Below are 115,343 nucleotides of genomic sequence, written 5' to 3' on the forward strand. Positions count from 1 at the left end.
AATCTTCATTCTGAAGTACGGTATGAATCTGGGCAACTATTCGCTGTCCGTCGCAGCAGGCATATTCAAGACGGTCATCAGCATCGTGCTATTGTTCTCGGCGAATTACCTGTCAAAACGGCTAGGCCAAGAACGATTGTTTTAAGGAGGAGAACAGCATGGCTAAATCGCAAGGAAGCATGGCCCGTCATTCATCGGCAGGAGATCGGCTGTTCGATATCGCCAATTACACGTTCATGGTGCTACTCATGATCGTGACACTATATCCATTCATCAACATGCTGGCCGTTTCGCTCAACGATGCCGGGGACTCCATTAAGGGCGGCGTCTACTTATGGCCAAGGGTACTAACCTGGGAGAACTATGATTACGTGTTCAAGCAGGGAGAAATATTGCACGCGACTATGGTCTCTGCTTCGCGGACGATTCTCGGCACGCTTATTTCTACCTTCTGCTCGGCGATGGTCGCGTATACGATCAGCCGTCCGGAATTTGTATTGCGTAAATTCGTCACGCTGGCATTCGTGCTGACGATGTATTTTAACGGCGGATTGATTCCGAACTTCTTGCTGATCCGCGAGCTTGGCCTGATGGGCAACTACTGGGTCTACATTATTCCGGGCATCGTCGGCGTATTTAACATCATCGTGATTCGTTCCTTTATTGAGGCATTGCCGGAGGGCATCCTGGAATCGGCAAGAATTGACGGCGCAGGCGAGTTTACGACGTTCATGAAGATCGTCATGCCGTTGTCGATGCCGGTGCTCGCGACAACATCCTTGTTCACGGCCGTCTACCACTGGAATTCCTGGTTCGATGTGTTCCTGTATAATTCCTCGCATATTAACCTGAGTACGCTGCAATACGAACTGATGAAGATGCTCCAAAACTCGAATGCATCGATCAGCTCATCCGGCGGCAATATGGACGGCTCGGGCGGAACGGCTGCGAACTTCGTCACGCCGACATCCATTCGCGCTACGATGACGATAGTCGCGAGCTTGCCGATCGTGATGGTCTATCCATTCCTGCAAAAGTACTTTGTTAAAGGGATGACGCTGGGAGGCGTGAAAGGCTAATGGCGGCGCATCGAAATCTACTGCTTGCTTATGGTTATGACGCGAAGGACATCGAGGCGAAGGTCGAGCAAACGTGGGAGCTGCTCTTCGGCGATCATGAAGAGACGAGAATTTATTACCCGACCGACGACGATATGGGGTATATGCTCGATACCGGAAACCTCGATGTTCGGACGGAAGGCATGTCCTACGGGATGATGATGGCTGTACAGCTGGATAAGAAGGACGTCTTCGATCGGCTTTGGAGATGGAGCTATCAATACATGTACATGACCTCCGGCGAGAACAAAGGTTATTTTGCCTGGTCCTGCAACACCGATGGAACGAAACGCTCGAACGGACCGGCACCGGACGGCGAAGAATACTTCGCGCTTGCGCTCTTGTTTGCCTCGCATCGGTGGGGCGACGGCGCAGCGCCGCTCGATTACGGCTTAAAGGCGCGCGCCTTGCTGCATGACTGCATACACAACGGGGAAGACGGCATCGGCTTTCCGATGTGGAACCCGGACAATAAATTAATCAAATTCGTGCCTAACTGCGACTACTCGGATCCGTCCTATCATCTGCCGCATTTCTATGAGCTGTTCGCTCTATGGGCAAATGAAGCGGACCGGCCGTTCTGGAGAGAAGCGGCGGAAGCAAGCAGAGCGTATCTGAAGCTGGCTTGCCATCCGGAAACCGGCTTAGCGCCTGAGTATGCTCATTATGACGGAACGCCTAATGATGAGCGAGGATACGGCCATTTCTTCAGCGATTCCTACCGGGTCGCAGCCAATATCGGGTTAGAAGCGCTGTGGTTTGGCGCAAGCAAATGGATGACGCAGGAAGCCGAGCTGCTTCAAGCCTTCTTCGCGGATAAACATCCCGATGACTACCGGCGGTATACGATTGCAGGCGAGCCGTTCGAGGAGCGATCGCTTCACCCGGTCGGGCTCATCGCGACGAATGCAGCCGCATCGTTAGCAACGCCTAATGGTCCGCATGCGAGAGAGAGCGTGGCGTTGTTCTGGAACACGCCTGTTCGCACAGGTGACCGTCGTTACTACGATAATTGTCTCTACTTATTTGCCTTACTGGCGCTAAGCGGGCATTATCGCATCTGGTCATCAGAAGCAGCAGAATAAAGTGGATATGTAGTAGGTAGGGTCTCCTGTTACAGGGGGCCCTTTTCAATTTACGAATGAGAGGCAGGTTGTCGCAGCAATGAATAAGAGAACAGAGAGCGGCTATGCATGCTGGCTTGATTATCGGCTTATCCCTAATGAACCATTACGAAGCGCATATAGGAAGCGCTGCTCGCAGCTGGTGATGATAGGAGATTCGCCTCTGCTGCAAGCGGCACGCAGAGAGTTGAACCTTGCGCTAGGTGTGATGCTTGGTGAAGCGCCCGTAGAGGCGGAGGAAGATGCCGGTGCCGAGCTGAGCTTGCCGGTCCTTGTGGTCGGTACAATCGGCAGCTCTCAGCTGCTGAACCCGCTGGCAAGTCTCTATCATTTCGATGAGCTTGGCGAGGAAGGTTATGTTATCCACGGATCCGGTTCTGACGATAATCGGATCTATCTGTCGGCTGATGCGGATAAAGGCGTGCTGTATGCGGTGTTCCATTTTATCCGGCTGCTGCAAACCGGGGCGAGCATCGAGCAGCTCGCCATTCGCGAGCTGCCGAGCAATGGTCTGCGCATGATTAACCATTGGGATAATATGGACGGATCGATTGAGCGCGGGTATGCCGGGAGAAGTATTTTCTTCCATGAGGGTCGCTTTATTGAGGATCAAGAGCGTGTGCGGGACTATGCACGGCTGCTGGCATCCGGAGGCATTAATGCGCTTACGATTAATAACGTTAATGTGCACAGCCAAGAATCGAAGCTTATTACCGACGAGTTTCTGCCGGATGTAGCGAAGACGGCGGCTATCTTCCGCGAGTACGGCATTCGCCTCTACTTGAGCGTTAATTATGCGAGTCCGATGGAGCTTGGCGGACTATCCACGGCGGATCCGCTTGCGCCGGAGGTAGCGGAATGGTGGCATGGGGCGGCTAAGAACATTTACCGCTACATTCCGGATTTCGGCGGCTTTGTGGTGAAGGCCGATTCCGAATTCAGACCGGGCCCGTTTACGTATGGACGGAATCATGCGGACGGCGCTAACATGCTGGCAGATGCGCTGGCACCATTCGGCGGCGAAGTGATATGGCGTTGTTTCGTCTATAACTGCCTGCAGAATTGGCGAGATCGCATTACGGATCGTGCTCGTGCGGCGTATGACCACTTTATGCCGCTGGACGGAACGTTCCGGGATAATGTCATGCTGCAGATTAAGAATGGGCCGATGGATTTTCAAGTACGTGAGCCGGTGTCACCGTTGTTTGGCGGGCTGAAGGAAACGAACCAGCTGCTTGAGCTGCAAATTACGCAGGAGTATACCGGCCAGCAAAAGCATCTCTGTTTCTTGGTGCCGCAGTGGAAGGAAGTTTTCGACTTTGATACCCATGCACAAGGAGAAGGATCTACCGTTGCGGAAGTAGCTAGCGGGAGGCTGTTTGGCAGGGCGCGCGGCGGCGTAGCGGCAGTTGCGAATATCGGGGATGACGCGAGCTGGAGCGGGCATATTTTGGCACAGGCGAATTGGTATGGTTATGCTAGGTTGGCATGGAATCCGAAGTTAAGCGCGGAGCAAATTGCTCGGGAATGGATTGCGATGACGTTCGGGTTGGATTCGGCGGTGGAGCGCGTCTTGCTTGGCATGCTGCTAAGCTCGTACCGCATTTACGAGGACTATACGGCTCCGCTTGGCGTAGGCTGGATGGTCAATCCGAATCATCATTATGGCCCTAACGTGGACGGCTATGAATATTCCAAATGGGGTACGTACCATTATGCGGATTGCCATGGGATGGGCGTTGATCGTACCGTGCGAAGCGGAACCGGTTACGCGGGGCAATATCATTCTCCGGTGGCGGAGCGGTACGAATCGACGGCGTTATGCCCGGATGAGCTTCTGTTGTTCTTCCAACATGTCCCGTATACCCATCGGCTTAAGAGCGGCAAGACGGTCATTCAGCATATTTACGATACGCATTTCGAAGGTGCGGAGCGCGCGGCGCAGCTGGCAGAGCAGTGGAAATCGCTGGCCTCACTGGTCGACAGCGCGCGGTTCGGGCAGGTGCTTGATCGACTCGCCCACCAAGCAGAGCATGCGGAAGAATGGCGCGATTGCATTAATACGTATTTTTATCGGAAGTCGGGCATTGCCGATGAACGGGGTCGGTTAATTTACTAGTTTTTGGTAGAAGCGCTGGAGCTGCAGGGATCAGGGATGTGCCTTCGGTAAGTAGACTCAATGGCACATTGTCTCTCCGGCACGATTCCTGTCTCATTTTCGCAGCTTTATTTAAGTAAAGACTTAAATAATAAACCTCTAGAGAAGGGGAGGGAAGCGGGATGTGCCTTCGGTAAGTAGACTCAATGGCACATTGTCTCTCCGGCACGATTCCTGTCTCATTTTCGCAGCTTTATTTAAGTAAAGACTTAAATAGTAAACCTCTGAAGAGAAGGGAGAGGGAAGCGGGATGTGCCTTTATTAAGTAAAGACTTAAATAATAAACGACTGAAGAGAAAGGGAGGGATCAGGGATGAAAATGGTGTTTCGCTGGTATGGGACCGGCAATGATACGGTTACGTTGAAGCAGATTAAGCAAATTCCGGGTGTGGAAGGGATCGTCTGGGCGCTGCATGATATGCCTGCCGGTGAAGAGTGGCCGATGGATAAGATCCTGACCTACAAGGAGCAAGCGGATGCTTATGGCCTGCATTTGGAGGTCGTCGAAAGCGTCAATGTCCATGAGGATATCAAGCTGGGGCTGCCTTCCAGGGATGCTTATATTGATAATTATAAGAAGACGATCGAGAAGCTGGCCACGGTTGGGGTCAAAACGATCTGCTACAACTTTATGCCGGTGTTCGATTGGGTGCGGACGGAGCTGTTCAAGGAGCTGGAGGACGGCTCGACTGCGCTCTTCTATGAGAAAGCCAAGGTCGACAGCATGGATCCCGGCGAGCTTGTAAACCGTATTGCCAATGAACTGGATTTCACGATGCCGGGCTGGGAGCCGGAGCGGCTGAAGCTGCTGGCGCCTTTATTTGAGCAATACAAGCAGGTTTCGGCAGAAGATCTGTGGCGCAATCTGCAGTATTTTCTGGAGCAAATCATCCCGACCGCGGAGCGTCACGGCATCCAAATGGCCATTCATCCCGATGATCCGCCTTGGCCGATCTTTGGATTGCCGCGCATTATTAACAGCCGGGAGAGCATCCGCAGGCTGCTTCAGCTTGTCGACAGCCCTTGCAACGGCGTGACGCTGTGCAGCGGATCGCTTGGTGCTAATCCGGATAATGATATTGTGGCGATGGTGCATGAGTTTAAGGGCCGTATTCCATTCGCGCATATCCGGAATGTGCGCGTCTACGACAACGGGGATTTCATTGAAACCTCGCACCGGACTTCCGATGGCACGGTAGATATTGCAGGAATCGTACGAGCCTATCACGAAACGGGATTTACCGGTTATGCCCGTCCGGATCACGGCCGTCATATCTGGGACGAACCATGTAGGCCGGGTTATGGGCTGTATGATCGGGCGTTAGGCATTATGTATTTGTGGGGCGTTTGGGATTCCATGCGCGCAGGCGAGGTGGCGAAACGAGCATGAGCATACCCAAACACGAGCATTTGCAGGGTAAGGTAGCTGTGGTGACAGGTGGCAGCGGCGTCTTGTGTTCCGCGATGGCCAAGGAGTTGGCGCGGCAGGGAATGAAGGTGGCGATCCTTAACCGAACGGAGGAATCCGGCCGGAAAGTGGCAGAGGAGATTCGCGAGGAAGGGTATGAGGCGATAGCAGTTGTTTGCGACGTGCTCGATGCTGCTAGTGTAGATGCGGCGGCCGGCGTAGTCGAGGAGCAGCTGGGTTTGTGCCATCTGCTCATTAACGGTGCTGGAGGCAATCATCCCGAGGGCAGCACGACTAACGAGATTTTCAAAGCAGAGGATGTAGGAGCCGAGGGTATTCGCACCTTTTTCGATTTAACGGAGAAGGGCTTCGGATATGTGTTTGATTTGAACTTCAAAGGCACGCTGCTGCCGACGCAGGCTTTTGCGAAACAAATGCTTCATGTCGAGGGAGCGGCGATTATCAATATTTCGTCGATGAGCGCACCCAGCCCGATGACTAAAGTACCCGCTTACAGCGCGGCGAAGGCTGCGATCGATAACTTCACGCAGTGGCTTGCGGTGCATATGGCGGAAGCGGGAATTCGGGTCAATGCGATTGCGCCGGGCTTCTTCCTGACGGAGCAGAATCGCAAGCTGTTAACCCATGAGGATGGTTCGCTGACAGAACGCTCTCACAAAATCATTACCCACACCCCGATGCGGAGATTCGGAAGGCCGGAGGATTTGCTTGGTGCGCTTGTATGGCTGGCGGACGATACCGTCTCCGGATTCGTCACCGGGGTCACGATTCCCGTGGATGGCGGATTTATGGCGTATTCAGGCGTGTAGGAGGAGGCGGACGGGATGACGCTCATTGTTCAGGATGTGCTTGATGCGCTGGCAGCGCAGGCATCCGGTGGAACTGCTGGTTGTGGCGCGGATCAACTGCTCTTCGGTGATGCCGGGCAGGCTGTCAGCGGAATCGCCGTTACCTTCATCGCATCGCAGCAGGTGTTGGAGCAGGCGGTTTCGCTTGGCGCGAATTTAGTGATTTCGCATGAAGGGATCTTCTATAGCCATCATCATGATGGAGGTAGAGACAAAGCGCATGTGGGGCAGGTGCATGCGGCGAAAAAACAGTATATTGCCGAGCATGGTCTTGCTGTTTATCGCTTCCATGACGGCTTGCATCGGCAGCAGCCCGATGGCTTTATGGAAGGTTTGCTTCAAGAGCTGGATTGGGAGGCGTTCGTCGTGGAGCATCTCCCCGCAGCTTCTATTGTGGAGCTTCCATCCCGTACCGGCCTCGAGATTGCGGCGCATGTGAAGGCGCGGCTCGGAATAGGATCGCTCCGTGCGGTGGGCGATCTGTCTGCGCAGTGCCAGCGCGTTGGATTGCTCGCCGGTTACAGGGGAGGCGGAGCGTTGGCGATTCCGCTCTTTGAGCGGTACAAGCTTGATCTGATCCTGTACGGCGAAGGACCGGAGTGGGAAACGCCGGAGTACGTGAGGGACGCCATCCGCTTCGGAGCGGCAAAGTCACTCCTCGTCCTCGGCCACCTCGAGAGCGAGCAGCCGGGCATGAAGCTGCTGGCCGATCGGCTTAGTCAATTGTTTGCAGCTGTGCCGGTGCACTATGTAGATGTGGATTCTGTGTTTGATTTGGTATAGATGGCGGGGCTGCCTCAAAAGTGCGCACGGCGACTTTTGAGGTGGCCTTTTTTTAGTTGTGTTGGTTGGTGAGAAAGCGAGTAGAGTAGCTCCCGGGACAACAAGTTGGTGGAAGGAGGGAGTGAGAGGGGGAAGGGGATTCTGAGTAGCTCTCCTACAGGTCTACATTGGCTGGCGTTCGGCGAAAAGCGAGAAAGTAGCTCACGTAGAGATCTACATCGTCCGAAATGCGGCGTATGGAGACCATGTAGATCATCCTGTGATCTACATGGTGCGAGTCGCGGATAGTCAGAGTAGCTCTGAGAGCAACACATCGGAGGAAGTTTGGTGGATTTAGTTGAAAAAATTCAACACATACGTCCGGAAGTTTGATACTGTGTGAATAGGACAACATCAAGGAATGATTGGGAGGGAAAGGAATTGAAATTGCATTATCGGGGACCTGCACGAGTTTGGACGGAAGCGCTGCCAATTGGGAATGGCCGATTGGGGGCCATGATTTACGGCAGCGTGGAAAACGAGCAGCTGCAGCTTAATGAAGACACGCTTTGGTCGGGGCCGAACTTTAACTGGAACAATCCGGAGGCGCTAGCTGCCCTGCCGGAAGTTCGCCAATTGCTTGCGCAAGAGAAGTATATGGAAGCAGATCAGCTGTGCAAACGAATGATGGGGGCTTACACGCAGTCGTATTTGCCGCTAGGCCATCTGCATCTGCTGTTCGAGCACGGCAACAATACGAACGACTATCAACGGGAGCTCCGCATCGATGATGCGATCTCGACGGTGAACTATAGGATAGGCAACGTGACCTATACGCGGGAGTATTTTGCCTCCCATCCGGATCAAGTGATCGTGATTAAACTGACAGCCAGCGAGCCGGGCAAAATCTCTTTCCACGCCAAGCTGAGCAGTCCGCTTCGTCACCGCACCCAACAAGACGGAGCATCTGATCTGGTGCTGAGCGGCATAGCCCCCGAGCATGTGGCGCCGAGCTATCAGTCATCGGATAATCCGATTCGATACGGCGATGAGTCGACGTCCAAAGCCATCCGTTTCAACGGAAGGCTAGCGGCATCCGCGGATGGCGGTACCGTGGAAGCAAGCTCTGATGGACTGCGCGTAAGCGGCGCGACATCGGTTGTCTTGGTATTCGATGCGGCGACGGATTTCGCGACGAAAGACGAGCAGCCTGCAGCACGCACCTCGCAGCGTGTTCATGCGGCGCTGAGCCGTCCCTACGAGGAGCTTCGCGCGCGGCATATCTCGGATTATCAAGGTTTATTCAGTCGCGTAGAGCTGGATCTGGGCGCTGCATCGGAGCAGGCCGAGCAACTGCCAACGGATCAGCGAATTAAGCAAAACGGGGCGAGCGACCCCGGGTTAGTGAAGCTGCTGTTCGATTTCGGCCGATATCTCATGATTGCGTCATCACGGCCGGGAACGCAAGCGACGAATCTGCAGGGCATTTGGAATCAAGAAACAAGACCGCCGTGGAGCAGCAATTATACGATCAATATTAATACGCAGATGAACTATTGGCCGGCAGAAACCTGCGCGCTCGCGGAGTGTCACGAGCCTATGATCGATTTAATCGAGAAGATCTCGAAGAGCGGCCGAGAGACGGCACGCATTCATTACGGTGCGCGCGGCTGGACGGCTCATCATAACACGGATATTTGGGGACATACGGCGCCGGTCGGTGATTTTGGCGAAGGCGATGCCGCATGGGCATTGTGGCCGATGGGCGGACCTTGGATGGCCCAGCATTTGTGGGAGCACTACGCATTCAACAGAGATAAAGCTTATCTGAGAGATAAGGCGTATCCGATTTTGAAAGAATCGGCGATGTTCTGCCTGGATTGGCTCATTGACGACGGCCAAGGAAAGCTCATTACTTCACCGTCCACGTCACCGGAGCATAAATTCGTTACAAAGGACGGGTTTTCCGGCGTCAGCGTGGCCTCCACGATGGATCTATCGATTATTTGGGACTTGTTCACGAACTGCATTGAAGCATCCGAGGAGCTGGAGGTAGATGCGGAGTGGAGAGCGGAGCTGGCAGCGGCCAAAGAGCGCCTGTTCCCCTTGCAGATTGGCAAGTATGGCCAGCTTCAAGAATGGTACAAGGATTTCGAGGATGAGGATCAATTCCATCGCCATGTCTCGCATTTATTCGGCGTCTATCCCGGCCGCCAGCTGACGGAGGCCGGCACGCCGGAATTGTTCGCCGCTGCTCGCCGCTCGCTGGAGCGTCGCGGAGATGAAGGAACCGGTTGGAGCTTGGGATGGAAAACCGGCCTGTGGGCGCGTTTCGGAGATGGCAATCGGGCACTCGCTCTGGTGAACAACCTGCTTCAACTGGTCGATGAGTATGCCAAAGAAAACTATCACCGCGGCGGCGTGTACGCCAACTTATTCGACGCTCATCCGCCATTCCAGATCGATGGCAACTTTGCCGCGACGGCAGGCATTGCGGAATTGCTGCTGCAATCCCATCAGAGTTATGTATGGCTGCTGCCGTCGCTGCCGGAAGCTTGGCGCAATGGGTCCGTGAAGGGCTTGCGTGCTCGCGGAGGGTTCGAAGTCGGCATCACGTGGGTGGAAGGCAAGCTGCATAAGGCAAGCGTAAAATCGCATGTCGGCGGCAGCTGTACCCTACGTTCAGCCTCACCGATTACAATACAAGATGCGGAAGGAAACCTGATCGCTGCCGAACAGACAGACGGAGGTTTCTACCGATTCAACACGCATATAGACGGAAGCTACTCCATTACCGGGTAAGTTTCGAAGCCGCCGCGCGGGAGGAGGAAATGCCTCCTGCCGGCGGTTTTTTTTAGCTGCGATGTCGATAAGCCGACGGCGTCATGCCAACGATCTGCTTAAACACGCGGTGAAAATAAGGCATGCTCTCGAAGCCGCATGCTTCTGCAATGGCTGCAATCGGATCATCCTCTTCGAGCAGCAGCTCCTTTGCCTTCACAATCCGCTTAGCCGTAATGAACGCGGTGACGTTCATCCCTGTGCTCTGTTTAAATACCCGGCTGAAATGCGCAGAACTGACGGAAGCCATCTGACTGAGCTTGCTGAGACTAATCGCCTCCGTAAAATGCTGGTCGATATACAGTAAACTATCCTTCATCCAGCTCGGACCGATAAAGGCAGAGCCGGCCTTTCGCTTCCTCTCGCCGCCTATCTCCCGATTGACCGCCAGCAGCAGCTGCTCTACATGCAGCACAATGGCATGGCGATAGCCTGCCTGCGCCGTACGCAGCTCCGATTCAACCTCAACAAGCGCACGTTCAATCGATTGTTGAAGCGCCGATGAACATTCCATTTTGAACCTATGACTCATGCGGCTTTGCTCGAAGCACGCCATATAAGAAAACGATTCGCCCAGCGATATGCGGTCCAGAAGCATGGGATGAAAAAACAGAGCGGTAGACGTAACGGGATCCTCTTTGTCCGGGAATGCGCGGTGGATGGTGTTGCCCGGAATGATGAAGAGATCGCCTTTATTCATGTCATAAATAGTTCGGTCTATAAAGAAAGTCCCCTCGCCGCTGTACACGTAGACAAGCTCGAACCAATCATGCAAATGATCGGGCAATTCGCGCTGCAGCGTCTTCCGATCCTTGAACGTGAAGGCAAAAGGGAATGAAGGCTGGGCATCGAAATGTTTGCGTATAGGCTTCATATGCGAGTGCTCCTTTGTTGTTGTTCTCTAATCCAAGGATATATCAAATCAGGGTATAAATCTGCAAGAATATGCACTTTTATGATCTGATAGGGGTGTTACATTAAAGTAAAGACGACCAACCACAAGCAAAGGGGAATGAAACGATGGGGAAACAGCTGGGTCGCGAGATCTTATCTAACACGCAGCGACAAGCCAACGAGGAAATGAAGCAAAGCCCGGTTACGGTGCTGCAAATTGGCGAGGGCAACTTTCTGCGCGGCTTCTTCGATTGGATGATTCATAGCTGCCGGGAGAAAGGATTATTCCAGGGAAGCGTGGCGCTGACGCAGCCAAGGCCGACAGGTCGGGCGAAAATCGCTGCGCTGCAAAACCAAGACGGCCTCTACACCTTAGTGACTAGGGGGCTGGAAAATGGGGAGCGCGTGGAGAAAAAGGAGATTATCGCTGTCTTCTCTACGGTGTTCGACCCGTACAGCGACTGGCAGCAGCTTATGACTCTCGCGGAGAGTCCTTCTTTACGTGTTGTCGTTTCGAACACAACAGAGGCCGGACTCGTCTATAAGCCGGAGCCGCTTGTGGAAGGCGAGCCGATTCAATCGTTCCCGGGCAAAATCGCATGGCTGCTCTACCGCAGATATCTGGCGCTGGGCGGTGCCGTTGAAGGCAGCGGGCTTGTTTTCCTGCCATGCGAGCTGCTTGAACGCAATGGTGATGAATTGAAGCGCCGCGTGCTGCAATATTGCGAGGATTGGTCGCTGCCTGAGCCGTTTCGGGAATGGGTATCGACGCATAATCGGTTCCTCAACTCGCTTGTTGACCGCATTGTAACGGGCTATCCGACAGGTGACCAAGCGGCCGCTTGGTTCTCCGAATGGGGCTATGAAGATGCGATGCTGACCACGGCGGAACCTTATCACTTCTGGGCAATCGAAGCGGAATCGGAGCTGGACGAAGTGCTGCCGCTGCGGCAGGCAGGGCTGAATGTGCGCTGGGTCGACGATCTGCGTCCGTATCAGCTGAGAAAGGTGCGCATTCTTAACGGTGCTCATACACTGATGACTCCGTTAGCGCTGCTGCATGGCGAGCAGTACGTCAGAGATGTGATGCTGAACGCGGCTTTTAATGATTTTGTGCGGGGGGCGGTTGCGGAAGAAATCTTGCCGACGGTTGCCATGCCGGAAGCGGAACTGAAGGCGTATGCGGAGAGCGTGTATGAACGCTTTCTGAATCCCTACATCGACCATCGCCTTGCCGATATTGCCATGAACAGTCTCAGCAAGTTTAAAGCTCGTCTGCTGCCCACATTGCTATATTATGTGGACCGCGAAGAGGCGCTGCCTCAGCGAATCGTGAAGTCGCTTGCTGCTCTGCTGCGGTATTACCGAGTCGTTCGGGAAGGCGGGGAGTTCACAGGCCGCGCGCTTGACGGCGCTTCCTATTCGGTTAGGGATGATGCGGCATCCTTGGAGCTTATAGCTGAAATCTGGTCCGGCGGACGTCCGATTGAGGAGATTGTGCCGCTGCTGCTTAGCCGCGAGGGGATTTGGGGCCGCGATTTGTCTGCCATCGGCGGACTGGCGGAAGAGGTCACGGCATTCATTCTCGAGATGGAGGATGGAGCGGCTCACATGAAGATAGACAGGGGGAATGGGCAGCTATGAGAGGAATCATCTGCGCGGAAGTAGACCGCCTCGAATGGACCGCAAATTTGCCGGAGCCGGTATTGGAGGCGGGGCATGCCATCGTCAGCGTGAAACGGATCGGCATCTGCGGGACGGATCTTCACGCGTTCAAAGGAAATCAGCCGTTCTTCTCCTATCCCCGCATTCTCGGGCATGAGCTTGCCGGCGTTATAGAAGAGGTTGGTTTTAACGTCCAGGGATTTCGTGCCGGTGACCAAGTCAGCATTATCCCCTATTTGCATTGCGGGGATTGCATCGCTTGCCGCATCGGCAAAACGAATTGCTGCACCGCGATGTCGGTGCTCGGCGTGCATCGCGATGGCGGCATGCGGGAGCGAATCTCGGTGCCGGTCGCTTGTTTGCTGGCGGCGAATGGACTGACGCTGGACCAGACCGCGGTGCTGGAGCCGTTTGCGATCGGGGCTCATGCCGTGCGCAGGTCAGGTCTTGCCGCGGGCGAGACGGCGCTGGTCATCGGCGGCGGACCGATCGGCCTCGGCGTCATGGCCATTGCCAAGCACAAAGGTGCGAAAGTCATCGCGATGGACGTGAACGACGATCGGCTTAGCTTCTGCGGGCAATGGGCTGGGGCTGATGCGCTGGTGAACGCGCTGCATGATGAGCCGGCTCAGCGAATCCTGGAAGCTTGCGGCGGCGAGCTGCCCAGCGTCGTCTTCGATGCGACGGGCAATGCGAGGTCGATGGGCGACTCGTTCCGATATGTGGCTCATGGCGGCAGGCTCGTCTTTGTCGGGTTGGTTAAAGCCGACATTACCTTCAACGACCCCGAGTTCCACAAACGCGAGCTCACGCTGATGGCAAGCCGCAATGCGACGCGCGAAGACTTCGCCACCGTCCTGGAGGCGCTGTCCGCGGGAGCAATCGACGTCAGCCGTTACATCACGCATCGCGCGCCGCTGGCCGAGATGATCGAGCATTTCGCCGGCTGGCTAAAGCCGGAATCGCGAGTGATTAAAGCGATGGTGGAGCTTTAATCTCAATCGGCCGGCAGGCGGGCGGGGGAGTCGCTGCCGCGAAGAAGGTCAAGCTCCCTCGATGCGATGGACAGAGAAGACGAGGCTATCCCCTACTATGAGAAGGCTTTGCAGGCGATTTTGCAGCTTTCTCCTGATAGCGTAAAGCCTTTTGCACAAGGTCTCAGACGGTATGCGGATGAAATCACCTAATTCGCTCCCACCTAAATATTAAGAACATCCTCTGCATAGGTATGTAACAGAGGAGAGTGAGTGAGGTGGACAAGAAGGTTAAACGTTATTTCCAATTGAAGCAGAAGCAGAAAGAAATTGATCAGGAGCTGACGGAGCTGCGCGGAGAGATTTTGGAGCATTGCGAGGGTCAAGGCATTTCGGAGCTGGAAACGGAGAAATACCGGGTGAGAATCGTCCATCAGGAACGAAAGGAATACGACGATACGAAGCTGTATGAGTCGCTTGGCGACCCGGAAGTGTGGCGGCTGCTGTCTAGGCCGGATTCCTCCAAGATTGCGAGCCTTATCAAATTAAACGTACTAAACGAAGAGAAGCTGAAGGATACGTACGCGGTGAAGAACATTTCGCAGCTTCAAGTGGATAAGAAGTGAGCCTCACCGAAGTCCGGATAAGCGCCGGCCTCCATGAACCACTTTTACAAGTGGGGCTGGAGGTTTTTTAACAGGCCCCGATGATTCGAAACCTCCTCAAATGTGGTAAATTAGTAGGATATCTACATAACAAAGGGCAGAGTGGGGAATGCAAAATGAATGTCACGACGTATTGGCTGCAAAATGTGCGGCTTGAGACCGGATTCCAACGGGAGAACGGAATTGTCTCCGGCACAGAGACGGCGGTTGGCCATGTGTTAGTTGTGGATGGCCGAATCGAGTCGATCTTGTTCGAGGAGATCCCTGCGGAGGATCGGCGTCCGAAGCGGGATGCGAAAGGAATGCTGCTGCTTCCTGCATTCAGAGATGCGCACATCCATTTGGATAAAACCTATTTCGGCGGTCCGTGGCAGGCGGTGAAGCCGGCTCGGAGTATTTTCGACCGCATCGAAGAGGAAAAAATATTGCTGCCGAAGCTGCTTCCGGTTGCGGTAGATCGGGCGAAGCAAATCATTGAGCTGCTGCTCGGATTCGGATCGACGCATATGCGAGGTCATGTCAACATCGAGCCGACCAGCGAGCTTAGAGGGCTCGAAGTCGCGCAGCAAGCGCTTGCCGCCTACGAAGGCAAACTGGAATGCGAGCTGGTCGCATTCCCGCAGCACGGTTTGCTGCGTTCGAACTCGCGCGGCTTGGTGAAGCAGGCGATCGAGCAGGGAGCTACGCATGTCGGCGGACTCGACCCTACTTCCGTGGATGGAGACATGGAGCAATCGCTGCATGCGATGATGGATCTGGCCGTCGAAACCGGCGCCGGCGTGGACATGCACCTTCATGAGCAAGGGGCGGCAGGCTATGAGACGATGCACCGTCTCGCCGAGATGACGATTGATGCAGGCTGGCAGGGACGCGTTACAGTCAGCCATGCGTTTGGTTTTGCGAGTGGAACGCCGGCGCAGGCTGAGCAGTTGGCGGAACGTTTTGCGGAAGCGGGCATTTCGGTTGCCTCTACGGTGCCGATTGGGGGACTGGTTATGCCGATCCCAATGCTGCATCGCAAAGGGGTGAAGGTGGAGCTGGGAACGGACAGCCTTACGGATCATTGGTCGCCTTTCGGCAATGGCGACAACTTGGAGAAAGCGGGCCGCCTGGCTGAGGTGTACCACATGTCGGACGAATATTCGCTGACCCGTGCGCTTGGATTTATTACCGGCGGCGTGCTGCCGCTTAATGAACAAGGGCAGCGGGTATGGCCGGCTGTCGGCGACGATGCTTCGGCAGTGCTTGTGCAGGCGAGCTGCTCCGCGGAAGCGGTGGCCAGAAGAGCGCCGCGAATTGCTTCGCTGTATCGGGGCCAAGTTGTTTCGGGAACACTGTAACTAGAGCTGGAGTTAAACGCCTATTTACTGTAAAAGGATTTTCTGTTATCATCTTTCCAATATTCAAACGCGATGACGAGAAGAGTAGGGAAAAATCGTTCTTATACAGAGAGCTCCGGCAGCTGAGAAGGAGCAAGGAACATTTTCGCGAAACAAGCCTCTGAGCAGCATGCCGGAACCGCCGCGAGCGGGGATGGCAGGACGGGAGCTCCCGTTACAGAGCTAGGGTATAACCATCTGCTTGCACAGAGGCAGGGCGGCGTACTTGAAGAGGTTAATATGGCGACATATTAATGAAGCTGGGGTGGCACCGCGAGCGATAAACTTCGTCCCCAAGACAACATGTCTTGGGGGTGAAGTTTTTTTAGTTTTTCAGTTGATGAATGCTGTGGCAACCAAAGGTTGCCCCAAACCAATCATCAAGCAGCGAATCGAACAATGTGTCACATCATGACTTCATCAGGAGGCGTCGAACTTGGAAAACGAGAAGGAACATCATAACGAAAATTTTCTATATAAGCTGATTAGCGGAGAATTGGAGCAGGAGCCTTTCGGCAGAGCCATGTGCACGCGGTTCCCGCCCGAGCCTAACGGCTATCTTCACATCGGGAGCGCTTATGCGATCCATACGAATTATGCGATGGCGCAAAAATTCGGCGGCAACTTCCATCTGCGCTTCGACGATACCAATCCGCTAAAGGAAGATATCGAGTACGTCAATGCGATCGTGGAGGACATCCGCTGGCTCGGTTACGATCCGGGCGAGCAAATCTACTATGGCTCCGATTACTCGGAACAAATTTATCAAGCTGCCGTCACGTTAATTGAGCGCGGCAAAGCGTACGTATGTGAGCTAAGCCCGGATGAGACGAGGGAGTATCGCGGAACGTTAACGGAGCCTGGGAAGAACAGTCCGTATCGTGGGCGGTCTGTCGAGGAGAACTTAGGGCTTTTTGCCAACATGCGCAATGGCGGCTATCCGGCCTCATCCATGGTGCTTCGCGCCAAAATCGACATGGCATCGCCTAACCTTAATTTGCGCGACCCCGTCATTTACCGGATTATCCACGCGGAGCACTACCGGACGGGGAACGAGTGGTGCATTTATCCGATGTATGATTTTGCCCATCCCATTCAAGATGCGATTGAGGGGATCACCTACTCCCTGTGCTCGATCGAATTCAAGGACCACCGGCCTTTGTATGAGTGGGTTTTGGAGGGATTAGGTATCCAAGCGCCTCCGCGGCAAAGGGAATTCGGGCGGTTAAGCTTAACTGGCGTGGTGACGAGCAAAAGATTTCTGAGGCAGCTTGTTACCGGCGGCTATGTGGACGGCTGGGATGATCCGAGACTGCCTACGCTGCGCGGGTTAAGAAGAAGGGGCTTCACGCCGGAGAGCATCCGCCGGTTTATCGAGGAGATTGGCAGTATCCGCACGACGAGTACGGTAGATATCTCCTTGCTGGATCATTGTCTCAGACAGGAGCTGAAGGAGAAGACGGTGAGCGTGATGGCGGTGCTGCAGCCGTTGAAGGTGGTCATCACGAATTATCCCGAAGGTGAAACCGAGCTGTTGACGGTGGAGAACAATAGCGAGAATGAAGCTTTGGGCAAGCGGGAGGTCCCGTTCTCGCGGACGATCTATATCGAGCGGGATGATTTTGTGGAGGTGCCGCCCAAAGGGTATCACCGACTGAGCCCGGGAAGTGAAGTGCGGCTGAAAGGCGCGTATTTCATCCGCTGCGAGGAAGTAATCAAAGATCCGGTGAGCGGCGAAGTTACGGAGCTTCGCTGCACGTACGATCCGCTTACGAAGAGCGGCACGGGATTCACCGGACGCAAGGTGAAGGGGACGATTCACTGGGTATCGGCAGCCCATGCGGTGAAAGCCGATGTGAATCTGTACGACAAGCTGCTGCTTGACGAGAGTGCGCCGACGCGCGAGGACGGCAGCTGGGCGGACGCCATTAATCCGGATTCGCTCGCGGTCGTCAAGGACGCGCTCATCGAACCGTCGGTTCGAGGCGTCGGTCCGGAAGCGAAATTCCAATTCTTCCGTCATGGGTTCTTCAACGTGGACCGGAAACTTAGCGGCTTAGAGGGCGCGCTTGTGTTTAATCGGATTGCGCCGCTGAAGGATACGTGGAATAAGAAGTAAGGGAAGCTCCGGCGGGTGTCATCTATGCAGCTAACCCGCATAAGCCGCTCTCGGGCGAGCAGCGAGAGTTCGAAAACCGTACTCTCACCGCCGAAACCGCATCGAATCGAAGCTGAGAGTCCGAAAATCGCACGCTCAGCGGTCAAACTAACCTCCTTGAGCAGCCAAACAAAAGGGACGCCCCGCGATCACACTCGCGAGGCGTCCCTTTCCTATACTCTACAGACCGCGAACCAACCCGCCGTCCACCATCAACGCTTGGCCGGTCATATAGCTGTTCGCCGGTGACGCGAGGAACGCGACGTAGCGGGCGAATTCCGCCGGATCGCCGTAGCGGCCGACGCCGACTTCGCTCTCGTTCCGAGCGCGTTGCGCCTCGTACGTGATGCCCGCTGCCGACGCGCGCGACTCGTCCAGCGAACGGACGCGGTCCGTCGCGAACCGGCCGGGCGCCGCCGCGTTTATCAGGATATTGCGCGGCGCGAGCTCATCCGCAAGCGTCTTGATCAGCCCTTGCACGCCAAGGCGCAGCGAGTTGCTGAGCACTAAGCCGGGAATGGGCTGCTTGATCGACGTGGAGGACACGTACACGATCCGTCCGCCTTCGGCCGGGAAATGCGGCAGCGTATGCCGAACCAGTCGGACCACGCTCATCACGTTCTGCTGGAAGGCGGACTCCCACTGCTCGTCCGTAATGCTAGTGAACGTTCCGGCCGGGGGTCCGCCTGCATTGCATACGAGGCCATCGATACTGCCGAACCGCTCCACAGCGGCGCCTATGAGCGCTTCGATATCCGCGGGCGAGGAAACATCCGCTCGCACCGCAAGCACTTCTCCTCCGGTAGCTGAGCGAATATCGGCCGCAGCTGCCTCGATTGTATCTGCGTTTCTGCCGCAGATGACCACGTTCGCTCCCTCTTCGGAGAGACGAAGCGCGGAAGCTTTTCCAAGTCCCTTGCTGGCTGCCGTTACGATTACCGTACGATTGCGAAATCCTAAATCCATCTTGCAATTCCTCCATTCTAATCCTTCACTTTAGTAACTAGCATGCAATATTTCGTCCTCCTTGTCGAGTGCGTGAAGCGGTACCATGAACCACGGCGTGGCCAATCCATTATTAAAGGGATTAAATATTCATGGGCTAAGCGATTGAGCAGAGCAGGAAAACGTCCTCAATTGCAGAAATATAGGGATACACAAAACATTTACATCGTAGAGGCACCGCACAAGGAGTTGAATAGGGATATGAGCCCGCACGAGTTTCATTTGCAAATTGGCCGGATGCTGGATGAGATCGCAGACGGTGTTTTTATTATGAAAGTTGAGAACTTGGAGCTGACCTATTATTACGTAAACAAAGCGGCTACCCGCATGACAGGAATTGAAATGTCGGATGCAGGGCAGACCTTCTTCGAACGCAATTCGCCTGCAATGGCTGACTATTTATATAAGAAATACGTTAGAGTCGTGATGGAGCGGACGGACATCCGCTATGAGGACGGCGTTGTAATGCCGAATGGAACGATGAGCGGGGAATCGATGCTGTCGCCTATTTTTGGAGAGAGCGGCGAGGTTGAATATGTCATCTGCTTAACGCGCGATATTACCGAACGCAAGAATTACGAGAACCTGCTGTTCCACTATGCCTACCACGATGACCGGACGAAGCTCTACAACCGCAGATTTTTAATGGAAAAAATGATGAGCGCCGAAGCGCTCTTTCTGCTCGACCTCGACTATTTCAAAAATATTAACGATACGTTCGGCCACGACGCAGGGGATGCGGTGCTTGTAGAGGTTGCAACTCGCTTAAGCGTCGCCTTTAAAGCGGACTATACGCTGGTTCGGCTTGGCGGCGATGAATTTATCGCAGCTGCCGGCACGCGCGTAGAGCAGCCGGAGTCGATGGCTTTTGTGATCATGGAGCTGTTTCGCGCGCCTTTTCGGATTAACGACCAGCAAATTAAGCTGAATTGCAGCATCGGCATTGCGCTGAAGCAGGGGCATGAAGACATTCAGACGCTGCTCAAGCAGGCGGACATTGCACTTTATAAAGCCAAAGGTGCCGGTCGCAAAAGCTTCCACGTCTACGAGGCGACCTCCCGATACGACCACGTCGAGAATTTCATCCATGAGCTTGCGCTGTCGAGCGCCATTGAGCTGGAGGAATTCGAGCTGCATTATCAGCTGATCTACAGTCCGCAGCAACAATGCGTAGTCGGCGCCGAGGCGCTGCTTCGCTGGAATCGGGCCAATATCGGCATGGTACAGCCCGCGGAGTTTATTCCGATTACGGAACAGACCGGCCTCATCGTGCCGATCGGCTACTGGGTAATCCGCAAAGCCTGCCAGGATTGGCATCAGCTGGTGGAGGGCTACGGAGAAGACATTCGGGTATCCGTGAACATCTCGAGCGTGCAGCTTAGCGAGCCGGATTTTGTAGATCGCATTATTGAAATACTCGAGCAGGAAAATGTCCCTCCGCATGCGATCGAGCTGGAGCTGACGGAGAGTACCGTTATCAGCGATTCGCAGGGGGTAAGACAGACGCTCAGCCGGCTGGGGGCTGTTGGCTTCAGCATTGCGCTGGATGATTTCGGCACCGGTTACTCGTCGCTAAGCATGCTGACTTTGCTGCCCATTGATACGCTGAAGATCGATCGCTCTTTTATCCGGGAAATGAATGAGTCTGTTCTCTCCGCCATGCTTGTGATGGCCGGCGCCTTGCGTATGAAGGTTATTGCGGAAGGCGTGGAGGATGCGGGGCAGTACGAGATGCTAAGAGCGATGAACTGCTGGGGCATTCAAGGGTATTACATCAACAAGCCGGTTGCGCTGGCTGCGCTGCAGCAGGTTCCGGTATAAGAGGTTGATAAGAACACAATACAGCGGCTGGCGGGGGACAACCTTGTTCAGCTGCTTTTTTTATGGTTGCTCTTACCCCTTATCACCATTTCCCTCCACCTTGATATCAAAAAGCTGCCTCGAAAATGCGCATGCGCACTTTCGAAGCAGCCCTCCATTAATTCACGGCTTCATTCGCACGTTGGAGCAACTCGGCAACGCGATGATTACCTTGCTTGGTCGCTATCGAAGCTGCCGTTTCTCCGCCTCCGGTTAAAGCATGAATGTCAGCCCCATGTGCAAGCAGCAAGCGTATGATCTCTTCGTTATCATCATGAAAAGCGGCCGTATGGAGCACGGTATGCCCATTGCTGTCGATAATCGTAGGCTGAGCTTGATTGGAGAGCAGCAGCGAAATCACGTCCACGCTGCGTTCGCCTGCAATTGCAGCATGCAAAGCCGTGTTCGAAGGGATGTAGGATACTTTGGAATGCGAAATGGCATTCACATCTGCGCCATGATCGAGCAGAGCCTGCACAGCCTCCTTGCTGCCGAAATGCGCCGCGAATCCCAAAGGTGTTAAGCCGTCGTCATTCTCGGTGTTGGCCAACTCCGGATGAGCTGTCAATATAGCACGAAGCTGAGAAACCTCATCCAGACGAGCAGCTTGAAAAATATCCTCAATAAGTGATTTGTTTTCCATTGTTATTCCTCCATAGCCCGATAGGGTTATAACCTCGACTATACCTTTTCTGGGAGCATGTTCCACATTCCTGCATCGGCGCAGCGCAATAAAAAAACAATATTTTATTGTATACATTGTGTATTTATTTCGTAGACATTGTTTTTTGCTCCATGGTATAGTGCAAAGGAAAGCATGACATGGACTCGAAAAGAGGGGAACAATGAGACAAGTTACGGTAGCGGAGAACAAGGAGATTCTTCTTGACCGCGGGCAGCCTTTTTTCTATTTGGCAGATACAGTGTGGGGGGTATTCTCGGCCGCGAAGCTGGAGGAGTGGGAGGTTTATCTCGAATATCGCCGCTTGCAGGGGTTCAATGCCCTGCAGATTAGCGTGCTGCCGCTCGTGCATGAAACGGTTGCCGATGAATTGCCTTTTCGAGTGGGTGCGGAGGGCAAATGGGACTTTATGAGCTGCAATGAGGCTTACTTCGATAAAGCGGAGAAGATGCTGCAGATGGCCTGCGAACGCGGCTTCCTTCCCGTGCTTGTCGTGCTTTGGCACAACTATGTTCCCGGTACCGGCGTGAATAACATGCATCCGGAGCATACGATTCCGTGGGAGGCTGTCGAGCCTTATACCGAGTATGTGGCGAAGCGATTCGCGCGCTATAATCCGCTTTATTATATCAGCGGCGACACGCAGTTTGAGAACGAGCAAGTGACCTCGTATTACGAGAAAGCATTGCAAACCTTGAAACGCTACGCTCCTGAAGCTGTGACGGCGATGCATATGGGATCGCATCAGCACGACATTCCGGAGACGATTTTGCAATCGGAGGATTTGGACCTGTACATTTATCAATCCGGTCATCGGACGGAAACGCAGTCGGATTGTTACGAGCTCCCGGAGCAATTCATGGATAAGACCATTCGCAGACCCATTTTGAATTCAGAGCCCTGTTATGAGGGGCATGGGTATGGCAATCGCTATGGCCGGTATGGTGCTTTTGATGTTCGCCGCGCTTTCTGGTGGAGTGTTCTTGGCGGTGCAAAAGCAGGCTTTACCTACGGTGCGCACGGAATCTGGTCCTGGCATAGAAAGGGGACGCCGTTTAACAATGAGGATTTTGCCAAAACGCCGTTTGACTGGCGAGTGGCACTCCGATTCTCGGGTGCGTGGGATATCGGCTATGCCAAAGAATTGTTCGAGCAGCATGCGATGTTCGAGCTTGTCCCGCGTAATGATCTGCTCGTTACCCCTTATCCGGAGATCCGCGTTGCCGGGAGCCGCGATTTAAGTAAAATGGCGGTCTATGTTCCGTACAGCAACGATGTAGAGCTCGCGTTAAACCTGACTGCAGAAGGCTACACGGTGAAAATGATCGATCTGGATAGGCGGAACGTCATTCGGCCGGCAGTTACAGTCAGTTTCGATGAGCATGGTGCGAGCAACAGCAGAATTTCGATGTCAGAAACGAATACGGACGTACTCATCATCGCGCTTAAGGGGGACACAATTAGATGAAGGTGCTCATCATTGGCGGAACCGGGACCATTAGCACGGCGATTACGGAACAGCTGCTGTGCCGCGGAGATATTGAAGTTTGGCATTTCAATCGGGGCCGGGGAGAAACACCTGCAGGCGTTCGGACAATAATTGGCGATCGGCGGGATTTTGCGGCATTTGAAGCGCGGATGGCGGAAGCGGGGCGGTTCGACTGCGTTATCGACATGATTGGGTTTCAAGCGGATGAGGCTGAGAGCGCGATCCGGGCTTTTAAGGGCAGAGTCGGTCAGTATATTTATTGCAGTACGGTTGACGTGTATACGAAGCAGGCGAAGCGTTACCCGATTACGGAGGACGGCGAGCGCGAGGCGCTGCCTTCGTTCCCGTATGCGTTTAATAAGGTGCTGAGCGAAAATAGGCTGCTGGAAGCTCATGATCCCGACGCGTTTCCGGTTACGATCGTCAGGCCGGCGCAAACGTACGGCGGAAGCGGGACGGCCGTCCCCTCCATCGCGGATGGCAACTACAATATGAAGCGGCTGCGTGAAGGGCGTCCGATCGTCATTCATGGCGACGGAACTTCATTGTGGGTCGCTTGCCATCGGGATGATGTGGCGAGAGCTTTTGCGCAAGCCGTTGGCAACGAGGCAGCTTTCGGCAAAGCGTATCATGTAACAGGAGAGGAATGGATGACGTACGACCGTTATTGGAGAACGGTTGCGACTGCGCTTGGTGCGCCCGAGCCAAGGATTGTTCATATCCCGACTGATCTTCTGGGCTTGTTGCTGCCGAAGAAGGCGGAGTGGTGCGTGGAGAACTTCCGGTACAATAACCTGTTCGACAATTCCGCGGCGAGGCGTGACCTGGATTTTCGCTATACCGTGAAGTGGGAGCAGGGCATTCGAGGCGTTATTGCTGAGCTCGATAAGACGGGCGCGATCGAGGCGGCAGGCGAGCGGCCTTGGTACGATGCGCTGGTAGAGGCGTGGTCATCGGCGGAGAAGCTGATGGCGGAGCGGATGGCTGGTTTGGACGGATAGTGGATGGAGTGGCTTGGAGGCGTGAAGGCATGGAGGTGGGGAGCGCTGTCGCCTGTGGATGTGGTATAATCTTGGTCACGAAGTAACCACGCAAAGGCGGTATCCCTTATGTTGATTGATATTAAAGCAAAGCTGGATGAAGAAGCGATACAGGAGCTGCTCGGCTGGTCGGTATTCCCGGAACCGGAGCATTTGGAGAGAGCGGTGCAGCGCTATAAGGATGATGCATCGGCTAAGCTGCTTGGCTATGTATCGGAGGACGAAATTATCGGACTGATCGGGTATCACTACGCGGGCAGCGATACGATTGAAATCGACCATATCGCCGTTGATCCATCGGAGCGGTATAAAGGCTACGGAAGAGGAATCATTCTAGAACTTCTTGAGCTGGAGAAACCCGCGGTGCTGCTGGCTGAGACGGACGAGGAAGCTGTCGACTTCTACCGGAGCAGCCGATTCACGGTGGAGAGCCTGGGCGAGAAATACCCCGGCACGGAGCGGTTCAAATGTACGTATTACGCGGATGAGGACGATAGTGAATAGGTCAATGGCGGCGTTAGGGGAGCTCCCCGCGCCGCTATTTTTTGTTTTGGGAGCTGAGAGTTTCGTGTTGGAACGCTCAGCATCCACAAACGGAGCCAGATGGTTAGTGTGAGAGCGGAGAGTTCGATTTTCGAACGCTCGGCATGAATTCGGCGCGGATTTGATGGTGAGAGTTCCGATATGGAACTCTCACCTCCAACAAACAGAGCCAGATTCCGCATCCAGTGATTCCAGATGGAGCATAATACGCTGTCGTCCAGAGAGAAGCGCTTTAAGAACCACCACGATTTGCTCTCCGTCCACTCGGCGGCGAAGCAATAATCGGCGAGCCGCGGGTCCTTCATGATGCCTTGCTCGATGAGCGGCATATGAATGTCGCAGGATAGATCCTCAAACGTTAACTGCCAATCGTCATTCAAAGGAATTCGCAGCAAGGACAATTCAGCTCCCTTTTAGCTCCATTTTCTGCAGGACTTCGTTCTGTTGATAGCGTACCATTCCAGGTGCAAAAGAATCTTCATTTCCATTGATTCAGAATTGCTTTCTGTTGATATAATGGACATACAAGGGAGGTGTGACCATGCTGCGATTAAGCGCTGACGGACTGATTGATGCGGAGTTTGAAACGGAGTTCTATTATCACCGCAAGCTTCAGTACTGGACGATCGTGCATGATCACGAAGACTTCTATGAATGTTTCCTTATTACGGAGGGAAGCGTCTATCATCTCGTTAACGGCGTGAAACAGCTTATGACAGAAGGGATGTTTACTTTCATCCGTCCAACCGATACTCATAGTTATGAGCGATATGGCGATGAAGAAGTGGAGCTGCTTAATATTAATTTTCGGAGCTCGATGGTGGAGGAGGCTTTTGCCTATTTGGGTGAGGGGTTTAATCAAGCAGGAGGAAGCGGCAATACCGGTGCGAGGATCGGAAATGCGGCTTGATTAACAAAAAAATAACAGCGCTTACATATGTGAAAATGGTAAAATGTCGTAGAATAAGAGGGGACATTGGAGACAAATAGCCATCTAAACTGGAATCTACTGGGATAAATATCGGGATAGTATGAATTAAATCATAGAATAGAAGGCCTTTCGATACTATAATGGGTTATACAGCAAACATAAACTTGGGGGAAGCAGATGAAAACTACAGCGGTGAGTTTATTTCTGTGTGCATCAATCGTGTTAAGCTTGGCGGCTTGCGATCTCTATGGTGCGGACGAGGGTAATCAGTTTAGTGCTACTTATCATGCGGGCGACTCCAAAGATGAGAAGGACTCGAATACATATGCGCATATAAATGATGATGGACCATTTAAGAAGTATGAGAAACCGATTACGGTTACGCTCGGAAGGCAAGGAATAGCCGGTAATAACTTGCCTAATGGGGATACGCTCGAGGACAACGAATTTCTCAAGTACGTCGAGGACCGCCTCAATGTGAACGTGATTTATGAGTTCTCCATTGAAGATGTGGATGACTATAATCAGAAGGTCAGTTTGGCGATAGCCAATAATAGCATGCCCGACATGATGGTCGTCAATGAGCAGCAATTCAAGGAGATGGCAGGAGCAGACATGCTGGCTGATCTGACTCCTTTTTACGAGGCTTACAGCTCACCTCTTATTAAAGATTATTACAAGTCCTTCTCCGACGATCGAGTTCTGAACACAGGCCGCATCGGAGGTAAGCTGTACGGACTGCCGAATACGAACATTGACGGAACTTATCAGCTGCTGTGGGTGCGTAAGGATTGGCTGGATAAATTGCAGCTGAAGCTCCCATCTTCCATGGACGATGTTCAAGCCATTGCCCGCGCCTTCAAGGAGCTCGATCCCGATCAGAACGGCAAGTCGGATACGGTAGGGCTGCTCGGGGACAAACAGATTGTCGGCGATGCGGAATTTTTTACCTTCGATCCGATTTTTAACCAGTACCATTCGTATCCGAAGAGCTGGTTTAAGGATGCCGACGATAATATCGTGTACGGATCTACGACACCGGAGACGAAGGAAGCGCTCATGAAGCTGAGGGATATGTACAAAGAAGGCCTCATCGATAAAGAGTTTCTGACGCGCAAATGGCAGGACAATGCCGCGCTTGTATCCGGCGGTCGAGCGGGAATTCTGTTTGCGCCTTGGTTTGCCGGCTGGATGCTGGCGGACAGCGTGAAGACCGATCCGAAAGCGGAGTGGGTACCGCTTGCTGCACCGCTTGATGGGGACGGCAAACGTAATGTAGTGCCTTCGGCGCCTTCGGGCACTTTCCTAGTGGTAAACAAGCATGCGATGCATCCGGAGGCGGCGCTCAAGATGCTGAGTGTCGAATACGAAGGCATCCGACTAATCGATCCGAAATCGCATGAGCTGTACAAGGATGAGATCGTCAGCTGGCTCAACTATCCGCTGAACGTGCAGCTGGACTTCCAAGATTCGTTAGCCCGCGATATTCCGATCTACGACAAGGTGCTGATGGATAACGATCTGCAGGACATGCCGGCACGGTTAATTAAGCGCGTAAATGCGATCTTGAAGAACAAGAAGGAACCGAAGCAGGACATTACGGCTTTCGCGGATTCTCTCGCCTACTACACGGGCGGCGCCGTTACGGGAACCAAAGAAATAACGAAGGTGGACCCGATCTTCTATGGCACGACCGAGACGATGGTGAAGAAAGGGACAAGCCTTGATAAACTGGAGAATGAAACGTTCCTGCGCATCATTACCGGCGCGGCCCCGATCGAGGATTTCGATAAGTTCGTCTCTACATGGAAGCTGTCCGGAGGCGACGAGGTTACGCAAGAAGTGGCGGCATCCCTAAACTAGCCATTCCGATAGAAGGTATCCAAGCTTACGTTACGGTAAGCAGGGGTACCTTTTTGTAATGAAAGAAACTTGATCCGCAGAAAAATTTCTATTTACTGGCAACTATTACATCGCCATACTAGGAAACAGGGCAGCTGCACAGCATGTCCAATCACCCACATCATAGGAGGTTATAGGATGAAGAAATTTTCTGCTCTATTGCCGAAAGCGTGCTCGAAGATCGTGATTGTACAGTTGATTATGGCACTCGTGTTCATGATGGCTCCGACCGGAGCTGTTACGGCCGGTTCCGGCTCCGCGTATTGGACGCTTGCACAGGAAACGCATAATTTTACGGCAGGCAATTTGTTGACGTCCTCCAATAGCTACCGCACTGAAATCGGGGACAATGCCACGACGCAGTGGTACAACGCGAGTCAAATCTATGCGGATGCCGCGATGCTGGAACAGGGGGATTCCCGGTACCTCTCCTACATGAACAATACCTACAGCTTCATGGGCAATATGTGGGACCTGACAAGCCCGATTGGCGGCTACTTCGCGCTGAGCAATCTTGACGGCACGGGGGCAGGCGGGGATAAATATGTCGATGACGCTTCACTTGCAGGCGCGGCTTATCTGGATGCTTACGAGGTGACGACCGGCGTCACGCAGCAGAATTATTTGAATTCGGCTAAAGCCGTAGCGAATTGGCTGATGTACAGCGGGCTCTGGGATTCGACCGGAGGCGGCGGCTTCTGGTGGACGACGAATAAGACGACCCCTTACATGCAGATCAAGGGCTCGGAGGTCAACGGGCTTGCTTGTCAGCTGTTTCTCCGTCTCTATAGGATTACGGGGCAAACCTATTACAAATCATGGGCCGATTCGATCAAGCAGTGGCTCGATGCCTACATGTTTGATACCTCTGCCGGCTTGTATAATTGGCAATACGAGCTCGCGAATAATAGTGTCACGCCGATAAAATTCACATACGACAATGCCATTATGATGGAGGTCAACCTGCTCTACAAAGCCATCACAGGGAATCATGCGTATTTGACGAGTGCGCAGAATATCGCTGCGAATATGAAGAATCAATTATGGAACACGCAAAACAGTACAGGCGCCTTCATCATCAATACGGCCGATCCCGTCTTTAACCCCTGCTACAGCGGCTGGGCTTCGCAGTCTTTTATTAAGCTGTACCAAGCGGACGGCAACGTCAGCTGGCTGAATACCGCGCAGCAAAATATCGACACCTTGAATGCCAAGCTGCGGGATACAACCAATCATGGCTACCATTACAGCTGGGATCCGGCAACGAACAATATCAAAGACGGCTCGTATCATACGGTCAGTCAGGCATGGATGCAGAGGGTGCAAATCATGCTGTCGCAATACCGTTAATTACCTGCGCATAAGAACCACCAAGCCCCCTTGAGATGATCTCAAGGGGGCTTGGCGTGGGGTTTAAAAAATATGAAGAGGGTCTGAACCAGGTTCAGGTTTTCAATTTATATGTGAACGGTATGCAGCCCCAGCACTTGTGCCAGAGGCGTGTATGCATAACCAAGATCATCGGCTACGGCTTTGTAGGTGACTTTGCCATTAATGATATTCGTGCCGCTTTGCAGCGCAGGGCTGTCTTGAATGGCTTGATAAGCGCCTTTGCGGGCAATTTGCAGCGCATACGGTATGGTTGCGTTAGTCAAACCAATGGTGGATGTCTGCGGAACGGCACCGGGCATGTTCGCTACGGCATAATGAATGACGCCGTGCTTCACATACGTCGGATTGTCATGCGTAGTAATATGGTCAATCGTCTCCACGCTTCCGCCTTGGTCAATGGCCACATCGACGATTACCGCGCCTTGCTTCATCGTTTTCACCATCTCTTCGGAGACGAGAACAGGGGCTTTCGCTCCCGGAATCAGAACGGCGCAGATCAGCAAATCTGCTTCGGCAACGCTGCGTGCAATGTTATAACGGCTCGATACGAGCGTTTGGACTTGATTGCCGAATAGGTCATCGAGCTGCCGCAGACGGTTCGCATTCAGATCGAGAATCGTCACTTCCGCACCTAAGCCGATGGCAATCTTCGCGGCATTCGTACCTACAACGCCGCCCCCAATTACGGTGACTTTGCCTCTGGCTACGCCGGGAATGCCGGAGAGCAGAATGCCGCGTCCACCTTTGGAGCGCTCAAGCAGCTGGCTGCCAATCTGTGCGGCCATCCGGCCGGCCACTTCGCTCATTGGCGTCAAGAGCGGAAGAGTTCCGCCTTCTTTGACCGTTTCATAAGCGATCGCGGTCACCTTCGATTGAACAAGCGCCTCAGCTAAGCTTGGCTCTGCGGAGAGATGCAGGTAAGTGAAGAGAATAAGATCCTCTCGGAAATAAGAGTATTCGCTTGGCAGCGGCTCCTTCACTTTTATAACCATATCTGCTTGCTGCCAAACATCTTCGGCATTCGTTAGGATAACGGCGCCCGATTGTTGGTATTCTGCATCGCTAAATCCGCTCTCAAAGCCGGCATTGGTTTCCACGTAAACGGTATGTCCGTCCTGTACAAATTCTTTTACACCGGATGGTGTTACGCCTACGCGGCATTCATTATTTTTAATTTCCTTCGGCACGCCAATGATCATAGTCGATCTCTCCCCATTTATGAATGCGAACCTCTGAAAGTCTGTTCTTTGCTGTTCTTACTTGCATTATAAAATGGATCGGAAGCATAAACATCATACATAACATAAAGCGAATTGACAAATGGATAGACGTTTATGTATATTGAGCCTACTGGTTATAGACAAAATGTCTAATATAAGGGTGATAAAATGGACACGATGACGTTTGGGATAAAACAGCTGCTTGAGCGGCCGATATTTCGAGCCGCGAGGCTCGTTGCGGGGCGAGAAGGGATCCATCATCCGGTCGGCTGGGTGCATGTGCTTGAAATCACGAATGTGGCTCCGTATGTGAGTCCGAATGATTTGATTCTGACGACGGGCCTGTGGCTGAAGCAGAACGAGCAGGAACGGTTTGCCTATATGAAGCAGCTGATCGACCAGCAGGCGGCAGGACTATGCATCGAGATGGGGACCACCGTCGATAACATTCCGAAGGAAATTGTGGAGCTGGCGGACCTGCATCATTTTCCGCTCATTGTGTTCGAGCAGCCGGTGCGGTTTGTTGAGATTACGCAGGATATTCATGCCCTGATCATCAACAGGCAGCATCAATTTCTGAAGGAGCTGGAAGTTTATTCGCGAAAGCTGCAGCGATTGACGCTCGAGAGTACCGGGATCGCGCAAATTTTGAAAGCCTTCCACGAACAATCGGCCAGGCAGGTGCTGTATTTCTCGTCGCTCGACCACAGCATTTTCTTCCCTGCATTGACGACGAAAGCATCGGGTCCGATTTCGAGCTTCCTGCAGCGGCAAATGGATACGAAGGCGCTCTCTGCGAAGGACGTCTCCATTCTGTCTATGAATGCACAGCAACTGCTCGTTGTGGAGCCTGTTATTTGCTTCGGCCAGACGTTCTCCTACGTTGGCGTACTTTTGCACAATCGCGCCGAGATTACCGAATCGCTGACGCTGCTGCTTGATTACACCACGAAGGCCGTTGCCGCGATTACGCTGCGCACCGAGTTTCTGGAAGAGAAGATGTCTCGCGACCATAACGAATTCATCCTGGATCTTATGAACAACCGCATTGAGAACGAGGACCAGGCACAATCCCGAATGGGGCTTCGTCAGCTGAACAAAGGCGAGTATTTGTTCGCCGGCGGCATTATTGAAATTCAGCATACGGCTGACATCGAACCGATTACCATTGAGGCCGATAAGCAGGATATGCTCATCTTGGTTCGGCAGCTGCTGAAGAAGCATGGGCTGTACAATCTGGTTATGATCCAGAACAATCGCATCTATATGCTCTGCGCCAAAGACGCGCTGCATAAAGAATCGCATGACAACTTCCAAACGACGCTCATGCGGCTTGCGGAGGAATTACGAGCCTCTGCCCACGAGCCGACGAAATCATTAAAGCTCCATGCCGGCTTCGGCAAGCTGCGCACGCAAATCGTGGAATCCTCCAGAAGCTTCGAAGAAGCGCAGCAGGTGATTGACGTTGCGCGAAATGTAGCGACGCAAGAGGGCTGCATTTTCTATGACCGACTGGGTGTGTACCAGCTGCTGAAGGCCGTTCCGAAGTTATCCTTCCTCGCTTCCTATGTGGAAGACCATTTAGGAGCGCTTATCGCCTATGATAAGGAGCATCATCTGCAGCTTATAGAGACGTTGGATGTTTATTTGGCTTGCATGGGCTCGAAGCAAGAGACGGCGGCGAAGCTTCACATCCACCGGCAGACGCTCTATAATCGATTAGAAAAGCTCAGCTCGCTGCTGGGAGAAGACTTCCTGGAAGCCGATAAACGGCGCTGTCTGGAGATGGCGCTTGTTGCCTATAAGCTGAAGTAAGGAGATGCGGGGAATGAAGTCATCCAGGTTGTATTATGGCTGGGTAGTGGTCGGCATTGTGTTTCTGACGCTGCTCGTTTCGGCGGCAATCAATTCCGTGCCCAGCGTTCTCATGCTGCCGCTTGAGAAGGAATTCGGCTGGGATCGGAGCGCGGTATCCGGCGCGATCTCCATTCGCATCCTGCTATACGGGTTAATGGGGCCGTTCGCCGCAGCGTTTATGGCGAGATATGGGGTACGCAAAATCATGGTGATCTCGATGCTGCTGCTCATCGTCAGCTTGTCGCTTACCCCGATCATGACGTCGATTTGGCAGATGACGCTCCTGTGGGGCATTATGGTCGGGATCGGAACCGGATCTTTAGCCAATGTGCTCGGCGTTACGATTGCCGGCCGTTGGTTTGTCACGCATAAAGGACTCGTAATCGGCATGCTCACCGCGAGTGCGGCTACCGGCCAGCTGCTCTTCCTGCCGCTGCTGGCTAAGCTGACGGAGGATATCGGTTGGCGGACCGCTGTATATACGGTTGTAGGTGTGTTGGCTGTACTGACGCCGATTGTCGGGATCTGGATGCGAAACCATCCTTATGATGTAGGGGCATCCGCGCTGGGTACAACGGAAGTGGTGAAGCCTGTACCGTTTACCGGTAATTTGTTCTTCACTCCGATTCAGACCTTGCTGAGCGCCGCACGCAGCGGAACATTCTGGCTGCTCGCCGGCACGTTCTTCTTCTGCGGTTTCTCCACAAACGGACTCATCGGGACGCATCTGATACCGGCTTGCGGCGATTACGGCATCCCGCTTGTAACCGCGGCAGGGCTGCTGTCGTTGATGGGGCTGTTCGATCTTGTCGGCACCACGCTGTCGGGCTGGCTGTCCGATCGTTTCGACAGTCGCTGGCTCCTGTTCTGGTATTATGGCCTGCGCGGACTTTCGCTCATCTTCTTGCCCTATGCGCTTGGCATGGGCTATATGCAGCTCACCGTCTTCGCCGTCTTCTACGGCCTCGACTGGATCGCGACGGTTCCGCCGACCGCGAAGCTGGCCTCCGATACCTTCGGCAAAGAGAAGGCCGGCATGATCTTCGGCTGGGTTGTCGTGGCGCATCAAGCCGGCGCTTCGCTTGCGGCCTACGAAGCGGGGCTGCTGCGCGTTTGGCTCGGCAGCTACACGGTGCCTTTCGTCATGTCCGGCTTCCTCTGCTTACTGGCCGCGCTGATGGCGCTGCGTATTCGCCGTGCCAGAGCTGCCGCGATTCAGGTGGCCTCCTAAACGAAACGGATTCATCAAAGAAGCCTTCTTCCCGGTAAGGGAAGAAGGCTTCTTTATGGTTCAATCTATGTTGTCGATAATCCGCCGGTCAGATCATTCCGAATCGCAGGTGATTCTGCAGCGCTGCAGAGTCGCTCTACTTCCTTCAGATGTGCGCCGGAAACAGGTGCGCTTGGTGAGTCACTATTAACGGGTTTCTTTACAAAGTATAACCGCTGCTGGATTTCATCGAAAAATTCGACTTGGTCCATTTGAACGACGTAACAACGATCGACTTTCTTAAAACCTTCGCCTACTAAGAAGCGCTCATGCTCTTCAAACGTAGAAATTTGACTGTAAAGACCTTCTCTTGTTTGATAGTATACCTCGCCGCGGTAGCTGCGCATAAGAAGAACGTCCTCAAGATCAATAAAAACGATATCGAACTCTTTTTTATTGTATCTTTTTACGACTGGAATCTTCATATTACACGCCCTTTTTTCTTAATTCATTTGGAATGCGCGGGTTGTGGAGCAGGAAATAAGATCCTGTCAGTACAAACAAGGATGAAACGCCGATAATGGCTGCCGCCAACATTTGGTAGGCTCTTTTTTGCATCGCTATCACCTCCTTATCAGAGTAATAACGAGACCTATTTAGCGTCTTCTTTGTCTTTTCTTATGGAGTAATGCAGAAATAGGGGGATCGTTAGTAGAAAAATGACACTTGCGACAATCGCATAATCTTTATAGTTTCCTCGCAGGATGAGTCCGGCGCCGGCAGCGATGACGAGACTGGATACGACAACGACGAGCAGTATCGCGTTGGTTCCCGTAATCGTGACGTTCGCGCGATGAGAGGCCGGTACATAATCATAACCCCAATGCTTGATATAGATGGTTCTGCTGATCGCGAACACGATTGCCGCCGACAGCAGCTGCACCGATGCGGCTAGAATAGGGGTGCCGGCTACAAGCTCCAGCGGAGTGCCGGATAGGGAAAGTCCGAGAAGCGTCAGCCCCTGTATGGCGAATCCGACTATGAATGCTGCGGCGTTCATAATGAGAGAATAATAGATTGGAACCCGGAACAAGACCCATAAGACAATAACTAACATCCCGAGCTGTATATAGGAAGAGATATCTCCGATTTCAGGAATAAGCCGTGTGAAGTACGAAACCTGACTCATCATGAGCGAGACAATCAAAGTGATATTTAGCCGTTCTGTCACGGGAAAGCGGAATAAGGTGAACATTAAAACGAAAACCGAAAAGTATTCTACCGATGATCCCAAGATGAAGTATAAATAGTTCATAGTACCGCTTTTCCCTCCTAAGTTAGTATTATAAGGCCATATAGCTTCATTTTACCATGTCTCAAGGAATAGATTTGACATTTTTCTTTTGACTTACGACATTTGGACTAGTTGATTCCATTATATCAGAAGCAAAATGCATATAAACGAAATAAATACGACAAAAAGAGACATAACTTCCCGCGCTGTGTAAGCAAAAAAGACACGGCCCGCAGGATGTGCGAGGCCGTGTCTCTTGGTCATAACTAGGTGCATGCTATTGGTGCATATTCGTGTAAAGCTGCCATGTAACGCCGAATTTATCCGTGATAACCGCATAGCCCGGGCTGAAATGCGTTTCAATTAGCGGCACGCTGACTTGGCCGCCTTGTTCGAGTGCGGCGAACGCTTGCTTGGATGTGTCTACATCGTCCGTGCACAGGCAAATTGTAACTTGGTTGCCTAGCTGATGAGGCGTACCCGGGAAGGCATCGGAGAACATAAGGTCTGTCTGGCCGACCTTAATGGTTGCATGACCGATCAGGCTCTTCGCTTCTTCCGGAAGCGGCATCTCCGGGTTCTGCGGCATCTCGCCAAAGGTCTGCATGACGACTACTTCCGCATGTAAAGCTTCTTGGTAAAATGCAATGGCTTCCGCCGCGTTGCCGTTCATAACCAGATAAGGGACCAACATGGTGATCATCTTATAATCGCTCCTTTGTTATTGGGATGGCCATATCAGTATGGCCCATAGGTTCATCATACAATACCGAACATATGTTTGCAATATTGCAATCTTTTTTGTAAGGGCTGCCGGCTTGGTGACAGACTTCATGTCACCAATAGGGTGATATAATGAGGTTGAAATGAGGGATGACAGTGAAGCGGATGGACCGACTGATGGCGATCCTCATCGCGCTGCAGCAAGAGCCGGCAACGGCCAAACGATTGGCGGACAAATTCGAAGTGACGAAACGGACGATTCTGCGGGACATGCAGTCGCTCGCCGAGATGGGGATTCCCTTGTATGCGGTATCGGGTCCATCGGGAGGCTTTCGGTTAATGGAGAGCTTCCGGCTGCCGCCGCTGCAGCTGGATTCCGGCGAAGCTTTATCCGTCCTCTTCGCACTTCGCAGTTTGACGAGGATGGCCGATACGCCGTTTCGGCAGGCAAGATGGACGGTGATGGATAAGCTAAAGGCCATTATGCCGGAGCAGACTTTGGCGCATATCGAGTCCATGCTTGATTATGTCGAGGTCGAGGTGCCGCAGCGCAGCGTCAAATCCCCGTTCTTGTCCAACTTGTTGGCTTACACTGCAGATTCGAACTGGCTTCGCGTGCTGTACCGTTCGGAGAAGCAAACCCGCTGGTTAGAGCTGTGGCCCCGCAAAATGTATGCTGCGCATGGGTATTGGTACTGCGAGGCGTATTCGATTAATCATGGCGAGCAGCGGACATTTCGAGTGGATCGCTTCGAAGCGATCGAGCTCATGGAGGTGCCGGGCGAAGAAGCGGTGCGATTGACTCGGGAAGCCGAGCGTGCGGTCGACGGAGATGAGGGTTCCACCCGCATCATTGCGGAGTTAACCTACCGGGGAGCGCTATTGGCCGAGCAAGACTTCCATATTGGTGACAGCGTGAAACAAGTCTCGGATGAGAGCTGGGAGCTGGATTTCATGTGCCCGGCTTCGGAATGGCAGTGGGCGCTCAAGTTTTTCTATGGGCTTGGCATGGATGCTGAAGTGAAGGAGCCCCGGCATTTGCGGGAGGAGCTGCTTCGGATGGCGAGGGAAGTATATGACCGATACAGCCAAGGGAAAACAGATGAGTAGGGATACCTATTTTAGAGGAGGTTGTTCAGGATGGGGAAGAACGAAATTCTCGAGCGGGCAAAGTCATTTCTATACAAAAACGGCAGATTGATCGATCGGAGACGGTTTGAGTATCTCTTCGAGGGTGGGACAAAAGAAGCTGTCTTCAGCGCGCTTCGTGCTTACCGGAATGAAGACGGCGGTTTCGGACATGCGCTCGAGGCGGACATTCGCTGTCCGGAGAGCCAGCCAGTGCCGACTGAAATGGCATTCATGATACTGGATGAGATAGGATACGGGGATCCGGGGCTGCTTGACGGAATTATCCGCTATGTGCGGAGCATTACGTTACCGGATGGCGGCGTTCCGTTCGTATTTCGCAGCGCGATGGCCTATCCGCATATGCCTTGGTGGGCGGCAGAACGGGATGATGTCGCTTCGATTAATCCAACCGGCCAACTAATCGGCATGTTATGCAAACAGCAAGTACGGACGGACATTTGGAAGGAAGAATGGTTTCAGCGAAACACCGCTTATATATGGCGCGCGTTCGAGCAGGAGAAACCGCATGGTTTTCACGATGGCATCCAGTGGATAACGTTTCTGCAGCATACACCGGAGCAAGAGAAAGCAGCCCCCTATCTAGCTTGGATTGAGGAGTGGCTGCAGCAGCCCGGCATCATCGAGCGGGATCCGGAAGCGGAGGGTTACGTGCAGAAGGTGCTGGATTGGGCACCGCAGCGCAGCAGTTATGCCGGCAAAGTGATTTCAGAGGCCGAGCTGAATTGTCATCTTCAAGCCTTGATCGAGCAGCAGCGAGAGGATGGGGGCTGGGGCATCAGCTGGGAGCCTGTAGGTCCGGGCGCTGAAGCCGAATGGCGCGGTTTCGTTACGGTGGAACGATTAAAGACGTTAAAATCTTATGGCATGTTGTAAATCATTAATGGCGATCCGAGTAGGGAGGGGAACTTTCTGCTCGGATTTTTCTTGTGTTTATCTATGGTTTCATTTTGGAAACAAGGACACTTTAATGTGCCTACTTCTTGTGAAGTACCCTTTGTCGTATGATAAGCCCATACAACAAACAAGGGGAGAGTACAGCAAATGAATATCGCATTATGGGTTGCTCAGATTCTACTGGCGCTTATGTTCTTGATGGGGGGGATGATGAAGACGTTCCAATACGAGAAGGTGAAAGCAAGCATGCCTTGGGCAAAAGATTCTTCCAGGGGATTCGTTCTTCTTATTGGCTTATCCGAGCTGCTCGCGGCCATCGGGTTTATCGTACCTCCTGCAACCGACATTCTGCCATGGCTGGCCGGCGTTGCTGCGATCGGAATCGCGGTCATTATGGCGTTGGCCATTGGGGTACATGCCAGAAGAGGAGAGAATCAAGCGATTGTGATGAACGTGGTTATTCTGGCGATTGCCGTTTTTATTGCGATCGGACGACTCGGTTCATAAGCATTGAAAAGCCGCCAAGCTCCGAAGGGGAGTCTGGCGGTTTTTTTGTGCGTGCTATTCGAGCAGTTCAGCTTTGTATTGCATGAACAAGGCTCGCATCGATTCGGAATCTCGCTGCTCCATCGCGTGAATCGCATCAATTAACGATTGAATGCGCTTGTTCATGATAATCAGATAGCGCGCAGGCTCAGGCGCCGGATTCCAGAATGTATGCTTCACGCCGCGCGGGGCCATGACGGCACTGCCGCCGGCAGCCTCCACGACGGAGTCGCCGATCCGGACCGCGAGCTTGCCTTCAAGCACATACCACGCTTCGTCATCCTCATGATGAATATGCAGCGGCGCAATGCGCATCGGCTCCATATCCGGCGGACAACCCTCGGCCGTCCATTCGGCAATTACCAGTTCAGCCCCGAAGGGGGATAGGGCTTGCCCTAGCAAAGGCAAGGCAGTGATAGGGATGTTCGTTGATTCAGACATGATGGCGGCCTCCCGGTTTATAGTTGGTATGTATCATTTTCAGTGAAGGTAAGTTCAGTTGTGCAGTAGCTGTTAAGTATCTTAATAAATTCTATTTCATGATCCTTCAGCCACATGGAGCGAAGAATAAGCTGCTCCTGCAGAAAGTGAAACGGAACTTTAACGTCCTTGCCGGCTTCATGCTGTCCAACATATAGAGTCAGAAGGGCAGCATAATAGACTCTCATTAGAAGGGGGAGATAGGCAATCTCCGCTGAAGTGATCGTAGTATGACGTGTGTAGTGTTCCGTGAAGGTTTGTACCGCTTGCAAGGAGCTATCATCATATTGAAGCTGATGGTTTAAACATATGGCGAGCTCCATGACGCGCAGGTCTGTGGAAGCAAAGTCAAAGTCGAGCACGCCGCTCATACGATCATCGGGATCGATCAGCAGATTAAAGATTAACAGATCATGGTGCACAATATGCTGGGGGAGTGCATTCAGCTCATCTTTGTACGTTTCCAGTTCCTCAAGTAATGAAAGAATGAGTGGCGCTCCTTCGACATTCATAGCGAAAGGCGGATCTGCTAGGAATCTCTTTAGTATCTCGGCATTACTGAGCGGGTGAAGGGTATCGAGATGATGAAACATCAGTTTCGGGAGTGCTGTAGTCGGCTTGAATAAACGAAGCGCAGCACTTAGCCGACCGGAAGTTCGGCCCATTTCCTCTACATGCTCGGCCCGCGCGAGATTAGGTGTTTCCCCCTGAATGTATCGGACAATCGCGCCAAGACGATGGGGATTGGATAACTTGACATAGTAATTCCCAGCTTTGGTCGGAATGAAGTCAGGGACTGCAAAAGTGAGGGACTGTTGATGTAAAAACGATGTTAATTCGATTTCGAATTGGAGCCGCTGCACATCTTTAGTCTGCGGATCGTAGATTCTGGCTACGTAGGTTTCCTCGCGAATCCGAATGATTTTCGTTAAATTCGTCATGCCAAACGGAACCGATTCAATGGTATAGTCCGAATCATCCCAATAGTAGGCAAGCAACTCCGTTATACCTGCATCCACAGACAAGCACCTCTTCCACAACGTTGTCCCAACAGTTATTCACATTTTTATCCCCAATGTCAACAGCCTTCAACAGCAATAAGTGTATAAGTATTGGGGATGTATAAACATATCCACAATTTAAGTTATCCACAACAGGATACAAGATCGTAACACCGTTTCCTGTTAATACAGCCGCTGCGAATAACCTTCCGCCAGCCGGCGTGCAATCGCCTCCGCATCCGAGCCGGGGAGCTTCGCGTGATCCGCGATAATTTGCGAGGGTGAGGGGAGCGATTCCTTCTCCGCCCATGATTCGGGATTCCAAAGTCCCGAGCGTATGAAAGCTTTGGCGCAATGGATGAAACATTCCTCTACTTCGACAGCAATGCCAAGCAGCGGTTTGCGGCCGTTATGCGCCATCTGTTCCATCAGCTCGTCATCTTTTATGATGGAAGCACGTCCATTTATACGAAGCGTTTCTCCCAGACCCGGAATCATAAAGAGCAGACCGATCTGTGGATTGGATAAAATATTCCGCAGCGAGTCGCTTCTTTTATTCCCCGGTCTCTCCGGCATGACCAGGCGCCGCTCGTTCTGGATCAGCACGAATCCGGGTTGATCCCCGCGCGGCGAAACATCGCACAAGCCGGAGCTGTCGGCAGTCGAGATGACCACCAATGGTGAGCGGTTTAGGAAATCGGTGCAATGCTCGTCCAGATGGGCAATCGCCTTCCGATTTACGATTTCACTGGGGAACCCGATCAGTGCGCGCAGCTCCTCCTCGGTTTCAATGACGTCGTTATAAGCTTCATTTGCTTTCATAGTTGGTTGACACCCCTTGTATTTGAACGGTAGGAAAACGATAATGAGTAAACATACTTACACGCATGCAAGAGTAGATCGAATAGGCACTGCCTCGAAGGAGTTGAGCCCGTTTGCACATTGCCATCGATTTGGATAATACCGTACTGGATGCGACGACTGCGCATATCACCTATTATAATAGGGCATCCGGAAAGGCGCTAACAGCGGCGGATATTCAAGACTTCTATATCTATCGCTCTTATGGCTGGAATCAGGAAGAAAGAGATATCATTTATGCGAAGCATGGCCATGATATTCATTGGCATTCGGCGCCATATCCGAACGCAGCCGATAGTTTGCGGCAGCTATCGCTTCAGCATGAGCTGTCTATTATTACGGCAAGGCCGATGCTGTTCCGCGATGTTACAATCGATTGGCTGAACCATCATAAGTTCACCTATACCAATATCTCATTCGACGAAAATAAACTTGAAGCCTGCATAGCGGCTAAAGTGGACGTGCTAATCGATGATGCGCCTCATTATGCGGAGGAGTTTGCCCGCATGCGCAAGCCGATTATTTTGTACGATCAGCCCTATAATCGAGCCGTTACGAGTGAGTTTGTCTTGCGTGCTGCCAATTGGGTGGAAGTGAACCGGCATATTCAACATTTAGCCACCGGGCTGAAGTAAATTAACAACAGGAATTGGAGAGAGAATGCAATATGCTTGGTGCTATGATTCATGGGTTTATACTGGCATTAGGGTTGATTTTGCCGCTTGGGGTACAAAATGTGTTCGTGTTTAATCAAGGTGCGGTTCAGAGCCGTTTTCGCAAGGCGCTTCCCGTCGTCATAACGGCATCGGTCTGCGATGCGTTGCTGATCTTGCTGGCCGTGCTCGGCGTATCGGTGCTTGTTCTGCAGTTCGTTTGGCTGAAGACCATCCTGTTCGTCGTGGGAATCTTATTCCTGCTCTACATGGGATGGCTGACCTGGAAAAGCAAGCCGGCAAGTCGGGAGTCCTCTTCCTCGGAGGCTCTCGGAGCGAAGAAACAGATTGCTTTTGCTGCATCGGTATCGCTTCTAAATCCGCATGCGATTTTGGACACGATCGGCGTCATTGGGACAGGCTCCCTGCAATACAGCGGAGCCGGGAAGGTGCTCTTCACGGCGGCTTGCGTGGTCGTTTCGTGGCTTTGGTTCACCAGTCTGGCCGCGGCCGGACGACTCACGGGCAGCCTGGATAAATCCGGACGGATTATGATTGCGCTGAACAAAGTTTCCGCGGTGGTCATGTGGGGAACGGCTTTATATTTGCTCGTTACTTTGATTAGTAAGTAGAGGAAAGGCAGGCCTGCGCGGGCCTGCCTTTTTGCATGTCCTTTAGAGCTGGATTCGGCTATTCAACAAATTAGCTTCTTCCTCTTCAATACGCTTGGGATCAATGCGCTCGAATAACAGCGACAAACTCTGAATTTGCTGGCCGGCTGATACAGTAGTGACCTTCCAAGCAGGCTGCCCAAGGGAGAGGAAGATTCGGATACGCTCACAGGAGAAGGGGATGAACGGCTGCAGCAGATTGGCTAAATTCGCAATAATCCCTGCACAGGTATGAAGCGTAATGCCGCTTGCATCCCGATCCTCTTTGACCTGTACCCATGGCTTCTGCTCATCGAAGTATTTGTTGGCCCGGCGGATCTGTGCAAAGATCAGCTCCAGCGCTTCTTTCAATCGGCCTTCTTCGATTAGTGTCCCCGACTCGAGATAAAGCTCCGTAAGAAGATGCATCCATTCGTCGCTAAGCTCGCCTGCGGGCACACGTCCTTCGAACGATTTCGTGATAAAAGCAAGCGTGCGGTTCACGAAATTACCGAAAGCGCCGAGCAGCTCCCCATTATGGCTGTGGATAAACTCACGCCAAGTAAAATCCGTATCCCGTCTCTCAGGGCCATTGGCGATGAGGAAATAGCGGATAGAGTCCGGCTGATACCGGCTCATGATGTCAGGCACCCACACCGCCCAATTGCGGCTGGTCGAGAATTTCTTTCCCTCCAGCGTCATGTATTCGCAGGAAATAATACGATCAGGAACATGCAGCCCGCCGCCACCCAGAAGAACGGCAGGCCATATTAACGTATGAAACGGAATATTGTCTTTGCCATGCACATAATAGGCCGTAATGTCCCTTTCGCTATCCTTCCAGAAGGCCTCCCAGTTCCCGCCGGTCTGAGCAGCCCACTGCTTGCTGGCGGACAGATAACCGCTGACCGCTTCAATCCAGACATAGATTTTCTTATCCTCAAAGCCCTCTATCGGTACATCCACGCCCCAGTCCAGGTCTCTCGTTGCCGCTCGATCATGAAGGCCTTCCTCCAAATAACGCTTAGTCAGGTGGACCGCGTTCTCTCGCCAGCCATGCGCCTTATCGGCATAAGCAGTCAGCTCATCTTGGAAATGGGAGAGGGCGAGATAGTAGTGCTCCGTGGCTCGTTCGGTAGGGGGATTGCCGCATAGTTTGCAAGTTTTATCCGATAGATCTGCCGGGTCGAGGATGGTGGAACAAGCATCGCATTGATCGCCGCGGGCACGGCTTCCGCACACCGGGCATATTCCTTCCACGTAACGATCCGGCAGAAACCGTTTATCCGTCTCGCAGTAGGTCTGTTGCATGGTTTTCTTGTACAAATGGCCATTCTCAAGCAGCTTTAGGAAGATTTCCTGCACGACCTGATGATGGAACGGCTGGTCCGTCCGCGTATAGAGGTCATACGTGAAGCCAAGCTGCGCAAAACAATCCGCAAATTCCTGATGATACCGGTCCGCGATATCGCTTGGCGAGACGCCTTCTTGAATCGCTTGAACCGCGACAGGAGTACCGTGGCAATCGCTTCCCGATACGTACAATACCGGCTCGCCCTTGGATCGGTAATAACGTGCCAGAACATCTCCGGGTAATAAACTCGCCAATCGTCCCAAGTGCAACGAGCCATTCGCATACGGCCAAGCGCCGCCAATAAATACAGGTGCCATCCACATCGCCTCCTTCAGTAGTAAACAGAAAAAGCCCTCATCCCGAAGGGACGAGAGCTGTGCTCACGTGGTACCACCCAATTTTATAAATGCCTCGCGGCATTCACCTCTTCAGGTACGCCGCGGTTCGCGGTTATACCCTAGCACAATAACGGGTGCGGGATCCGGTGCAGCCTACACCCAGCGAGGGTTCGGGACACAGCTCAGAGACCATATTCTCGCGTGTATTCTTTACCCCTTTGCACCGAATCGGGGCTCTCTGTAAAAGACATCTTCGCGATACTCTTTCTCTTCTTCGCCTTTGTTTGAATATTCAGCTTATTCGAGATTATAATGCACAGAAATTTCCAAGTCAAGGACTCTTATAAGCGTATACTATGACAGCCGTAATCGGTTCGTGCGAATTAGCTCTTGCAACATTTTTCCATATAATGCTAGCATTTAGGTGGATAGACTTCCAAACCAAGTGGAGGGATTCGAACATGCTGCAGCAGCACAAGGATATCATTCAAATGAATAAAGAAGGCTGGAATAAAGTCGCGGATCAGTTTTTTGAAGGCTCGCTCGAACGTCTATCTTATGGCTCTTATGCCCCCACGGAGGAAGAGTTGAACCTGCTGGGGACGATAACGAACTGCGCAATCGTTGAAGTAGGGTGTGGAAGCGGGCATACGCTGGAGTATCTGGCCAAGCGTGGGGCGCGCGAACTCTGGGGCGTTGATTTATCCGGCGCGCAGATTGAAACGGCAAGGCAGGTTGTCTCTAAATTGGACATGCCTGTCGTTCTCATCGAGTCACCAATGGAAGAGATGGCGGAGCTGCCCGAGAACCATTTTGACAAAGCGGTATCGATCTATGCGCTCGGTTGGACCGTGGATTTGCCTCGGACGTTAAGTCACATCCATAGAAGCTTGAAGCCGGGCGGCATCTTTGTGTTTAGTTGGGAGCATCCCGTACATAGCGTGGTGGAATACAGCGAGGACGTGTTGAAATTCAGACGTTCCTACGTGTCGGAGGGCTTCGAGCGGCATGAGGCATGGAGAGGGACACCCATTGTCATGCACAATCGCAAAGTAAGTACGTTCATTAACGCATTGATCCGCGCCGGCTTTGTCATAGATGCTGTCATTGAAGAGTCTAAGGTGGATGAAGGAGACACGGTCGATCCGGCAAAATGGTACTCCGGCGCAAAGGCAAGCCTTCTCCCATCGACGCTCATTATCAAATGTCATAAATCCCGGGCTGAAGGAGAACCGAGCTAATGGATACATCTATACTAAGTGCGTCCGGGATATCGTTTCTCCTCGTCACGCTGCTGACCCCACTGCTCATCTGGGGCTTGCGCACCCTTAAGCTTACACAGCCGATACGTGCGGAATTGCCGCCCGATCATCAAGCCAAGCGCGGCACGCCGCTAATGTCGGGGTTAATTCTGCTAATCGGCATTATGGTTTCGGTCTGCGTTCATCCCCAGCCGATGGTGTTGTTCATAGGCACCACGTTTGTTTTATTCGGCCTTGTGGGGTTCATGGATGATTTTCGAAAGGCGGCCTTTCAAGATCCGCAAGGCATCTCCGGCAAAATGAAGCTGGTCCTTCAGTTCACCTTTGCCTGCATCCTGCTGCTTGTTTTGCTTCGGCAATTCGAATTAAGCACGGACATTGCGGTATTTGGGGACTTCTCGCTCCACTTACCTCCTTGGCTGTATCTGGTCATCATGCTGTTGTTCATTGTAGGCTCGGCTAACGCCATTAACTTTACCGATGGGTTGGACGGGCTGTTAATCAACGTGGCGATTCCGACCTTTTTCTTCTTCTTCGTTATATCGGAGAGAATCGAAGTGCAGACGTTTTCACTGGTCATGATAGGCTGTCTGCTGGGATTGTTCATCTACAATATTTACCCGGCAAAAGCGTTCATGGGCGACACCGGCTCCCTGGCCATCGGCGGATCGCTCACGTTCTTGGCCGTCATCGAAAAGGTAGAGATTCTGATTCCGATTCTGTTCATCATCTATCTGGCCGAGCAGCTGTCCGTGATTCTGCAGGTGTGGTACTACAAGAAGACGAAGCTGCGCATCTTCCGCATGGCCCCGATTCATTATCATTTTAGCTTGAAGTATGGCTGGAGCGAGAACAAAATTGTCATGATCTTCGGGTTTGTCTCGTGGCTGGCGGCGTTTGTGTCGTGGTTGCTCTGGAAATTTGTCTTGTGATCCTGCGGGAGAGGCAAGTGGAGAGTGAAATTGCTAGGCGGGGTAACTTAAGCGCACGCGTACCTCTCTTTTGCAAAACCCGCTCATGAATGGCAACGGGAACCTCTCATGAAAGGCGGCTCTTCAACTAACTGTGCCTTACCTACTTCATTCGTCGCTCCCCCACCAATGTAGTACACCGAAAGTTGCTCTCTTGGCGGGGGCTGGACGAAATGTGCTGCCTTAGCGCCCATGTAGATCCTCAGGGGTGCTTCTTGCACGGTATTAGCTACTTTTGCGCCCATGTAGATCCTCAGGTGTGCTTCTTACACGAGATTGGCTACTTTGGCATTCATGTAGACCTCTAGGTTTGCTTCTTGCACGAAATTAGCTACTTTTGCGTCCATGTAGATCCTCAGATGTGCTTCTTGCGCGGTATTAGCTACTTTTGCGTCCATGTAGACCTGCAGGTGTGCTTCTTACACGAGATTAGCTACTTTGGCATTCATGTAGACCTGCAGGTGTGCTTCTTGCACGAGATTAGCTACTTTGGCATTCATGTAGACCTGCAGGTGTGCTTCTTGCACGAATTAGCTACTTTTGCGTCCATGTAGACCTGCAGGTGTGCTTCTTACACGAGATTAGCTACTTTGGCATTCATGTAGACCTGCAGGTGTGCTTCTTGCACTGTATTAGCTACTTTTGCGCCCATGTAGATCCTCAGGGGTGCTTCTTGGACGGTATTAGCTACTTTTGCGTCCATGTAGATCCCCAGATGTGCTTCTTACACGAAATTAGCTACTTTTGCGCCTATGTAGATCCTCAGGGGTGCTTCTTGCACGGTATTAGCTACTTTTGCGTCCATGTAGACCTCTAGGTGCTGCAGCTGCTGCGCGCTAACGAATCGTACGGGTCTTATTTTGATGAAAATCGCCCTTTATCAATTCTAACGAATCGTAGGAACGTTATTCTGCCATAAAGGCTTGAAAAGTGGCCTCAAAACATGAAATAAGGCCTGTAGGATTCGTTAGAATTTCAAGACGAGCCAAAATGCTGAAATAAGGCTTCTGTGATTTGTTAGAGTGAAAATCCGGCGGCATGTGCCTGGAATTTCACAGCGTGAACTACCGAATCTTAGCCGGAGAGGCGCCAAGCAGGACAACTGCCGGCGTTAAGCTACGACAAAAAAGGACTGTCCCAAAAGTCGCGGCTGCGCACGTTTGAGTCAGTCCTTTCTTACACTTGCAGCAGATCCTGCCGGTGGTCGCCGAAGTCGGTACCTTATACGATGCTGCGCCGCCAAAATGGACGGCGACAGCCGTTTCACCTTGAACGTCGTCTACTCCGCGTAGCGGATAAACGAGAGCAGCAGATCCTGCCGATGGTCGCCGAAGTCGGTGCCGAAGAGGTTAAGGCCACGGCAGTTGACCGCGTCTTCGGACACTTCCAGCCTGACGCGGATCGGCTTGTTGTACTGCAGGCCGAGTGACGCAAGCGTCGTTGCTGTCGACGACGCTTCGCCGTTCACTTGGCTGCCGGACGCGGAAACGCGCCACTCGGTCAGCTTGCCGTATTCGGTGCCGCTCTTCCATTTGTCCGGTGTCAGCTTGCCTTTGCGGTCGCCGAGATCGCCGGGGCTTGTCCATGTGCCGACAAGCTGATCGTTAATGAGCAGGGAAATATCGGAGGCCCAGTCCATGTGGAAGCCCGCTGCTTCGGAGCACAGCTCCGCGCTGAACCACAGCTCATCGATCGCAACGCCAGGCGGCATGGGATTGGCAAAATAATACTCCACGTAACCGGCACCGGCGAACCAGAGCAGGGAAGCCTCGACTCGTTCCGGCAAATAGAAGGCGCGAGGGTCATCGACGGAGCCGAGCTGCACGCAATCGCGAGTGACGATGCCGCATGTGGGCTGCACGGAGCAGTGAGCGTACATGCCGATTGGCATACGCAGCTCTTCCGTGCGAAGCAGTCCTTCACCAAGCTTTACGGGCAGGTCAAGCTGAATGGAGCGGCAGGTGACGGAGCATATTTTCTCCCTGCTCGCACCTAGTGTGGATGTAATCAGCTCGACGTTCTCCAGAATTTGCACGTTCACGGAAATGGTCGGCTGCGCGACGCCGAGCGCTTCGGCGAGCTGGCTGACGCTCATCGATTTCTCGCCCAGCGCCTCCAGAATGCGGACGCGCACGTCACCGGACAAGGCTTTGGCCACATCGATCAGGCGGGTGGAGGGATAACGAATGGTATCTTGTTTGAGTTCGCTCATGTGCAGTTTCAACCCTTCATCGTTCAGTTCTTTCATTACCATCAGTGTACTCTATAATTGGTGTATTGTAAAAACATAATATATATTGCTTAATTCATATACCGATGCTAAAATGATGGCAATTCCAAATCCACCATCTGAAAGGTTGTGCTCCCCTAATGGCTGCTCAAGCTTTGAAATCCGCATTAACAGAAATGCCGCGTCCCGAGTACCCGCGTCCGGATTGGCAGCGCCAAGAATGGCTGAATCTGAACGGCGTATGGGATTTCCGCCTGGATACTGAAGAGAATGTAAGCGATTACGCATCCTTGCAGCCTACGGATCAATTCGATTCCGAAATTACGGTACCGTTCTCGTGGTCCAGCCCATTGTCGGGCATCGGCCGTAATGATGCCGGAACAGGCTGGTATAAGAAGACGGTAGCCTGGGCGCCGGCAGAGAGCGGCTCGCTCGTATTTGTGCGTTTTGGCGCCGTCGATTATCGCTGCGATGTTTGGGTTAACGGCATTCATGCCGGTTCGCATGCCGGTGGATACGGCAGCTTCGAGTTCGAGGTTAGCACGCTGTGGAGAAACGACGCCGCGAACACGATCGTCGTACGCGCAGAAGACTTTGACCGCAGCTCGCAAGCACGCGGTAAACAGGGATATGGCGAAATTCGGGGGATCTGGCAGCCGGTATGGCTGGAGGCACGGCCTCAAGCGTTTATCCAATCGGCCAAGTTCAACACCAAGATTGACGGCACCATTGAAGTGAATGCCGCAATTACTGCGCATGAAGCGGGAGAAGCGACGCTGCGGTTCAGCTTCGCGGATCAGGCGGTACAGCATACGGCAATGGTTCAGCTCGCAGCCGGCAGCAATGCAATCACGACTTCCTTCACTGTAAGCGATCCGCAGCTGTGGAGCCCGGAGTCTCCGTATCTCTATGAAGGTGAGCTTACTCTCAGCAGCGGCTCCCATACCGATACCGTTTCCACGTACTTCGGCATTCGGGAAATTTGCACAGCCTTGTTCGGTGATCGCTCCTATCGCTGGATTACACTGAACGGCAAGCCGGTTTACTTGAACGGAACTTTGGATCAGTCCTTCCACAAAACGGGTTATTTTACGTATCCTACCGACGAAGAGATGCATAATGAAATTTACTTGCTGAAACGCCTTGGCCTAAATATGGTCCGTATCCACATCAAACCGGAAGAGCCGCGCAAGCTGTACTGGGCCGATAAGCTCGGTATGCTTGTTATGGAAGATATGCCATGCTTCTGGGGCAACCCGGATGAGACGGCGCGCGCTTCTTACGAGAGCGAAGCCAGAGAAATTATTGACCGTGACTACAACCACCCATCGATCTTCTGCTGGGTCATGTTCAACGAAACTTGGGGACTGAAGACCAACCCGCAAGGGGGGGGGGTTAACGGGGGAGCCGGGCCAGCCGAGCTCGTATTTGCCGCAAACGCAGGAGTGGGTACGCGACATCTACCGCTGGGCGAAGCAGACCGATCCGACAAGAATCATCGAGGACAATTCTCCGTGCAACTATGACCATGTGGAATCGGACCTGAATTCCTGGCATTTCTATATCAACGGCTACGAGCAGGTGCGTGAGCATGTAACGGAGATCGTGGAGAAGACCTATCCGGGCTCAGAATTCAACTATATCGGCGGCAACTTGCAGGGGGATGCTCCGCTCATCAACAGTGAATGCGGTAACGTGTGGGGCTTCACAAGCGGCGCTGGGGACAGCGATCTTGCCTGGCATTATCGGTACATGCTTAACGAGTTCCGCCGCCACGACAAGATGTGCGGATTCGTGTTTACGGAATTCCGCGATGTGACCAATGAGTTTAACGGCTACTACCGCCTGGATGGCACGGACAAATATTTCGGCTACGAGGAGTTTGTACCGGGCATGTCGCTTGCCGATCTGCATGCGGCAGACTTTATCGTCATCGACGCGCCGCCATGCCAGACGGTTCAGGCCAACGCGCAGGTAGCGGTTCCGCTGCTGCGCTCCAGCTATTCGGATCAGCATCACGGACAGCAGCTGCAGCTGAGTTACGAGCTGTGGTTCGATAACCTCGGTATACGCACGGTCGCGGACCAAGGCGCAATCGCGCTTGACTGGGATGGCTTCGGCGTAACGGCGATCGATGCGCCAATTACCATTACCATGCCGAATCAGGATGCGGTTGCCGTGTTGGCGGTTACCTTGAAAGATGCCTCCGGCAAGGCAGTTACACGCAACTTCATTACATTCGATGTGCGCAGCGGAAGCGAAGATGGCGTTTACGATGCAGAAGGACGTTTCGTCAATGTGCCGGTAACGGCGTTTGCCGAGCACAGCTTCAACTATCAGTGGAATGCGATTCAAGGCTACAAAACAAACGGCGGCGGCGAAGGCCAGTTCGTTTACGACATTAACCTTCCAAGCCAAGCCGAGCAAAACGTGATCCACCATGTGGATATCCGCTTCGAAGCAAGCGCGAAACGATTGCTTGCCCGCAACATCGAAGGGGCGACGGATCGCGCGCATACGATTAGTTTCATGCACGGAGCTGACGCAAACGTGGAGCGCAACAGCAACACGTACTACATGACGGATGAAGAGCGACATGAATCCCGCATCCATGTTCTCATCGATGGAGAGCGTATCGGATCGTTCCTGCTTCCGGATAACCCTGCAGATAGCAGAGGGGTTCTGTCTTGGCAGTATCAAGAGGTGTACAACAAGCTGGATGAGGCGGGCTCCTTCGGCTACCTATGCAGCGTAACCGTGCCAAGCCGAATTGCAGCGAAGCTGGATCGCAGCCGCAGCTTCAAGCTGACGCTTGAAGCCGAGCAAGGCGGTCTTGCCCTTTATGGCCGGAATGCCGGCCGTTATCCATTCGATGTGCTGCTTCAATTGAGGTAGTTAACGATTTATGGCATAAAGCAAGTCGCAAGCCGTCCCATAGCGGGGCGGCTTGTTTTTATTTGGCTGGAAAAGTAACAATCTTCCCACTCTCACCTAACAGGTTTCGCCCCTCCCTTTATTGAACACTTTACTAGATCCATATATATTTAGGGGGAACTTGACAGCCAGACCATCAGGCGCCCTTATAATATGAAGTCTGAAACGGGCATAGGATTCGGAGATCAGGCACAGCCACGCATTAACTTTGAGGAGAGATCGTATGCTGAAGGCGATCATCGTGGACGACGAATATTTTGTGCGCAAAGGGTTCATGCATATTATTCCTTGGCAAGAGCTTGGCATTGAGATCATCGGCGAAGCGGCTAACGGCGAGATTGCCTTAGAACTCATGAAGCAATGCCATGTGGATTTGGTGCTCACGGATTTGACGATGCCGGTAATGAATGGCTTCGAGCTGATTAAACAAGTTCGTGCGCATTATCTGGGCACGTGGATTGCCGTCTTAACCTGTCATCAGGATTTTCATCATATTCAAGAGGCCGTGCGGCTTGGGGCCATCGACTATGTGGTCAAAACAGAGCTGGAGGACGACACCTTAAACAAATCCATCGAGCGAATCATCGAAAGAATTCGGGTGGAGGAGAAACGTAAACTGGAGCTGCAAGAACAGCAACAGGAGGGGGAAGAGCCTTGGGCGTTGTTCTTAACGCCGGTTACGGGAGAGGCGGACTGGGAGCTGCCCTTCGAGCTCATGATGCCGAGCGGCAGGAGCCGGGCGATTACGATACAGAAGAAGGGGATTTATGTAAGGCGGGAAGAGCTGCTGCAGAAATATACGAATATCGCCTTGCTGTATACCGCAATGGACTGGAAGCAGTGGATTCCGGTCATCATCCGCGGTGTGCGGAATTTACCCGAGAAGGCCATCGTGCAGCTGCTGACGCGGTATCGGGATGAGAAGCTGTTCTTTGATTTCCAGGCGCAGAAGTCCGGCTATGAAATCGACTGGATTGAGCTGGAAACGAAGCCTGTCGCCACTGACGATGCCGCTATGCAAGTGCTGAAGCAGCAGTGGCGTTCCTTTTATTGGGTGTACCATGACGGAGCTTTTCAAGACTTGATGGACAAGGTGCGGGAGCGAAGGCCGGCGGTTGCGATTTGGATTGAGCATCTGAAGAATACGGTCATGCTGTGGCGTCATTTCGAATCGATCTCGGAGTCGATGGACTGGGCCGCAGCTTGCGAAGAGCTGCTGTTCTGGGAGCAGTGGACCGACTGGCTGGCGCTCGTTCGTTTGCGGCTGCGCCATCATGAGCTCTCCGAGGATGTGTGCATCGGCATTCTGCGGGCGATGCAGATGATTTCAAGCGATTTGCAAAGCAGCATGAATCAGACGGAGGTGGCTAGGCGCATTAACTTGAATCGAAGCTACCTCAGCCGCTGCTTCAAGCAGTATGTCGGCAAACAATTCCAAGACGTGCTGAACGATCTGCGCGTGGAGAAAGCTACGGAGCTGCTGGCCACGACGAATGAGCCCGTTTATCAAATCGCCGAGAAAACGGGCTTTCAGGACGAGAAGTATTTTAGCAAATTTTATAAACAACAGACCGGCAGGCTGCCCAAACACGTACGCAAAGAATAAGTTTCGTACGGGGTGCAGACAGGTTTCGCACACGCTTCACGATGGACGTTCGCTACAATGGAAGAATGATCATCTCATTTAGGAGAGTGTAACCATGCAGCAATCGACGATTCATTATCAGGCTCCGGCCGCGCAAATTGCAGCTTCCGAGCGTTATAAAGTACGTATCAATGGGCAGCCGGTATTCGTTTACGGCAGTCAAGGCGCAGGGTATGCGATGCTGTCCGCAGAAGGCAGGGTCACAGTCGAAATCGAAGACAGCCAAGCGGCTGAGCAAGTTGTCGTTCGACCGCTCCGCCATGCCATTCAGCCGATTCCGGATGGGGGCGTGCTTCGTTTCGAGGCAGAGGCGCCAATAAAACTGTCAGTAGAATTTAATGATAACATCCGCGAGCCGCTGTTTATTTGGATCAATCCGCTGGAAGCCCAGGCACGTCCGGACCCGGCGGACCCATCGGTGCGTTATTTTAGAGGCGGAGAAGTCCACCAGGCCGGAGAAATCGTATTGTCGGACGGAGAGACGGTCTACATTGAAGAAGGGGCCGTCGTTCATGGGCGGATCAAGGCTGAGAACGCATCGAACATTGCGATTCGGGGCAGAGGAATCTTGGACGGTTCGTTATGGAGAGAGGCCGAAGAGGGCGGCAAACGGCATCTGATGATGCTGCTCGCGGGCTGCAAGCAAGTGACGATTGAGGGGATTTCGGTTATCGATGGGCCGACCTGGCATGTGGTGCCGGCAGGCAGCACGCATGTAGCTATCACCAACATTAACATTTTGACCTATGCGGGAACCGGTGACGGCATTGATATCGTGGGCTGCGAGGATGTGACGGTGGATAATGTATTCGTTCGTTCCAAGGACGATTGCATCGCGATCAAAGCCGTCGATTATTTCCATCCGGCAGGTCTGCATGAGGTGAGAAATGTACGCGTGACCCGTTCGGTGTTCTGGAATGCAGAATGGGGCAATGCGCTTGAGATCGGGTATGAGACGCGCTGCGCTTCCATCTCCGAAGTCGAATTCAGCGACTGCGACATCATTCGCTGCGAGTTCGAAGGTTATGAATCCGGCGGTACGTTTACGATTCATAACGGCGATCGTGCCGATGTGCACAATGTGCTGTACAAGAACATCCGAGTGGAGGATTCACGCGAGAAACTTATCGATATTAAAGTGCAGTTCTCGCAATATTCCAAGGATGCCGAGCGCGGCCATGTTCGAGACATTCGTTTTGAGGATATCGCGATTGTTGGCGGCTTGCTGCCGGTTTCCATTATTCGCGGCTATGACGCCGGACATAGGATCGAGCAGGTTACAATCAGCAACCTGACCTATCGGGGCGAACCGCTTCGCGGCGCGAATGAAGCGAAGATGGTCGTAGAGCTCAGCAAAGGGATTCAATTCGTTTCTTAGCTCCGTTTGATCGTTCATTAGGACCGTCTACCTAGGTGTAGCGGTCCTTTTCTATTGAACGGGATAACAGGGCTCCAAATGATAAGACAGATTTCATCGTTTTGGCTACTAAATTCCATATTAGAGAAATCTGCCAAATTTTATAATAAGAATTGCGTCACGAGCATGTACCATCTAATTAGAAGGGGAATGATGAGCATGGCAAGGATGAAGAAGTGGACAGCGGTATTGGCAGCCTTTTTATTGTTTTTCTCGTTGGCAAACCAAGTCGCGCCTAATCTCGCAAGCGCTTCCACGGATGAACCGGAGATTCTGTTTGAGAGTGATTTTGGGAATGCCGATGGCTGGGTACTTGATTCCACGCTATCGATCGTGAATGGAAAGCTGCATTCAGACTCATGGAGTGATTACCTTCAATCGGCTATCACCACTCAAAGCTTTGACGGCACTTACTCGTTCCAAGCTGACGTAGCAGCCCCTTTATCGAGCGGGCATTGGAATGCTACCCGCTTGATCTGGGGGTATCAGGATGCAAACAACTTTTATGAATTAGTGCTGGGTAATGGAAGTGTAGCGGACAATTCCGCCAACGTTTCTTTGAAAAAGTTCGTGAATAATGTAGAAGCCAGACTGGCAACCGACATCGTTTACGGAGTAGGCGGGAAAACGACGACCCTGCAGGTCATATCGGAAGAGGATGGACATATCTCGGTTAATGCCTTGCAAGGCGATACGGTCACGAATTTGTTTAACCGCGTTGAGGATCAAACGTTCACCTCCGGCCAAATCGGGATCGGCGTGCGAAGCAGCCAGATCGATTATGATAATTTCCGCGTCGTAAGAAGTGTGGAACCGTTGACCGCACCGGAGCCGCCGGAAGTGCCTGTCGTGGAAACCCCAACGATGGCAGACGGTAACTTCGAAGTACAAGGGAATGAAATTAAAGACCCGAGCGGAAACGCGTTTATCGCAAAAGGCGTCAACGTGAACGGACCGCGCTGGCCTTGGTCGCGCCCAACGCTGCCGGATGTCAGCGCGATCGTGGACACATGGAAATTTAATACGGTTCGCGTGAACATGTTTCCGCGAATGGAGCATTGGAACATCAACAATAACATGGATTTGGACGGCATCGTAAATGCGTTCACTTCGAGACATGTCGTAACGATGCTCGAAAATCATGATTTTACGGGCTCGTATCCGGGTGAAACCGGCGTTACGGAATCGGACGGCAGTTATTCGATGTCGGTGGATGAATTGAAAGCTTACTGGGTTGATCTTGCAACAAAGTATAAAGACAACCCGTACGTCTGGTTCAATATCATGAATGAGCCGGGGCAAGCCGGTAAAGGGTATTCGACCAGCGAATCCATTGCGCGCTGGAAAGAAGTGCATGAAGAAATCATTGCGGCGATCCGTGCGATCGGGGCGGAGAATATCATCGTGTTGGATGGTCACTTCTACGGCCAAGAGGGCGGATTCCGTAATGGAACGTCGGACAGCGCGATCCTGTCTGTCGGTGAGGAACTGGCAGCGACGTACGACAATCTGGTGTTCTCGCTCCATATGTATGGGGAATGGTTCAATGGCCAGCAGCGGCTCGCGAACTATCTGGACGAAGCCGCAAGCAAAGGCCTGGCACTCATCATTGGAGAATATGGCGGCGGCGACAGCCAGACTACGAATGTAACGGCCGCGATGTTCAATGAGGCCGTTCAGCGGCATGTGGGACGACTCGTATGGGCATGGGAAGGAGAAGATCAATTCGATCTGACAGCCAATACGACCAAAGGCGGCGGCTGGGAAGTCGACAAGCTGGACGGTTCGCGTCCGACGAATCTGAGCTGGCTCGGCAACCAGGTGTGGGATGACAATCATAATTCGTTGACGTTACCGGTGACGCTTAATCTTCCTGTCATGGTCAATGGCAGCTTTGAAGACGGCTTGACCGGCTGGCAAAACTGGTCTCGTGCCGAGCTCGCAACAGGGGCCGGAATCGACAATTCCAAAGCGTTCAAAGTGCCGGCAGGCGGAGCGGGAGGCGGCGGCCAATTCGTCACGGTTAAGCCGAATACGACGTATACGCTGGCGGTTTGGGGCAAAGTGAGCGGTGCGATCGAGGCGGATACCGCAGATGCGGGCTTCCAGTATAGACCGACGGAGCAATCGCCGGATTCCGAGCAGATCAAATTCATATTGTCGTTTGACTCGACAGCATGGACGAAGAAGGAGATCACATTCACGACGGGACCAAGCGTGGCGGGAGCTAACGTATTCATCTGGAAATCGGCTGCAGGCGTAGACTTGCTGGTCGATAACGTATCTCTTGCGGAGCAGCCGCCTATCGTGGTGAACGGTGATTTCGAGAAGGATTTGGACGCTTGGATGAACTGGGGACGTCTTGAAGCAGCGGCAGGTGCGGGAATTGGCGGCTCGAAGGCGTTGAAAGTAACGGCCGGCGGCGCTGGAGGCGGCGGTCAATACGTAACGGTGAAACCCAATACGACGTACAAGCTGACGATTTGGGGCAAGGTGAGCGGAGCGACCGATGCGGATGGCGCAGCGGCAGGCTTCCAATACAGGCCGACGGAACAATCACCGGATACCGAACAAATCAAGCATGTGCTGTCCTTCGATTCGACCGAATGGACGAAGAAAGAGGTTGTTTTCAAGACGGGAGCAAGTGTGGCGGCTTCGAACGTGTTCATTTGGAAAAATGCAGCCGGCGTCGACTTGCTGATCGACAACGTTCAACTGGCCGAAACAGAGGAAGACCCGGGAGAAGTGACGCCCGAGCCGCAAGGCATAACGCTGGATACCGCAGTATTTAAGAATGAGGCGGGTGCAGTTGTAACGAGCGTGCCTGCCGAAGGGATGCTGCTCGCCGAAGTGACGGCAACGAATCATGGCGCGGCTCAGCCTGTGACTCTTGTTGTGGCACTGTATAACAAAAAAGGTGTCATGAAGGCGATGTCTTCCGTATCGAGAACGTTGAAGGACGGTGAGACCGCTACGTTCACCAGCGGCTTCGATCTGCCGAAACACGCAGAGAAATTTACGGTCAAGGTGATGATTTGGAATAATCTCCAGGACAAGGTGCAGTTGGCGGACCCGATTGTCCTGCTACCTTTGACGAAGGATGACAAGAAGCAAGAGAAGAAGGAGAAGAAGGAAGACAAGAAAGATGATAAGAAAGAAGACAAGAAAGATAAGAAATAAGCGATACGGAGCGGCTGCATTCAATTATGATTCTAATCGGAAGAATGCCTTCCGAACTCCAGAGCACGTATACCTCTTATTTGTTTAGACGTTAGCATCAACCATGAGATTGATTACAAGAGAAAGCACCTCTTAGAAGTTCCTAAGAGGTGCTTTTATTAGTGGGGGATCATCAAGGATGAGCGGCCACCCAGTCGACGATGGCGCGATATTTTGGCGCGCTGGCGTTGGATTGGCCTGTGAACGCTTTGGCTCCCCACGCGCCGCCGGAACTCCAGGAGCCGGCATGCGCGTAATGATTATAAAGCACGAAGTACGGAGCGAACTTGTTCAGCATGTACGTGTATTCCGTGTAGATGTTCTGGTTACCGCTCCATTGATCGGCATTGGTTAACAGATGCTGCCCGCCCTCGTAGCAGCCGAGCTTCACGTTATACTTCTGCGCGATGGCGACTGCAGTCAGCACGCGATCTGTGAAGGTGGCATCGATATCGGCGTGGAATTGGCTTTGAATGTTGGCGCTTGCCCCGTCCAAGCCGCTGCCGACATAAGGAGCGATGGCGATCATATCCGCTTTCTGATTGGTCGGATTCCAAGTGCTGCTGTTCACGACATTCGCATAACCTTGGTCGAAGATATCATAGTTACCGCTGAAGGAAGCAACCCGTACGACGCGTGCAGCCATTTCGGAGCCATACACGGTGGCGAATTGGTTCCAAATCTGAACCGATCTGTACAGGCTGAACGCGCCGCCTTGGTACCATTGGTTGGAGCCGGGCAAGCCCTGTGCCACGCCTTGATCGAGCGTATATTGGAACTGTGAGAAGCCGCCGTTCCATGTCTCGTTCGAATACTCGACGTACACTTTCAGTGCCGGATTTAATTTGGATTTAATGAGCTGAGCAAGCTGATTGGCATAGTTGTTATCCGCCATATGCGGCAAGGTCACCCACATATCCTTATTGGTTCGATTACAAAGATCGATCATCCATTCATAAGCAAGGCCGGCTCTGATCGGGTCAGTCGGCCCGATGTAGCCGATGTCGCTGTTGACGGAATCATTCGGCAGTCGGCGCTGCGACCATGTTTGCACCTTCGAGTTGTTGGTTCCGCCCCAATCCATGAAACGCAGCGTCGAATAAGGAGCAAGCTCGCTAATGAACGTCGGATTCCATACATCGTCGCCGTTTGCATAGGCAGTAGCCCAGTTTACGGTCGTCTTGAACGGCGTTTCACCGCTCCAGGTGCCCATGAACCAGAAGTTCGTTCCGATCTTCATCGTTCCCGTACCGCCGCCCGGAGGGTTCGTGCCGCCGCCGGTGCCGGTCGTAATGATCAGTTCCGGCTTCGTGCCGCTCTCCCGCGACTGGTACACTTCCCAGCCGCCGATGTTAGAGCTGAAGCCGAAGGTCACGGAGGAACTGGCTGCGCTCAGCTTGCTCTGAACAGCCGCTGTGACGTCAAACTCGACGTACCCATTGGCCGTAACCGACTTTGTAGCGATTTGGGTACCTAATGTTGGCTTCGCGCCACCTTCGCTCCAGCTCTCCGTCGATGCGCCGTTTACGATGAGGGTATGGTTAGCGGCATGGCTGTTATGGTAAATACGGACCTTCGCGTTAGAAATAGTAGAGGAAATGCCGCTAAGCGAGAATTTGGTGAAGAGGTTGTTCCACTGGCTGACATTCAAAGTCGCATTCGTCCCCGCGGCAACATCGCTCTGCGTATCCGTATCTGCGACCGGATTCAGCGTAGAGGTTGAACTCGTCGTATTCGGCGTAATGACGAGCACCGGCTTGTTGCTGCTCTCCCGCGATTGGTACACTTCCCACGAACCGATATTCGTGCTGAAGCCGAAGGTGACGGAGGAGCTCGCGGTGCTTAATTTGCTCTGCACGGCTGCAGTGACATCAAGCTCGACGTACCCGACAGCGGACACGGCTTTGGTGTTAATTTGTGACCCTAATGACGGTTTGGCAGAGCCTTCGCTCCAGCTTTCCGTCGAGGCACCGTTTACGATCAGGTTATGATTCGCGGTGTGCGTGGCATGATAGATTCTGACTTTCGCGCTTGCGATGGAGCTCGGCACGCCCGACAGGCTGAATTTGGTGAACAAGTTATTCCACTGACTGACGTTCAATGTCGCATTCGTTCCGGCAGCAACATCGCTTTGCGTGTCTGTATCCGCAACCGGATTTAACGTAATATCTGTCGCGGCCATCACCGTGGTATCATCGCGATACGCTGTGAATGACCAAATCAGAGCAATTGCCAGTACAATCGAAAGCCATTTCCGCATTACATAAGCCTCCTTGAGTAGTGTTTTCTTTTCTTAACCCATCAAATGAAGCGCTTTCAACCTCCTTCAGTAAGAGGTTATCAAAGTGGATTTTTATGGTAAAGGCAAAGTTGTGCACTGGTGAGGGGGGAATTGTGTGCAGCATCGATTCGGCCATCGGGCTATTACCAGGTACTAGAACAAGATGGTACTTATGGAGGCGGAGAGTCCGCAGTATGATGAAGTCATAACAAATAACCGAACAGGTTATACAGGAGGGCTTTAAGCCATGATGGAAATGACGACGAATCGCAAAAACTTTTACCGCCGCCGGAATACACCGACGTACACGTTTATGGCATGGGCAGCATTCGTGCTGGCATGCGGCTTCGAATTTGTGGGAATTTACACGTTGGAGCAGCCGCTGTCGGTCCAAGGGTATTATGCGGTAACCGGTGTTCTGCTCATCATCACCTCCTTCCTGCTGCAGAAGGTTGCGCGGGATAATGACGAAGATAATTTTCTGAAAGAGTTTAATCCAAGTTATCGCAAAAGAAACACGTCTGCTTTCACCTTCCTCTCATGGGCCGGCTTCGTGCTCGCGATTCTTGCTGAATATATCGGTCTCTATACGTTGGAAGAGCCGTTCTATGTAAAAGGCTACTACGCCATCGGCGGCGCGTTCCTCATCGTTGCTTGTCTCGTCCTGCAGAAGACGATCCGCGATAATGAAGAGGATCAGCTGCATCTCAAGGAAATAGCTGATGAGAGCGCATCTGTATAAGCTGCAAACCAAGACTTTCCTTCACGTCACGTGAGGGAAAGTCTTTTTTTATTTCCACCGCATCATTACGCAAAATTCGAGGTGAAGGATGGGGTCGTATAGCGATTTGTGTTAGGTTGTGGCGGATGGTGTAAATGAGGTGCATGAATTCCGATTTAATACATTCGCTCAGTATGTATTTTCGCATTTGTTACAGTTTACGGGACGCTGGCGGCATGGCAGGATGGAACTTGAGAGGAGGGATCGTTGAACATTTGAAGCGGTGGTCGGTGCGGCAATAATGGGTCAAGTAAACAGACGAGATTAAATCGATGAAATGAGGGATTGTTGAGGATGAGAAGTAAGAATGGCAAGAAGAATGGAACGTTGAAGGTGCGGGTCTTGACGGTTCTTTCTGCTTTATCGCTTATGCTTCCGATTATTCCGGCTGCATCTGCTTTTGCGGCGACACTAAATGTAACCGCTTACGGCGCGAACGGAAGCGACACGGCCGATGACTTGGCGGCGATTCAGAACGCCGTTAATGCTGCTGCAAGCGGCGATACGGTACTGCTTCCTGCCGGTACCTACTATTTGTCCGCGAATGTGAACGGCAAATCAGGCGTCAAAATCGCAGGTGCCGGACGAGATTCAACGACGGTGAGGATGACATCAGGCTCAGCATCCACGATGTTCTTCTACCTTCATAACGTGACGAACGCGGAAGTGGCGGATATGACGCTGGACGGCAACAACAGCACGGTATTGTTATCCGCCGTAACATCCGAATCAGGCGACAGCAACAAAATGCGTAACCTGCGAGTCAAGGACTTGGCCGCATCGGCAGGCTTCGGGCCTTTCGCACTCTATGCGATTGGATCGACTAATCTTGTGATCTCCAATAACATCGTGACCAATACGGGCGTGAATTCAGATTGGGGCGGTGGCGTTCGTGCGGGTTGGGGTTCGAGCCATGCGCTGATCGAGAATAATACGATCTCCGATACCGGTCGCGGAGGGATTTTCGTCAATGATGACAGCCCTTATGCGACGGTACGCGGCAACACGATTACAGGCACGGGCAAGAAAATGGAAGGTCTCGGGATTGAGCTGCATACCAACGTTGACTATTCCGTCATCGAGAATAACAACGTCGACCATTGGATCAGCGCAGTGCGTTCCAAATACATCGCGGTACGAAATAACATCGTGAAAGCGAACGATGGCTCAGTCGGCCATATGGGCTTGGAGGTCATGGTCGATCATGGCGTTACATCCGGCAACCTCGTTGATGGTGGTCAGCAAGTAGGGATGCAGCAATCGCCAGGAACAGGCTATCAGCTGTGGAACTACAACACGGTTCAGAATATCATCATGTGGGGCATGCAGCTCCAAGGCGCAGGCACCGGATTTACGGAGCAATATCAATACTTTTACAAAAACACCTGGAAAAACGGACCAACCGGCAATCCTGCCGCGGCCTATCCCGGCTATGACGGCAACGCGGTTCGGATTCATGGCGATACGAAGAATATCGTATTCGACAGCAACCAAATCCTCAATAACGGCCGCAAAGCCATCGAGATTACGACGGCCGGCGGAACGGATCGGATTAGCTTCATTAACAATACGATTACGGGCAATGGCGGTCCTTCGATCGACCAATACCCGTCCTCTGCGGCGGATCTGGAGTGGAGCAATAATACGGTAAGCGGTAATGGGACGAATACGCAGCTCACGAGCAGAGGCTTCAGCGATGCGAAGCCGGTCGCGAACTTCACGGCCCCGCTGACCGTACAGCTGGGCCAGCCGATTACGTTTACGAATACGTCCACGGACAACGGAACGATCGTTGAGAATCTGTGGGATTTGGGCGAAGGCATCCCGGTTACAACGGCAAGCCCGACTTATACGTACCAGAAGGCCGGCACGTATAAAGTTATTCTTGGCGTATGGGATAACGGAGGAAGAGCGAGCGTGAAAGAACAGACGGTTACGGTGTTTACCGGTCCGCCGGATACGACGGCTCCTACCGCTCCGGGCAGCTTGTCTGCGCCTGCGAAATCGAATGTTACCGTAGATCTGTCATGGACGGCATCCACGGATAATGTCGGTGTTATCGGCTATGATGTGTACAGAGGCGGCACATTGATCGGTTCCACAACGGGTGCGAGTGCAACGGCGTTCACCGCTACCGGTTTGACGCCAAGCACGGCGTACAGCTTCACCGTGAAGGCGAAAGATGCATCTGGCAACGTATCCGCAGCAAGTAATACGTTGAACGTGACGACAGACGCCGGCGATACGCAGGCACCAACGGCGCCGTCAAGCTTAACGTCGCCGACGAAGAACGATACGAGTGTCAGCCTATCGTGGTCGGCATCCTCGGACAATGTCGGCGTAACGGGCTACAACATTTATAACGGATCAACTTTGGCAGGCACGACTACTGGCGTGAGCGCGACTTCCTTTACCGTTACGGGCCTCGCGTCGAACACGGCATTCACATTCACGGTCAAAGCGAAGGACGCATCGAACAATATTTCGGCAGCCAGCAATTCGCTTACGGTGACAACGGATCCTGCCGCTAACTGGGTGAACTGTGCCGGCGAGAACAATCCTTGTAATTTCACGGGCACGAAGCAAGTTCGCTACGGGGTACCCGGCAGCTACGTGTACGGAACGTTTACGAACACCGTAATGTGCTCCAATAACGGCTTCGGTACAGATCCGGCGGTTGGGCAATACAAGACCTGCGACGTCAACCAAGCCAGCGGCACAGGCGGCGATACGCAAGCACCAACGGCTCCAACGGGACTAACCTCGCCATCGAAAACGTCGACAAGCGTCAGTTTGTCTTGGACAGCATCGACCGACAATGTCGGCGTAACCGGTTATGACATTTATAACGGAAGCACGCTGGCGGGATCCACTACAGGTGCGACAACGTTCACAGTAAGCGGGCTCACGGCAAGTACAGCCTATACGTTTACAGTGAAGGCGAAGGATGCGGCAGGCAATGCATCGGCAGCTAGCAGCGGACTGAATGTGACGACGAACGCGTCTTCGGACACGACGGCCCCGACGGCTCCAACCGGACTGTCTTCGCCATCCAAGACGGATACGAGCGTCAGTCTGTCGTGGACGGCTTCGACTGACAACGTCGGCGTCACCGGTTACAACATCTATAACGGAGCTGCTCTCGCAGGTTCCACAACAGGTGCAACGACATTCACAGTCACTGGCTTGACCGGAAGCACGGCGTACAGCTTCACGGTCAAAGCGAAGGATGCGGCGAATAACTTATCCGCTGCCAGCTCCACGCTGAACGTCACGACGAATGCACCGTCTTCAGGAACGAACGGTTTGCTGGGCCAATATTATGCCGGCGAGTTCGGTACGCTGGCGCTTAGCAGAACCGATGCCACCATCGACTTCGATTGGGGCGGCGGCCGGCCGACAGATGATGTGCCGGGCGAATGGTTCACTGCAAGATGGACCGGGAAGGTTCAACCGCAATACTCGGAGACCTACACGTTCTATACCAACACGGATGATGGCGTGCGTCTGTGGGTGAACGGCACGCAAATCATCAACAACTGGGTCGCCATGAACGGAGAACTCAGTGCAACCATTACGCTCACAGCAGGCGTGAAATACGACATCAAGATGGAATATATCGAGAACGGCGGTAACGCGCACGCGCAGCTCTCCTGGTCGAGCGCTTCGCAGGCGAAGCAAATTATCCCTACAGGCCGCTTGTTTACAAGCTAGCCGCAGCACCTGCTTTAGCGGAAAAGGACTTTCCTTCAGCTTTTGTTGAGGGAAAGTCTTTTTTTGTGCAGAAATTGGGAACCGTAAGGATGTAACCTTTTATCAGCGGCAGTCGTCAATAGACGCATACGATAGCTCGTCCACTCTCACACCAAGGAGAATATGCAAAATGAAAAAAATGATGATCCTTCTATTGACTGTTGTCATCGCAGTTGTGCTCGGCGCATGCGGAAACGGCAAGGGACAAAACGAAGGGCAGAACGAGGGACAGAATCAAGAACAGAATCAGAACCAAGATCAGAACGAGGCCGTCGAACCGAAGCTCTCTGCCAAAGAGATGATTACTCAGATGACGAAGCAAGCGGGGCAGCCGATGTTTATGGAGCTCGACAAGTTGACGTTAAAGCGGTTCTACGGCATCGATGCGGCAGTGCTGGAGGATTTCAATGTGCGCATGCCGATGGCGAACCTATCCTCGAATGAAGTCGCAATCTTCAAAGTGAAGGATGCCAAAGATATTCCTGCCGTGGAAGCGGGAATCAAGAAGCGGGCCGAGGAAGTGCAGAAGGAGTTCCAGTCCAAGAAGGCGGATCAATACGAGAATGCCAAGAACTATAAGCTGCTGACCAAAGGCAACTACGTGCTGTTTGTCATCTCAAGCAAGCAAGCCGAAATGACGAAGGTTTACGAGAGCTTCTTCGAGAAGAATGGCGGCGCATAGGGATAACTGGATTCCTTGCGATGCATGCGTTAAACTAGACGATATCGAATGGAAATGGCCTGACTTTGCCTGCCTAGGGCAAGTCGGGCCTAATCTGCGTCTACATACAGGAGGATTATGATGCCGGAACTGAACAGAGTGTACACCGGAGATTGCAAGGTGCTTCGTTTCTTCGAAGAGCTGTCTGCGATTCCCAGAGGATCGGGGAACGAGAAGGCGGTCAGTGATTTCATGAAGCAGTTTGCGGAAGCGCGCAACTGCACCGTGTTTCAGGATGAGCGGCATAGCCTGATCATCAAGAAGCCGGCCGCGCCGGGGTATGAGCAGGCCAAGGCGGTTATCTTCCAAGGTCACTTGGACATGGTTTGCGAGAAAAATAAATCGACCGAGCATGACTTCACCAAGGATCCGATTCGCTTCAAGCTGGACGGCGACATGATCTATGCGCAGGATACAACGCTTGGGGCAGATAACGGCATCGGGGTATCGTTTGCGATGGCATTAATCGATGCAACGGATTTGGCGCATCCGGCGCTTGAAATCCTGCTGACGACAGAGGAAGAAACGAGCATGGCCGGCGCCGAGCATATCGATGCTTCGAAGCTGAGCGGGAAGATGCTCATCAACTTCGACTCTGACCGGGAAGGCGTGCTGTTCGTGAGCAGCGCCGGCGGCGCATCGGCGTTCCATACCGTGCCGATTGCTTGGCAGGATGGAGGCAGCGCCGGAAGCAAGTCGTACACGATTGCCGTTCAGGGGCTGAAAGGCGGCCATTCCGGCGACGATATCATTCACGAGCGCGGCAACGCCAACAAGCTGCTCGGCCGGGTGCTGGATGATTTGCGCCGGCATACGCCATTCGACTTGGCAAGCATCGGCGGCGGAATGAAGGTCAACGCCATTCCGCGCGAGGCGGAAGCGGTTGTGGGCTTAAGCGAAGCCGGGCTGCGGACTGCGGAAGAGCGGATCGCGGAATGGAATCGGATTTTGCAAGATGAGTATGAAGTATCGGATCCCGGCGTGAAGGTATCCATAGAGGCTGGGAGCGGGGCGGCTGCTCGCTGCTTCTCGGAAGAGACGAAGCTGACGGTGATCCGCCTGCTTGCGCTGATTCCAAGCGGCGTGCTCAGCATGAACAAGGCGATCGAGAACCTCGTTCGGACATCGACGAACATCGGGACCTTGTCCACGCGCGAGAATGAGGTCGTCTTCGAGAGCCTCGTTCGCAGCTCGCATCGTTCCCAGCTGGATGCGGTGCTGCAGCAGATGGAGACGCTCGGCGAGGCAGTCGGCGTGCCGTTCCGTCACGATCATTATTTCCCGGGCTGGCCTTACCGCTCGGATTCGAAGGTGCGCGAAGTATTCCAAGCGGTCTACGAGCGCAAATACAACAAGCCGCTGGAAGTGAAAGCGATCCACGCCGGTCTGGAATGCGGCATCTTTATCGAGAAAATGCCCTATCTCGATGCGGTTTCCTACGGACCGAACATGTACAATTTCCATACGCCGGAGGAGCATGTGTCCATCTCGTCCGTGGAGCGGACTTGGGATTTTCTGCAGGACATCATGCGTGAATTGAAAGCATAGATAGGGGTGGATGGGGCAGGCGCAAGGGAGAATTCCCTTGCGCCTTTTTGATGGCCCGAGAAATTCGCCCCCGGAAGTCTAACGGTTGCCAGTGCGCTTAACCTCCTCATTTTTCGGCGTGCATCCCACAGCTCCCCCTCGCATAATCGGAAATCCATGTAACCGCTTCTATAATTTATGTGCTACACTATACCATGCATTTAATGCGATTAAGATTAATGTGCCTGGAAGGGATGGCTGCATATGTCCGCAAACATAGCCTTGGTTCAAGAGAATAAGTCGGCGGTTCAAACCGAGCAGTGTCCGGAATGCCATTCGCATGTCGCGGCTCATCCGAATTTTATGTCTTGGTGCGAGTGTGGCTGGAATCTGAAGCCCCATCGTCAGGAACATGCGCCGTCGATGTTTGCATCCTTCTATGAGCGGCTTGGACAACGAGTTGGGAAACAGCTGCTCAGCGATATGGAAGTCCTCGAGCATTTAATGCCTAAGCCGTCTAAAACCAAGCTGTTTACAATCGTAATGGCGACGGTCGTTCATGCGATTTCCCTGGCCATGGTGCTGCTCTGTTTATTCGCGTTGTCTATCTATCGAGAGTACCCGGTGTTAGCGATTCTTGCCGTCCCTATGCTGATCTTGTTATGGACGCAGCGTCCGCGCATCCCGAAACTAAGCAAGGATGAGAAACGGGACATTGTGCCAAGAGAGCAATTTCCTAGCCTGTATGCCTTCTCGGATCAGATTGCCGATTATCTCCATATGCCTCATTTTGAGGGCATTCTTATTGACGAAGAGTTTAATGCGTCTTACCGTCAAGTAGGGTTAAAGCAGAAACGGTATTTGACGCTGGGACTGCCCTTATTCAGCATCTTAAGTCCGGCTGAGAAGGCTGCGCTCATAGGCCATGAGGCGGGGCATGGCATCAATGGGGATTCTACTCGAAATTTATATACATTTACTGCGATTATCACGCTGGAAAATTGGTTTAGATTGCTGGCTTCAAGGGGGGAAGATGAAGTTCTGGTTGAAGGCAACCTATTTGGGCTCGTATCGAATGTCGTAGGGATGCTAATGAGAATGGTCTCTTTTATTCCGCAGTTGCTTATCAAGCTCTTTATTCATTCGATTTATTACGAGAGCCAGAAGGCCGAGTATATGGCGGATTATCTCGGGGCAAAAGTCGGAGGTACAGAGGGAGCAATTGGCCTATCACGAAAAATGTTTTGTGAGACCACTTTTGTGCTGTCGGGTCAGCGGTTTGTCCTTAGGGGGGCAAAGGGGAATTATTTTGACGAGCTTAAGGCAGCTGTGGGGTCTATTCCGCCGCGTGAAATCGAACGCATCCGGCGCGTCGAGATGATGGAAGGCTCTACGCTGGATCGCACGCATCCGCCAACCGCCTATCGCATCCAGACGCTGCAGCATCATGCGCAGCTTGCACCTGGGGCGATTCAGTTGACCGGAGAGCAGTTGAAGCAGCTGGAGCGTGAGCTGAGTGCAGTGGAAGCGAAGCTGCAGGAGCGGCTTGTAAATCTACTTAAAGAGAAACTGTACAAAAAGCCTATCCATCAGGGATAGGCTTTGCTGCAGTTTCAACGCTTTGTTAAAGGTGGTATTACTTCGCAAGCTCCCCGAATCGGGAGTACACTGCGAGTGCCGGATCAATCGGCACATCTGCGCGCTGCACATTGGCCGGGATGTTGATGGTTGGCGTTGGACGCGGCAGTCGGCCCTCGAACTGCGGCAGGTATTGCTGCTGCGCAATCATCATCTCGGTTACCATCTCGCGAATTTGCTTCAGCGTGAGGACCGAAGAGGTGAGCGGATCGAGCGCAACGGCTTGCACGACCGTTTCCGGGTCGCCGGTTTTCGCGGCAAGTACGGTCAAGCGCTGCACGTTGATGTTGGTCATGTTCAGTGCGGCGCATTGCGGCGGCAGATCACCATTGACCGTGCGATGCAAGCCATTGCGGTCTGCGAAGACTAGGCCTTCCGCGCAGCAATCTTCGGGCAGATTGGAAATCATGCCGTTATTGCGCAGATTGCCGCTGAACTTGAAGGTGTTGCCTGTTTCAAGTGCTTCGATGATATAAGCGCAGTACTCTACGCTGCGTGGTGGAAGGTCAACCGGTTCATCGGCAAGGACATCTTTCTCACGGTATTTATCCGCAACATACGTACACCATGTGTAGTAAGCGCCGCTTTCGCCGCCGAAGGACGGCTCGTCGCAGTAGAGGTCGAGGGCTTCCTGGCTGGAGCGGAACCATGGGACATACTCGGAGAGATGGCCGGTCGATTCGGTCATGAAATAACCGAAGTGACGGAATACCTCGCCGCGAACCTTCTCATTGACGTAGAATTCCGGCTCTTCGAATTTCTCGCGCAGACGAGGGTACAGATCTTCCCCTTTGTGCGAAAGCTTCGTAAACCAGCCCATATGGTTGATTCCCGCAGACACGTAGTCGATTTCTTGCTTCGGTACGCCAACATAGCCGGAGATCAGATCCAGCGTTGTCTGTACGCCGTGGCAAAGCCCGACATACTTAATCTTCGTCTCGCCAAGCGCCCAGCAAATCATCGCCATCGGATTGACGTAGTTCAGCAGCGTCGCATTCGGACACAGTTCTTCCATGTCGCGGGCAACGTCGAGAATGACGGGAATGCTGCGCAGCGCGCGGAAGACGCCGCCCGGTCCGAGCGTATCGCCGATGCATTGGTCAACGCCGTAGGAGAGCGGGATTTTGTAATCCTTCTCGAACAGATCGACACCGCCGACCTGGAAGGACGTGATGACGTAATCGGCACCGCGAAGGGCTTCGCGACGATCCGTCGTAATCGTAACCTTGGACTTCAACCCATTGTGGGCAATCACTTTATCGGCAAAAGCTTTCACCTGCGTGGTCTTGCTCGTAGACGGTGCCATGAGCACAAACTCCGTCTCTTCAAGCACTTTCGTCGCCATAATGTCCAGCATCAGCGTCTTGCAGAACACAATACTGCCTGCACCAATGATCGCGATTCTTCTCATGGTCTCAGCTCCTCAACGTTTTTCTAAGGTACGCCCCATCTCAACCGAACACGCACAACTAACACGTACCAACGAGTGCAAAAGCAACATGTGCCAGCCTACTAGCAAATAACCACCACGTACCAACTAGCGCATAGGTAACACGTACCGAATAGTGTACATAACCAATACATAGCAACCAATCGCACAACCAACACGAACCAACTAGCACACAGGCAACACTTACTAACTAGCATACAAGCTACACATACCAACTCTACACAACCATACGGACCAACTAGCATGCAATCAACACATACTAACTCGCGCACAAGCACCACGCACCAACTAGCACCCAAGCAACTTGTACTCAACCAGCGTAAATAATCGAAAAAGGCGCACAATTACACACATGCAGCTTGCAAATCCAATACCCGGAAATTCTAACGAATCGTACAGGTCTTATTTCGGCAATATCGGCTGCAAAAATAATCTAACGAATCGTAGGAGTCTTATTTGGTCCATTTTCGAGTGAAAAGCACGCTTTAGGAGGAAATAGCGTCTCTACGATTCGTTAGAAATTTTCGGGTGCCTTTTTGGCCCAAATAAGACCTGTGGAACTCGTTAGAATTTCGCGAGCGGAAAAAGTGGGGGGAGTCGCCAAGCCCCCCGCCCGCGCGCAAAGCCCCGCGCCAACGAGCCAAACCCCGGCGCCTCGCGCGTTCAAGCCCCACGCCTCGCGCGCCAAACCTCTCGCCGCGCGCACCAAACCCCGCGCCGCGCGCACCAAGCCCCGGCGCCTAGCGCGTTCAAGCCCCACGCCTCGCGCGCCAAACCCCGCGTCCCGCGCGCCAGCCTACGTATTCGCAGGCTGCTGCCCGTATGTGCGCGACATGAAGTCGATGTAGGAGCGGGCGAGGATGAGATCCTCGAGCGCCTCCTTGGAGGTGCAAGGCGCAGGGCGATCGCCGCGGACGGCGGCGAGGAAGTTCAGCGCCTGATTGCGCATGGCCGAAACGTTCGGCATGATCGGCTGCACGATTTCCGGCGAGCCGAGCTGCGGATTGTCCTTGTAGATCGTCACTTTGCCCGCCTGCTGACGAACGAGCGGGGCAGGCAGATCAACGCGGACGAAGCCTTGCTCGAACGTGGCGATAACTTGCTCATGCCATTCGATCGACGTTTGATAGGCGGCCATCTCAAGCGAGACGGTTACGCCGCTCTCGCTCTCACCGATAAGCAGCACGCCTGCGCGGTCGCCGAACGTCAGCTTGTAGTTCTCGCCCAAGAAGAAGCGGATCGCATTGACTTGGTGAATGTAGTAGTTGACGAATGCATCCAGATCCCGCGTCTGCTGATCCGTATAATCCGCCGGACCTTGCTCCAGCACGAGCGAAGGATACGGCTCGCCGGCACTCAGCGGCATGTCGGCCCCGGCAATCCAATCGCCCGGCGGCATCGCAACGCGGATGCTGCGCAGCTTGCCATAGTCGCCGCTTGCACGCCAAGCATCGACTTCCTTCTTGGCGCGTTCCATCGCAGGATCGGAACGCTTATGGTAGCCGACCATATGAAGCGTGCCGGTTTCTTCGCTGATGCGCACCAGCTCCCGGCCGGCTTCAACGGTCAAACAAAGCGGCTTCTCGGTGAAGACCGGAATGCCGGCTCGCAAAATATCCGGAATCAGGGCAGGGTGATGCCGATACTGCTGCGGCGCCACGATGGCGTCGACTTTCGCCTGAGCGAGCAGCTCATGATGACTCGCATACACTTCCGGTATCCCATAGCGATCCGCAACCAATTTGGCCGATTGCGGCCGCACCTCCGCGAGCGCGACAACCTCGCACTGATCACGCAATACCGCGTAGTTGCTGAGATGTGCCATCTGCCCCATGCCGCCGCCGCCGACAAATCCGATCCGTAATTTACTCATTCGACTATCCCTCTCTTTTTCCATGATTTTCGAATAGATATAAGCCGTCCTTGCCGGGTGCGACGATGTCGGGATACCCGTTGCCGGTCAGATCCTGCACCCAGAAGTAGATGCCGGCTCCCGAAGCCTCGCCTGCAGGGCCGAAGTCGATGACATGCTTCTTGAACTTGCCGCCTTCCAGCTTGTAATAGTAAATTCCAATGGGATCATGCGCCCCCGGATCGCCGTCATTATGAGCGCGGTACCGCTTGCCCGAGATGAGCTCAAGCTCGCCGTCGAGATCGAGATCAACGAGCCACAGGTCGTGGAACTGGGAGCCCGACATATCGATTTCATGCTTGGTCCACGTCCGTGAACCGTCCGCAGCCCGGCCTTGCTCATACCAATGCAGTCCGTAATCATGCGCTTGACCGACGATAAGATCAATCAGTCCGTCGCCATTTACGTCATGGCCGAGAACCGGCACGCTTGCGCTGCCAAGTGAAAACTCGGGGTGGAAGGTCCACAGTCCGGCAAAAGGATCCTCGGGCTGCTCCAGCCAGCCGCCGGACAGCACGATATCCATGCGGCCGTCGCCGTTCACATCGACGAACCCCATGCCGTGGCCGCTTGCTCCTTCGCTGATAACCACCTTCAGAAACTGTCCGGTTCCATGGCCGTCCGCATCGCGAACGAGCTTGTAGAACGCCTGCGGCATGCCCGGCGTATTGGGGAAAATCTCCGGCACCCCGCAGCCGTCAATATCGTAATAACGAATCGTCTCTATGCTGCCGCATTTGTCGATATCGAACGTTTCCCAGGCTGCGCCGGTTTCGCCCGGATTGCGGCGCCAGCGAAGCGTCTCTCCCCACCATGCGCCGGTAATAATATCTAGCCGTCCGTCGCCGTCCACATCCATGGGATAGTCGGAGAAATCATCGTGATACTCCGAAATCTCCAGCACGTCGCATATGAAATGCTTCTTCTCATAGTCCGGCCCTTCGTACCAGTAGGCGCCGCTGACGATATCGGCAATGCCATCTCCGTTCACATCAAACACAGCACAAGCCTCGTATTTCTCTTCGGACAGCTGTCTCTTCTTGAATTGAAGCAAAGCACGCACGCTCCTTAGTAAACTATTTAATGTTGTACGACATCGGCCATCTGGATTATGCTAAAAATAAACATGCAAACGCTATCTATATTAAGGTTATGTCATCCGGCCAAGCGAGACAATAAGTGAACTTGGGCAAAAAAGTATTCATTCTTGCGTAAGGTTAGGAGGGAGTCTGCATGAGTGAATCGACTATATTTCGCAGAACGCCGCTGTTCCTGGCGGGCGGCTCGTTTGACTTAAGCGGCAATCCGGACCGATTCCTGCTGGAGCTGCACAAACATGATGCCAATAGCGAGATCTTGCTTATTGAGGAAGGCGAAGGCACGTTTGAGATCGACGGGAGGAGCTACACAGCGGGAGCGGGAACGCTGCTTGTCTATCATCGGGGCGTGTGGCATAAGGAGCAGTCGACGAAGCATCCTTTTCGCGCTACCTATATCGGATTTAGAGAGCTGCAGGTCGAGGAGCTTCCACCGGATTTCTTTCTCCCGCCTGCCGCCGAGCCAATCCTTCATCTGCATGACCAGCTGCCGGTCATACGTAATTTGATGCGCGATTGTATCTCCGAGTTTCGCAGAGGCGAGCCGGAATCGCAGACGATTGCGAATCACTGCCTCGCCATCCTGTTTGCCAAGCTGGCGCGGATTGCCCATTACAGCGATGCGGCGGACCGGACAAGAGTGCCCTCGAAGGAAGCGGTTTGGAAAGCGAAGCGGATTATTGAAGAAAACTACAGCGCTCCGCTCACGCTGGAGTCGCTTGCCGAGGCCACGTATCTAAACAAATTTCATCTTGCGCACCTATTTAAAGACGAGATGGGCGTAAGTCCTATTCAGTTTCTGATCTACTGCCGAATGGAGGCGGCGAAGCGATATTTGCGCACAACCAACCTTCAAGTGAAAGAAATCGCCGAGATTGTCGGTTATCAGAGCGAGCCTTCCTTCTACAACGTGTTTATGAAAGTGAACGGCGTCACGCCGCGGAAATATCGGGATGAGGGGTAGGGTATTGTGTTCCTTGCCCTTTTATTGAAATAATGAAGCTAGCAGTGCATCCGGGGATAAGGACGTGATTGCGATGTTCAGATTATTCATCGTGGATGACAACAAGTATGAACGGAATACAATCAAAGAATTAATCGAATGGACGTCGCTTGGCATCGAAGTCGTCGGTCTGTTCGCGAATGGTTTGGAAGCGCTTTCCCGCATGGACGACCTCAGACCTCACATCGTCATTACGGACATCGCGATGCCGTTAATGAACGGAGTCGAGCTGTCGGTCCGCATTAGACAATCGCATCCGAACGTCAAAATCATCTTCGTCAGCTCTCACAGCGATTTCGAATTTGCCAAATCCGCCGTCGAGCTTGGGATCTATGGGTATGTGCTCAAGCCAATCATGCCCGATGAATTGGAGCAGGCGATTCATAAGCTCCTTGCCGAGTTTACGCAGCAGCATCGCGAGCAAATCGAGAAAGAGCGCATGCTGAGACAGCTGGAAGGGATGCTTCCGCTCGTGCAGGAACAATTTCTGAAGGAGGTGCTGCTGGGCAACTTCCGCACGAAAGAAGATATTTTGGACAAGATTGAATTCCTCGCACTTCCAATCGCCGATCAGGCGAATATGAGCGTCATCTCCATTAATTCCTTGGCCGCAGATCGGAAGCGGGAGCACCGAAGCGCCAGGGATGCCTACTTTCTTTCCTACTCGATCAAGAACTTAATCTCCAAAGCAGGAACCGCCTCCAGATCCATGTACCCGGTCCAAATTTCGGCGGACGAATACGCCGTTATCGTGTTCGACCTTGAAACCGATAGGCATGACGTCATCGACGCGGCTGTCCAGCTTCATACAGCAATCAACGGAGAGCTGGATATCAATACGACGATGGGCATTAGCAAGAGTTCCCGTGAGCTGACCGCGCTTGAAACCTTATATATGCAATCGCAGCAGGCGGTCAATACGCGTTTCTACAGCGGCAGCAACCCGATTATTCGTTTCGAAGAAATCGACGACCGTTCGGATATTCCCGTGGAGGACATGCCCAGTTTGGTGGAAGTCTACCAGGATATGAAAGCACTCATGTCATTCGGAAACGGACAAGACGTGGAGGAGTTTATCGATAAGTACTTGAACGCCGCGAACGTGAGGCAAGGCGAGAATTACGTGAAAGGTTTCGCGCTGCTCTGCTCCCATCTGTCGGGCATCCTGTTTATGGAAGCGAACCAATCGATGAAGGATATTTTCGGCGACAACATGGCGGTGTGGGATAAATTGAACCGGATGAGCACCAAGGAAGAGGTCGTGCAGTGGATCAGGCAATCGTTCGAGTTCATTAAGGAGCGGGTAACCGATCGGAACAGCTCCAAGAATGTGAAAATCATCGCCGCGATTAAGCAGATGATCCATGATAACTACCGCGAACAAATCTCCATCGAGGAAATTTCGAAATCCGTATATTTGAGCGGGCGCCATGCCAACGGATTATTCAAGAAGGAAACCGGACAGACCATCTTCGATTATTTGGTCCAGTTCCGAACGGATAAGGCGAAGCAGCTGCTCAAGGAAGAGGGGAGCAAGGTAGCCGCAGTAGCGGAAGCTGTCGGTTATGTAAGCACGTCCTATTTCATTCTTGCGTTCAAGAAAAACGTAGGCATGACGCCGGCCGAATTCAAAAGCAAAGCTGCGCTTTAATGCTCATGACCGTGAGATCGGGGGCTAGACCATGTTCAAACTGAATCGGTTAAGGTATCGACATAAAGTAGCGGCGATTATATTCGTCTTTGCGCTGCTGCCGATGCTCGTGCTCGGTTCTTTCCTGACAAGCCGGATTTACAGCAGTAAGGTAAAGGATATTTTGGCCGAGAAAAGCTCCCAGCTTGAAAGCAGCGTGAACAGCGTGAATGCACTGCTGGACTCCAACGTCAATAAAGTCGAATTCATTAACAGCAACTACTTCATTATCAATTATTTAGAGACGACTTATATCGATAATAACCTTGTCCGCATCATGAATTTCAGCGACTACCTGCAGAGCGTCATGAAGGCGGCAAAGACGGAAAACACCCAGACGGAGATTGTCATTTATGCCCTAAAAGATACGAATTACGATGGGGAATACCTGCGGAGCATCGGCAGTTTGGAGAGCGAGCAAGTAGATGCTGCGACAAGTCTTAAAGATGCAATATTGAAGACGAATAACTCGGAAATTCTCTGGTTAATCAAAAATGCGAAGCTGAACGCTAACTCTACCATGAAGGCGGATTATATTTACGCCTATAAAAAATTAATATCGCTTAATAGACCGCTGGCCATTATAGAGATGCGCATCCAGTTGAACCAGCTTATTGATTTCTTCCCCTATGACATTCCCAAAGGAAGCTATATTAATTTTGAAGGATCAGGGAAGTATGGCGATTATCAGCTGAGGGCTGATACCGACGTGAAGCCGGAGTCTTCCTTCTATGTGCTGAACCATCCCTTGCACACACCGGTCGGCCATATTTCCTGGTATATTCCGAAGAGCCTCGTTTTCCAAGAGTTGAAGTGGTATTGGGTTTCCGTCGGCGTCATTTTTCTTATTATCATCGCCATTCTCATCTTTACGGTCGAGGTCGTCTCTCATTACTTGACCAAGAGGCTCGAAACGCTGCTTCGCAAAATGAACAAAAACGTGGAAAGCCTCATAAGCGACGACGATACGATGCTGACCTATACCACCAACGACGAGTTTGAGAGAATGGGCAATTCTTACTTTGAACTGATTCAGAGGGTCAAAGAATATTACAAACGCATCACGGATTACGAGCTTGAGCGGAAGATGCTGGAGACGCAGCTGCTCCAGGAGCGTTTTAATCCTCATTTTCTTTACAACACGCTATCTACAATTCGTTCCATTAGCGGGGACAAGCAGGTGAAGGACGTCATCAACTCGATGGTCAAATATTACCGGATCGCCTTGAATAAAGGCAGCAGCATCGTAACGATCGTGCAGGAATTGGAAATGATCGAGCAGTACTTGCGACTTCAGAAGTTCGCATTCGGTACCGAATTCCACTATGAAATTGAGTATGATGAGGGAATCGGTTACCGCCCCGTACTCAAACACCTGCTGCAGCCGGTCGTGGAGAACGCTGTCCTGCACGGGTTAATCGGGCGAGAGACAGGCGGCCTCATCCGAATATCGGCTAAGCAAGATGGCGACGATGTCCTATTCGCCATATCCGATAATGGAGCGGGAATGGAGTCTGTCCAGATCGAGCGGCTGCTCGAAGGCGAAGCTAACGGGCTGTATGGAGGTTATGGCATGAAGAACGTGAGGAAACGGCTGGAGATCTTTTACCCAAAGCTGCACAAGCTGGAAATTCAGAGCGAGCCCGGCAACGGAACGACGGTTATCATTCGGATTCCTGCCGCAATCAGCATCGGCGAGGAACCCCCGCTGGAAGCTGCACGATAGACCTGCGCTCATACGCAGGTTTTTTTGTTCAAACTTTCCTGATTCTTATATCAGATTTCCGCATATTGGCTTTAATTAAGCGCTTTCAAACGATATGCTAAATCCAAGTCATACAGATGCGCTTAGAAGGGGGAGTCAAAGTGAAGGCGGTTACGACGAGCGAAGGAAACGTGGCTCCGCACGTGAATCTATCCAGGAAACCGAATTGGAAGCGAAAGTTTAAGAAGAGCTATTTCGCTTATTTGTTAATGCTTCCCTCCGTCGTCCTGACGTTCATTTTCAGTTATTTGCCAATGCCCGGCATCCTGGTTGCCTTTCAGGACCACAATATTTTCAGCGGACTGTGGCACAGCCCCTGGGTCGGGTTTAAGCACATTAATGAGATCTTTCATGTTCCGATGCTGCGAAAGGCCATTCTAAACACCTTTCTGCTTAGTGTCATGATGATTCTCGTCAGCTTTCCGGCTCCAATCCTGCTCGCGCTTCTGATTAATGAACTGAAGAACGGGCTGTTTAAACGAAGCGTGCAGACGTTAAGCTACATGCCGCACTTTCTGTCCTGGATCGCGGTCGTAGGTTTAACTTATTCCTTGCTTGACGTCGACGGTCCGATTAACGATTTGAAGGTCATGCTTCTGGGGGCGGATACCGAACGATCCATGTTCTTGTCTCATCAGGCGCTGTTCGTTCCGATGCTGCTCCTGCTCAGCGTGTGGAAAGAGGTCGGTTGGGGAACAATCGTCTTCCTTGCGGCAATCACCTCCATTGATCCGAGCTTATACGAGGCGGCCAAGATCGACGGAGCCAACCGGTTCCAACAGCATCGCTATATTACTCTTCCCGGCATGAAGACAACCGCCGTGATCATGTTGATTTTCACGCTTGGATCGTTGTTTGGCAGTAATTTCGAGCTGGTGTACGGCATGCAGAACGCATTCATTGATTATCCGGTTATCTCCACAGTTGTGTTCTCATCCGGTATCCAGCAGGGGAATTACTCGACCGCAGCCGCCATTGGTTTCGTGGAAGGGCTTGTCGCCTTTACATTCATTATTGCCGCCAACCAAATCGCTAAGAAAGTTTCCCGAATTTCGATTTTTTAAACGATAAGAAAGTATAAGTTCACCTTGAGGGGAGTCCTTATGAACCACGAATCTGCGTCTTATAAAATATTCAAAGTCGCCAATATCGTTTTCCTGTCGGTGCTGGTCTTCATCATGGTGTTCCCCTTCCTGAATGTCCTGGCCTTCGCATTCAACGATCCGATCGATTCTCAATTCGGCGGCATTACCATTTACCCGCGGGTGTTTACATTCAACAATTTCATGCTGTTGTTCCAGAACGAAGAGGTCATCCATGCGCTATGGATATCCTTGTGCAGAGTCGCTGCAGGGACGCTGCTTGCGGTCATTGTTCAATTCGCTTGCGCCTATGCCTTTACGTTGAAGGATGTTTCGGGAAGAGGGGCACTGCTCATTTTCCTAATCATACCGATGTACTTTAACGGCGGGTTAATCCCGACTTACCTGATCTACTCGGAGCTGCACGTATCGAATACGTTCTGGGTGTATATTCTTCCGGTTTCGTTTAGCCTCTACAACATGGTCATCATCCGCTCTTACCTATACACGATTCCCGATAGCTTGGGCGAGTCTGCCCGAATCGACGGTGCGAACGACTTTACCATTATGACCCGAATTTACATGCCGCTGTCGATGCCGATTATCGCCGTCATGACGCTGTGGACCGCAGTCTACCATTGGAACGATTGGACGACGACGCTTTATTACGTGACCAATCACAAGCTGTTTACGATGCAATACATTCTCATGCAAATCCTGAAGGAAGGCGAACGGGTCGCCAAACTGATGGAGGAGGCGCTGATGAAGAACATTACCGTCATTTCCTCCGGACAGCCTCACATTACGCCGCAAGCGATCCGAGCAGCCAATATTATTGTGACGTCGATTCCGATCATTTTGATTTATCCGTTCCTGCAGCGGTTTTTCGTAAAAGGCGTCACGCTGGGCGCCGTTAAAGAGTAACTCATTCGGGAGGTGAGGCGGGTACGTCTAAAGCCGCAAGCAGAATGTCCACATTGAAGAGGGGTATAACGAGGGAGAGGAGGAAATAAAAAGAACACGCCTTGAAGGCGCGTTGCAGGCTGATTCGGTCGCGAAACGTATGCAGCCGGCTGCGCTTTCCAAGCATGTTCAGCAATCTAATAGCGGTTTCATTATCTCATATTTCATGTATGCTGCCAAACCGATAACCATTAATCAGGAGGCCATAAGATGAAAAATAGAAAAAGGAAAACATTTTCCGTTCTTCTCTCGGTAATCATGATCGTTACCATCATCGCGGGATGTTCGAATGGTAATACCAATACCGATACCGTCAAAAACGAACCGGCAGCGAACACGAGCACCGGCACCAATACAAGCACGGAGACGACGAACGACGCCGATTCTTCGAATGCCGCTGCAGAGCCGGCGGCGTATTATGACCTGTTAGACAAAGTATCCGACAGCTCGGAATTGCCGGACTGGACGGGCAAACAGCTGAATTTGAAAGCATGGTACACGCATGGCAGCGGCGACGCCAAACGCCCTGCGTCGGATAAAGATGTCGTGACGCCGGAAATCAAACGCGTTACCGGCGTGACAATAGACAAGAACGGTTCGTTCGACAATGGCGGCCAAGATGTCAAAGTGAAGATGGGTCTGCTTAACGCTTCCAATGACTGGCCGGATATTGCTTTCGTGGACGGCGACATGGCACCGTTCCAAGACTTGATTAAAGCAGGCAAAGTGTACGAATTAACGGACGCCATCGCGAAGTACGCTCCGCATGTGGCGAAGAGAATGCCATTTGACGTCTTCCCGTTAATTGAAGAGCAAATTACGTCCAAACATTTGGATGGCAACAAAATTTGGGGTTTCCCAACGATGGTCGGCAATCCGGACGGTTCAATCAAGCAGCTGAATCCTGATTTCGTTCCGCCGAGCCCTTTGAACAGCTCGCTGGGGTACAACTGGATTTGGGTTCGCGACGATATTTTGAAAATGCTGTACCCGAACGCGAAGACACAAGACGAGATCGACGCCTTGTACCTCAAGAACGGCAAGTTCACGAAAGAAGAGATTTTCGACGTTCCCATTAAATCCACGGATGATATGATTAAATTTCTGTACGATGTTCAAAAGGTGATTAAAGATAAAGGCCTGAAAGAAAACGGCAAGCCGGTGCAGGTCACCTATGGCTTTGGCGGAGGCGACAACTGGAGCCTGATGACGCAATTCTTCAATAACCTTTACCGAGTTCCCGCTAACAACAACTACTTTACCTACTACGACAAAGCCTCGAAGAGCATCAAATACTCGTTCCAACAAGATTGGTTCAAATCCGGCATTGCGGAATTTAACAAGCTTGTCCGCGACAAAGTTATGGATCCCAATTCGCTCCTTGAGAACAACGCAACTCACCTTGAGAAGCTGAATAACGGTCAATATGCCGTACCGTATATGTACGATACGCCGGATGCAGGCGTGCTGAAAGCCGCCAACAAGCCATATCGGTACAGAAAGCTATTTATCGATGCGCCGATCGACTTCTCAAGAACGATCATGCCTTATGGCCAGAACGGCATCAACTTCTCCATTCTCATCTTCAAAGACAAAGTCTCAGAGGAAGACTTGCCGCAGGTTATTCGTTTCTTGGACTACATGATTTCCGAAACGGGCGAGAAAATGTATGAGTGGGGACCGAAGAGCGCGGGACTGTTCGAAGAGAAAGACGGTAAACGCGTATTCGTGAACAAAGATTTGGAAGACGCTATGGTGTACACAAACCAATCTAATGGCGCACAGCTTTCGTATAACCTGTTCAACACTCGTATCAGCACGACAGATGGCTATGGCTTCGCATGGCCGTATTATCCGAGCTATATGTGGGGTGCAGGTCCTCTTGCTCCTTATAATACTTACACTAGAACGCTTAGTGCGGCGGACGCCCTCGGATTCTTCGATCCGGGTAACCTGCCGGGAGAGGCGCAATCGAATTTTGCGACGATGCTGAACAAAGGTCACGAGATCTGGAACTTCTTTGGCAGCGTAGCGGAAGCGGATGCGTTCTGGAAGAACCGCGATGCCTTCGAGAAAACGCTGACGAAGACATTGGCTGCTAAGGACGACGCTCAATTCGAGTCGATGTGGAAGGAATTCCAAGCGCTCGCCGTTCAACAAGGAGCGGACGAGAAATCGCTGGAGGCCATGACCAAATACTTCAATGAGCAAAACCAAGCTTACTTGGCGAACATTAAGTAATCAAGCATGGGCTGAGTAAGGTGAGAGACCGGCGGGAGAGCGCCGGTCTTTTGCTTTTTTATTTGCGGGGAAGTAACCTTTGAGCGGAGTTAATCGTCTGGTGGGTAAGAAGACGGACCAGTAGGAGGACGTTATGAAAGCGATGATTATGATCATGCTGATGTTGGTGTTATCTGCTTGCGGCAGCTCTGGCAGCAAGAAACCCGAGGAGGCTGCCATTGACCCCGCCCTACAGAAGAAAATGTCCGCACCCCGGCTGCAGTACAAGGATGATCTGTTCGAGATGAAGCTGAATATTGCCAAAACAACCTTCGCCAAGGATGAGCCGATCGTCTATTCGGCCAGCTTGACCTACATTGGCGAAGGAGATTCCATTACGATCTGGGGCGGCCACACGTATATCGGTTTCACCGTTACGGATGGGAAGAAGTTCAACATGGAAGGAGCCAACACGAGTGAGTTGGTGGCGACTAAGCTCGTGAAGGGCAAGACGACGGAATATCCGTTCTTTAAAAGCGGCGGTTACGGCGCAGACGATCCTGATGCCGGCTTCTGGCGCACCTTCTATGCTGAGAAGGAATTGCGGCTTCCGCCCGGCACTTATTATATCTCGGCGGTATGCAGTTTCTCGCTTACCGAGGAAGTCGTGGACAGTCATTACAACGGCGAGGTTTATACGACGATAACGGTGGAATAAACAGAAGATTTAGCGGAAGTTTTGACAAAATCGTGGAAAGGGAAATAAATACATTTCGATGCTGCGATGATACATTTAACTCGTAAGGACTACAGGTAACGGGGGTATCGGAATGGCCATTCATCGTGTAACGCGCGGAAGTTTATCCAACTTGCAGCTGGAGCAGTACAATCGGGACGGTTATCTGATTTTGGAAGACTTATTGAATGATGAAGATATGGCAGCGCCGCGGCAGGCCATGTCCGATAAGGTGTCCCTTATTGCGGATGATTTGGCCGCCAATGGACTGATTACGGACAAATTGGAGCATGAACCTTTTCAATACCGGCTCGCGAAGCTGTTTGCGGGATTAACGGATAAGGACTTTCTCAAATTCGGACGCGGGTGGAGAGATCGGCTTGAGGGGTACTACCATCTCTTGAGCAATCCGAAGATCATTGATGCGGTAGAGTCGTTGATCGGCGAGGAGATCTTCGCAAGCCCTGTCTATAATGTGCGGCCTAAAGTGCCGCGTGTCGCGGCAGGCGCCGTGCCTTGGCATCAAGATAAATCCTACTGGCCGGATTCCAATGCGAATCCCGTCATCACGGTATGGATCTCGTTCGTAGATGCCACGCTGGAGAACGGCTGTCTCCACATTAAGCCGCGCACCCAGAACGCGAAGCTGCTGGAATGGCACTCGGAAACCTACAGCGGCACAGGCTACACCGCGCTGCACGAGAACCAGCTTGGTTCTCGCAAAACCATCGCATTGCCGGTGAAGGCCGGCACCGCGATCTTGTTCAACGATCGGCTGCTCCATATGTCGACGCCGAACAATTCCGATCATGTCCGCTGGAGCGTAGACCTGCGCTACCAGCCGACGGATCAAGATCCGATGCCGCAGCACGGCGCAGGGTTCCTCGCCAGAAGCAGCAAGTTCCCGGAGCGCGTTGCGACGCTGGAAGACTGGCTGGCCGAGCGGCCGGAGCATGAAGGCTAGACGGCAGCTCGTTCAGCACAGCGCACGGGCGCGGTGCGGAAAAAAGATGCTAAAAAAGGCAAGCCACTTGATGCGGCTTGTCTATTTTAGCTGCAGCTTAATAACATGCAGCCGCTGTAGACCAGTGGCAGGTGATGTTCAGCATGCCCTGTATCCGAAGCGCAGCTTCAACTAAGATAATCCGTGCCTACACGCGGCTTGATTTCAGTAATTTTCAAGCGAAAAAGGAAAATGTTGTTGGTTTGCGAAATAAATAAAGGAGAAAGCAGGTGCTGCATGAACCATTTTGCAGAGGCTAGGGAGCAGGAGACGAAGTACCACGAAGCGTTCTACCTTGAGACAGAGCTGTTTGCACCCGGAACTTGGCTCGCCAAGCCGGTCAAAACCGTCATGAACCTGCTGCAGGAGCTCGGCACAAACGAGCCGATTCATGTACTGGATCTGGGCTGCGGCGTCGGGCGAAACAGTATCCCGATCGCGGAGGCCGTTCAACCGGCCGGCGGATCGGTCGTTGGCGTCGATTTGCTCCCCGTAGCAATCGAGAAGCTGGAGCAATATGCTGCCCAGTATGGCGTGCAAAGCGTGATCCGGTCTGTGGTAGCAGATGTCGAACAGTATGAAATACCACCGTATGCTTACGACTATATCGTCGCTTGCTCTTGCCTGGAGCATGTTTCGGATCTCGCTGCCTTTCAAGCTGTCGTGAACCGGATGATCCGCGGAACGAAAGATCGGGGAATCAACTGTATCTTGATCAACACGGAAGCGGCGGAATATGATGTCGAGCTGGGCTCGCAAAGCCCCGGAGTAATAGAATTACCTATGAAGACGGAAGAGACCATCCATCTATTGAGAGCGTTATATCGGGATTGGGAGATTCGCATCGTAAGCGTGATCCCCCAGAGCATCGCCGAGGAGAAGAATGGACGCGCGATTGAGTTTAGAGGCAATTGGCTTACGTTTGCCGCGCAGCAACGAACCCTGCATTCGGAGGGAAAATCCCATTGAACATAAGAGGCATTATTCTGGAAGGCTATTCGAATGCCGGCAAAACCTCGCTGCTGAGGGCAATCAAGAAGCTGCAGTCGCAGGATGAAACGGCTGAAAACAGCGTCATCGTCCTCGGCGAGCATTATTCGCAAGTGCTTAACAACGTCCAAGGATCGTACGAGAGGCTGTCGCGAGAGGATCATCTGCAGCTGCTGCGAAGCAGAGTCGACATGATCAAACAATTAAACGATTGGGCGGTTTATCTGGGTCCCCATGCCCGGAAGTCGAGAGGGTTATTTTATGTGCTGGAGCGATTTCACTTGAATCATCGGGTTGCTTTTGCCGGCGAAGACGATGCATCGGAGATCGCCGTACTGGAAGCGGATTTGGCAGCGCTTGGCGCGAAATGCGTGCTGCTTACGATTTCTCCTGAGGTGACGGAGGAGCGGATCAAGAGCAGAGTTCCGTCGGCGTGGTTCGATAAGGCCGAAGCCGAAGTGAGACAAGCCTGCGAAGAGCTGCTGCAAACGCAGGAGCAGTGCCGCATTCATGCGCAATTATCCGCAGTGCCTACCGTGGAGATCAATACAGATCGGAAGAATTGGGATGAGCTTGCGAGGATTATTTTGGATCAAATGTAAGGGCGAAGATGTTTAACGATGCGTAAGGAGGGTATAGAATGGAAAATAAAACCTATATGAAACTCGGCGCCATCTTTATGTTAACGGGCGCGGCTATCTATACGATTGAACGATGCGTGAAGCTGATTGCTTATGCCGTGGCGACCTCGAATAGCGCGAATATGGATTTGTATGCGAATAATCTTGGTGGCGTTGGCTTGTTTTTCGGCAATTTCTTCGTTTGGTTCTTCTTGTTCATCGGGTTTGTGCTGCTGGCGTTCGGATTTCCCGCAAGAAAATAAGAGGAGGCGTTACAATGTCCGAACAATCGATTGAAGAACGGTTAAAGTCATTACAGATTGAACTGCCAACGGTTAGCGAGCCTGCTGCCAAATATGCCAATTGCATGATCGTGAACGGTCTCCTGTTTGTGTCAGGCAAAGGGCCGGCCGGCAACCCGAAGGGGAAGCTGGGCATTGATTATACGACAGAGGACGGTTACCGCTTTGCCAGGCTGGCGGGCCTGGAAGTGCTGGCCGTGCTGAAGGATACGCTGGGCTCGCTCGACCGCGTGAAGCGGGCGGTGAAAATTCAAGGCTTCGTGAACGCGGGACCGGATTTCGAAGAGCATCACAAAGTGCTGAACGGCTACTCCGATTTGCTGTTTGAAGTGTTCGGCGAGAGCAAAGGTAACCACGCAAGGTCGGTGCTGGGGGCTGTTTCGCTACGAAATAACCTGCCTGTCGTTGTAGATTCGATCTTCGAGGTTGATGCAACAGCATGAGTAGATCCCAATTAGTGCTGGATGTCGGAGGCGTGCTGCTTTCGAATTTTACGCCTGAATTCTGGGAAGAGGTTGCGGGGAGGGCGAATGTTTCTTTCGATACGCTGCGGACTGCTTTCAAACGAGACCTTCGTGAAGATTTATGGACAGGCCGGGTCGATGAGCAAACGTTCTGGCGGTGGCTGGAGGAGCAGGATTTGGGGCTCGATACGCAGCTTGCACAAGTGGGCATGTCCAACCATCTGAAGCCTCTTCCTGCTTTTTATCGCATACCGGCGTGGAGTAGCTATGCGGATATTCATCTGCTCAGCAATCATCGACATGAGTGGATCGCGCCGTTGCTGGAGCCGATTCGCAGCCATCTTGCGAGTGTGACCATATCAAGCGAAGCGGGATGCTGCAAGCCGGATCTGTCTATTTATCGGCTGGTGAGCTCGCAAATCAAACAAGCTGCGGGGATCTTGTTCGTTGACGATGCGGAGCGCAACTTGAAGGCAGCACGGGAGCTGGAGTGGGAGACGCTCTTGGCGGATCGAGATGGCGTTTGGGTGGAGCAGGTGGAAGAGAGATTGCGGGACGCCGTATAACGATGGCTCGGTATTCCGGCATAAGGATAATTATGAAGCTGAGAGACGGAAGATGTGCTCTCGGCTTTTTTGTTGCGGCCTCAGGCTGGGCTCACGGCTCGGTGCCACCTCCATGCAAATTCCTCTTGAATATCCCATCGTTTATAGCATAATAGAGGCAAACCCCACTAGCAGCTACTAACCGAATAGGAGACTCCTCTATGAAATGGCTGACCTCGCATCTGCTAGATCCCATTCGCTCCAGGTTGTTTTACAAGATGCTGATCATCTACTCGCTGCTTACTTTAATTCCGTTAATTATCGTCAGCTCCACCTTCTACATCCGCTCCAGTCATCTCATCGAGAAGAAGGCCACCGAAGAAGCGCAGCAAGGACTGTCCGGCTCCGCCGAGAGGTTTGACGAAGTGCTTTATGCCGTTAAGAGCCAAATGCTGCCCATCAGCGAAAACGTACTCCTCCAAGCGATGTTCCGCAACGTCAAGAAAGGCCAGGTCAACGCAAGCTTAAACGCATCCGTCTCGGAGCTGCTGCAGACGGAGCTGACAACGGCGAGGCTCAAGATCGGCGATTTTGTCGGCGACTTGTATGTCCTTGGCATCAATAACAAGGTGCTGTACAGCACCGATAACAAGAAGCGGCTGCTCTACGCGGAAGCATTCTGGGAGATGCCGTTCGAATTCGATCGTATGCCGGAATGGGCTTTCTTTAACGACGATAAACGCATGGCCTGTGTGGTCAAGATTTTCGATGAAGGCCAGCGCCCCTCAGCCGATTCCGAGATCGGCCGTCTGATCATTACGCTCGATGCCGCCAAGGTAAGGTCGTTATTCCTGGATTACGCCCCAGACACCTTTTATATTACGAACGCAGATAATCAGATCATGACCGCCTCCTTGCAAAATGAAATCGGGCATTTGCTCAACAGCCGTAAGCTTCAGAGTGAACTGGTCATCCAACAGAAATCGCGTTACTCCGAATTTCAATATGTCCTGCTCGCGAACCCCGGAACCGGCGGACTCGTGCAGAAGCAGGCGTTATTCTCCATTGGCGTCACGCTGGCAGCTTGGCTCGCGATTACGATCGTGACGTACGTCATTCTGCGCAGAATCACGATCCCCATTCAGCGTTTAACGCGGTTAATGCGCGCAGCGGAGCGGGAGGAATACCAGCTCATCAGCGGCATCACCACAACGGATGAAATCGCGATGCTCTGCAATGGCTTCAACAGCTTGGTGCAGCGAACAAGCCACCTAATTGAGACCAACTATAAGAACGAGCTGCTGGTCCGCGAAGCAGAGCTAAAGGCCATCCGCATGTACATTAATCCTCATTTCCTCTATAACACGATGGAATATATCAGCATCATGTCCCACTCGCCGGAGAAGGCGAAGCATATCCCGCAGATGGTGCAGCATTTATCCGGGATTTTCCGATTTTCGATCACGCCCGGCAACCAGTTTGTCGAGCTGGGTACCGAGATGGAGTTTGTGCGCAAATATCTCGAAATCCATCGTTACCGCTACGGAGAGCGTTTGACCTATATGATCGACCTGCCTGATATGTATCGCAAAATCGCCGTCCCTAAGCTTCTTCTCCAGCCGCTGGTAGAGAATGCCGTCGTTCACGGTATCGACCGCCTGCCCGAAGGAGGCTCCATCTCCATCACCGTGAAGGAAGAGCAATATGAGCTGGTCATCGAGATCGAGAACAGCTCACTCGTTAGCGGAGGCCTTCTGGAGACGGCCGCCGGAAACGGCGACTCCTTGCAGAAACATCCGAAGGGATTGGGCACCGGCTTAGACAATGTGAATGCCAGACTGCGGCTTCACTACGGGAACACGTACGGAATCACCTTGCACCACCTTGAAGGGACAACATTGGCGAGGGTGCTGATGCCCATACAGATTTTGCAGGATAACGAGGAGGGCTGAGCACATGCGGATTATGATTGTGGATGATGAACGCGAGATTCGCGAGTTTCTGGCCGGTATGGAAGGCTGGGCTGCGATTGGCTGCGAGGTGGCGTGGTCGGCGGCTAACGGAGAAGAAGCGCTCGGCATGCTGAACGCTTGCACCTCGCTTCCGGACGTCATTATTACCGATATTCGGATGCCCGTTATGGATGGCATTACGTTCGCGGAGCATGTGCGCAGGCGGTATGCCGACATGCCGATTATATTTCTGACGGCCTATCATGAGTTCGACTATGCCCGGCAAGCGGTGAAGCTGGGCGTTTCGGATTTCATGACGAAACCGTTCCTGCCGGAGGAGCTGATCCGCACGGTCGAATCGCTGCGTGAGCATGAGCCGATGCTGGCGGGCTGGCGTGAGCATGATCAGTTCTTCGAGCTGCTGGCAGATGAACAGCATTCAGCAGCCTATAAGCAGCAGTGGCTGCAAGGAAGCGGCTTGCAGGACGGCGAGTTCATCCTGCTGTATGCAGAGCTTGATGCGCCGCGCAACTCGGATAACGAGCATTTTCCGTTTGCGGCGGCACATCTGCGCGGACAAATCGAAACGGCTGCCGGGGGCGTCGGCCTGCAGGGCTGGACGGCGTCATCGGCAAGCGGGATCTACTTGTTCGTGCCGCTAAGGCAGCAAACCGGACTTACCGCCGGCCGCGAGCAATTGATGGCCTTCGCCAAGGAGATCACATCGGTTAGCGCTTCTCGCGCCATGTCGTTGTCGGTCGGCATCAGCCAGATCTTCCCGACCTTCTGCCGGCTGCCCGAGGCGCTGCGCCAAGTGAAGAAATGCATGGAGTACCGCATGCTGCTCGGCAAGAACTCCGTCATTGCCTACGATGCGATGGAATCGTTCCTGACGGAGAAAGAGAAGGAAACCGGCGCATCGCTTAGTCTGATTGCGGATGCGCTGCGAAGCAACGATCCCGAGAAGATTCGCGCACTGCTGAAGGACTCTTATCGCAGCATGCTCTCCGTCGGAGCAAGCAAGAAGGACATGCAGCATTATGCGCTTCATCTCATTGAGAAAGCAGAGGCGGCGCTTGCGGATCTCGGCATTCGTCCTTCGCACGGCATGTCCGTCGACATTCGCGAGAAGCTGATCAAAGCCGTGCTGCTGACTGACATCATGAAGGAGCTGGAGCGTCAGCTCATTGCCTATCAAGTCTTCATGCAGCAGGAGTTGCAGGATTCACCGCTGAAGGTGATCTCGGACGTGAAGCAGATTATCCGCGAACGGTTCGCGGAGGAGCTGACGCTGCAGGCTGTGGCGAATAAGCTGAACGTCAACTACTCGTACTTGAGCCGGCTGATCAAGAAGGAAACCGGCCATAATTTTACCGATATGCTGTGGGATTACCGGATCGAGGCGGCCAAGACGAAGCTGCTTCGCGAGGATCTCAAAACCTATGAGGTTGCCTATGCGGTCGGCTTTAAGGACACGGCCCATTTCAGCTTCATGTTCAAGAAGAAGGTTGGTCTCTCTCCGAGTGCCTATCGCGCGCATGTAAGGGGCGGGCAAGGACTCGCGGAGGAATAAGAAAGCAATTCCAGCATAGAAACGGTAAAATGCAGCTATCCTCTCCCTATCATGAAAGCGCTACACTTAACTTGTGAGATATTAAGAGAGAAGAGGGTGTTGTGGCAATGAAGCTCAAAGGACTATCAGCGCTGGCGGGGGTTCTGCTGCTGACAACGGTTATGTCAGCTTGCGGAAATTCAAACAACAACGAGGGCAGTACAGCGACGAACAACAGCAGTACAACAACCGATACCACTACGAATACGGCTGCTACGAATGATACGAGTACCAATGAAGCGGCTACTAACGAACCGGCTGCACCTGCTGCCAATGACAAGGAGTTCACGATCCGCGTCGGCGCTTGGTTCCTTGATGATCGCCCGCACATGGTGGCTTTCAAGAAAGCCGTTGAAGAAGGTTATGCGAAGCTGTATCCGAAAGCGACGATCCAATGGGATGTCGTACTCGGCGCTACTTATTTCGATAAGCTGAAAGCGCAATTCGCTTCGGGCTCCGCACCGGATGTCGTGTTCTACCAAGGGGTAGATTTTGCAAAATCCGGCAACCTGCTCGATCTCTCCGCAGAGCCATGGGTTCCGCGTCTGAACGACGGCGGTCAGAAGGATTTCCAAACCCACGCGGACGGCAAAACATTCGGCGTACCAATGGGTCTATCCATCGGCGGCGGCGTTTGGTATAACAAGAAAATTTTCTCCGACCTTAGCATTACTCCTCCGAAAACAACGCAAGAGCTGTTCGACGCCGCCGAGAAAATCAAAGGCGCCGGCAAAACGCCGATTACGCTCGGCTTCAAGGATCAGTGGACGGCGCAGCTCTTCTTCACGAACTGGATGAGCTCCTACCAACTGAGCGATCCGACGCTCGGCAAGAAAATTTACAACGGCGAAGTGAAAATCAACGAGGATCCGACGATTCAGAAGGTGTATTCCAACTTCGAAACGATGAAATCCAAAGGCTACTTTAACAAAAACGCGATCAGCATCGACTGGCCGCAATCCGGTCAAATGTTCGCTTCCGGCGAAGCTGCCATGATCGTTCAAGGTCCTTGGATGCCCGGTGCCAACGCGGATAACATCTCCAAAGGCGGCTTCGAACCGTTCGATATCGGCTACTTCCCGCTCGCGAACGACGAAGGCAAAGTGGCAATGGGCCTCGGCAGCAACGAAGCGCTCGGTATCAATGCGAAGACCGAACTGCTGCAGGAATCCAAAGATTTGATCAACCTCATGACGACGCAAGACATTATCAGCCCGTTCATGAAAGGTGACGGCGCACTTACTTCCTTCACCGATGTAACGGTTAAATACGACGATCCGGCTATGGATGCCGTTCAAGAAGCGGTTGCGAACAGCACGGTCGTTACTTCGAACATCACCAGCTACATCCCGGCGAGCGCGACTACGAACATGCTTGATCTGCTCACTAAGGTTGTATCCGGTATCAAATTTAACCCGGATGATCTGAAAGCCGCACAAAGCAGCTTCGAGAAAGACAAAGCGACTGTAACTCCGCCTGCAGAATAAGCACGGAGTCCTTCTAACCACGCAGCAGCATCCACAGTACGATGAACACGTTCAGCCGCAAGGCTGAACGTGTTTTACAAAGTCCAACCTGAGTAGGTGAAGCCTAATGAGTTTGAATCGCAAGCAATACTGGATCGCCTGCTTGTTTCTGGTGCCGGCGCTTGCCATCTTCGGCATGTTTTTCTATTATCCGTTCCTGCAGAGCATCTACTATTCCTTCACCGAGTGGAACGGGATTAAAGCGCCGCGTTATATCGGACTCGACAACTACAAGTATTTGTTTCAGGATGTGCAAATGCTTGATGGCATGATGAATACGCTCAAAATGGTTCTGTTTGGCCTAGTCGTACAAAACCCGCTGGCTCTGTTGCTGGCCGTATTGCTCAATCGGAAATTTCGGACACGCGGCTTTCTGCGTACCTCTTTCTATTTACCGGTCATTATCAGCCTTGTTGTTACCTCGGTTGTATGGGGCGAGCTGCTGAAGTATGACGGCTTTATCAACGGCATTCTGCAGCCCATCATTGGCGAGGCGAATGTGCAGGACTGGCTTGGCACGGTGTATACGTCATTCCCGACGATTATTCTGCTGACGCAGTGGCAGGCCATTGGGTATTGCGCGTTGATTTATCTCGCCGGCCTTCAGGCGATACCGGCAGATATTTACGAGGCTGCGGATATGGAAGGCGCGAAAGGGTTTGCCTTGTTCCGCATGATAACCTTCCCAATGCTGATGCCGTCCGTGACGATCGTGTTGTTTCTGACCATCGTAGGCGCGCTTCGCCTGTTCGATCTGCCTTTCTTGCTGACGAATGGCGGGCCGGGCTCGTCTTCATACACGCTGTTTCTGGCTGTCTATAATGCGGCCTTCAAGAATCAGAGCTACGGGTATGCGACGGCTGCGGGCATTGTGCTGGCAGTCTTCATTATCATCGTAACCGTCATTCAGCTCAGCATCACGCGGCGCAGGGAGGTTGAGCTATAGCATGGGACTGAATAAGAGGCCCTCGATTGTGCTTGAGGTACTGTTGTTTATAGCTGCTTTATGCTTCTTGTTCCCGGTCTTCTTCCTGGTGGAGATGAGCTTCAAGGAGCCGCGTTATTTCTTCAAACCCTATGAGCTGCCTCATAGCTTATATCTGGACTATTACAAATCGGCCTTCACCGATATGGCGTTCTTCCGCGGGTTATCCAACACGCTGCTGGTTACGGCAGGTGCGCTTGGGCTCACCATTCTGGTAGCCTCGATGGCGGGTTATGTGCTGTCGCGCAGGCCGGAGAAGCTGTTTCGCTTCGCCTACCTGTTCTTCCTCTCCGGGATGGTTATTCCGACGATGGGCTCGCTCATTCCGCTCTTTACGATGGCGGTCGATATTCATCTGATGAATACACATACGCTGCTCGTGCTTATCTATACGGCGGGATTCATCCCGTTCGCGTCGTTTCTGTATGCGGCGTTTACGAAGTCGATTCCGAGGGAACTGGAGGAGTCGGCGAGCTTAGACGGCTGCGGGCCGTTTCGGCTGTATTGGCGGATTATTTTCCCGCTGCTGCTGCCGGCCACGGGTACGTTTATCGTGACGAATGTGTACGGGGTATGGAATGATTTTCTGACCCCGCTCATCTTTCTCAACCAGCCGGAAAAAATGACCCTCATGCCGCAAATCGTCCAGTTCATGTTCAACAAACAATCCGTCAACTACGGCCCCGTGTTCGCCGTCAGCGTACTGGCGGTGCTGCCGCTCGTCGTGCTGTTCGCGTTCACGCAGAAGTACATGCTCCGCGGCTTAACCGCGGGAGCGGTGAAAGGGTAGGGCAGCTTGTCGCGGTGGAGCGGGAAGTCGCTGGCCGCGGGGAGATTGCGCTAACCGCGGGGGAATGCCGCCGGCCGATGGGGGATCGGGATCGCTAACCGCGAGTAAAGCCGCCGAGTGAGGGGATTGGCTAGCCGCGAGGCGCGAGGAAGGCTGTTCGCCGCTAGCGGGAAAAGCCCCCAATGTGGAGAACGCCGCCGCTAATCGCATGAAGCGGCGATGAGTTGCTCAGGGAGCAACACATTGGTGGAATAGTGGCTATTTAGGTGGAAAAGTAGCTCTGGGAGCAACTCATCGATGGAAAAGTAGCAGATTTGGATGTAAGAGAGGTAACAGTTACCTCTCTTTAATGGGAAACCGGCGAAAAGAGATCAAGAGAGGTACTAGTTACCTCTCATTGGCGGGCAATGTGCAAGAAGTGCACCGATAGATCTACTTTAGCGAAAGTGAGCCCAATTCGGAGCAAGAAGCTCACAAGGAGATCTACATTAGCAAGAAAGAGCTCAATTCGGAGCAAGAAGCACACCGGGAGATCTACTTTAGCGAAAGTGAGCTCAATTCGGAGAAAGAAGCTCACGAGGAGATCTACATTAGCAAGAAAGAGCTCAATTCAGAGCAGGAAGTGCACCGGGAGATCTACTTTAGCGAAAGTGAGCCCAATTCGGAGCAAGAAGCTCACAAGGAGATCTACATTAGCAAGAAAGAGCTCAATTCGGAGCAAGAAGCACACCGGGAGATCTACTTTAGCGAAAGTGAGCCCAATTCGGAGCAAGAAGCTCACAAGGAGATCTACATTAGCAAGGAAGAGCTCAATTCGGAGCAGGAAGTGCACCGGGAGATCTACTTTAGCGGACCAGCGGAGAAGTTACTTAGAAGAGGCGTACCGCGCGCGCGACAAGTATATACGCAGGAGGCGATGATCAGTTATGGCAGAGCATAACCAACCGTACGAAGTTGCGGTGTACTATTTTCCACAGTGGCATCCGGATCCGAAGAATGAGGCGACCAAAGGCGAAGGCTGGACGGAGTGGCCGTCGCTTCGGGTGGCGAAGCCGGTATTCCCCGGGCACGAGCAGCCGAAGGTACCGCTCTGGGGCGAGCTTGACGAGTCCGATCCTGCGGTTTCGGAGAAGCAGATCGATGCGGCAGCGGATCACGGCATCACCTCTTTCATCTATGATTGGTACTGGGATATGGGCGGCGGCGAAGGACCGTTCCTGCATCGAGCGTTGGAGGATGGGTTCCTGCAAGCGCCTAATCGCGACCGGCTGCGTTTTGGCATCATGTGGGCGAATCACAATGAAGTATCGCGCGAGCGGTTCGATGCGATGACGGACTATTTAATTATCCGATATTTTAACGAGCCTAATTTTCTCAAGATCGAAGGTAAACTCTACTTCTCCATCTACGAGTGCCACACCTTGATCAAAGGACTCGGCGGTATCGCGGAAACGAGAGAGGCGCTCCAGTCCTTCCGGGAGAAAACGCGCGAGGCCGGCTGCGGCGAGCTTCATCTCAATCTGGTGGAGTGGGGGTTAAACGAAGCTAATCGTGACATCATCGGACCGGACACGAATGAGCTGGTCCGCACGTTAAGTATTGATAGTGTGACTTCCTACGTGTGGATTCACCATGTGGAGCCGGCGTCGTTCCCGGATTCCCCATACGCAGATTGCGCCTCGGAGGCAGTAGCCAAGTGGTCCGAGTTCCGCGATGCGTTCGAGGTGCCCTACTATCCGAATTCGACGATGGGCTGGGACCCATCGCCACGCTGCAGACAAGATATTCCGCTTGTGCGCGGCGAATATCCGTACACGCCTATCCTGACCGGCAATACTCCGGAGGCGTTCGAGGCCAATCTTCAAGAGGTCAAAGACTATCTCGATCAATCTAACCTCGCCACACGCATGTTCACCATTTACGCCTGGAACGAGTGGACCGAGGGCGGCTACCTGGAGCCGGATACGATTCATGGCATGAAGTACCTCGAAGCGATCCGCAATGTGTTCGGCAAATAACCATACCATATGCGTTAAAAACACGGTTCCTAAGGGAACCGTGTTTTTTTGCAATTTTCTGATTAATGTATTCCCAATTGTCCTCGATGTGGAGTATACTCAGCTTTAAAAACATTCGTGAGGGGGGCCAACCCATGTCTACGCAAAATAAATCCGATCGAGGGGAGCTCAAGCGAATTTTCCGCGAATTGGGGCAAGAGGAGCTCGTGGAGGTATTGTCCGAGCGCATGTCCGGCTCGGACCTGAGCACGCTGCTGCTGGAAGTATTTAGGCAGCGCACCGCCATGCGCCAACCAAGCGAGCTGCTCCGCAGTTACAAGGAGAACCGCTTCGTGAAGCCGGCGGTTGTTGATCCGCTTGCGCTGAAGCAGCTGGAGCTCGATCTGCTGCGGATCGCGCAGCAGCAAGCTTACGAGCCGGTGCAGCTATCGCCTGTAGCGCCGCTTGGCTCCTGCTCCATCGTAGCGCCGGCGGATCAGAACAAAATCATCTCCGCCCTCCGAGGCACCGAGGTCGTCGCCGATGTGACCAACCTGCTGGCCCTCTATATCGCGGACGGCCTCAAGTCCGGCGAGCTGAGCAACGCACCGGAACTGCTGCGATATTGCACGACGCACCGCCATGTGCGGGCGCAGAAATTCCCGGATGCGCCGGGCATGCTGCCGCATTTTGGCCTCTATGCGATGGTGACCTCCGGGAAGGACAGAGGCTCCTATACATTCGAGAAACAGGCCGTATGGGAGCATATCGCATTGTTCCGAGAGATGTTCCGCGCACAATTCGGTGGAGCGGAGATCGAGGTCATCATGAACGCTCGACCTGGCTACACCGATCCAGAAGGGCTGAACAGCCGACTAATACAACATATCAGAGAGCAAGCGCCGGAGCTGGCGGTCACCGTGAACAGTGAGCCGTCGGACAATGCCTACTACAAAGGACTTCAATTCACGATCAAAACGATCATCAACGGCAAGGTGCATTACATTGGCGATGGCGGTTTCGTCGATTGGACCCAGCAGCTGATAGGCAGCAAGAAAGAGCGCATGCTGATCAGCGCCATCGGACTCGACCGGCTGCTGCTTGACTAAACAAGCATAACTACATATAGAGGGTTGGAAGATAAATAACTCGACCTGTGATATAAAGCACATTTTTTTATATTGGCACCCAAGAAGAACACCTACCTAGACAAACTCCATAATATGAACAAAATGGAAATTTAGGTGGCTAAATAAATGCACAAATCGAACAGAAAGAGTTGTAAAGCAGGCCGTCTTAAAAAGAGAGACAAATGTAAAAAAGACGTCGTGAATAAAAAGAAAATTGTGATGTGTCCGCCTCCTAAAATAATCATAAATGCTCCAGTGGGAGCAACGGGTGTCAAAGGTGCAACAGGAGCGACAGGTTCAATAGGATTAACAGGTGCAACGGGAGCAACTGGTGCAAGGGGCGCAACAGGATCCACAGGTTCAATAGGACTAACAGGTTCAACGGGAGCTAGAGGCGCGATTGGATTGACCGGGCTATCTGGTGCTACCGGTGCCACTGGAGCTACTGGTTTACCAGGGGCGACCGGCCCTTCAGGTGGACCGATAGGACCGACAGGAAACACGGGTCCAACAGGAACTCCGGGACCGATTGGGCCGACCGGAGCAACCGGGTTAGCCGGAGTAAATGGAGTAACGGGTGCAACCGGATTGCAGGGATTTATCGGGGCTACCGGAGCAACAGGAACAAGAGGAGCAACAGGTGAGACTGGGGCGACAGGTGCAGGGGCTACCGGAGCAACCGGAGTGACGGGAGCAACAGGGTTAGCCGGAGTAAATGGAGTAAATGGAGTAACGGGTGCAACCGGATTGCAGGGATTTATCGGAGTAACCGGTGCTACAGGTGAGACCGGAGTAACCGGAGCGACGGGAGCAACCGGGGCAACAGGAGGGACCGGAGCAACCGGGGCAACAGGAGCAACAGGAGCGACAGGAGCAACAGGAGCAACCGGGGCGACAGGAGCAACAGGAGCAACAGGAGCAACCGGGGCGACAGGAGCAACAGGAGCGACGGGGGAAACGGGGGCAACAGGAGCAACCGGAGCAACAGGTGCTACCGGACCGACAGGAGCGACAGGAGTAACCGGAGCAACAGGAGCAACAGGTGAGACAGGAGCAACAGGAGCGACCGGAGTCTTGAACTTTGCAGATTTTTATGCGTTGATGCCTTCTGACAATGCAGCGACTGTTGCTCCTGGTACAGACGTAAGTTTTCCGCAAAATGGTCCTTCTAGTGGGACTGCTATTGCCCGAACGAGTCCCAGTACATTTAACTTATCCGCAACCGGCACTTATCAGGTGTTGTTTCAGGTAAGCGTGGACGAAGCGGGTCAATTGGATTTGACACTCAATAATGTAGAACTGCCTTATACGGTAGTTGGGCGAGCAACAGGTACTTCACAAATAATAGGAATGGCTCTTGTGCAAACGGTAGCTGCCAACTCCATACTCACGGTAAGAAATCCTACCGGCAATGCCACAGCCCTGACCATCACTCCTGTCGCTGGAGGAACAAGGCCTGTATCAGCACATCTTGTTATCACGCAACTCGCCTAGAAAATCAAAAAATAGGCATGAAAAAAGGCGAAGTCCCGGAGCATTCACTCGGGGATTTCGCCTATTTTATATTAAGCTTTGGCTGCAAGCGGCGCAAAAGCGCCGCGGTACGCTTCGATGATTTCATCTTCCCATGTCTCGTTATCGGAGTTCGGTATGCGATTCTCTTGCTTCATCACTTCGAACACCTGTCGCATCCCTTCTTCAAGGGAGACAGTCGGAACAAATTCAGGCACATCGCGCATCAGCTTCTCGCAGCTGTAGTAATCATTGTGCATGAAAATCTCTTCGCAAATGCCGAATCGGCCGGAGTCCGTGGATTTCAACGTTTGGAGCGGCACGCCGATGAGCTCGACTTCTCTGCCCAGCACTTTCATGGCCAGCTTATGATGCTGCTCCCATGTCGTGAAGCCGCGCGGTACCACGTTGTACGTTTGGCCCAGACAGTGCTTCTTGCCGAGTACGCCTGCGAATGCTTTGGCTGCATCATCGACATGCAGGAAGGAGTGAGGCGCTTTGCCGTCGCCGCAGATGAGCAGCGGCTTGCCTTTGAGAATACGGTCGATCCAAGTGAAGTCCCAAGCAACCTGACGCAAAATGCCGATTTGCGGGCCGTAGGTTGTGGAAGGTTTCAGAATCGTAACCGGGAAACCCTCGCGGTGGTAAGCTTCCATCAGCGCCGTATCGGCATCCACTTTGCCTTGGCCATAGCCGCTGATCGGACGAAGCTGGTGATCCTCGGTAACAGGCATCCACTCATATTCCACGCCATACGTACAAACGGTCGAGCATTGGACGAAATGCTGAACGCCGCGGAATGCGCGAATGCTGCTCTCAGCATCCTCGCGATTAAAGCTAATCATATCGATGGCCGCATCGAATTTCGCCTGCTGCATCGTTTGCTCGAATTTGTCGCGTTCCTGACGATCGCCATTGATGACGCGCACACCAGCGGGCAGTTCAACGCTGCTTTGACCACGGTTATAACAAGTAACCTCGTGGCCTTGTGCCACCAGAAGACGAACTATGCTTGTACTGATATTGCCGGTACCGCCTAGGATAACAACTCTCATGTCTGAACATCCTCACTCTCTCGTCTTTAATCCTGTGAAGAAAAAACCTCCTGCTAATAGTACCACAGGAGGCGGCTCGATTGGCAATCATAATCTGGCAAAAGAAACCGGGAATGATAGCGCTACCTTTCCCGAGTGGCTGCGACAGCAAGCTCGCGCAGAGACTGCCAGGCTGCTGCGCGCTGAGCGAGAGCGGCCAACGTTCCGTCGATGTCCGCGATCAGAGCTTGCAGCTCCTCGCCGGAGGCCGCGTCATCCGCCAAGCCGCTCGGCAATGGCAGCGCGGCCAGCAGCCGCCGCGCTTCCTCGCGAGCCGCCGCCGCCGCCTTAGCCGCGGCTGTGCTGCCTGCCGCCGCCGCCGTCTCGGCCGCCGCCGCGGCGAACAAATCTCCGCCGCCGATTACCGAAGTCGTCGGCCCAGGCGAGAGCGCCCCGTTCGCGGCCAGCGTCACCGCCGCAGCGGCCAGCGCTTCCGCTTCGGCCGCTCGCCGCGCTCGCTCCGCTTTCGCCTCGGCGGCGAGCTCGGCCTTCTCCGCCGCAAGCTCGGCTGCGCGTTCGCGCTCCGCCTTGTTCTGCTGCACAGTGGACCACGTCTGCAGCAGCTCATGCCCGTTCTTGTACAGCAGCTTGTCCTTCGTGCCGGACGAAATTTCCTTGTCCTTGAACAGCTTGGCGATCTTCTTCACATCGCTGACCGGCAGCGCGTCGCGGGCGATAATGAGCGCGAGCGGATCGCGATGCTCGATCGGAAGATCCTTGATCGGCAGCAGCTGATCCTCGGTGAGCTTGTCCTTGCGGATTTCCGTGCCGCTGACAATCAGCTTGCGCACGGAATTCCCGAATTTGAGCAGCTCGCATTTGTTCTTGATATAACTCTCGGGCTTGCCGAGTTTATTCGCAAGATATTTAATCGAGCTGTTGAACTTGGACTCATTCATCAGCTTGTGAAACGCTTCCGCTTCCTCGATCGGCGAGAAGCCCTCTCGCGTCAGGTTCTCCGCGATCTGCTCCAAATAAATTTCCATCTCATCGGTCACCGTCGAAACGATGCAGGGGATGGTTTCTTTGCCGAGCATTTTGCTGGCTTTATAACGCCTGTTGCCGTAAATGATTTTGTAGCGCCCGCCTGGGGTCGTTCTCACTTTAATCGGGGAGAGCAGGCCAATCTCCTCGATGCTTTTCATAAGCTCCTGAAGCGCTTCTTCATCAAACTGATAGCGCGGCTGGTCGGTATCCTCATCGATTAAATGCGTCGCAATTTGAATAATATCCATATAATTTCTCCTATCTTCACAGTAAGAGTCACCCGTATTATATACCAGGAACCATTCTGTGAAAAAGAGAACACACGGATTATCAATCAGATCGAGCAAGGTAATAGGCATATTCCAGCGGTCTGCTGTAGATGATGCCTTTGTCTTTAAACCAACGAAGGTCGTTGAACATACTTTTCTGCGGTTTCCCGTTAAGTTCGATGATCCATAGCTTTCCTGCATCGTCTAAAGCAAAATCAACGCTCAATTCGCCCAATGAACCCATATGGGCTTCTGCTGTTTGTGCAGCCGCTGCGCTTATATCATGAAGGGAGTGGAGCATCTCGTTTGTCTTCTCCGGGCTAAACAAGAGATGGAAAATTTCCGCGGCATCATAAATGAATTCGCAAACGCTCGTGTTGAAATAATCCTGATAGGCCACTCTGCATGCGATGGTGGATACCGTCCATTCACCTCGAATGTCTTTTTGAACCAGGACCCGAATATCGCAGTAACGATTATTCAGTTGACGTATGCTTACTCCCTGCTGAACCATATAGTTCTCTGATCCGAGAAGCTCATCTAACTTTTGCGCGATGTTCTCATTCGCTCGGCAAATATATTTTGGAGCCAGGGCGTTCAGGGAAATATGTGTATCCCCTGTAGTCGTTTGCTCGAGTCGATAGACGGACTTCCCTTTAAAACCATACGTTGGCTTAATATATACGATTTTATATTTCTCTATCAGCTCTGATACGCTCGCATCATTGTATAAATAAGTGTCCGGTACATAGGGGCTGAGAGGTGACTGTTTCAATAGGTTATAGAGATCCCATTTGTTGAAAAAGTTGATAGTGTTGAAGCATTTGTTCGTACCAATCACGTTCTCCAGGCGTTGAATGGTAATTGTTTTCTTGTTGAAACTGCGATTATAGACGACATGAGGAAAAGGAAACACTCCTTGTTTCCATAAGCCTTTATTTAAGCTGAGTCCATGAATACGCTGCTGCTCCCAATCAATATCCGCCGGAGTAAAGGCAAAAAGCTTCACGTTCATTTTGTCATACCGCTGATAGAGCTTCAAAATACTTTTTCGATTGATTCTCTCGGTTACTAAAATACCTACTAACGGCTGACTCTCCAATCTATCCACTCTCCCAGTCTTCGATCGCTAGTACTATTAAATGCCGGAGTGATATTTTTGATAGGGACAACAACATAATAGGTTGGAAAAATAGACATTAACTTCCACCCAATTTTAAAAATGTAGGCAACTACTCCCATCCATTTGCCGGAGGATGAATATGATGAAAACAGCTTTACTTTACTAATAGGGAGACGAGGCTATATGGGTAAACATAACTGTCCTCCGGGTCCTCCGGGACCGGAAGGACCGCGCGGGCCCCAAGGTCCTCCGGGACCTCTGGCAGAAGGAGCACAATTGCTTCAAGGGCTTGCAGGAGCCATCGGAGCCGTTGGACCCACGGGACTTGCAGGAGCGCTTGGACCAGCTGGATTAGCGGGGCTTGCAGGAGCCATTGGCGAGGCCGGACCTGCAGGTTTGGCAGGACTTGCAGGGGCACTTGGAGCAGCGGGGCTTGCCGGAGCAACTGGACCAGCGGGACCGGCAGGACCGGCAGGACCGGCAGGACCAGCCGGAGCTGCGGGAGCAGCAGGACCAGCAGGAGCAGCAGGGCCTGCTGGACCAACAGGATCAACAGGAGCTGCGGGAGCCGGAGGATTAATTCCATTTTCGACGGGGATTATCATTAGCGGTGCTACAGTCGTATCGGCTGCTCCAATTTTAATGGGCTTTGGTAGTCACACGGTTGAAGTCATTGACGGTTCCGGAGAATCGACGATGCCGCCGGAAGCAGGTGGTTTTGCTTTTCCGATTCCGTTTGCGGGTACCGTTCAGAATTTGCAAATCAGTGCCGATCTATTGGTTGCTTCTGTGGTTTCCATAAATACCCTTGGTCTGCAATATGATTTTACCGTATTCCTGGCACCGTCAGTTCCTAATAACGGGATTGATCACAGTGCTTCCCCTTACGTGACCACACCGCTAACCAGCTCGGTTCGATTCGGATTTCCGAATAATATCATTACAGCGGGCACTTTCCGTGCCGCAACGAATATCAATGTGGGTTCATTAGTAGTTGCTGCAGGCGATCGTATCGGGATTCGCATAAGGACGCTGCAGTCGACGGATCCCTCGGCAGCAGATATCACGCAACTCTCATTTAGCGCCAGTCTGTCGTATACGCCTTCTTAACAAGAATGTTAGAGTCACAGGCTATGATGGAAATTTCATCGTAGCCTGTTTTGCATGCCGCAATGCATCGGTAGCGATGGTTGGAAGTACATATGTAAAAAATGATAGATATTTTTGCCTTCCCGAAATTGGTAAATCATCCGTAATATGATACGATGTAGACATTCTTTGTTTATTTTCAATCGAGTCATGGGGAGGTTATTGGAATGTCTTATCTATCGATTAGCACGTGGAGTTTGCATCGCCTGTTAGGGCCGCTTCGGTTCACGTCGTGGAATGCCGAGACCGGGCAGCACGAGCAGAGTGTTCAGGAGCAGCCGCAGGCGTTGACCTTGCTGGAGCTTCCGGCAGAGCTCGCGAGAAGAGGGTACCAAGCAGCAGAGGTTTGCCATTTTCATTTTCCATCAACAGAACCCGACTATTTAGCGCAGCTGCGGGAAGCATTCAGCGCTGCGGCATTGTCCTTCGATACGCTGCTGCTGGATTACGGCGACTTAACGGCTGAGGACGAAGCGAAACGCGAGGCGGATATTCGCTTCATGCGCGAATGGATTGATATCGCATCGCTGGCAGGCGCGAAGCAGATTCGCATCATTGCCGGAGAGGCGAAGCCGGATCAGGAAGAAGCGATCCGCAAGTCGGCGGATGCCCTTATCGAGCTTGGCCGTTATGCCTCGGGGAAAGGCGTACGCGTCGTGTCGGAGAATTTCAAGTCGCTCACCTCAACAGGCTCATCGAGCGTTAAATTATTAGAGAACATCGGCGACGCGGCTGATTTCATTACGGATTTCGGCAATTTCGCGTTTCCTGCCAAATATGCAGAATTTGCCATGACCTTGCCTCGGAGCGTATCCGTCCATGCCAAAGCGCAGTATGACGGCGACGGATTTCCCGATCGCGAAGAATTTCTCAAATGCTTGGAAACCGTGCGTGCGGCCGAGTTTAACGGCGCAATCGTGCTTATTTATGACGGTCCCGGCGACATGTGGGCAGGGCTTGATCGGATTAAAGACATCGTAGCGGAATATTTATAGAGAAGAGGTGATCGGAATGTCCTTTGTCATTGATGCCGCAGCCCGAATCGGAATGGTCTATCTGCGAGTAAGCAATATGGAGCGTTCGCTTGCGTTCTATCGTGAGGTTATAGGGCTGCGGGTTCTCTCTCAAGGAGAAGGGACGGCGGAGCTGGGTGTGCAGGATAGTTCTGCGCCTCTGCTGCATTTGCGGGAAATCCCGCATGCGGTGCCGCGTCCGCGCCGATCAGGAGCAGGTCTGTATCATTACGCTTTGCTGGTACCGGACCGCAAATCGCTCGGTCTCGCGCTGCGCAACCTCATTGCAAGCGGCATCCACATCGGGCAGGCTGATCACTTCGTAAGCGAAGCACTCTATATCGCAGATCCCGACAACAACGGGATCGAAATCTACCGAGACCGTCCTCGCGAAGAATGGGAACGCGATGAGAAGGGGCACTATGTCATGGGCCTCGATCCGATTGATTGGGAGGGCTTGCTCGCTGAAGCCGGTGATACACCGTGGAGCGGACTGCCTGTCGGCACGACAGTGGGACATATCCATCTCCATGTCTCGGAACTGCCGACTGCGGAACATTTCTACAACGATGTGCTCGGCTTCGAGCTTGTCGCTCAAATGGCGGATTCTGCGCTCTTCATCGCCGCAGGCGGCTATCACCACCATATCGGACTCAATGTCTGGGCCGGCATCGGTGCGGAGCTTACACCGGAGAACGCACCTGGTCTCGATTATTTTGAAATCGTGCTTCCAACCGAAGTTGCGCAAATGGCGCTCTTCTCACGTTTGCAGGCTGCGAGTGTACCTCTGCAAACCAACCGCGGAACGGTCATCGTACGCGACCCGTCCGGCATTGAAATTCATCTTATCGTTCAATCGCAAGCGCCGCACTAATCGAACTGTTGTGACGCAAAGCCTCTATTATCCATCTACCTGGAAGAGGCTTTTTTGCTGAGTAAAAAGTGTAATAATTGCAAAATTTGGATAGGTGTCAGTATCCATCAGTTGCTTGATTTATATGGGGAAACACTGGTTAATTGTGTGCACATTTCTGTGTGGAGATATGCAATTAATGGTATGAGGGAGGAGCTGTTTCATGGCAAGTCAGCGAGGGTTGCTGGTGACGTATATACGTAACAACTGGTATATCTACGCGTCCGGCATTTCGTTTTCTATTGTTGCGAATTTATTCCAGGCTTATTTTCCGAAGGTGCTTGGCAATTTCACGGATCAGCTTCAACAGGGGGGGCTGACAAAAACCGCGATTTGGGATTCCAGCATGATCCTACTCTTAATCGGCATTGCCTACGGTGTGCTGGGCGGTATCGGGCAGTTTCATATTATGTATGTGGGGCGAAAGTTTGAATGGTATACACGCAGGCGGCTGTTTGGCCATTTCACCACGCTTGGCGAGCAATACTATTCGAAGAACGGCGTCGGTAAGCTGCTCAGCTATGTCATGAATGATGTAACGACCGTTCGTGAATCGATTGCGATGGGTGTCAATCAGACGGCGAACGCGGTGATGCTGATCATCTCTGTTATCGTCATGATGATTCTGAGCGACATTCCGATTTATCTGATCTTGGTTTGTATTTCGCCTCTGATTCTCATTCCATGGGTTGTCGTGCGAATTGGACCGAACATCCGTAAGCGCTCTCTTGCCGTACAGGAGTCACTGGGCGCGATGACGGAATCGGCGGAAGAACAGTTCGGCGGCATTCGCGTGACGAAGAAATTCGCCGTAGAGGACATCATGAACGAGCGGTTCGGCAAATCAGTAGACCGCATCATGGATAACCAGCTGAAGCTGGTGCGCATCTCGTCTTATTTTCAAGCTCTCATTCCTTTTTTGGGGGCACTTTCCCTCATCATTACGCTGGCTTATGGCGGATATCTGGCACTTGACGGCACGATTACGCTCGGTAATTTCGTTGCCCTTACGCTCTACGTTCGGATGATGGTTAACCCGCTGCAGGCGATCGGCAATGTCATTAATACGATTCAGCGTTCTCGCGCATCTGTGGAACGATTGAATGATCTGCTGAATAAGCAGCCGGAAATCAAAGAAGAGCCTTCGGCGGTGGAGGTCGATTGGCAGCGCGAGACGCTCTCGATCAACGATTTGTCCTTCGCCTATCCGGATTCTCCGGAAGAGGCGCTTAAGCATATTTCGCTTCAGGTGACACCGGGCAAGACCATCGGCATCGTAGGGAAAACCGGTTCCGGCAAAACAACACTCACCAAGCTGCTGCTTCGCGTGTACGATCCTCCTCTCGGGACTGTAACGATTGGCGATAAGGATTTGCGCAGCGTGAAGCTTGAGAATTTACGCGGCGGCATTGCCTATGTTCCGCAGGACGGGTTCCTGTTCAGCTCGACGATTCGAGACAACATTTCGTTCTACAAACGCAGCGCGGAGCTGGCCCAAGTAGAGAAGGCGGCGCGGCATGCTAAGATTCACGAGAGCATCATGTCGTTTCCCGATGGCTTCGAGACGAAGCTTGGCGAGCGCGGCGTTACCCTCTCGGGAGGACAACGCCAGCGGACAGCGCTTGCGCGCGGCATGATGATGGATGCGCCGATTCTCATTCTGGATGACAGCGTAAGCGCCGTCGATGCCGTAACGGAAACCGCCATTATTGATACGATCCGGAAGAAACGTCAGAACAAAACGACAATCATTATCGCTCACCGGATCAGCGCGCTCAAACATGCCGATGAAATCATCGTGCTGGACGAGGGCCGGATTGTGCAGCGGGGAACGCATGGGTCACTGCTTGCGCAGGGCGGCATCTATGCCATGCTCCATGCCATTCAGGAGGAGGGAAGCGGCGTTGGCTAAACTAATTACGAATGGGCAACTAGATGCAAGAACGGACATCCCGTTATCGCCAAGCAAAGAGAGTAACAAGGAAGCGTACAAGGGGCTTATCGGGTATGCGAAGCCGTATCGACTGACCTTTCTGGCCGTGTTCGGCTGTATTATCGTTGCGATCGCGGCAGATTTGCTGCAGCCTTACCTAGTTAAGATTGCGATTGATGATCATCTGATGAAGGGCGATCGCAGCCCGAATACGCTTTTTCTCATCGCCGGCCTTTATCTTCTTCTTTCCGTTGCAGGATTTGTGTTTACCTTCTTGCAAAATAATCTGCTTCAGAAAGCCGCACAGGGCATTGTGGCTGCGATTCGCAAGAAGCTGTTCCGCCATATCTCGAAGCAGTCCATGTCGTATTTCGACCGTGTGCCAAGCGGCAGTCTCATCACGCATGTGTCGAGCGATACCGAGTCGCTCAACCAGTTCTTCTCGCAAGTGCTGCTCAGCGTGCTCCGTGACGGCCTGACGCTGGTGTTCATTATCGCGTTAATGTTTCAACTCGATGTAAGGATGACGCTCTACTGCCTTATTTTGCTGCCGATCATCGCACTGAATGCGATCGCATTCCGTTCCTATATGCATAAGACCTATCAGATGACGAGAACCAATCTGTCGAGGATGGTTGCGTTTGTTGCGGAGAATTTGGCAGGAATGCGCATCATCCAAGTGTTCCATCAGGAGAGAGAGCAGCAGAAGCAGTTCGATGAGAAGAATCGGCTCTACTTCCGCTCCAATCTGCGGGAGATTCGGACGAACGTGCTGTTTAACCGCTCTTTCGAAATGATGGGCAACCTGTCCGTTGCTTTCGTCACGTGGCTTGGCGGGAATGCTGTGCTTGGCGAAAGTTTGCCGTTTGGCGTACTCTTCGCCTTCATTACGTACATTCGTCAATTCTTCCAACCGATCAATAATATCTCGCAGCAGTGGAATACGCTTCAATCCGCAACGGTATCATTAAACCGGATTTGGGGAATATTCGGAACGGTGCCGGAAGTGCGGGATGCCGAGAAAGTGCGAGGCGTGGATGCTTCCGCTGTGAAGGGGCAGATTGATTTTGACGGCGTGAAATTCGGCTACAAGGATGGATTAACGGTCATTCATCACCTGGATTTGCATGTGAAGCCGGGTGAAATGATCGGGATCGTCGGGACTACGGGTGCTGGCAAAAGCTCACTCATCAGTTTGCTCTGCCGATTCTACGATGTGCAGGAAGGCCGCGTCACGATTGACGGCACCGACGTTCGCGAGCTGCCGCAGGAGACGCTTCATCGGTTGATCGGTTTGGTGCAGCAGGAGCCGTATCTCTATTCCGGCAGCATCATCGACAACGTGAGGCTGTTTGACGAGACGATTACGAGGGAGCAAGTCATGGAGGCCTGCCGACTCGTAGGCGTAGATACGCTGATCGGACGGATGAAGGACGGCTATGATACGCGCTTATCTGAGCGGGGGAGCGGGCTCTCCGCCGGGGAGCGCCAGCTGATTTCATTCGCGAGAATTATCGTGTTCAAGCCGAAGATTCTCATCCTCGACGAAGCAACGGCCAACTTGGATTCGCATTCCGAACAGCTCATTCAAGAGGCATTGACGCTCGTGTCCCAAGGACGAACGACGATGGTTATCGCGCATCGGTTATCCACTATTATGGGGGCAGACCGGATTATCGTCATGAAGCAGGGCGAGATCGTGGAGGAAGGCAACCATAAGGAGCTGCTCGCGCGAGGCGGGTATTACGAGGAGCTGTACCGACACTCGCAAGGACAGAAAGTGCAGCAGCTTACCGCGGGAGCTGCAGGCGGCACCGGCGGTGTCGCGACTCCGAAGAAGAAGAGCTGCGGAGTAGGGCAACGGGGATAACTATGGCAGTTATCCCCAGAGTGTTGGTGGAATGTGGATAGTTTGTGAGTAAAGCTGTGGATAGTGAAGCTCACGAGGAGATCTATATGAGCCTCCCTCCGAAATAGGGAGCACGATGATCGTTTTGCTAAGGCAATGGAATAATAGGCCATAACTTGGCCGGTAACGTCAATAGACAATCTGATTTGTTCTGTGAGATAATCAATCAACTATTGTGATACTCAGTCTGACGTAAGGAGCTTGAGGAATGGAATACCTATTATTGCTGGCAGAAATTATGCTGGTCAATCTCGTGCTTAGCGGCGACAATGCGGTTGTTATCGCGCTAGCTAGCCGTAATTTGCCATTGCAGCACCGGAAGAAAGCGGTTTGGTGGGGAGCGATGGCTGCTGTAGGGCTGCGGATTGTGTTGACTGCGGTTGCCGTATATTTGCTCAAAATCCCGTTCATCCAAGTAGCCGGCGCATTGCTCTTGTTCTGGGTAGCCATTCAGCTGCTTAAGGATGATGGCGACAGCAAGGACATCGAGGGTGCGCAATCTCTCGTGAAAGCGATTCGGATTATCGTGACGGCTGACTTTATTATGAGCTTGGACAATGTACTGGCGATTGCCTCCATTGCCAACAATAATATTTGGCTGATGTCGCTTGGGGTCGCGCTCAGTATCCCGATTATCGTATGGGGCAGCCAGTTGATTATGTCGCTGCTGCATAAGTTCCCGATTTTCATCTACTTAGGTGCAGGCATTCTAGGCTATACGGCCGGCGAAATGCTGGAAGAGAGCGAGACCGTGAAATCGGGGCTGCACAAGGTTTCCGAGTATGCGGACAATGTCTTCCCGTTCATCTGCGGACTGCTTGTCATCGCGATTGGTTATCTTCTGCAGAAGCGTGGGCGTAGTTCCGAGGTACAGGGAGCTTAACCTCCATTCTTCAACTTCAACAAAAGGCGAGCCGCCAGGGATCCGAAATCCCAAGCAGCTCGCCTTTTCTATTCTTCAGTACTCGCATATTACGCCTGCGTTTTCCTCTTCAGCAATAGAACCCCGTTCGCCTCAAGCTGGGCCGATTCATCAACCGCTGCCCCAGTCTCAAGATCTTCGTAGGCACGCTCATCCAGCGTTACGGTCTGCGCCTTGCCGCTGAAATTCATCACGAAAATATAATCATGCTCCCCATCGGAGCGCAGCTGCGCCGTCACGCCATCCGGCAGATCCGAGTCCAGCGTGCGGCTGACGCCTGCCTCTTCCACAATACGGGCATAGAAGTCACGCAGAAAATCTCCCTTAAGCCGCGTCGCCATATGATAAGCGAGACCTGTCCCAAGTCTATTCACAGTCAGTGCCGGCTGCCCGGCATAGAAGTCACTCTCATAAACGCCGAGCACTTCCGCGCCTTCGGAATGGATAATTTCACAGATTTCATGCGACTCATACGTGCCGCTGAGCCCAAGCGGGTTGCCGTCAGCAAGAACCAAACCATTGCGGTCATGCTCATACAGTCCTTCGATTTCCTCGGCCCAGATGCCCAGCGTCTTGCGCAGCGGCCCCGGGAATCCGCCGAGATGGCAGAGATCGGTAGCGCCGACAATGCCCGACCAATACGTTGTCACAAGCGTACCGCCGTTCTCCACAAACTTCTCCAGGCGGCGGCCTGTCTCTTCGGTGCACAGATACAGCATCGGAGCGACGATTAGGCTGTAGCCGGACCAGTCTTCCTCGGAGCCGACAACATCAACGGGAACGCCAAGATCCCAGAAAGCTTTGTGATGCGCAACGACGGTTTCTTCATAATGCAGCCCGATGTTCCGCGGTCCTTGCGAGTCCTTGATCGCCCACCGATTATCCCAATCGAAGAGCAGCGCCGTTTGCGATGGCGTCGCGCTGCCCAGCACCTCCGTCAAGCCGGACAGCGTCTTCCCAAGCGAAGCAACGTCGCGGAATACGCGCGTATGCTCCGTTCCGTCGTGATCGACGACTGCGCCGTGAAACTTCTCGCTGGAGCCGCGGCTTTTGCGCCATTGGAAGTATTGCACCGAATCGGAGCCATGCGCCACCGCTTGAAGGGAAGAAAGGCGATGCATGCCGGGACGCTTCAGCTTGCTGACCGGCTGCCAGTTCGTTAAGCTCGGCGTGCTTTCCATAAGCAGAAAAGGTTTTCGCTTCAAGGAACGATACAGATCATGATAGAAAGCAAAGAATGCCGCCAATCCGCTGTCATCCGTCGCTGCATGCCAAGTCGGATAAGCATCCCACGAAATGACATCAATTTCTTGGGCCAGCTTGCGGTAATCCAGCCCTTCGATCATATGCATATTGGTCGTAATCGGAAGCTGCGGATTGAATGGTCGAACCGAAGCAACCTCGTGCCTGCAGAAATCCGCCGTCTGGTCGCTGACGAACCGTCGCCAATCCAGATTATGAGCATGGACCAGGAATTCACCATGGAGAGCCGGAGATTCAATCTGCTCCCAATTCGTATAGGTATGCGCCCAGAACGTCGTCCACCACGCTGCGTTCAGCGCAGCCAGCGTACCGTATTTGGCCTTCAGCCAAGCTCGAAAAGCATCCTGGCAGTACTCGCAATGACATTCGCCGTTATATTCATTCGAAATATGCCAACCCAGAACAGCAGGATGATTGCCGTATCGCTCAGCAAGCTTCGTATTCATAATTGCTGTCTTCTCGCGGTAAACAGGCGATGTGAAACAGTGGTTATGGCGCATGCCGAACAGGTTGCGTACACGGTTGGCTTCTACGCGAAGCACTTCGGGATATCGCTGTGCCATCCATGCGGGACGCGCGCCGCTTGGCGTAGCGAGCCAAGCATAGATGCCATTTGAAGCGAAGGTATCGAGCAGGCGATCCATCCATTCGAAGGTGAACACGCCTTCCTCCGGCTCCAGCGCAGCCCATGCGAAAATGCCCACAGCCATCGTATTGCAGCCTGCGAGCTTCATGAGCCGAATATCTTCGGCAAGCACCTCCGGATCGTGCTGCCACTGGTCCGGATTATAGTCGGCGCCATGCATGAAAACAGGGAGCTTGTCACTTATTGGGGGAAACTTTTGAAGCTTCGTCGTCATGGTTAGTAATCCTCCTGTTTATTATCGTACAATTCGCGCATTACGGATTTGAGTTTGCGGTCTCTATGAACTCCATAATAGAATATTATTAGGTTATTAACATCGAACGGAACGAATAATAAATCGGATAATTCGAACATAAAAGGAGATGGAGATGATGCTCCCCTTTCTGCTGGCAGATCAGTCTCAGCGGAATAAACCTTTGCCGCTATCCGTCTATTGCATAGGCAGCCATGAACAGAAGCATTTGATAAGGCCCGAAGGATTCCCCACACCGCAGCTGTTCCTGACTCGACAAGGCACAGGCATATTCGGCATCAATGGCAGTGAGAATATCGTGCTGAAGCCGGGCAGCGCATTGCTGCTGAGGGAGCATGTGATCCATGAATATTATCCGGCCTCCGCAGGCGGGCAGTGGGAGCTTGGTTTTGTGGCATTCCGGGGGGCGGCGGCGGAAGCGATGCTGGATACGATTATGGGATCATCCGATACGGCAACGGCAACGGCAGCGGCAACGGCAGCGGCAGCGGCAGCGGCAACGGTGGCAGCAAGGGCTGAGCAGGATAAACATTATCTCTTCGAACCCACTAACTTTCAAGAACTGTGGGAGAAGCTCGAGCTGCTGTGGCATCTGATCAGCGTAAGCGGCGAGGACGGCTATTGGGAGGCCTCGCTCGGCGCTTATGACTTACTGTTGACTGCTATTCGGGGCCACAGCGGGATGGAGCTGAAGCAATCGGTTACCCCCGGAGGCGATGGCAATGCCGCGCTGAAGGCAGGCGTTCAGCTGATGCATGATCATTATAATGAACGATTGCTGCTTACGAATGTGGCCCGAGCGTCCGGTTACTCCGTGCAGCATTTTCATCGGTTGTTCGTGAGCAGTTATGGCATGACGCCGAATCAGTATATGAATCGCATCCGAATGAAGCGTGCAGTGCAGCTCTTGGAGGAGCTTGGTGGTGCCAACGGCAGCGTGGAGAAGGTTGCCATGCAGCTTGGGATGGAGACGAGTTATTTTATCCGATTGTTCAAGAAAACGTACGGAACGACCCCTAAACAATGGAAAACCATTTAATTTGTTTAATAAATTGACGAAATTGTGTCCTCGCCGTTAGAATAAGGAATATCACTTTGGCACTTTTCCGAGTCAAAGCATATGTGCGTTAACGGGGTACTAGACAAACATTAGATGAAAAGGGGTAATAATTGTGAAGAAAAAGATGATTGCTTCTCTCCTAATCTCAGCGGCTGCACTTGTAGCGGTTACTGGCTGCGGGGCCAAAAATGACAACACGTCAGGTTCTGGCAACAACGCAGACTCCAAAACGTATTCGATCGCGATCTCGCAATATGTCGAGCATCCGTCGCTTGATGCAACACGCGAAGGTTTCCTGGCTGCGCTTAAGGATGCCGGTATTACGGAAGGCGACAACCTGAAGGTTGATATGAATAACGCGCAAGCGGATGCCAGCAATAATCTATCCATCGCCCAGAAGCTCGCTTCCAAAGACTATGATCTTATTCTTGGTATCGCAACACCATCCGCGCTTGCGGTTGTACAAGAAGAGAAAGAAAATCCGGTATTGTTCGCGGCTGTAACCGATCCGCTCGCGGCGAAGATCGTCAGCAGCTTGGACAAGCCGGGCGGTAACGTTTCCGGTGCGTCCGATACGAACCCGGCAGCGATTACGCAGCTGATGGAATTTGTCGCAAGTAAATTCACGAACGTGAAAACGGTAGGTATGGTCATCAACGAGGGCGAGCCGAATGCGGTTATTATGGCAGACCTGGCTGAGAAAGCTCTTGCCGAGCACAACATCAAGCTGCTTAAAGCGCCTGTAACGGCAACTTCCGAAGTAAGCCAAGCGGCTGAATCGCTGGTTGGTCGTGCAGATGCCCTTTACATCGCACTGGATAACACAGTCGTAAGCAGCGTTGACTCCATTATTAAAGTAGCTAACGATAACAAAATCCCATTCTTCTCGAGCGATCGCGATACGGTTGAGAAGGGTGCTTTTGCAACGGTAGGCTTCAAATACTATGACCATGGCTACCAAGTTGGTCAAATGGCCGTTGAAATTTTGAAGGATGGCAAGAAACCGGCTGACATGAAAGTAACTGTGCCGGAGAAGCTGGATCTTATCCTTAACCTGAAAGCCGCTGAAGCACAAGGCATCACGGTTACAGACGAGATGAAGAGCGAAGTGAAAGATCAAGACACTAACATCATTAAATAAATAAAGGTTAATCGGAGTGGGCGGTTCCTGTCGCTCGCTCCTTTTCTATTTTATTAAGGAGGCTATGACGATGCTAGGATCAATGATCGGAGCGGTAGAGCTTGGTCTGCTGTATGCTTTAATGGCGATCGGCGTCTACATCACGTTCCGCATACTCGATTTTCCCGATTTGACTGTTGACGGCAGCTATACGACAGGCGGCGCTGTTGCGGCGATCATGATTACGCATGGCTACGAGCCGTGGATTTCAACCCTTTGTGCGTTTCTTTGCGGGTTGGCCGCGGGTGCGTTGACGGGCCTTCTTCATACGAAAGGCAAAATCAACGGGCTGCTTGCCGGTATTCTGATGATGATCGCGCTTTATTCCATCAATCTGCGGATTATGGGTAAGCCGAACATTTCGCTTGTGAATACAGATACGTTGTTCTCCGCTATTTCGGACAATAGCTGGGTGTTCATTCCGGTTCTGGCCGTGCTTGTGCTGCTCGTTAAGCTGCTGCTGGATGGGTTCCTTCATACGGATGTGGGACTCGCGCTTCGTGCAACCGGCGACAATGCCCGCATGATTCGCAGCCTGGGTACCAACACGGATACGACCAAAATCATCGGCGTGAGTCTGTCGAACGGACTCGTTGCGCTGTCCGGTGCGTTAATCGCGCAGGAATCCGGTTTTGCGGATATGTCCATGGGGGTCGGCACGATCGTACTTGGACTGGCTTCGGTTATTATCGGGGAAGCGATTTTCGGCTTCCGAACGGTGTTTCAAGCGACATTGGCAGCCGTTCTCGGCTCCATCGTGTACCGGATTATTTACGCGCTGGCTTTGCGCGTCGAGTTCTTCGATGCTTCGGATTTGAAAATGATTACGGCCTTAATCGTCGTCGCTGCATTGGTCATCCCGACCGTTCGGCGCTCGATGAAGCAGAAGGTTTTGGCCCGCAAACGAACCCAGGAGCTGCTCGTTGCGGCTGGCAGTAAGGGAGGTCAAGCCTAACATGTTGGAAATTGCACAAGTATCCAAGTTATTCAATCCCGGAACGCCGGATGAGAAGATCGCGCTCATGAATATCCAGCTGAAGCTGAATCCCGGCGACTTCGTTACCGTAATCGGCAGTAACGGTGCAGGTAAATCAACGCTGATGAACATCATTTCCGGCGTCATGAAACCGGATATCGGCGAGGTTCGCATCGATGGCAAAGCGATTCACCATCTGCCGGAGCATGAACGCAGCCGCTGGATCGGGCGCGTCTTCCAGGATCCGATGGCAGGTACCGCTCCGACGATGTCGATCGAAGAGAACCTGTCGATGGCGTATATGCGCGGTAAGAAGCGGGGGCTTAACTGGGGCTCCAGTAAGGTGAAGCGCAAGCTGTTCCGCGAGCAGCTGCAGCGCCTTGGCATTCGCCTCGAGGAACGGATGAGCGCGAAGGTCGGCCTGCTGTCCGGCGGAGAGCGCCAAGCGCTCAGCCTGTTGATGGCGACGTTCACGAAGCCGCAAATTTTGCTGCTGGATGAACACACGGCAGCGCTTGACCCGGCTCGGGCGGAGCTCATCACGGTGCTTACCGAAGAGATCGTCCGCGAGATGAAGCTGACGACGCTGATGGTGACGCACAACATGGAGCAGGCGATCCGCCTCGGCAATCGCTTGATCATGATGGATAAAGGCCGCATCATTCTGGACATTCCGGAATCACGCAAACGCGACCTGACGGTTCCGCAGCTGCTCGGCGAATTCGAGCAAATCAGCGGCCGCCAGCTGGCGGACGATCGGATCGTCCTGGGGTAAAGAGGATAGAGTCGAGAATAGGCTGCGCGATGCAGCTTGTTCTCGACTTTTTTGTTGCGGCGCGCGGTGCGCGCCGGGGGCCGGCACATCCGCGGGCGGTTAGCGGGTGCGGGTTGTTACGCCGCTCTTGCTGCTCGACAACCGGGCAGGATCGTTAGTGCCCCCGAGTATCGCAGCTGAGGAAAAGCAGCTTCCCTCGCATGGACTCCACCTCCATAAGCGGCATATTCGCTAACGGTGGCAGAAATGGCGCGAAAGGCGCACGTTAAGCGGATATGTCGCTAACAGTGCCCGCAGCTGCGGAAAAGTAGCTTCCCTCGCATGGACTCCACCGCCATAAGCGGCATATCCGCTAACGGTGGCAGAAATGGCGCGAAAGGCACACGTCAAGCGGATATGCCGCTAACAGTACCCGCAGCTGCGGAAAAGTAGCTTCGCACGCATGGACTCCACCCTCGATACATAGCTGAGAGTAGAAAAAAGCAACTCTCAGCAGAGGAAATGCCAATATAGCTGAGAGTGGTGAAACACGACTCTCACCGCCGAAATCGCTCAAAAAAGAAGCTGAGAGTCGCAAAAGACGACTCTCGGCATCGAAACACCCACAATCACGCTCGCGCCGGAGCGCAAGAGTCGTAAAACGCGACTCTCACCGCCGAAATCGCTCAAAAAAGAAGCTGAGAGTCGCAAAGTCCGACTCTCAGCATCGAACCCCCCACAACCCCGCTCGCGCCGGAGCGCGAGAGTCGTAAAACGCGACTCTCACAGCCGAAATCGCTCAAAAAAGAAGCTGAGAGTCGCAAAACCCGACTCTCAGCCCCAACCTCACCCTCGCGCCAAGCGCCGAGAGCGCCACCCACCGCCCGCCGCCAACCTCGCGCCAAGCGAGTCCCGGGCTACTCGCCAAGCTGCTTGGCCAGCCACTCCTTCACCGTGTCGAACACGTCATCGCGATCGAGCTCGTTGTGGAGCTCGTGCTTGAGGCTGGGCCATTCGATGAAGGTACAAGGCGCGCCGGCTAAGTCGGCGAACTGCCGACTCGCCTTGATTGAGGTTACTTT

Annotated in this window: 94 protein-coding genes, 1 pseudogene and 2 other annotated features (2 of these 97 cut by a window edge); of the genes and pseudogenes, 72 read left to right on the top strand and 23 right to left on the bottom strand. The window is 52.7% G+C overall.

Translation table 11 applies throughout. The features are described 5' to 3' along the window. From I8J30_RS17990 to I8J30_RS18025, 8 genes are all read left to right on the top strand, one after another. On the top strand, positions 1-145 hold the 3' portion of the coding sequence (locus tag I8J30_RS17990) for an ABC transporter permease (protein WP_420831236.1). It extends 719 nt beyond the left edge of the window; 145 of the gene's 864 nt are visible here — the last part of the coding sequence; its start codon lies off the left edge, out of view; it ends in the stop codon at positions 143-145. A 13-nt stretch (positions 146-158) separates the two neighbouring features. Further along, positions 159-1,079, top strand: a complete 921-nt coding sequence (locus tag I8J30_RS17995; protein ID WP_210660271.1) for a carbohydrate ABC transporter permease — start codon at positions 159-161, stop codon at positions 1,077-1,079. After that, the gene (locus tag I8J30_RS18000) at positions 1,079-2,203 is read left to right on the top strand and encodes a family 8 glycosyl hydrolase (protein WP_210660273.1); all 1,125 of its coding nucleotides are present in this window, start codon (positions 1,079-1,081) and stop codon (positions 2,201-2,203) included. The genes I8J30_RS17995 and I8J30_RS18000 overlap by 1 nt, the downstream gene beginning before the upstream one ends. Positions 2,204-2,282: 79 nt before the next feature. Continuing rightward, entirely contained in the window at positions 2,283-4,361 is a 2,079-nt protein-coding gene (locus I8J30_RS18005) for an alpha-glucuronidase family glycosyl hydrolase (RefSeq protein WP_210660275.1), read from the top strand. A 352-nt stretch (positions 4,362-4,713) separates the two neighbouring features. Continuing rightward, entirely contained in the window at positions 4,714-5,790 is a 1,077-nt protein-coding gene (gene uxuA / locus I8J30_RS18010) for a mannonate dehydratase (protein WP_210660284.1), read from the top strand. After that, positions 5,787-6,638 (top strand): SDR family oxidoreductase, encoded by an 852-nt coding sequence (locus tag I8J30_RS18015; protein ID WP_210660286.1) that lies wholly within the window; start codon positions 5,787-5,789, stop codon positions 6,636-6,638. The genes uxuA and I8J30_RS18015 overlap by 4 nt, the downstream gene beginning before the upstream one ends. A gap of 15 nt (positions 6,639-6,653) precedes the next feature. Then, positions 6,654-7,460 carry a Nif3-like dinuclear metal center hexameric protein gene (locus tag I8J30_RS18020; protein ID WP_210660288.1) on the top strand — a complete coding sequence of 269 codons (807 nt, stop codon included), beginning with the start codon at positions 6,654-6,656 and terminating at the stop codon, positions 7,458-7,460. A 420-nt stretch (positions 7,461-7,880) separates the two neighbouring features. Next, entirely contained in the window at positions 7,881-10,241 is a 2,361-nt protein-coding gene (locus I8J30_RS18025) for a glycoside hydrolase family 95 protein (protein WP_210660290.1), read from the top strand. A gap of 52 nt (positions 10,242-10,293) precedes the next feature. Here I8J30_RS18025 and I8J30_RS18030 read toward each other — a convergent pair whose 3' ends face one another. Beyond that, complete coding sequence (locus tag I8J30_RS18030; protein WP_210660292.1) at positions 10,294-11,154, bottom strand: AraC family transcriptional regulator; 861 nt, start codon at positions 11,152-11,154, stop codon at positions 10,294-10,296. 146 nt (positions 11,155-11,300) lie between these two features. Between I8J30_RS18030 and I8J30_RS18035 the strand changes: the two genes are divergently transcribed. From I8J30_RS18035 to I8J30_RS18055, 5 genes are all read left to right on the top strand, one after another. Then, entirely contained in the window at positions 11,301-12,818 is a 1,518-nt protein-coding gene (locus I8J30_RS18035; RefSeq protein WP_210660294.1) for a tagaturonate reductase, read from the top strand. Then, positions 12,815-13,834 (top strand): zinc-binding alcohol dehydrogenase family protein, encoded by a 1,020-nt coding sequence (locus I8J30_RS18040; protein ID WP_210660296.1) that lies wholly within the window; start codon positions 12,815-12,817, stop codon positions 13,832-13,834. Before I8J30_RS18035 ends, I8J30_RS18040 begins: the two co-directional genes overlap by 4 nt. 257 nt (positions 13,835-14,091) lie before the next feature. Beyond that, positions 14,092-14,439, top strand: coding sequence for a hypothetical protein (locus tag I8J30_RS18045; RefSeq protein ID WP_210660304.1), 348 nt, complete (start codon positions 14,092-14,094; stop codon positions 14,437-14,439). Positions 14,440-14,594: 155 nt separating this feature from the next. Beyond that, positions 14,595-15,818: an amidohydrolase gene (locus I8J30_RS18050; protein ID WP_210660306.1), complete on the top strand. Its 1,224-nt coding sequence runs from the start codon at positions 14,595-14,597 to the stop codon at positions 15,816-15,818. 63 nt (positions 15,819-15,881) lie between these two features. Beyond that, positions 15,882-16,155, top strand: a binding site (T-box leader). Positions 16,156-16,293: 138 nt separating this feature from the next. Further along, positions 16,294-17,976, top strand: coding sequence for a glutamine--tRNA ligase/YqeY domain fusion protein (locus I8J30_RS18055; protein WP_210660307.1), 1,683 nt, complete (start codon positions 16,294-16,296; stop codon positions 17,974-17,976). 219 nt (positions 17,977-18,195) lie between these two features. On the opposite strand, the gene I8J30_RS18060 is transcribed toward I8J30_RS18055, so the two are convergent. Then, a complete protein-coding gene (locus tag I8J30_RS18060) occupies positions 18,196-18,981 on the bottom strand; it encodes an SDR family oxidoreductase (protein WP_210660310.1) in 786 nt (261 codons plus the stop codon). 240 nt (positions 18,982-19,221) lie between these two features. Here I8J30_RS18060 and I8J30_RS18065 point away from each other — a divergent pair, with 240 nt between their 5' ends. After that, on the top strand, positions 19,222-20,841 hold the full coding sequence (locus I8J30_RS18065; RefSeq protein WP_210660312.1) for a sensor domain-containing protein: 1,620 nt from the start codon (positions 19,222-19,224) through the stop codon (positions 20,839-20,841). Between the two features lie 157 nt (positions 20,842-20,998). Here I8J30_RS18065 and I8J30_RS18070 read toward each other — a convergent pair whose 3' ends face one another. Next, positions 20,999-21,523, bottom strand: coding sequence for an ankyrin repeat domain-containing protein (locus I8J30_RS18070; RefSeq protein ID WP_210660315.1), 525 nt, complete (start codon positions 21,521-21,523; stop codon positions 20,999-21,001). Positions 21,524-21,725: 202 nt separating this feature from the next. Between I8J30_RS18070 and I8J30_RS18075 the strand changes: the two genes are divergently transcribed. The 6 genes from I8J30_RS18075 to I8J30_RS18100 all read left to right on the top strand — a co-directional run bounded on the left by I8J30_RS18075 (position 21,726) and on the right by I8J30_RS18100 (position 28,817). Continuing rightward, on the top strand, positions 21,726-23,030 hold the full coding sequence (locus I8J30_RS18075; RefSeq protein ID WP_210660316.1) for a glycoside hydrolase family 140 protein: 1,305 nt from the start codon (positions 21,726-21,728) through the stop codon (positions 23,028-23,030). Then, positions 23,027-24,052 carry an NAD-dependent epimerase/dehydratase family protein gene (locus tag I8J30_RS18080; protein WP_210660324.1) on the top strand — a complete coding sequence of 342 codons (1,026 nt, stop codon included), beginning with the start codon at positions 23,027-23,029 and terminating at the stop codon, positions 24,050-24,052. The genes I8J30_RS18075 and I8J30_RS18080 overlap by 4 nt, the downstream gene beginning before the upstream one ends. A gap of 108 nt (positions 24,053-24,160) precedes the next feature. Then, complete coding sequence (locus I8J30_RS18085; protein WP_210660326.1) at positions 24,161-24,595, top strand: GNAT family N-acetyltransferase; 435 nt, start codon at positions 24,161-24,163, stop codon at positions 24,593-24,595. A gap of 580 nt (positions 24,596-25,175) precedes the next feature. Then, the gene (locus I8J30_RS18090) at positions 25,176-25,544 is read left to right on the top strand and encodes an AraC family ligand binding domain-containing protein (RefSeq protein ID WP_210660328.1); all 369 of its coding nucleotides are present in this window, start codon (positions 25,176-25,178) and stop codon (positions 25,542-25,544) included. A gap of 198 nt (positions 25,545-25,742) precedes the next feature. Beyond that, positions 25,743-27,428 carry an extracellular solute-binding protein gene (locus I8J30_RS18095; RefSeq protein WP_210660330.1) on the top strand — a complete coding sequence of 562 codons (1,686 nt, stop codon included), beginning with the start codon at positions 25,743-25,745 and terminating at the stop codon, positions 27,426-27,428. A gap of 177 nt (positions 27,429-27,605) precedes the next feature. Beyond that, positions 27,606-28,817 carry a glycoside hydrolase family 76 protein gene (locus tag I8J30_RS18100; protein WP_210660332.1) on the top strand — a complete coding sequence of 404 codons (1,212 nt, stop codon included), beginning with the start codon at positions 27,606-27,608 and terminating at the stop codon, positions 28,815-28,817. Positions 28,818-28,924: 107 nt separating this feature from the next. On the opposite strand, the gene ald is transcribed toward I8J30_RS18100, so the two are convergent. Continuing rightward, complete coding sequence (gene ald, locus I8J30_RS18105; protein WP_210660334.1) at positions 28,925-30,058, bottom strand: alanine dehydrogenase; 1,134 nt, start codon at positions 30,056-30,058, stop codon at positions 28,925-28,927. A 189-nt stretch (positions 30,059-30,247) separates the two neighbouring features. Between ald and I8J30_RS18110 the strand changes: the two genes are divergently transcribed. Together I8J30_RS18110 and I8J30_RS18115 are read left to right on the top strand one after the other, a co-directional pair. Beyond that, entirely contained in the window at positions 30,248-31,894 is a 1,647-nt protein-coding gene (locus I8J30_RS18110) for a PucR family transcriptional regulator (protein ID WP_210660335.1), read from the top strand. 13 nt (positions 31,895-31,907) lie between these two features. After that, positions 31,908-33,167, top strand: coding sequence for an MFS transporter (locus I8J30_RS18115; RefSeq protein WP_338044887.1), 1,260 nt, complete (start codon positions 31,908-31,910; stop codon positions 33,165-33,167). Positions 33,168-33,232: 65 nt separating this feature from the next. Here the strand turns inward: I8J30_RS18115 and I8J30_RS18120 are convergent, their stop codons facing one another. The 4 genes from I8J30_RS18120 to I8J30_RS18130 form a co-directional block, all read right to left on the bottom strand. Further along, positions 33,233-33,631: a LytTR family transcriptional regulator DNA-binding domain-containing protein gene (locus tag I8J30_RS18120; RefSeq protein WP_210660358.1), complete on the bottom strand. Its 399-nt coding sequence runs from the start codon at positions 33,629-33,631 to the stop codon at positions 33,233-33,235. 1 nt (position 33,632) lies between these two features. Next, positions 33,633-33,764: a hypothetical protein gene (locus tag I8J30_RS33740; RefSeq protein WP_256256516.1), complete on the bottom strand. Its 132-nt coding sequence runs from the start codon at positions 33,762-33,764 to the stop codon at positions 33,633-33,635. A 34-nt stretch (positions 33,765-33,798) separates the two neighbouring features. Next, entirely contained in the window at positions 33,799-34,461 is a 663-nt protein-coding gene (locus I8J30_RS18125) for a hypothetical protein (RefSeq protein ID WP_091223268.1), read from the bottom strand. A 256-nt stretch (positions 34,462-34,717) separates the two neighbouring features. Next, positions 34,718-35,143 carry a VOC family protein gene (locus I8J30_RS18130; RefSeq protein WP_210660360.1) on the bottom strand — a complete coding sequence of 142 codons (426 nt, stop codon included), beginning with the start codon at positions 35,141-35,143 and terminating at the stop codon, positions 34,718-34,720. A gap of 170 nt (positions 35,144-35,313) precedes the next feature. On the opposite strand from I8J30_RS18130, the gene I8J30_RS18135 reads away from it, so the two are divergent. The 3 genes from I8J30_RS18135 to I8J30_RS18145 all read left to right on the top strand — a co-directional run bounded on the left by I8J30_RS18135 (position 35,314) and on the right by I8J30_RS18145 (position 37,716). After that, positions 35,314-36,273 carry a helix-turn-helix transcriptional regulator gene (locus I8J30_RS18135; protein WP_240548169.1) on the top strand — a complete coding sequence of 320 codons (960 nt, stop codon included), beginning with the start codon at positions 35,314-35,316 and terminating at the stop codon, positions 36,271-36,273. Between the two features lie 30 nt (positions 36,274-36,303). Continuing rightward, a complete protein-coding gene (locus I8J30_RS18140) occupies positions 36,304-37,188 on the top strand; it encodes a prenyltransferase/squalene oxidase repeat-containing protein (RefSeq protein ID WP_210660369.1) in 885 nt (294 codons plus the stop codon). 168 nt (positions 37,189-37,356) lie between these two features. Continuing rightward, a complete protein-coding gene (locus I8J30_RS18145; RefSeq protein WP_210660371.1) occupies positions 37,357-37,716 on the top strand; it encodes a DoxX family protein in 360 nt (119 codons plus the stop codon). Between the two features lie 54 nt (positions 37,717-37,770). Here I8J30_RS18145 and I8J30_RS18150 read toward each other — a convergent pair whose 3' ends face one another. From I8J30_RS18150 to I8J30_RS18160, 3 genes are all read right to left on the bottom strand, one after another. Further along, positions 37,771-38,196: a cupin domain-containing protein gene (locus tag I8J30_RS18150; RefSeq protein ID WP_240548170.1), complete on the bottom strand. Its 426-nt coding sequence runs from the start codon at positions 38,194-38,196 to the stop codon at positions 37,771-37,773. Between the two features lie 17 nt (positions 38,197-38,213). After that, complete coding sequence (locus I8J30_RS18155) at positions 38,214-39,254, bottom strand: phosphotransferase enzyme family protein (protein ID WP_210660380.1); 1,041 nt, start codon at positions 39,252-39,254, stop codon at positions 38,214-38,216. A gap of 165 nt (positions 39,255-39,419) precedes the next feature. Beyond that, positions 39,420-40,058 (bottom strand): pyridoxamine 5'-phosphate oxidase family protein, encoded by a 639-nt coding sequence (locus I8J30_RS18160; protein WP_210660382.1) that lies wholly within the window; start codon positions 40,056-40,058, stop codon positions 39,420-39,422. A 113-nt stretch (positions 40,059-40,171) separates the two neighbouring features. Between I8J30_RS18160 and I8J30_RS18165 the strand changes: the two genes are divergently transcribed. Beyond that, positions 40,172-40,732: a 5' nucleotidase, NT5C type gene (locus I8J30_RS18165; protein ID WP_210660384.1), complete on the top strand. Its 561-nt coding sequence runs from the start codon at positions 40,172-40,174 to the stop codon at positions 40,730-40,732. 32 nt (positions 40,733-40,764) lie between these two features. Beyond that, positions 40,765-41,382, top strand: coding sequence for a LysE/ArgO family amino acid transporter (locus tag I8J30_RS18170; RefSeq protein ID WP_210660387.1), 618 nt, complete (start codon positions 40,765-40,767; stop codon positions 41,380-41,382). Between the two features lie 42 nt (positions 41,383-41,424). Here I8J30_RS18170 and metG read toward each other — a convergent pair whose 3' ends face one another. Continuing rightward, a complete protein-coding gene (gene metG / locus I8J30_RS18175) occupies positions 41,425-43,071 on the bottom strand; it encodes a methionine--tRNA ligase (protein WP_210660390.1) in 1,647 nt (548 codons plus the stop codon). 43 nt (positions 43,072-43,114) lie between these two features. Further along, positions 43,115-43,376: a binding site (T-box leader), on the bottom strand. Between the two features lie 177 nt (positions 43,377-43,553). Between metG and I8J30_RS18180 the strand changes: the two genes are divergently transcribed. Then, positions 43,554-44,333 (top strand): class I SAM-dependent methyltransferase, encoded by a 780-nt coding sequence (locus tag I8J30_RS18180; protein ID WP_210660391.1) that lies wholly within the window; start codon positions 43,554-43,556, stop codon positions 44,331-44,333. Beyond that, positions 44,333-45,286, top strand: a complete 954-nt coding sequence (mraY, locus tag I8J30_RS18185; protein WP_210660393.1) for a phospho-N-acetylmuramoyl-pentapeptide-transferase — start codon at positions 44,333-44,335, stop codon at positions 45,284-45,286. Before I8J30_RS18180 ends, mraY begins: the two co-directional genes overlap by 1 nt. A 305-nt stretch (positions 45,287-45,591) precedes the next feature. Here the strand turns inward: mraY and I8J30_RS33745 are convergent, their stop codons facing one another. Together I8J30_RS33745 and I8J30_RS18190 are read right to left on the bottom strand one after the other, a co-directional pair. Continuing rightward, positions 45,592-45,723, bottom strand: coding sequence for a hypothetical protein (locus I8J30_RS33745; RefSeq protein ID WP_276316147.1), 132 nt, complete (start codon positions 45,721-45,723; stop codon positions 45,592-45,594). A gap of 881 nt (positions 45,724-46,604) precedes the next feature. Continuing rightward, entirely contained in the window at positions 46,605-47,579 is a 975-nt protein-coding gene (locus I8J30_RS18190) for an ArsR/SmtB family transcription factor (protein WP_240548171.1), read from the bottom strand. Positions 47,580-47,695: 116 nt separating this feature from the next. On the opposite strand from I8J30_RS18190, the gene I8J30_RS33160 reads away from it, so the two are divergent. The 5 genes from I8J30_RS33160 to I8J30_RS18210 all read left to right on the top strand — a co-directional run bounded on the left by I8J30_RS33160 (position 47,696) and on the right by I8J30_RS18210 (position 56,731). Then, entirely contained in the window at positions 47,696-49,081 is a 1,386-nt protein-coding gene (locus tag I8J30_RS33160) for a glycoside hydrolase family 2 protein (RefSeq protein WP_240548172.1), read from the top strand. Beyond that, positions 48,984-50,450 carry a hypothetical protein gene (locus tag I8J30_RS33165; protein ID WP_240548173.1) on the top strand — a complete coding sequence of 489 codons (1,467 nt, stop codon included), beginning with the start codon at positions 48,984-48,986 and terminating at the stop codon, positions 50,448-50,450. The genes I8J30_RS33160 and I8J30_RS33165 overlap by 98 nt, the downstream gene beginning before the upstream one ends. A gap of 262 nt (positions 50,451-50,712) precedes the next feature. After that, entirely contained in the window at positions 50,713-52,095 is a 1,383-nt protein-coding gene (locus tag I8J30_RS18200) for a response regulator transcription factor (RefSeq protein WP_210660394.1), read from the top strand. Between the two features lie 94 nt (positions 52,096-52,189). After that, the gene (locus I8J30_RS18205; RefSeq protein WP_210660396.1) at positions 52,190-53,512 is read left to right on the top strand and encodes a glycosyl hydrolase family 28 protein; all 1,323 of its coding nucleotides are present in this window, start codon (positions 52,190-52,192) and stop codon (positions 53,510-53,512) included. 198 nt (positions 53,513-53,710) lie between these two features. Next, the gene (locus tag I8J30_RS18210; protein ID WP_210660398.1) at positions 53,711-56,731 is read left to right on the top strand and encodes a cellulase family glycosylhydrolase; all 3,021 of its coding nucleotides are present in this window, start codon (positions 53,711-53,713) and stop codon (positions 56,729-56,731) included. A 172-nt stretch (positions 56,732-56,903) separates the two neighbouring features. Here I8J30_RS18210 and I8J30_RS18215 read toward each other — a convergent pair whose 3' ends face one another. Further along, entirely contained in the window at positions 56,904-59,030 is a 2,127-nt protein-coding gene (locus I8J30_RS18215; protein ID WP_210660407.1) for a CBM96 family carbohydrate-binding protein, read from the bottom strand. A 334-nt stretch (positions 59,031-59,364) separates the two neighbouring features. Here I8J30_RS18215 and I8J30_RS34250 point away from each other — a divergent pair. From I8J30_RS34250 to I8J30_RS18250, 6 genes and pseudogenes are all read left to right on the top strand, one after another. Then, positions 59,365-59,502 (top strand): annotated as a pseudogene (locus I8J30_RS34250) (YiaA/YiaB family inner membrane protein); the annotation flags it as partial. Between the two features lie 30 nt (positions 59,503-59,532). Next, positions 59,533-59,793: a YiaA/YiaB family inner membrane protein gene (locus tag I8J30_RS33175; protein ID WP_240548185.1), complete on the top strand. Its 261-nt coding sequence runs from the start codon at positions 59,533-59,535 to the stop codon at positions 59,791-59,793. Positions 59,794-60,126: 333 nt separating this feature from the next. After that, the gene (locus I8J30_RS33750; protein WP_276316148.1) at positions 60,127-63,546 is read left to right on the top strand and encodes a fibronectin type III domain-containing protein; all 3,420 of its coding nucleotides are present in this window, start codon (positions 60,127-60,129) and stop codon (positions 63,544-63,546) included. Between the two features lie 169 nt (positions 63,547-63,715). After that, complete coding sequence (locus I8J30_RS18240; protein WP_210660409.1) at positions 63,716-64,267, top strand: DUF4358 domain-containing protein; 552 nt, start codon at positions 63,716-63,718, stop codon at positions 64,265-64,267. Between the two features lie 117 nt (positions 64,268-64,384). Then, on the top strand, positions 64,385-65,854 hold the full coding sequence (locus I8J30_RS18245; protein ID WP_210660411.1) for an aminoacyl-histidine dipeptidase: 1,470 nt from the start codon (positions 64,385-64,387) through the stop codon (positions 65,852-65,854). A 243-nt stretch (positions 65,855-66,097) separates the two neighbouring features. After that, a complete protein-coding gene (locus I8J30_RS18250; RefSeq protein WP_210660412.1) occupies positions 66,098-67,432 on the top strand; it encodes a M48 family metallopeptidase in 1,335 nt (444 codons plus the stop codon). Positions 67,433-67,469: 37 nt separating this feature from the next. On the opposite strand, the gene melA is transcribed toward I8J30_RS18250, so the two are convergent. The 3 genes from melA to I8J30_RS18265 all read right to left on the bottom strand — a co-directional run bounded on the left by melA (position 67,470) and on the right by I8J30_RS18265 (position 71,887). After that, entirely contained in the window at positions 67,470-68,882 is a 1,413-nt protein-coding gene (melA, locus tag I8J30_RS18255) for an alpha-galactosidase (RefSeq protein ID WP_091223311.1), read from the bottom strand. 835 nt (positions 68,883-69,717) lie between these two features. Beyond that, positions 69,718-70,794: a Gfo/Idh/MocA family protein gene (locus I8J30_RS18260; protein WP_210660414.1), complete on the bottom strand. Its 1,077-nt coding sequence runs from the start codon at positions 70,792-70,794 to the stop codon at positions 69,718-69,720. A gap of 4 nt (positions 70,795-70,798) precedes the next feature. Then, positions 70,799-71,887: an FG-GAP repeat domain-containing protein gene (locus I8J30_RS18265; RefSeq protein WP_210660416.1), complete on the bottom strand. Its 1,089-nt coding sequence runs from the start codon at positions 71,885-71,887 to the stop codon at positions 70,799-70,801. 179 nt (positions 71,888-72,066) lie between these two features. Between I8J30_RS18265 and I8J30_RS18270 the strand changes: the two genes are divergently transcribed. The 22 genes from I8J30_RS18270 to I8J30_RS33755 all read left to right on the top strand — a co-directional run bounded on the left by I8J30_RS18270 (position 72,067) and on the right by I8J30_RS33755 (position 96,799). Beyond that, positions 72,067-72,894, top strand: coding sequence for a helix-turn-helix transcriptional regulator (locus tag I8J30_RS18270; protein WP_210660418.1), 828 nt, complete (start codon positions 72,067-72,069; stop codon positions 72,892-72,894). A 73-nt stretch (positions 72,895-72,967) separates the two neighbouring features. Then, positions 72,968-74,584, top strand: a complete 1,617-nt coding sequence (locus I8J30_RS18275) for a response regulator transcription factor (protein WP_210660420.1) — start codon at positions 72,968-72,970, stop codon at positions 74,582-74,584. Positions 74,585-74,615: 31 nt separating this feature from the next. Then, the gene (locus I8J30_RS18280) at positions 74,616-76,349 is read left to right on the top strand and encodes a sensor histidine kinase (RefSeq protein ID WP_210660422.1); all 1,734 of its coding nucleotides are present in this window, start codon (positions 74,616-74,618) and stop codon (positions 76,347-76,349) included. Between the two features lie 140 nt (positions 76,350-76,489). Next, complete coding sequence (locus I8J30_RS18285; RefSeq protein ID WP_210660431.1) at positions 76,490-77,452, top strand: ABC transporter permease; 963 nt, start codon at positions 76,490-76,492, stop codon at positions 77,450-77,452. A 39-nt stretch (positions 77,453-77,491) separates the two neighbouring features. Then, on the top strand, positions 77,492-78,394 hold the full coding sequence (locus I8J30_RS18290; protein WP_091223325.1) for a carbohydrate ABC transporter permease: 903 nt from the start codon (positions 77,492-77,494) through the stop codon (positions 78,392-78,394). A 249-nt stretch (positions 78,395-78,643) separates the two neighbouring features. Further along, the gene (locus tag I8J30_RS18295; RefSeq protein ID WP_210660433.1) at positions 78,644-80,674 is read left to right on the top strand and encodes a type 2 periplasmic-binding domain-containing protein; all 2,031 of its coding nucleotides are present in this window, start codon (positions 78,644-78,646) and stop codon (positions 80,672-80,674) included. Between the two features lie 133 nt (positions 80,675-80,807). Then, the gene (locus I8J30_RS18300; RefSeq protein ID WP_210660434.1) at positions 80,808-81,371 is read left to right on the top strand and encodes a hypothetical protein; all 564 of its coding nucleotides are present in this window, start codon (positions 80,808-80,810) and stop codon (positions 81,369-81,371) included. A 112-nt stretch (positions 81,372-81,483) separates the two neighbouring features. Then, complete coding sequence (locus I8J30_RS18305) at positions 81,484-82,353, top strand: phytanoyl-CoA dioxygenase family protein (RefSeq protein WP_210660443.1); 870 nt, start codon at positions 81,484-81,486, stop codon at positions 82,351-82,353. A gap of 276 nt (positions 82,354-82,629) precedes the next feature. Further along, entirely contained in the window at positions 82,630-83,361 is a 732-nt protein-coding gene (locus I8J30_RS18310) for a class I SAM-dependent methyltransferase (RefSeq protein WP_210660445.1), read from the top strand. Beyond that, positions 83,358-83,984: a P-loop NTPase family protein gene (locus I8J30_RS18315; protein WP_210660447.1), complete on the top strand. Its 627-nt coding sequence runs from the start codon at positions 83,358-83,360 to the stop codon at positions 83,982-83,984. Before I8J30_RS18310 ends, I8J30_RS18315 begins: the two co-directional genes overlap by 4 nt. Before the next feature lie 38 nt (positions 83,985-84,022). Further along, positions 84,023-84,265, top strand: a complete 243-nt coding sequence (locus I8J30_RS18320; RefSeq protein WP_210660449.1) for a hypothetical protein — start codon at positions 84,023-84,025, stop codon at positions 84,263-84,265. Positions 84,266-84,279: 14 nt separating this feature from the next. Beyond that, positions 84,280-84,747: a RidA family protein gene (locus I8J30_RS18325; protein ID WP_210660451.1), complete on the top strand. Its 468-nt coding sequence runs from the start codon at positions 84,280-84,282 to the stop codon at positions 84,745-84,747. Next, the gene (locus tag I8J30_RS18330) at positions 84,744-85,334 is read left to right on the top strand and encodes an HAD-IA family hydrolase (protein WP_210660453.1); all 591 of its coding nucleotides are present in this window, start codon (positions 84,744-84,746) and stop codon (positions 85,332-85,334) included. Before I8J30_RS18325 ends, I8J30_RS18330 begins: the two co-directional genes overlap by 4 nt. A 200-nt stretch (positions 85,335-85,534) precedes the next feature. Then, positions 85,535-87,265 (top strand): sensor histidine kinase, encoded by a 1,731-nt coding sequence (locus I8J30_RS18335; protein ID WP_210660455.1) that lies wholly within the window; start codon positions 85,535-85,537, stop codon positions 87,263-87,265. A gap of 4 nt (positions 87,266-87,269) precedes the next feature. After that, positions 87,270-88,838: a response regulator transcription factor gene (locus I8J30_RS18340; RefSeq protein WP_210660457.1), complete on the top strand. Its 1,569-nt coding sequence runs from the start codon at positions 87,270-87,272 to the stop codon at positions 88,836-88,838. 107 nt (positions 88,839-88,945) lie between these two features. Further along, positions 88,946-90,364, top strand: coding sequence for an ABC transporter substrate-binding protein (locus I8J30_RS18345; protein ID WP_210660459.1), 1,419 nt, complete (start codon positions 88,946-88,948; stop codon positions 90,362-90,364). 106 nt (positions 90,365-90,470) lie between these two features. After that, positions 90,471-91,349 carry a carbohydrate ABC transporter permease gene (locus I8J30_RS18350; RefSeq protein WP_210660461.1) on the top strand — a complete coding sequence of 293 codons (879 nt, stop codon included), beginning with the start codon at positions 90,471-90,473 and terminating at the stop codon, positions 91,347-91,349. A 1-nt stretch (position 91,350) separates the two neighbouring features. After that, positions 91,351-92,178: a carbohydrate ABC transporter permease gene (locus I8J30_RS18355; protein ID WP_210660463.1), complete on the top strand. Its 828-nt coding sequence runs from the start codon at positions 91,351-91,353 to the stop codon at positions 92,176-92,178. A 622-nt stretch (positions 92,179-92,800) separates the two neighbouring features. Next, positions 92,801-93,118 (top strand): hypothetical protein, encoded by a 318-nt coding sequence (locus I8J30_RS18360; RefSeq protein WP_210660465.1) that lies wholly within the window; start codon positions 92,801-92,803, stop codon positions 93,116-93,118. Beyond that, positions 93,105-94,196 carry a glycoside hydrolase family 99-like domain-containing protein gene (locus tag I8J30_RS18365; protein ID WP_210660467.1) on the top strand — a complete coding sequence of 364 codons (1,092 nt, stop codon included), beginning with the start codon at positions 93,105-93,107 and terminating at the stop codon, positions 94,194-94,196. Before I8J30_RS18360 ends, I8J30_RS18365 begins: the two co-directional genes overlap by 14 nt. Before the next feature lie 134 nt (positions 94,197-94,330). Then, positions 94,331-95,284, top strand: a complete 954-nt coding sequence (locus tag I8J30_RS18370) for a hypothetical protein (protein WP_210660469.1) — start codon at positions 94,331-94,333, stop codon at positions 95,282-95,284. A gap of 240 nt (positions 95,285-95,524) precedes the next feature. Next, positions 95,525-96,799: a collagen-like protein gene (locus tag I8J30_RS33755; protein WP_276316154.1), complete on the top strand. Its 1,275-nt coding sequence runs from the start codon at positions 95,525-95,527 to the stop codon at positions 96,797-96,799. 71 nt (positions 96,800-96,870) lie between these two features. Here the strand turns inward: I8J30_RS33755 and I8J30_RS18380 are convergent, their stop codons facing one another. From I8J30_RS18380 to I8J30_RS18390, 3 genes are all read right to left on the bottom strand, one after another. Further along, a complete protein-coding gene (locus tag I8J30_RS18380) occupies positions 96,871-97,872 on the bottom strand; it encodes an NAD-dependent epimerase/dehydratase family protein (RefSeq protein WP_210660472.1) in 1,002 nt (333 codons plus the stop codon). A gap of 122 nt (positions 97,873-97,994) precedes the next feature. Beyond that, the gene (locus tag I8J30_RS18385) at positions 97,995-99,146 is read right to left on the bottom strand and encodes a ParB/RepB/Spo0J family partition protein (protein ID WP_210660474.1); all 1,152 of its coding nucleotides are present in this window, start codon (positions 99,144-99,146) and stop codon (positions 97,995-97,997) included. Between the two features lie 82 nt (positions 99,147-99,228). Next, complete coding sequence (locus I8J30_RS18390; protein ID WP_210660476.1) at positions 99,229-100,269, bottom strand: YheC/YheD family endospore coat-associated protein; 1,041 nt, start codon at positions 100,267-100,269, stop codon at positions 99,229-99,231. A gap of 204 nt (positions 100,270-100,473) precedes the next feature. On the opposite strand from I8J30_RS18390, the gene I8J30_RS18395 reads away from it, so the two are divergent. The 6 genes from I8J30_RS18395 (at position 100,474) to I8J30_RS18420 (ending at position 108,090) form a co-directional block, all read left to right on the top strand. Then, positions 100,474-101,400: a hypothetical protein gene (locus tag I8J30_RS18395; RefSeq protein WP_210660478.1), complete on the top strand. Its 927-nt coding sequence runs from the start codon at positions 100,474-100,476 to the stop codon at positions 101,398-101,400. A 206-nt stretch (positions 101,401-101,606) separates the two neighbouring features. Continuing rightward, positions 101,607-102,434, top strand: coding sequence for a sugar phosphate isomerase/epimerase family protein (locus I8J30_RS18400; RefSeq protein ID WP_210660487.1), 828 nt, complete (start codon positions 101,607-101,609; stop codon positions 102,432-102,434). Between the two features lie 16 nt (positions 102,435-102,450). Next, entirely contained in the window at positions 102,451-103,326 is an 876-nt protein-coding gene (locus tag I8J30_RS18405) for a VOC family protein (protein ID WP_210660495.1), read from the top strand. Between the two features lie 202 nt (positions 103,327-103,528). Next, positions 103,529-105,277, top strand: coding sequence for an ABC transporter ATP-binding protein (locus tag I8J30_RS18410; protein ID WP_210660503.1), 1,749 nt, complete (start codon positions 103,529-103,531; stop codon positions 105,275-105,277). Continuing rightward, positions 105,270-107,168, top strand: coding sequence for an ABC transporter ATP-binding protein (locus I8J30_RS18415; protein WP_240548174.1), 1,899 nt, complete (start codon positions 105,270-105,272; stop codon positions 107,166-107,168). The genes I8J30_RS18410 and I8J30_RS18415 overlap by 8 nt, the downstream gene beginning before the upstream one ends. Positions 107,169-107,415: 247 nt before the next feature. Further along, positions 107,416-108,090, top strand: coding sequence for a TerC family protein (locus I8J30_RS18420; protein WP_210660512.1), 675 nt, complete (start codon positions 107,416-107,418; stop codon positions 108,088-108,090). Positions 108,091-108,179: 89 nt separating this feature from the next. Here I8J30_RS18420 and I8J30_RS18425 read toward each other — a convergent pair whose 3' ends face one another. Beyond that, positions 108,180-110,252: a beta-galactosidase gene (locus I8J30_RS18425; RefSeq protein ID WP_210660525.1), complete on the bottom strand. Its 2,073-nt coding sequence runs from the start codon at positions 110,250-110,252 to the stop codon at positions 108,180-108,182. 154 nt (positions 110,253-110,406) lie between these two features. On the opposite strand from I8J30_RS18425, the gene I8J30_RS18430 reads away from it, so the two are divergent. The 4 genes from I8J30_RS18430 (at position 110,407) to I8J30_RS18445 (ending at position 114,282) form a co-directional block, all read left to right on the top strand. Continuing rightward, a complete protein-coding gene (locus I8J30_RS18430; protein ID WP_240548175.1) occupies positions 110,407-111,330 on the top strand; it encodes an AraC family transcriptional regulator in 924 nt (307 codons plus the stop codon). A 133-nt stretch (positions 111,331-111,463) separates the two neighbouring features. Further along, positions 111,464-112,492: an ABC transporter substrate-binding protein gene (locus I8J30_RS18435; protein ID WP_338044890.1), complete on the top strand. Its 1,029-nt coding sequence runs from the start codon at positions 111,464-111,466 to the stop codon at positions 112,490-112,492. Between the two features lie 70 nt (positions 112,493-112,562). Next, on the top strand, positions 112,563-113,486 hold the full coding sequence (locus I8J30_RS18440) for an ABC transporter permease (RefSeq protein ID WP_210660527.1): 924 nt from the start codon (positions 112,563-112,565) through the stop codon (positions 113,484-113,486). Between the two features lies 1 nt (position 113,487). After that, positions 113,488-114,282 (top strand): ABC transporter ATP-binding protein, encoded by a 795-nt coding sequence (locus I8J30_RS18445; RefSeq protein WP_091223382.1) that lies wholly within the window; start codon positions 113,488-113,490, stop codon positions 114,280-114,282. Positions 114,283-115,178: 896 nt separating this feature from the next. Here I8J30_RS18445 and I8J30_RS18450 read toward each other — a convergent pair. Beyond that, on the bottom strand, positions 115,179-115,343 hold the 3' portion of the coding sequence (locus tag I8J30_RS18450; protein WP_210660529.1) for an alpha/beta hydrolase. It continues 678 nt past the right edge of the window; the window shows 165 of its 843 coding nt (coding positions 679-843); the start codon falls outside the window, past its right edge; it ends in the stop codon at positions 115,179-115,181.

It is taken from the genome of Paenibacillus lignilyticus (genome assembly GCF_017942085.1).
GTDB lineage: Bacteria > Bacillota > Bacilli > Paenibacillales > Paenibacillaceae > Paenibacillus_Z > Paenibacillus_Z lignilyticus.

What these genes read in the sequence shown, in the direction of transcription:
- I8J30_RS17995 (WP_210660271.1), top strand. Translation starts at nt 159, where the DNA reads ATGGCTAAATCGCAAGGAAGCATGGCCCGTCATTCATCGGCAGGAGAT.
- I8J30_RS18000 (WP_210660273.1), top strand. Translation starts at nt 1,079, where the DNA reads ATGGCGGCGCATCGAAATCTACTGCTTGCTTATGGTTATGACGCGAAG.
- I8J30_RS18005 (WP_210660275.1), top strand. Translation starts at nt 2,283, where the DNA reads ATGAATAAGAGAACAGAGAGCGGCTATGCATGCTGGCTTGATTATCGG.
- uxuA (WP_210660284.1), top strand. Translation starts at nt 4,714, where the DNA reads ATGAAAATGGTGTTTCGCTGGTATGGGACCGGCAATGATACGGTTACG.
- I8J30_RS18015 (WP_210660286.1), top strand. Translation starts at nt 5,787, where the DNA reads ATGAGCATACCCAAACACGAGCATTTGCAGGGTAAGGTAGCTGTGGTG.
- I8J30_RS18020 (WP_210660288.1), top strand. Translation starts at nt 6,654, where the DNA reads ATGACGCTCATTGTTCAGGATGTGCTTGATGCGCTGGCAGCGCAGGCA.
- I8J30_RS18030 (WP_210660292.1), bottom strand. Translation starts at nt 11,154, where the DNA reads ATGAAGCCTATACGCAAACATTTCGATGCCCAGCCTTCATTCCCTTTT.
- I8J30_RS18035 (WP_210660294.1), top strand. Translation starts at nt 11,301, where the DNA reads ATGGGGAAACAGCTGGGTCGCGAGATCTTATCTAACACGCAGCGACAA.
- I8J30_RS18040 (WP_210660296.1), top strand. Translation starts at nt 12,815, where the DNA reads ATGAGAGGAATCATCTGCGCGGAAGTAGACCGCCTCGAATGGACCGCA.
- I8J30_RS18050 (WP_210660306.1), top strand. Translation starts at nt 14,595, where the DNA reads ATGAATGTCACGACGTATTGGCTGCAAAATGTGCGGCTTGAGACCGGA.
- I8J30_RS18060 (WP_210660310.1), bottom strand. Translation starts at nt 18,981, where the DNA reads ATGGATTTAGGATTTCGCAATCGTACGGTAATCGTAACGGCAGCCAGC.
- I8J30_RS18065 (WP_210660312.1), top strand. Translation starts at nt 19,222, where the DNA reads ATGAGCCCGCACGAGTTTCATTTGCAAATTGGCCGGATGCTGGATGAG.
- I8J30_RS18070 (WP_210660315.1), bottom strand. Translation starts at nt 21,523, where the DNA reads ATGGAAAACAAATCACTTATTGAGGATATTTTTCAAGCTGCTCGTCTG.
- I8J30_RS18075 (WP_210660316.1), top strand. Translation starts at nt 21,726, where the DNA reads ATGAGACAAGTTACGGTAGCGGAGAACAAGGAGATTCTTCTTGACCGC.
- I8J30_RS18080 (WP_210660324.1), top strand. Translation starts at nt 23,027, where the DNA reads ATGAAGGTGCTCATCATTGGCGGAACCGGGACCATTAGCACGGCGATT.
- I8J30_RS18085 (WP_210660326.1), top strand. Translation starts at nt 24,161, where the DNA reads ATGTTGATTGATATTAAAGCAAAGCTGGATGAAGAAGCGATACAGGAG.
- I8J30_RS18090 (WP_210660328.1), top strand. Translation starts at nt 25,176, where the DNA reads ATGCTGCGATTAAGCGCTGACGGACTGATTGATGCGGAGTTTGAAACG.
- I8J30_RS18095 (WP_210660330.1), top strand. Translation starts at nt 25,743, where the DNA reads ATGAAAACTACAGCGGTGAGTTTATTTCTGTGTGCATCAATCGTGTTA.
- I8J30_RS18100 (WP_210660332.1), top strand. Translation starts at nt 27,606, where the DNA reads ATGAAGAAATTTTCTGCTCTATTGCCGAAAGCGTGCTCGAAGATCGTG.
- ald (WP_210660334.1), bottom strand. Translation starts at nt 30,058, where the DNA reads ATGATCATTGGCGTGCCGAAGGAAATTAAAAATAATGAATGCCGCGTA.
- I8J30_RS18110 (WP_210660335.1), top strand. Translation starts at nt 30,248, where the DNA reads ATGGACACGATGACGTTTGGGATAAAACAGCTGCTTGAGCGGCCGATA.
- I8J30_RS18115 (WP_338044887.1), top strand. Translation starts at nt 31,908, where the DNA reads ATGAAGTCATCCAGGTTGTATTATGGCTGGGTAGTGGTCGGCATTGTG.
- I8J30_RS18120 (WP_210660358.1), bottom strand. Translation starts at nt 33,631, where the DNA reads ATGAAGATTCCAGTCGTAAAAAGATACAATAAAAAAGAGTTCGATATC.
- I8J30_RS33740 (WP_256256516.1), bottom strand. Translation starts at nt 33,764, where the DNA reads ATGCAAAAAAGAGCCTACCAAATGTTGGCGGCAGCCATTATCGGCGTT.
- I8J30_RS18125 (WP_091223268.1), bottom strand. Translation starts at nt 34,461, where the DNA reads ATGAACTATTTATACTTCATCTTGGGATCATCGGTAGAATACTTTTCG.
- I8J30_RS18130 (WP_210660360.1), bottom strand. Translation starts at nt 35,143, where the DNA reads ATGATCACCATGTTGGTCCCTTATCTGGTTATGAACGGCAACGCGGCG.
- I8J30_RS18135 (WP_240548169.1), top strand. Translation starts at nt 35,314, where the DNA reads ATGACAGTGAAGCGGATGGACCGACTGATGGCGATCCTCATCGCGCTG.
- I8J30_RS18140 (WP_210660369.1), top strand. Translation starts at nt 36,304, where the DNA reads ATGGGGAAGAACGAAATTCTCGAGCGGGCAAAGTCATTTCTATACAAA.
- I8J30_RS18145 (WP_210660371.1), top strand. Translation starts at nt 37,357, where the DNA reads ATGAATATCGCATTATGGGTTGCTCAGATTCTACTGGCGCTTATGTTC.
- I8J30_RS18150 (WP_240548170.1), bottom strand. Translation starts at nt 38,196, where the DNA reads ATGTCTGAATCAACGAACATCCCTATCACTGCCTTGCCTTTGCTAGGG.
- I8J30_RS18160 (WP_210660382.1), bottom strand. Translation starts at nt 40,058, where the DNA reads ATGAAAGCAAATGAAGCTTATAACGACGTCATTGAAACCGAGGAGGAG.
- I8J30_RS18170 (WP_210660387.1), top strand. Translation starts at nt 40,765, where the DNA reads ATGCTTGGTGCTATGATTCATGGGTTTATACTGGCATTAGGGTTGATT.
- metG (WP_210660390.1), bottom strand. Translation starts at nt 43,071, where the DNA reads ATGGCACCTGTATTTATTGGCGGCGCTTGGCCGTATGCGAATGGCTCG.
- I8J30_RS18180 (WP_210660391.1), top strand. Translation starts at nt 43,554, where the DNA reads ATGCTGCAGCAGCACAAGGATATCATTCAAATGAATAAAGAAGGCTGG.
- mraY (WP_210660393.1), top strand. Translation starts at nt 44,333, where the DNA reads ATGGATACATCTATACTAAGTGCGTCCGGGATATCGTTTCTCCTCGTC.
- I8J30_RS33745 (WP_276316147.1), bottom strand. Translation starts at nt 45,723, where the DNA reads ATGGACGCAAAAGTAGCTAATACCGCGCAAGAAGCACATCTGAGGATC.
- I8J30_RS18190 (WP_240548171.1), bottom strand. Translation starts at nt 47,579, where the DNA reads ATGGTAATGAAAGAACTGAACGATGAAGGGTTGAAACTGCACATGAGC.
- I8J30_RS33160 (WP_240548172.1), top strand. Translation starts at nt 47,696, where the DNA reads ATGGCTGCTCAAGCTTTGAAATCCGCATTAACAGAAATGCCGCGTCCC.
- I8J30_RS18200 (WP_210660394.1), top strand. Translation starts at nt 50,713, where the DNA reads ATGCTGAAGGCGATCATCGTGGACGACGAATATTTTGTGCGCAAAGGG.
- I8J30_RS18205 (WP_210660396.1), top strand. Translation starts at nt 52,190, where the DNA reads ATGCAGCAATCGACGATTCATTATCAGGCTCCGGCCGCGCAAATTGCA.
- I8J30_RS18210 (WP_210660398.1), top strand. Translation starts at nt 53,711, where the DNA reads ATGGCAAGGATGAAGAAGTGGACAGCGGTATTGGCAGCCTTTTTATTG.
- I8J30_RS18215 (WP_210660407.1), bottom strand. Translation starts at nt 59,030, where the DNA reads ATGCGGAAATGGCTTTCGATTGTACTGGCAATTGCTCTGATTTGGTCA.
- I8J30_RS33750 (WP_276316148.1), top strand. Translation starts at nt 60,127, where the DNA reads ATGAGAAGTAAGAATGGCAAGAAGAATGGAACGTTGAAGGTGCGGGTC.
- I8J30_RS18240 (WP_210660409.1), top strand. Translation starts at nt 63,716, where the DNA reads ATGAAAAAAATGATGATCCTTCTATTGACTGTTGTCATCGCAGTTGTG.
- I8J30_RS18245 (WP_210660411.1), top strand. Translation starts at nt 64,385, where the DNA reads ATGATGCCGGAACTGAACAGAGTGTACACCGGAGATTGCAAGGTGCTT.
- I8J30_RS18250 (WP_210660412.1), top strand. Translation starts at nt 66,098, where the DNA reads ATGTCCGCAAACATAGCCTTGGTTCAAGAGAATAAGTCGGCGGTTCAA.
- melA (WP_091223311.1), bottom strand. Translation starts at nt 68,882, where the DNA reads ATGAGAAGAATCGCGATCATTGGTGCAGGCAGTATTGTGTTCTGCAAG.
- I8J30_RS18260 (WP_210660414.1), bottom strand. Translation starts at nt 70,794, where the DNA reads ATGAGTAAATTACGGATCGGATTTGTCGGCGGCGGCGGCATGGGGCAG.
- I8J30_RS18270 (WP_210660418.1), top strand. Translation starts at nt 72,067, where the DNA reads ATGAGTGAATCGACTATATTTCGCAGAACGCCGCTGTTCCTGGCGGGC.
- I8J30_RS18275 (WP_210660420.1), top strand. Translation starts at nt 72,968, where the DNA reads ATGTTCAGATTATTCATCGTGGATGACAACAAGTATGAACGGAATACA.
- I8J30_RS18280 (WP_210660422.1), top strand. Translation starts at nt 74,616, where the DNA reads ATGTTCAAACTGAATCGGTTAAGGTATCGACATAAAGTAGCGGCGATT.
- I8J30_RS18290 (WP_091223325.1), top strand. Translation starts at nt 77,492, where the DNA reads ATGAACCACGAATCTGCGTCTTATAAAATATTCAAAGTCGCCAATATC.
- I8J30_RS18295 (WP_210660433.1), top strand. Translation starts at nt 78,644, where the DNA reads ATGAAAAATAGAAAAAGGAAAACATTTTCCGTTCTTCTCTCGGTAATC.
- I8J30_RS18300 (WP_210660434.1), top strand. Translation starts at nt 80,808, where the DNA reads ATGAAAGCGATGATTATGATCATGCTGATGTTGGTGTTATCTGCTTGC.
- I8J30_RS18305 (WP_210660443.1), top strand. Translation starts at nt 81,484, where the DNA reads ATGGCCATTCATCGTGTAACGCGCGGAAGTTTATCCAACTTGCAGCTG.
- I8J30_RS18310 (WP_210660445.1), top strand. Translation starts at nt 82,630, where the DNA reads ATGAACCATTTTGCAGAGGCTAGGGAGCAGGAGACGAAGTACCACGAA.
- I8J30_RS18320 (WP_210660449.1), top strand. Translation starts at nt 84,023, where the DNA reads ATGGAAAATAAAACCTATATGAAACTCGGCGCCATCTTTATGTTAACG.
- I8J30_RS18325 (WP_210660451.1), top strand. Translation starts at nt 84,280, where the DNA reads ATGTCCGAACAATCGATTGAAGAACGGTTAAAGTCATTACAGATTGAA.
- I8J30_RS18330 (WP_210660453.1), top strand. Translation starts at nt 84,744, where the DNA reads ATGAGTAGATCCCAATTAGTGCTGGATGTCGGAGGCGTGCTGCTTTCG.
- I8J30_RS18335 (WP_210660455.1), top strand. Translation starts at nt 85,535, where the DNA reads ATGAAATGGCTGACCTCGCATCTGCTAGATCCCATTCGCTCCAGGTTG.
- I8J30_RS18340 (WP_210660457.1), top strand. Translation starts at nt 87,270, where the DNA reads ATGCGGATTATGATTGTGGATGATGAACGCGAGATTCGCGAGTTTCTG.
- I8J30_RS18345 (WP_210660459.1), top strand. Translation starts at nt 88,946, where the DNA reads ATGAAGCTCAAAGGACTATCAGCGCTGGCGGGGGTTCTGCTGCTGACA.
- I8J30_RS18350 (WP_210660461.1), top strand. Translation starts at nt 90,471, where the DNA reads ATGAGTTTGAATCGCAAGCAATACTGGATCGCCTGCTTGTTTCTGGTG.
- I8J30_RS18355 (WP_210660463.1), top strand. Translation starts at nt 91,351, where the DNA reads ATGGGACTGAATAAGAGGCCCTCGATTGTGCTTGAGGTACTGTTGTTT.
- I8J30_RS18365 (WP_210660467.1), top strand. Translation starts at nt 93,105, where the DNA reads ATGGCAGAGCATAACCAACCGTACGAAGTTGCGGTGTACTATTTTCCA.
- I8J30_RS18370 (WP_210660469.1), top strand. Translation starts at nt 94,331, where the DNA reads ATGTCTACGCAAAATAAATCCGATCGAGGGGAGCTCAAGCGAATTTTC.
- I8J30_RS33755 (WP_276316154.1), top strand. Translation starts at nt 95,525, where the DNA reads ATGTGTCCGCCTCCTAAAATAATCATAAATGCTCCAGTGGGAGCAACG.
- I8J30_RS18380 (WP_210660472.1), bottom strand. Translation starts at nt 97,872, where the DNA reads ATGAGAGTTGTTATCCTAGGCGGTACCGGCAATATCAGTACAAGCATA.
- I8J30_RS18385 (WP_210660474.1), bottom strand. Translation starts at nt 99,146, where the DNA reads ATGGATATTATTCAAATTGCGACGCATTTAATCGATGAGGATACCGAC.
- I8J30_RS18395 (WP_210660478.1), top strand. Translation starts at nt 100,474, where the DNA reads ATGGGTAAACATAACTGTCCTCCGGGTCCTCCGGGACCGGAAGGACCG.
- I8J30_RS18400 (WP_210660487.1), top strand. Translation starts at nt 101,607, where the DNA reads ATGTCTTATCTATCGATTAGCACGTGGAGTTTGCATCGCCTGTTAGGG.
- I8J30_RS18405 (WP_210660495.1), top strand. Translation starts at nt 102,451, where the DNA reads ATGTCCTTTGTCATTGATGCCGCAGCCCGAATCGGAATGGTCTATCTG.
- I8J30_RS18410 (WP_210660503.1), top strand. Translation starts at nt 103,529, where the DNA reads ATGGCAAGTCAGCGAGGGTTGCTGGTGACGTATATACGTAACAACTGG.
- I8J30_RS18420 (WP_210660512.1), top strand. Translation starts at nt 107,416, where the DNA reads ATGGAATACCTATTATTGCTGGCAGAAATTATGCTGGTCAATCTCGTG.
- I8J30_RS18425 (WP_210660525.1), bottom strand. Translation starts at nt 110,252, where the DNA reads ATGACGACGAAGCTTCAAAAGTTTCCCCCAATAAGTGACAAGCTCCCT.
- I8J30_RS18430 (WP_240548175.1), top strand. Translation starts at nt 110,407, where the DNA reads ATGATGCTCCCCTTTCTGCTGGCAGATCAGTCTCAGCGGAATAAACCT.
- I8J30_RS18440 (WP_210660527.1), top strand. Translation starts at nt 112,563, where the DNA reads ATGCTAGGATCAATGATCGGAGCGGTAGAGCTTGGTCTGCTGTATGCT.
- I8J30_RS18445 (WP_091223382.1), top strand. Translation starts at nt 113,488, where the DNA reads ATGTTGGAAATTGCACAAGTATCCAAGTTATTCAATCCCGGAACGCCG.